We start from the raw sequence: 115,343 nt of genomic DNA, 5'->3' as shown, positions 1-115,343 counted from the left end.
GTTAAAAGCGAAAGAATGTTTAAATAAATTAATTACGAATTAGTAATTACGAATTATAAGTTGTTAATTATGAAGAAGGATAATATTATTCAGGAAAAGAGCTATGATTTTGCTGTGAGAATTATGAACTTGTACAAACATTTATTACAAGAGAAAAAGGAGTTTGTTTTAAGTAAACAATTATTACGTTCAGGTACATCAATTGGAGCGAATATAGAAGAAGCAATTGGTGGTCAGAGCAGAAAAGATTTTTATGCTAAACTAACCATAGCATATAAAGAAGCAAGAGAAACACATTATTGGATTCGTTTGTTAAAAGACACTAGTTTTCTTTCAAAAGATACAGCACAATCATTTTTAAATGATACAGAGGAAAAACTTAGAATCATAGGAAGTATCCAAAAGACAATTCGTAATTCATAATTAAAAAATCATAATTTATAATTGAAATGACTATACTAGATAAAATAATAGCCTTTAAAAAACAAGAAGTAGCAAAAATAAAAGCTGAGGTTGCTGTTAAAAAACTGGTGGAGAGTCCCAACTTTAAAAGAGAAGCTTTTTCATTAAAAAAATCGTTGTTAGCACCGTATTCAACAGGAATTATAGCAGAGTTCAAACGCCAATCACCTTCTAAAGGAATTATCAATGATAAAGCAACAGTAGCTGAGGTGACAAACGGATATTTAGACGCCAATGTAGCAGCGCAATCAATCTTAACTGACACTTCTTTTTTTGGTGGAACGATGGCAGATTTGATGGAAGCTAGGGTAATTAACCAACAAAAACCAATTTTAAGAAAAGATTTTATTGTAGACGGATTTCAAATAGTAGAAGCGAAAGCAATTGGTGCTGATGCAGTACTGTTAATAGCTACCTGTTTAACGGCACTAGAGTTAAAAAATTACGGACAATTAGCAGCAGATTTAGGAATAGAAGTCTTGTATGAAATTCATACACAGGAAGATTTAGATAAGATTGGAGACTTGGATCATAAAATTATAGGAATTAACAATCGAAATTTAAAAACGTTTGAAGTCGATTTAGAGCACTCTATAAATTTAGCTAGTCAAATTCCTGATACAGTTGTAAAAGTTTCGGAAAGTGGAATATCAGACCCAAGAATTATAACAGGGTTAAAAGCACATGGTTTTCATGGTTTTTTAATAGGAGAGAACTTTATGAAAACAGAAAATCCAGGTCAGGCATGTCAAGAGTTTGTCGATCAAATTAGATAATGTCAGTTCGAGTGAATTTATGAGGAACGAATAAATTAGTACCGAGAATAAGTACTTCTCGATACAATTTTATCACAAAGTCGAAAATTACTCGAAGTGACGAAATATAAATAATATGAAACTAAAAGTTTGTGGAATGAAGTTTATAGAAAATATTCAGCAAGTAGCTGAATTACAACCTGACTATTTAGGGTTTATTTTCTATGAAAAATCACCAAGAAATTTTGAAGGCATCATTCCAGAATTGCCAAAAGGAGTCAAAAAAGTAGGTGTTTTTGTAAACGAATATTTAGAGATTGTGGTTTCTTTAATAGAAGAATATCAATTAGAAGCCATTCAGTTGCATGGAGATGAATCTGTCGAATACATTCAAAGGTTAAAAAAACATTTACCAAAACTAGAAATAATCAAGGTGTTTGGAATTAAAGATAAATTTAATTTTGAGGTCTTAACACCTTACGAAGAGGTAGTAGATTACTTTTTGTTTGATACCAAAGGAAAAGAGCGTGGAGGAAACGGAGTAACATTTAACTGGCAAGTTTTGCAAAACTATAACTCAACCAAACCTTTCTTTTTAAGCGGGGGCATAGGTTTAGAAGAAATAGACGAATTAGAATCTTTTTTTAAAAGAGAAGCCTCTCAATATTGTTATGCCATTGATGTAAATAGCAAGTTTGAAATAAAACCAGGAGTAAAATCAGTAAAAAAAATAGAACAGTTTAAGGCTTATTGCCAAAAGCTAACAGCTAACAGCTAATCATATGAAATTTCAACCAGACCATAACGGGTATTACGGACAATTTGGAGGAGCATTTATTCCTGAATTGTTGTACCCAAACGTAAAAGAGTTAGAAGACAATTATATACAAATTATAGAATCTGAAGAGTTTCAAACAGCATATAAAGACTTATTAAAGCACTACGTTGGGCGCCCAAGTCCATTGTATTTAGCAAAGAGATTGTCAGAGAAATATGGAGCAACTATTTATTTAAAACGAGAAGATTTAAACCATACAGGTGCGCATAAAGTAAACAATACCATTGGCCAGATTTTAATAGCAAAACACTTAGGAAAGACCAAGATTCTTGCAGAAACAGGGGCAGGACAACATGGTGTCGCTACAGCAACAGTATGTGCTTTAATGGGGTTGGAGTGTGTTGTTTTTATGGGGGAAACAGATATCCAACGGCAAGCACCGAATGTAGCTCGTATGAAAATGCTAGGCGCTAAAGTTGTACCAGCAACTAGTGGAAGCAAAACACTAAAAGATGCTACGAATGAAGCAATTCGTTATTGGATTCAACACCCAGATACCTATTATTTAATTGGTTCAGTGGTAGGACCTCACCCGTATCCAGATATGGTAGCGCGATTGCAAGCAGTGATTTCAGAAGAAATGAAAGTACAGCTAAAAGAACAAACGGGTAAAGAAAATCCTGATACTATTATAGCCTGCGTAGGCGGAGGAAGTAATGCCGCAGGTGCTTTTTATCATTATTTGGAAGATGAAGAAGTAGAATTGATAGCAGTTGAAGCGGCAGGATTAGGAGTTAATTCAGGAGAAAGTGCTGCTACTTCACAATTAGGAGAAGTAGGCGTGATTCACGGAAGTAAAACAATTTTAATGCAAGATGCATACGGGCAAATTGTTGAGCCTTATTCAATTTCAGCAGGATTGGATTATCCAGGAGTGGGGCCATTACACGCCTATTTGCACGAAACCAAACGAGCAAGGTTTATGAATGCTACAGATAAAGAAGCACTAGATGCTGCCTACGAATTGACAAAAATAGAAGGGATTATTCCTGCATTGGAAAGTGCACATGCCTTGGCAGTATTGCCAAAAATGGATTTACAAAAAGATCAAGTAATTGTAGTGAATTTATCAGGAAGAGGTGATAAAGATTTAGAAACATATATAAAACATTTAAGCTAATAGTTAAAAAGAATGTCACATAGAGTGAATTTGTGAGGAATGAACAAATTTGTATCGAGATGTAATAAGTTCTCGATACGATTTTCTCCTAAAGTCGAAAATCACTCGAACTGACAAAACCATAGAAAATGAACTCAATTCAAGATATATTTAATCAAAAAGAAAACAATTTATTGTCAATTTTCTTTACGGCAGGCTTTCCTAAGCTAGAAGATACCGCAAAAATTATTACTGAGTTAAGTGATAGTGGTGTCGATTTTATAGAAGTAGGGTTGCCTTATTCCGACCCATTAGCTGATGGACCAACGATTCAGCATAGTAGTGATGTAGCGCTCAAAAACGGGATGAATCTCGATGTGGTTTTTGAACAATTAACAACGATTAAAGGTTCAAATAAAGCTCCATTAGTAGTAATGGGATACTTAAACCAGATTATTAAATATGGAGAAGATAAATTCTGTCAAAAAGTAAAAGATTGCGGAATTGATACGGTGATTATCCCAGATTTGCCAATGGTTGAATATGAAAATCACTATGAACAATTGTTTGAAAAATATGGGATTACAAACGTGTTTTTAATCACGCCACATACGTCTGAAGAACGTATTCGCAAAATAGATTCTTTAACAAATGCTTTTATTTATGTAGTTGCATCTGCTTCAATTACGGGGGCTAAAGGAGAAGTTTCATTAGCACAAATTAATTATTTTAAAAGAATTCAAGCTATGAACTTGCAAAGTAAGCTGATTGTAGGCTTTGGTATTTCAGATAACAAAACTTTTACGGCAGCTTGCGAGTACATGAATGGAGCTATTATAGGATCCGCTTTTATTAAAGAATTAGAAAAAAATGGGGTTGAAGAGATAAGTAATTTTGTGAGAACTGTTAAGAATTGTTAATATATTCCTAATTTTAAGAGAGTTTTAGTCGTAATGAAGTAATTTGGGGATTTAAAATCAAATAACATGACTAAAAAGATATTCTTAGGGATGGCTTTAATGGCAAGTAATTTTTTATTTGCGCAGCATACATTAATTCGTAAACCAGTGATAAGCCCTGATGCTTCTCAAATGGCATTTAGTTATTATGGCGATATATGGCTGTATAATTTTAACAATCAGCAAACAAAAAGGTTAACAATTCATAAAGGTTACGAAAGTAATCCTGTATGGAATAAGAAAGGAACAGCAGTAGCATTTTCATCCAATAGAAAAGGAAATGATAATGTATTTGTAACTTCTGTCAAAGGAGGAGTTCCTAAACAGTTAACCTACTATCCAACAGTTAATATTCCTACAGATTGGACAAAAGAAGGAGATATTGTTTTTACGACTGGTCGCGTGTTAAGAGGTCCTGAATGGGATAAACAAATGTATGTAGTTAATGAAAAAGGAGAAACACCTCGACGATTATTAACGGCTTATGGAGAAATGGCTTCAATTTCACCTAGCGGTAAACTAATAGCCTTTACCAAAGGAGCGTGTCGTATTGCTCGTGAAGATTATTCAGGTTCTGCACAGCGTGATATTTGGATTTATAACACAGAAACAAACGAATACCATCAAATAACAACGAGTAATAAAAATGATCACTCTCCAGTTTGGGATATGGCTGGAAATTTATACTACATCGGGGCAAAAAGCGGACGATATAATATTTACAAACAAGTAATTTCAGTAAATGGAATTGCAAATGGAGCAGCCATTCAATTAACAAATCAAACGAAAGATGGGGTGCAAACATTTTCAGTAAGTAACAATGGAACGATTGTATATACTAGTGGAGCAGATGCTTTTAAGTTAGAAAATGGGAAAGTTCAAAAAATTAATTTAGAGCTTGTTTCTGACAATCGTTTTGACGAAGAGGAAACGAAAACAGTTTCGGGAGATATTCGTAATTATGCCGTTTCACCTAATGGTAAAAATGTAGCACTAGAAGTTAATGGAGAAATCTTTGTCAAGGAAAACAATAAAGAAAAGAAACGTTCAAACAATATAAGTAAGCATCCTTATAGAGACATTAATCCACAATGGTTAGATGATAAAACAGTTGTTTTTTCTTCTGATAGAGACGGAGTTTATCAATTGTACAGTACGGTTTCTACAGATACTTTAGTAGGGTTACATCGCAGTTTAAAAACAAAAGTTTCTAAACTAACCAACAGTAAAGAAGATATTGAATATTCCTTGGTCTCACCAAATGGAAAAAAAATAGCTTACCAAGTAGGAAGAGGTATTTTAATGATTGCTGATATTAAAAAAGGAACAATAACAAATCCTAAAGAGTACTCTAATTCTTGGGCAGAAGCAGAAGGTGTTTCTTGGAGTCCAGATAGTAAATACATAGCCTATTCACAAGAAGATTTAAATTTTGATAGTGAAATTTTTATTCAATCTGTAGCAAATCCGTCTACCAAAATGAATGTGTCTATGCACCCTAGAAGTGACCGTAATCCAGTTTGGAGTGCTGACGGAAAAAAGTTGGCTTTTTTATCAAATAGAAGTGGAATTAATTACGATGTTTGGATGGTTTGGTTAGAAAAATCAGATTGGGAAAAATCAAAATTAGATCATGAAGAAGGAGCGTATTATTCTCAGAAGAAAGAAGAACCTTCTAAAGAGAAAGAGGTGAAAAAAGGAAAGAAAAAGAAGCAAGAAATAGTTGTGAAAATAGACGAGGATAAGATTTATGATCGTTTAGCACAAGTAACTTCTTTACAAGATGATGAGTATAGTCCTGTATTTAGTGGAGATAGCGAATTTATTTATTTCTCGGCAACCAATCCTGCAACAGAAAAAAGAAGTACTTATAAAGTTAAATGGGATGGTAGCAAACCAAAATTGGTAAAAGGAGTGGTTAATGCACGTAATTTTACTTCAACTAAAAACAAAGTTTACTTTACGTCAAGAGGAAAATTAGCAGAATTAAATACAACATCCGATAAGGTTACAAACTTGCCACATAGTGCTACCCATACAACAAACAGAGCAGAAGTGTATCGACAAGTTTTTGAAGAAGGAATCCGTGCTTTAACAGCTGGTTTTTACGACCCAGAATTTCATGGCTATAATTGGAGCTCTTTAGTGAAAAAATACAAGCCTTGGGTGTTGTCAGCAACGACGCATCAAGATTACGAATATATGTTTAATTTATTGTTAGGTCAGTTAAACGCTAGTCATATGGGCTATCGAGGAAGTGCACCAAGAAATACAAGCGATAAGGTAGGGGTAATAGGTTTAGAAGTAGAGAACACTAATAAAGGAGTAAAGGTTTCTTATGTCTTACCAAATTCAGTAGCCGACAAATCAACTAGCAAGTTAAAAGTAGGAGATATTATTACAGCTGTTAACGGACGAGAGATAAAAAAGAACACGAATTTTTACAGTTTATTAAAGAACACTCAGTCAAAAGAGATTTTATTGAGTTTAAACAACGGTAAAGAAGTCGTATTACGCCCAGAAAGCTCATTGAGAAGTTTACAATATGAAGAGTGGGTAAACTCAAGAAAGAAATTGGTAGAAACGTATTCAAATGGAAAATTAGGATATATCCATATTCAGGGAATGAATATGCCAAGTTTTGAACGTTTTGAACGTGAACTTAAAGCAAGTGGTTATGGGAAAAAAGGAATTGTAATTGACGTTCGCTACAATGGCGGTGGTTGGACAACAGATCGATTAATGGCGGTGTTAAATGTAGATCAACATGCGTATACAGTTCCGAGAGGAGCTGTAAAAAGCTTAAAAAATCACGAGCAATTTAAAGAGAACTATCCGTTTAACGAGCGAGCTATTTTATCAGTAAATACCAAGCCAATGGTAGCATTATGTAATGAGAATAGTTATTCTAATGCTGAAATTTTCTCACATGCTTTTAAAAACTTAGGCTTAGGGAAACTAGTAGGCCAACCAACTTTTGGAGCGGTAATTTCTACAGGTGGGAAGCGCTTACAAAACGGAATGATTCGTATGCCATTTAGAGCGTGGTATGTAAAGAAAACAGGAGAGAATATGGAGAATGAAGCACCAGCTGTACCCGATTACTTAGTAAAAAATGCACCTGGTTGGAAAGACAGAGGAGAAGATGCCCAGTTAAAGAAGGCTGTGGAGGTATTGTTGCAGGATATAAAATAAACAATAAAAAAAGCTGAGTTTTAAAACTCAGCTTTTTTTATTGTGTTTTAACGTGTTTCGACTATAATAACACCATTGGCACCCCTAGATCCATAAGCAGAGGTTTCAGGACCTTTAAGTACTTTTATGGATTTAATAGTAGTAGGAACAATGTTGCTAAAAATAGTTTTATCTACAGCAGTGTTATTTAATATAAACAATGGAGTCGTACTCCCATTTACACTATTATAGCCTCTTATATTAATGTTGTTAGCTCCTGATACGTTAACACCCGGAACCTGACCTCTAAGGTAATCGTAAATATCTCTGTATTGAATAGGGTTTATACTTTTACTTCTGGCATCGCCAGTAACATAATGGTCGCTTCCTTCTTTTATTTTAAGGATTATTTTTTTTTCTCCATTGTATGGAACTTTAATAATTCCTATTTTAGGAGAATACGCGCTAATTTCTTTGGGGCTTTTTTCTAATTTTATTTTGTACTCACCTTTGGCGTTAGTCCATCTTTTTTGTTTTACATTGTCAATAAGAATTACGGCACCAGAAACAGGTTTGTTATCAGGTCCTTTTACTATAATGGATAATTTCTTTGCTTGAGAAAAAGCAGATAAATTGAAAGCTATTAGGGCGACGAATAAGAGTATAATTTTTTTCATGAAATCTATTTTTGTTTTCCAAGATAGAAAAAAAAAATAAACTCTTTATTATTAGTAAGGTATTTAGTCGTTTTTTTGCTAAAAATCATTAAGAACAACTCTTAAAAACAACCATTCTTGGTTTTTTTTATTCCTATTTTTGCCAAATGATGCAGGTTACAAAACAAGAATTGTTAGAAAAATTAAAAGTAAATTTTGGGTACGATCGTTTTCGTTTAAAGCAACAAGCTATTATTGAAAATGTTCTGGCAAAAAAAGATACCTTGGTTATCATGCCTACAGGGGGAGGGAAATCGATATGTTACCAATTACCCGCATTGTTTTTTGAAGGGGTAACATTGGTAATTTCCCCTTTAATTGCTTTGATGAAAGACCAGGTAGATAGTTTAAGAGCGAACGGAATTCCTGCTACTTTTTTTAACAGTAGTCAATCAACAGCACAACAACAAGAAGTGTTTGAAGCCATAGCTTCAAAAAGGATAAAGTTGCTATATGTTGCTCCAGAAAGTTTATCCTTACTCCAAAATATATTAAGCCAATCTTATATAAACTGTATTGCTGTAGATGAAGCACATTGTATTTCTGCATGGGGACACGATTTCCGCCCTTCTTATAAACAACTAGCTTTTTTAAAAAAGTCATTACCAGAGGTTCCTATCGTAGCACTTACAGCTACAGCAGATAAAGCTACACAACAAGACATTTTAGAGCAATTAGCAGTACCCAATGCTACTCAATTTATAAGTTCTTTCAATAGAGAAAATATTGGATTAGAAGTACGCCCAGCAAATGATAGAGTCCAGCAAATCATCAAATTTATTCAAAGAAGACCCAACGAAGCAGGAATTATTTATTGTTTAAGTAGGAAAGCTACAGAACAATTAGCTAGCAAATTGCAACAAAACAATGTTGATGCAAAAGCATATCATGCAGGATTATCTTTTGGAGATAGAGCTAAAACTCAAGAGGCGTTTATTAAAGACGACTGCGAGGTAATTTGTGCTACCATTGCTTTTGGAATGGGGATTGACAAGTCGAATGTTCGCTGGGTAATCCATTACAATATGCCTAAAAACATTGAAGGCTATTATCAAGAAATAGGAAGGTCAGGTCGTGATGGATTACCAGCAAAAGCGTTATTATTTCATAGCTATGCTGATGTTATTCAATTGCGTCAGTTTATTGAAAATACAGGGAATAAGGAAGTACAAGAGGCAAAATTAGAGCGTATGAAGCAATTTGCGGAAGCTACGGTTTGCCGAAGAAAAATATTACTTAGTTATTTTGGAGAATTAATAGAAGATAATTGTGGGAATTGCGATGTGTGTAAGAATCCACCACAATTTTTTGATGGAACTGTGATTGCCCAAAAAGGGTTGTCAGCTATTTATCGACTACAAGGAAAAGAAGCTATGGGAACGGTGATAGATGTGCTTAGAGGAGCAAAAAACGCTACAGTTTTAGATAAAAACTACGATAAATTAAAGACTTACGGTGTGGGAAAAGATATCTCTTGGAGAGATTGGCAGCACTATTTAATTCAATTAACTAACCAAGGGTATTGTCAAATAGCTTTTCATTTAAATAACAGTTTACAACTTACTGATTTTTCAAATAAAGTACTCTTTGAAGGAGAAAAAGTACAGTTAACTACTCCTATAGAGTTTCAAAAAGAGGTGAAGGAAACAATAAAAGAGAAGAGAAAAAAGACAGTTAAAGACACATTATTTGAACGTTTGCGAAAGCTACGTTATCGTATTGCTCAAGAAGAAGACATTGCAGCGTATTTGGTATTTAATGATGCTACGCTGAGAGAAATAGAAAACGAAAGGCCACAGTCCGATGAAGAGTTTTTGGCAATAAGCGGAGTGGGACAACGAAAGTTAGAAGTGTATGGAGCAGAGTTTATGGAAGAGATTACAACTTTTTTAAACGAAAAGAAACGGACTAAAAAAGACACTACTTTAGAAACCTTTAAGTTGTACAAAGAAGGGTTTACGGTTGAAGAAATAGCAGAAAACCGAGGACTAAAACCTACCACTATTTTTTCTCATTTATCCAAACTGTATTTAGAAGGGAAAGATGTGAGTTTGGATGAATTTATAGAAGCGGATACCTTAGCCTTGGTAGCAAATGCCAAAAAAGTATTGAAAAATGAAACTGCTTTAAAACCGTATTTTGAGTTTTTAGGAGAACAAGTTCCATATGAGAAAATACGAGTAGGGTTAACTATTTTACAAAGGAAGAGATAAGTTTATTACACATGAGTAAAGAAAACTTTCCTACAGAATCTAAGTCAGATGAAATTTCAAGACTGCATGGGAGAATTAAAAACCTTGAGATTGAAATTACTTCCGTTGAAACTAAATTGTTTCCTTTTGAACAATCATTACGCAATGCAATTGCTGATTTGTTGGTAGAAGAACGAGAACTAGTTGTTTTATATAAGAAACAAAAGAAAGCAAAAAAAGAGAAAAGATTAGTACAAAAGCGAAAAGGTAAAAATTACAAAGAACCTAAGGAGATTGTGCCTGTTTCAAAAAAAGAGATAGTAGAAAAAATTAATCAAAAAGAGAAGAAAAGATTATATAAAGAAGCGATGTTGCATGTACATCCTGATAAATTCTCGATGCAGGAAAATGAACAAGTTAAAGCGACAGAAACAACAACAAAGCTAATTGAAATATATCAAAATGGAAGTTTGGAAGAGTTGGCAGCTTTTCATGCACATATTTTTGGAGGTAATACGACTATATGTTTTGATAAAGATATTTCGCTAATTCAAAAGACAACCAATAGTACTTCTTATTTAGTAAAAGAAGTTGAGCGATTAGAAAAAGTATTGAAAGACTTATTAGAGAGTTATACCTATAAAGTTTTAACAACCTATGAAAATCCTATGTCGTTTGTTGATGAATTGAAAGCCTATTATGACGATAGAATTTTTAAACTTCGTAAGCGAACAAGAACAAAAAAGTAAACCAGAGTCATATACAACAACGCTGGTTTATGGTTGATTAAGAATTTTTTAATTCTTCCATTTCTTTAATAATATCATCAAGTTTAGATATAAGGCTGTGATATAAAATTCGAGTGGAAATAGTATAGATTATAAAACCAATACCTCCTGTGACAATTGCTACGATGAGTCCCACTCCTATAATGTCTAAGAATGAAGAGTCACTGGAAATATAGTTCGATAGAAAGCTTTTTTCTTTCACACTATAAGCGAGAGCAAAAATTGATACAATTGCTAGTGGAATTGCAAAAACAAATAGCTTTTTTGTGGCTTTAGATACCGAGTTAATTACACTTCTATAATTTTTTAAATAGGTTAGGTTGTCAGATTTAACATCAATAGTCTTAAATCTTTTTAATAATCTCGTATTAAAAAAGTACAAACTTAAGATTAAAAAAGCACCGTATGCACCAATAATAGTTTCAGATAAAAGGATCCCCCCAATAACTACAATTCCAGCCATAGGAAGCAAGCCTTTGTTGTCAAATTCGTAGGTTCTTTTAATTTTATTAATGACCGATTTAGATTTCTGGTTGTAGATGTCGTTAATTTTTGGAGCGATTAATGATTGTTCATGAATGAAAGCTTCATTCCATCTTTTTTCAATTGATTTTTCCATCTAGTATTACTTTTAATTGTTTTTTAATTCTGTTAATGCGTACCGCAATATTGTTAGCGCTAGTTCCAATAATTGCAGCAATTTCTTTGTAAGGATTTTCTTCTAAATGCAGTAAAATTATCGCTCTGTCGACTTCAGATAATTTTTTAATAGCATCATATAACAAGTTTAAATCTTCGTTTTGAAAAGCTTTATTATCCTCCGATAAATTGGGAGTTTTCTCTAAAGAATATTCTTTTTTAGTATTTCTCTTTGCTAAGGTTAAACAAACATTTAACGTAATTCTGTAAATCCAAGTAGACCATTTCGACTTATTTTGGAATGCATCTCTACTTTTCCATATTTGTAAGCAAGCTTCTTGATAAAAGTCTTCAAAGTCTTCTTGAGAGTCCGTATAAGCTCTACATATTTTAATAATAATACCAGCATGTGGTAAAATGGATGTTATATAAAAATCGTTACTCAAAATTTGGTTTTCTTGATAGGTATTCTGAAAAGTAAAATTATTACAAGAAAGTTTCATTTTTTTGAAAATAAAAAAACCTTACAAAATTAATTGTAAGGATAATAAAATGTTTTTTATGTAATAATAGAATTTAAAAATTGGTAATAGGAAATCTTTTTATACGAAGTGGATTGCCTATTGGACCTTTAACTCCCGATTGAAAATTATCGTTAAGTACAATTTGGTTGTTCATTTTTAATTGAATTTGGGCAGTACCGAACCATCCCCAATCATCACAATCAATAGATACAGTTAACTGTCCCATTGAAGGATGTAGGTCTATCAATTCTATAATCCCCCAATCAGTAAAGTTATTTGGATTATTAGAAACCAATTCTAGACTATGTTGTTTCGTTCCGAAATGTTTTATGTTTTTTACAGGATCTTTTAAATGTTTACCAAAGGCCATTCCGTTTAATTGGATAGTCATTTTACCAGATGTAATAAAATACAATTGTGCACTCATGTTTATTTATGATTTGATTAGAAAATAGTAAAGTATGCTATGTTTATTATTCGTTTTCAAGGAAAAAGACTGTTTTTAGTTAGGTTAAAATCTTTGTTTTTTTATTTTCAATAATTATTGAAAGTTTAATAAAATGTTGTATGTTTGCAGTATGAAATTAGAAGACGCAAAATTAAAATACATTCATACTTGGGGAAGTTTAGCTACCAGCTGGGGTATTAATAAGACCATGGCACAAGTACATGCGTTGCTATTAGTGTCTACAAAGCCTCTTTCTGCTGATGAAATTATGGAAACTCTAAAGATTTCAAGAGGTAACGTAAATATGAATGTACGTGCTCTAATTGATTGGGGAATTGTAAGTAAAGAATTTGTAGTTGGAGAACGAAAAGAATTTTTTGTAGCCGATAAAGATATTTGGGAATTGTTTAAACAAGTAACTAAAGAACGTAAAAAAAGAGAAATTGAACCTGTTTTAAAAGTATTAGATGAATTACAAGAAGATGTTCATGACGCTTCGGAAGAAGCAGAAGCTTTTAAAAAAGTAATGAATGATTTATCATCAGTTACTAAAACAGTTAACGGTATTTTGGAGAAAGCGATTAAAGCAGACGAGCATTGGTTGTTATCAAACTTTACTAAAATGATTAAAAAGTAAAAAAATTTATATATAATCTTTCAAAAATTTCTGAAAATTCAAAAATGAATAAAAAGTACTTATCTGCAATATTAATACCTCTAATTGTTTGTGTTTGGTTGATAAATGGAATCTTTTGTAAAATTCTTAACCTCGTTCCGAGACATCAAGAAATAATAGGGGAAATAATCAATACTGGTTATGCAAGAGAGTTAACTACGATGATAGGAATATTGGAAATTGTCATGGTCATATGGATCATTTCTAATTATAAATCATGGTCAAATGCAATAACACAGATTGTAATTGTTTCAACAATGAATGTAATTGAATTTATGATTACTTCAGACATATTACTCTGGGGTAAGCTTAATATAATTTTTGCTGCTTTGTTTGTATTTATAGTTTATGTAAATGAATTTAAGTTAAATCCTAAAAATACTGTAGCATGAAGGAGAAACTAAAAAATCATCCATTTGCTGTTGAAGCATTTTTTGAAACTTCAATTGTTACAACTTTAGCAATACCAAAGGAACATTTAGAAGACTTTATTCCTGAATGTTTGGACTTAGATACTTTTAATAATCAGTGGGCTTTTTTAGCAGTAGCCATGGTACAAACTAAAAATTTAAGACCAAAAGGATTTCCGAAAATTTTAGGGAATGACTTCTTTTTAATTGGCTATCGCATTTTTGTAAGATATACCAATTCAAAAGGAAAGAGACTAAGAGGACTGTATATTTTAAAATCAGAAACGAATAGTAAAAGAATGGAGATAGCTGGCAATTTATTTACTCATTATAACTACACAACTTCTGATATTGAGCAGACTAAACTAGGTGATAAAATAAGTATTAGTTCAATAAAATCAGATTTTAAAATAGTGTTTAAGGATCAAGAAAGTGATGTGTCATTACCAAAGTTTTCGCCTTTTTCTGATTGGAAAGAAGCAAGGTGCTTTGCGGGGCCTTTACCATTTACTTTTACATATAATAAGCCTAAAAAAGAAGTATTAATAATTGAAGGAGTAAGAAATAATTGGAAACCCAAGCCTATTGAAATTGTCGATTATAATTTTTCATTTATAAAAGACCTTGGATTTAAAAATGTGAGAGTTGCTAACTCATTTATTATTAAAAACGTTCCATACTACTGGAAAAGAGGGAAAATTGAATTATGGAAATAAGAAGAAGAAGAAAGTTTCAAGGAGTATTAAACATACTTAGTTTCAATAGGCATTTTTATTACACTGGCTTAATAGCTTTGTTAGCGGTTGTTTTGGGATACTATTTATTTAACTACAATGATTACCTAAAGTGGTTTTTAGTTGTAATTATTATTTATGGATTGTTAGCTCCCTTGCTAGTCTCTGCTTATGTATATGATTTTTCGAAATACTATGATTTTAAGTGGGTAGATACTATTAACTTAAAAGGGAATAATAACCTTGTGAATATTAACGCAGGTTTTGATGAGACTAGTTTCATTCTAAAAAACAAGTTTCAGTCATCAAATTTGCAGGTTTTCGATTTTTACGATCAAACAAGGCATACTGAACAGGCTATAAAAAGAGCAAGAAAAGTGAGTAGGATATACCCAGCTACTAAATCGATTAGTACAAGTAAAATTCCATTAAAAGATTCATCTATTGACATTTTGTTTTTACTCTCAGCGGCTCATGAGGTGAGATCTAATGAGGAGAAAGAGCTTTTTTTTAATGAATGTTCTAGGGTTTTAAAAGATGATGGAAAAATTTTAGTAGTTGAACATCTTAGAGATTTACCAAACTTTTTAGCATTTTCAATTGGGTTTATACATTTTTTTTCAAGAAAAACTTGGAAAACCGTATTTGAAAAAGCTAATTTGAAATTAGAAGAAGAGATAAAATTCACACCGTTTATGTCGGTTTTTGTTCTTGAAAAATTTAATAAAAATTAGAAATAGTTATGGAGGTTCACTTAAAGATTATAGGGTGTTTGTTAATGCTTTTGGCTTTAATACATGTTATTTTTCCAAAATATTTTAATTGGAAAGATGAATTAAAGAATCTTAGTTTAATGAATAGGCAAATGATGATGGTTCATACTTTTTTTATAGCACTAACAGTGTTTTTAATGGGAAGTATTTTAGTGTTAGAAAGTAAAGAATTGATAGAAACAAACCTTGGAAGAAAAATTATATTAGGCTTTGCTATTTTTTGGTCTATTAGATTGTTTATGCAGTTATTTGTGTATTCACCTAAATTGTGGAGAGGAAAAAAGGTCGAAACAGCTATTCACGTTTTTTTTACATGTTTTTGGATATATATCAGTATAGTAACTTGGAGTATATATATTAACTAAAAATGAAATTATATGAGTTTTTTAAAAGCAGAATGGCGAAAATTGGTCATGGTAAATTATGAGGTTAATCCAGACGTGCTAAAAGAGTTTATACCTAAAGGAACTGAATTAGACTTTTATGAGAACAAATGTTATATAAGTGTTGTCGGTTTTATGTTTTTAAATACAAAGTTATTAGGGGTAAAAATTCCTTTTCATGTAAATTTTGAAGAAGTAAACCTTCGGTTTTATGTGAAAAGAAAAGATAAAAGAGGGGTAGTTTTTATAAAAGAAATAGTACCTAAGCCAGCTATAACCTTTGTAGCGAATACTATTTATAAAGAAAACTACCAAACATTACCTATGAAACACAGTTGGACTGAGAAAGATGATATGTTTAAAGTGTCTTATCAATGGAAAATAAATAAGAAATGGAATTCAATATCCGTTGAAAGCTTACAAAAATCAATAGCGATTGAACCGAATACCCAAATTGAATTTATAGCAGAGCATTATTGGGGATATGCTAAGGATAAAAATAGAACAACTGAATACGAAGTAAAGCATCCTACATGGAAATATTATCCAGTAATTAACCATACAATTAACATTGGTTTTAAAGCTACTTATGGAGCGCATTTTTCTTTTTTACAGAGTCAAAAACCTAGCTCTGTATTTTTACTAGAAGGTTCTGAAATTAGTGTTGAAAACAAAACAGTTTTATAAAAAATAAGTAGAGATAAAACTATTTCTACTTATTTGCCTAGTTAAAATTTTTAATAATAAGTTATCTATTTATTACATCAGAAGTAATTAGTGTTTTTCTTCTTTCTGCATGTTCAAGTACATATCTCATTCGTTTAATTTGTCCTTTGGTAAATACATTCATACATCTATCATCAGTAAGATTCATATAGTTGCTTACAGGGGCAGGTTGTCCGTCACAAGCTTTAGGAATTGTCCCATCACAACCATCAATAGCACTACTTACAGGTGGTGTGTCATCAATAAAATCGTCATGGTCATAACAAGGTTTTCCTTCAAGAGCAGCTCCCCAAATATGTAATAAACCTAAGAAATGTCCCATTTCGTGGGTTAATGTTTTACCAAGATTGAGACCTCCAGAAACATCGGATTTTCCAAAATGATGAACATTAATTAAAATACCATCACCTATGGTTTTTAACTCATCTTCTATTCCAGGTAAGTTAGTGGTAGGAAAAGAAGCTGCGCCAGCAAATGTATTTGGCGCATACCCGCCATATACCCATATGTTGATATATTTATCAGGGTTCCAATATTCAAACTCAGGAAGCCAGTCAAATCTGTCTTTATCACCTCTTACGGGAGTGTTGTCGTAATAATTAATACGGTTAATTCCGTTAGTCGGGTTTCCGTTAGGGGCTATTTCTGCAAGTTTAAATTGAATAAATGAGTCACCACTAAGCGGGGAGTTGTTTTCTCCTAAAGTGCCTGCTACTCTTCTAAAATCGTGATTTAAAGATTGAATTTGTTCTTTAATACGTTCGGTAGCTAGGTTAAAGCCTTCGCCTATACTTTCTCCGCCATGTATTATGTGTACGACTACGGGTAAGGTGTAAACTTCTAAGTTATCTAAAGGAGGTTCTGGTAAATCAATTTTAGTTTCGCTACTGCAAGCAAATAGTAAAGAGAAAAGAGTAGTTATTAAAAAGATGTTTTTCATAGAATTAATGGAGTTGTATCAAATTATTATTGACCAGACGCTACAGAAATCGAAAGGTTGCGTGTAATTTTTTTATTTAACATTTTATTGTTTTTTGTGTGTTAGTTGTTTGGTTTTAAAGTTTTAATTGAACAGCCTCACTTGATTAAGTGAGGCTATTATGATTTTAGTTATGTGTTTATTTTAAAGTTTAACTTCTTACAAACTTACCTATTGATTCTAAAAGCTGTGGGTTGTCTTCTAGTGCTATTTTAGCTACTGCATAAAATTCACTCATCCAATCGTCTATTTCACTGAAGGCTTTGTCTTTTGCTTTTGTTGCATCTTGACTTTCTCCTTTTTCTTGTAAATAGGTTGCTCTTGCTAGTTCTAAGTTGGTTATTTGTTGGGTGGTGTTATTTATTTCTTCTATAGTTATCTTTAATCGTAAGAGTTTTGTTTGAATGTCTGTTTCGTTGGTTACGACTGTGTAAAACTTTTTAACTACTTCTAATCATTTAATATAAGCTGTTGGTAAGCTACCTGTTAAGGCTAGTTTACTTAGCGTGGTTGGGTCTTTTCTAAAAATTACTTTCGCTTTTTTTCTGTGAAGACTGTACGTTTTTGTAAGGTTTTCTTTTTGGGTAGCAAAGTCGTTGTAGGCTTCTGAGGTTTCGTCGTCTTCTTTTTTATTAAAATCGAAGGCTTCTCTTGTTTTTGTGAGTAGGTTTTTTCCCTTTTATTAGGGGGGGGCGTCGTAACCAAATTCTGCCATAATGGTGGCTATTTCTGTTTGTGTTGTTACGTTTTCGAGTGCTGCTCTGTACTGTTCTAGGGTTTCTGCTTCAGTGAATGTTCTTTTTGTTGCCATTTTTTGCAAGTTTTTTAGTTATTATTAATTTATTGCGACTTCCTTACGGATGTTTGCCTGTTCCTTATAGGTGTTTGAGCGTTCCTTGTTCTTCTTTTTCTTTTCCTTATGGCTTTTGGTGCGCTCCTTATGGGTTGTGTTGTGTTCCTTAACGGTGTTTTTGTGTTTTTTATTGTTGGTTTTGAGTGATTTACTGGTTTAGTGGTGTTTTTGGTTTAAAGTGTTTATTTGAGTTATTATGTTTTGGATTTCATCAAAAATTATTCTAAAACTATCTACATTGACTCTTTTAAATCGTTCATCTTTATTTAAAATATTTTTAGCAAAATCCTTTTTACTCAAAGCATAGCTTTTATCTTTTTTATCAAAAACCCCACTATCAATTATTGATTGTGAGCTTTTTAATTTTTTAAAGCTTTGCGTGTATTTTAGTTTTGGGTCTTTCTTGTGTAAACCAGTTTCAGGGTCAAATTCATTACTTAAAAATAGTCTTCTATTATTCTTGTCTTTTATTTTTAAGTCATCATCTTTATAATAATGTTCAATGCATAGTTTGCTAATATTCCTATGCTTAGGTTGAGGCAAGTAAAAACTAAAAACTATATTATTAAAATTTTTATAAGTATAGCCAGTATTGGGTCTAAATTGACCTAAGCTGTTTAAATTGTCAGAATCAAAAATTCCAATGATAGGTGTTTTTTCCTTAGATAAGAGGTAAGCCTCTAAAATATGTTTAAGTTTATTGTCTCCTACTGTATAATTTTCATCGTAATCTACAATTTCAATACTTTTTTTAAGGTTGTCTAGTTTGTAATCGTAAACTGATAGAGAATTCAACGCATGTTGTAAATGTATCCAATCTGTATTACCTTCTGTAAAAACCCTAATTTTTTTTCCATCATAATTAAGATACTTATTTAGAGAGTTGTCTGGTTTTAACTTCTCAAATTTTTTGAGTAAACTTAAAAATAATTTGTCTTTTTTTCCTCTAATATCAGAAATAAACAATAGTTTACCTTCTACTATATTTATGAATAGATTAGTGTTATGAGATTTGTTTTTATGAGGTCTTTTTTTGAAATGCTGTATTGTCGCAATTTCGAGTCCATTCACTTCCCATGAATGAAGCATAGCTCTGACTTGTTTTAGAAACCTCTTTTTTACATTTACTTTTTTATTAACAGTTAAACCTGTTACATATTGATGTTGAAAATATCTTCTTAAAGTTACTTTTTTGGTGTTAATCTTAAAACCATTTTCATCTATAGTTTTTTTAATTAGTTTGCTTAATATAAAATTCCCTTTTTTTATTTTTCCAATTTTCTTAGGAATCCTTTTGAGGTTAGTAGAAAACGTTATGTCGTCTGAATAACGACTATAATAACATTTATTTGTCTTAGAAATAAACTTCAGTTCATTATCTAACTTCCTTGTAATTAAATTTGAGATTATTGGAGAGCAAGGGCTTCCTTGAGGAAGTTTATTATCATGGCAACATAATTGAGCAAGAATTGTAGACACTTCATCATTGAAATTAAAAGGATGTGACTTGAACATTCCTCTAACTCGACCAAAGTTTATACTTTCAAAAAAATTACATAAATCTATATTAATAACAAATTTTTGTTTAGTGTGTATTTTGGCATTAGTTTTTATTCCTTTCTTTTTGACATAACTATGAACGTGCTTTTTTACTTGATAATAATCAGTTAAAGCAAGAGCAATTTTTTTTGTATTAATTTAAGAGAAGGTATAGGAGATAATATTATTCTATTACTTCCATTCTTTTTTTTGATTGTAAATTCGTGATACTTTTTTTCAATACTGTAAGCATTAAAATTTAATTTTTTTATAGAGATACCTAGATAGTCTGCTAATTCATTTTTTGAGTTTATATCGAGGAAATTAATTGAAGAAAAAGAGCTCATGGTAATTCTACTTTAGCTACACCAAATGATAAAATAAAGGTGTATTTTAAATAATATATAATTCTATAGAAATAATTAAATATTAAAAGAATTAAAATTAAATGAAAATATAACAGATATAAAAGTTTTTAAATAACTGTTTTAAAGAAGGAAATCCATTCCAAATATGCTGCTGAAACGCGCGCAAAATCAATAGTACCATGAGCAATATTTTTTATAAAAATATAAAATAATTTTACTCTATCAAAAAAGCCTCACTTAAATTTAAGTGAGGCTTTAAATATTTATTTAAAGGCATTGCCTTTTACATGTTTCGTCTGTATTGACCACCAACTTCAAATAAAGCAGAAGTAATTTGACCTAACGAACAAACTTTAGTAGCATCCATTAATTTTTCAAAAAGGTTTTGATTGTTAATGGCAGCCGATTGCATTTCAGATAAAAGTTGTTCTATTTTATCTTCATGCGCTTTGTTTAAGTTTTCTTTCGTTTTGATTTGGAATTGTTTTTCCTCCTCCGTAGCACGAATCACCTCTTGTGGAGTAACCGTTGGAGAACCTTTAGAACTTAAGAAGGTGTTTACGCCAATAATTGGGAATTCACCTGTGTGTTTTAAGGTTTCGTAGTATAAACTCTCTTCTTGAATTTTAGAACGTTGATACATCGTTTCCATCGCTCCTAACACACCACCACGTTCTGTAATTCTATCAAATTCTGTTAATACTGCTTCTTCCACTAAATCGGTTAATTCTTCAATAATAAATGAACCTTGAATTGGGTTTTCATTTTTAGCCAACCCTAATTCTTTATTGATGATTAACTGAATTGCCATCGCACGACGTACTGATTCTTCTGTAGGCGTCGTAATGGCCTCATCATATGCATTCGTGTGTAACGAGTTACAGTTGTCGTAAATTGCATATAACGCCTGTAAGGTTGTACGGATATCATTAAAGTCAATTTCCTGAGCGTGTAATGAACGTCCAGAAGTTTGAATATGATATTTTAACATCTGTGCTCTTGGATTTGCTCCGTATTTATGTTTTAAGGCTTTCGCCCAAATTTTACGAGCTACACGACCAATCACGGCGTATTCAGGGTCAATACCATTTGAGAAGAAGAATGATAAGTTTGGTCCAAACTTATTAATATCCATTCCTCTTGATAAGTAGTATTCTACGTAAGTGAACCCATTTGCTAAAGTTAACGCCAATTGTGTAATCGGATTTGCACCAGCTTCAGCAATATGGTATCCAGAGATAGAAACTGAATAGAAATTACGAACATTTTTCTCAATAAAATATTCTTGTACATCTCCCATTAAACGCAAAGCAAATTCCGTAGAGAAAATACACGTGTTCTGTGCTTGGTCTTCTTTTAAAATATCTGCTTGAACCGTACCACGTACTTGTGCTAAGGTATTTGCTTTAATTTCAGCGTATACATCCGCAGGTAAAATTTGATCACCTGTAACACCTAAAAGTAGTAATCCTAATCCGTCATTACCTTCTGGTAAATCACCATTGTATTTAGGTCTGTCAATACCTTTATCGTCGTATAACTCTTTAAGCTTTGCTTCAACCTTTTTCTCTAACTTGTGCTCTTTGATGTATTTTTCACAATTCTGATCGATGGCAGCATTCATAAAGAACCCTAATAACATCGGAGCAGGACCGTTGATGGTCATAGAAACCGAAGTCATGGCATGACTTAAATCGAAACCAGAGTATAATTTTTTAGCATCGTCTAAACAACAAATAGACACTCCAGCATTTCCAATTTTACCATAAATATCAGGTCTGTGTCCTGGATCGTTTCCATATAATGTAACCGAGTCAAATGCTGTAGATAAACGCTTTGCTGGCATTCCTAAACTCACATAGTGAAAACGACGGTTGGTACGTTCAGGTCCACCTTCACCCGCAAACATACGTGTTGGATCTTCTCCGGTACGTTTAAACGGATACAATCCTGAAGCATAAGGAAATTCTCCAGGAACATTCTCTTGCAAATTCCAACGTAATAAATCACCCCAAGCTTGGTATTTTGGTAAAGCAACTTTCGGAATTTGCGTGTGTGAAAGTGATTCTGTATGTGTTTCTATTTTAATTTCCTTATCACGTACTTTGAACGAGTAAATAGGATCTTTGTATTTTTTTACTTTCTCTTGCCAGTTTAAAATGATTTCCCAGTTGTAAGGGTCTAAATCCATTTTAACACGATCAAATTCGGCAATTAAAAGCTTAAGAAAATCTTTGTTTTCTTCTGTCTTGTTAATAGAAGTTTCTTCAATTCCTGATTTATCTAGTATTATTTCAGATTCAGAAACGCTTTCAATAGTTTTGAAAATTCCATATAATTTCTGAGCTACTTTTTCTTGCTTATTAACCGTTTTATCATAGGCGCGGTTGTTTTCTGAAATTTCAGATAAATAGCGCGTTCTACTAGGTGGAATTACAAATATCTTTTCAGACATTTCTTTTGTAATTTCAAAAGTAGACTGTAAATCAGCTCCCGTTTTTTCAACCAATTTATCCATAATCGCTTTATACAACGAATTCATTCCTGGATCGTTGAATTGTGATGCAATCGTTCCAAAAACAGGCATGTCATCCATGTGAACATCCCATAAATTGTTGTTACGCATGTATTGCTTTTTTACATCGCGTAAGGCATCTAAAGCACCTCTTTTATCAAATTTGTTGATGGCTACTAAATCAGCAAAATCAAGCATATCGATTTTTTCTAACTGTGTAGCCGCACCAAATTCAGGAGTCATTACATACAAAGAAGTATCAGAATGTTCAATAATCTCTGTATCTGATTGTCCAATACCTGAAGTTTCTAAAATGATTAAGTCAAATTCTGCAGCTTTTAATACTTCTACTGCTTCATTTACATATTTTGATAATGCTAAGTTAGATTGGCGTGTAGCTAACGAACGCATGTATACACGCTCATTATTAATAGCATTCATACGAATTCGATCACCTAATAAAGCTCCACCCGTTTTTCTTTTTGATGGATCTACAGAGATTAATCCGATAGTTTTTTCTGGGAAATCAATTAAGAAACGACGAACTAATTCGTCTACTAAACTTGATTTACCTGCACCACCTGTACCTGTAATTCCTAGAACTGGAGTTGTAGCATTTTTATTTTTTTCGTGAATAGTATCCAAAGCCTCTTTGGCAACTTCAGGGAAGTTTTCCGCAGCAGAAATTACACGAGCAATACTCCCCACTTCTTTATCGGCTAATTTATCGATTTCTCCATTTAATGTATCTCCAATGGCAAAGTCTGATTGTTGTACTAAATCGTTAATCATTCCTTGTAATCCCAATTCACGACCATCATCAGGAGAGTAAATACGAGTAATTCCGTAGTCCATCAACTCTTTGATTTCCTCAGGTAGAATTACTCCGCCACCACCACCAAATATTTTAATATGTCCAGCTCCTTTTTCTTGCAATAAATCGTACATGTACTTAAAGTACTCGTTGTGTCCACCTTGGTACGAAGTCATAGCAATGGCATTTGCGTCTTCTTGAATAGCACAGTTTACTACTTCTTCAACGCTTCGATCATGTCCTAAGTGAATTACTTCAACCCCAGTAGATTGAATAATTCGGCGCATAATATTAATGGCAGCATCGTGCCCGTCAAATAAAGAAGCCGCAGTTACAATTCGTACTTTGTGTTTAGGTTTATAGGGAGTTATTTGTTCCATTCGTAAATTGTCTTAATTTTCGGGTACGCAATTTACGGAAATCTTAAAAAATAGCAGGATGTTTTAACAATTATAAATAAGAAAGGAATACCCATCTCTTTCGAGTAGCGATATATTCTAAATTATGTTCATTTTGATAGGCTTCTCGCTCAAAACTTAGGTTTTTATAAGCTAATGATGTTTTTCGATAAATGAATAGCTTAATAAGCCATTCTAGAAAATAGAAAAGATAGAAGAAGACAATTAGTAACTCTAATTGCTGTTTTAAGTGTATTTTTTCATGATTTATTAAAACAGGATCAGCTTTTAAATCTTCTCTTTTTAAGAATATAAAAGGGTATAATGTCATTCCAGAAAAACCTTTTGGAATTATATGTTTTGAAATAAATATCATAAACCTGTTTGTGCAATAAACTTACCAAAGGTACAATTTATTGTTAGGAATGTAAGAAGAAATAAAGCAAGTGTGAAATTTATACTTTTTTAAAGTACTGTTTTTAACAGTATACACTTATATTTGTGCAAACTTCAAAGAAGATGGATTTTTTAACTTTAAAATATAAGAAGAGGATTGAAGCTCAGTACCACAGAGCAGATATCCGTTATCCATAGTTTTTCATTTTTACGCTTACCAAAAACTTAATTATTAACAAGTTTTCAATCTTATTTGAAGACTTAAAAACGTATAAAATGACTTTTAAAGAACAAATAAAACAAGGAATACCAACTGCATTACCTCCAAAAAAGGAGTATGATACTACGATAAACCACGCACCAAAACGTAAAGAAATTTTAACTGATGAAGAAAAGAAGTTAGCTCTACGTAATGCATTGCGTTATTTTGATAAAAAACACCACGAAGAACTATTACCTGAATTTGCAGAAGAATTAGAAAAGTACGGTCGAATTTATATGTATCGCTTCCGTCCTGATTATAAAATGTACGCGCGTCCTATTGATGAATATCCAGGGAAATCAGAGCAAGCAAAGGCTATTATGGTAATGATTCAAAACAATTTGGACTATGCAGTAGCACAGCATCCTCACGAATTAATTACATACGGTGGTAACGGAGCAGTATTTTCTAACTGGGCACAGTACTTATTAACGATGAAGTATTTGTCGGAGATGACAAATAAGCAAACATTAGTAATGTATTCAGGGCATCCAATGGGACTATTCCCATCCCATAAAGATGCGCCAAGAGTAGTGGTAACGAACGGAATGATGATACCTAATTATTCAAAGCCAGATGATTGGGAGAAATTCAATGCCTTAGGAGTTACTCAATATGGTCAAATGACAGCGGGAAGTTATATGTACATAGGTCCGCAAGGAATTGTACATGGAACTACGATTACTGTGTTAAACGGATTTAGAAAGATAGGAAAATCACCAGAAGGAAACTTATTTGTTACTGCTGGTTTAGGAGGAATGAGTGGTGCGCAACCGAAAGCAGGAAATATTGCTGGTTGTATTACAGTATGTGCTGAGGTGAATCCAAAAATAACTCAGGTTCGATTAGATCAAGGTTGGATTGATGAAAAAATCACTGATTTAGATGAATTGGTAGCACGTGTTCGTAAAGCAAAAGAAAACAAAGAAGTAGTTTCTTTAGCATATTTAGGAAATGTAGTTGATGTATGGGAAAAATTTGCTGAAGAAGATGTGTATATCGATTTAGGTTCAGACCAAACTTCGCTGCACAATCCGTGGGCTGGAGGATATTATCCAGTTGATATATCGTTTGAAGAATCAAACGAAATGATGGCGAATGATCCTGAATTATTTAAAGAAAAAGTGCAAGAAACATTGCGTCGTCATGCAAAAGCAATCAATAAGCATACAGAAAAAGGAACCTATTTCTTCGATTACGGAAATGCCTTTTTATTAGAAGCGAGCAGAGCAGGTGCTGATGTAATGAATCCGAATCCGACGTTAGGAAGAGAGTTCAAGTACCCTAGTTATGTACAAGATATTATGGGACCTATGTGTTTCGATTATGGTTTTGGTCCTTTCCGTTGGGTGTGTACCTCTGGGAAACCAGAAGATTTAGCGAAAACAGATGCGATTGCTTGTAAGGTGTTGGAGAAAATCATGAAAAAATCTCCAGAAGAAATCCAACAGCAAATGGCAGATAATATTCAGTGGATAAAAGGGGCACAGGAAAATAAGTTAGTAGTAGGTTCACAAGCACGTATTTTATATGCAGATGCTGAAGGACGCATGAAGATAGCTGAAGCCTTTAATAAAGCAATTAAGAAAGGAAAAATAGGTCCAGTAGTGTTAGGTCGTGATCACCATGATGTTTCTGGAACGGATTCACCGTATCGTGAAACTTCTAACATTTATGATGGTTCTCGTTTTACAGCAGATATGGCAATTCATAATGTAATAGGCGATAGTTTTAGAGGAGCTACTTGGGTTTCTATTCACAATGGAGGTGGAGTAGGCTGGGGAGAAGTAATTAATGGTGGATTTGGCATGCTTCTTGATGGTTCTAAAGATGCATCAAGACGCTTACAATCAATGCTTTTCTGGGATGTGAATAACGGAATAGCAAGACGTAGTTGGGCAAGAAATGAAGAAGCTGTTTTTGCCATTAAACGAGCGATGGAGGTTGAAAAGAAACTAAAAGTAACCCTTCCAAACTTAGTAGACGATGCGTTATTAGACAACATGTAAATCCTAAGAAAATGAAAAATTTAAAATTACTTTTTTTGCCAATTGTAGCTTTACTAATTACTTCATGTAGTTCGGTAAGAGTGGTCACAGATTATGATACACAAACTGATTTTAATCAGTATAAAACATTTGCGTTTTACAAAACAGGTATAGACAAAGCTCCAATCTCTGATTTGGATAAAAAACGTATTATGCGTGCTATTGAAGCAGAGTTGATGGCGAAAGGAATGACAAAATCAGCTACACCAGATGTCTTGGTGAGTTTGTTTACGAAATCTCGTGAGCGTATCAATGTGAATGATAATTATTATGGAGGGTTTTATTATCCATGGTATTATGGTTCAAGTCCAGTAACGGTTTCTCAATATACAGAAGGAACGTTGTTTATTGATTTGTTAGATGCTGACAAAAAAGAGTTAGTATGGCAAGGAATAGGAACAGGAGCTTTAAGTACAAGCAGTGTAGAAAGAAAAGAGGCACGTATTAAAGAATTTGTAGCTGAAATTATGGCGGAGTATCCACCTAATGCTAAAAAGTAAGGTTTAAATTTTTAAGATATATAAAAATACGTTAAGCAGAAACATAAAGTCTGTTTAACGTATTTTTTTATGATATTTGTAGCATGAGAAATAAGATATTAAAACCTACGCCTGATGAGTATTATACCAATGAACAAGGGTATAGGGTTTTTAAAGAAACATATCATTTACGACGAGGGTATTGCTGTAAAAACGGCTGTAAACATTGTCCGTATGGATATGATAAAAATACTGACAGCTTCAAATAAATGTGACAATAATTAGTTTATTGTTTCTAATAGATAAAATCAAACCAGTAGACATGAAAAAAATTACAGTATTCTTTATTGCACTTACTTTTATGGGGTGTGCAGAATTACAAAAAGTAGTAAATCAATTACCACAAGGAGGAGTATTAACACAAGAGCAAATAGGTAATGGTTTGCGTCAAGCTTTAGATAATGGTATTCAGCATCAAGTAACAAAATTAACTACAAAAGATGGTTTTTATAAGAATGACTTGGTGAAAATTTTATTACCAGAAGAATTACAGGCAGTAGATAAAGGGTTGCGTAGTATTGGCTTAGGTAATTTAGCAGATGAAGGTCTAAAAGCAATTAATAGAACTGCTGAAGATGCTGTAAAAACCGCGACTCCAATTTTTGTGAACGCTGTTAAGGAAATTACGTTTACAGATGCAAAAAATATTTTATTAGGAGCTGATAACGCAGCGACTTCTTATTTAGAAGGAAAAACAACTTCTGCATTATATGCTGAGTTTAATCCTGTAATTAAAAACTCGTTTGCTAAAGTAGGAGCGGATAAAATTTGGTCAAATTTAATTTTAAAATACAATAGTATTCCATTTGTTAAAAAAGTAAATCCAGATTTAACAGACTACGTAACAACTGAAGCATTGGATGGGGTTTTTACAATGATTGCAGTTGAAGAAAAAGGCATACGTAATAAAATAGGATTACGTGATACAGCATTATTACGACAGGTTTTTGCGTTACAAGATAACAGGTAGTGTACATACTGTCAACAACAAAAAAACTCTTGAAAAATCAAGAGTTTTTTTGTTGTTGGTAGGTGACAATTACGGGTGTTTTCCCCATTTTATATTTAATTGTTGTTTTATGTGGTTGTAAATCAAATAAATATGTATATTTATAATCCGTGTTAACCCAATTTAGAAATGTCAAGAATTAATCAATTACGAAGATATAGAAAACATCTTGAAGAAAGATATCGTAGATTGGTTGAGACAGCTAATGATTATAAGTATGAAGATGAGTGTAAAAGTGATCGCTCAGCATTCAAAGCAATGAAGATATTGGAAAAGCTAAATAGAATAAAATATTTAGATGAAGATATGTCAAATCCTGTTGTGTAATTCCTTAAAGTAATCAAAAGCTTTTAACAGTCTACTACCATACCAAGAGAAGTATTCACCGTCAACTAAGATAGGTGATGCATCTTTTATGTGCTTTTTTATTTCGGTACTATGTTTTTCTTTAAAAGGGAAAGGCTCAGAGGATAATAAAATAAATGCTGGCTTTTTATTTTGAAGTTCTTTTATATTAACTTCGGGGTATCTCTTTTCATTGGCATAAACATTAACAAACTTGTTTAGTTCTAACAGATGGTTTATAAACGTGTTGTTTGCTGCCACCATCCAAGGATTTCTCCAGATAAAATAAGCTACTTTTTTATAGTTTTGGTTTGTAATAAACCTTTTAAAATCACTTATTTTTGATGTCAATTCATCAATCATTTTTTTAGCTTCAACTTGCTTGTCAAAAAAACTCCCATAAAGAGAAATTAACTCTAAAGAATCGGAAAGTGTGAAAATGTCGGAAACATGAGTAAATGCTATTTGCTGGCAAGCGGCAACAATTTCTTTGGTATTTTCTTCTTTATTGCATAAGATAATATCAGGCTGAAGACTTTTAATCCTATCAATTTTTATATTTTTTGTCCCGCCAACAATTGTTTTGGTTTTTAAAAGATGCTTAGGGTGGATACAAAATTTAGTTAGTCCTACAATACAATCTTCAAGTCCTAAATCAACTAAAAGTTCTGTTTGACTAGGAACCAAAGAAACTATTCTTTTATACTTTTTTTCAATACTCATACAAGCAAAAGTAAGGAATCAAAAAAAAGAGGTATTATTTAACTCCCATAAGTTCCTGAAATTCTTTTTTATAGCTTTTGCTTACTCTGAATGTTTTGTTGTCATTAATTTTTACATCTGTTTCACCATAGTTAGAAGTGATAATTTCATCAATAAAATTAGAGTTAATAATAGTTGATCGATGAATTCTGATAAATAAGTTAGAATTTAATCTTTTGATAATACTAGATAAAGATTCTCGCAGTAAGTATTTTTTGTTATCCGTAGTAAAAATTTCTACATAATATCCAGAAGCAGAAATGTATTTAATAGTATTTCGTTCCAAGAAAATTATCTTATTCCCCGATTTGATATTAATCTTAGTACCTTTTACAGGTATTTCAATAGAAGTGTTTTCTTTTACAAGGTCTAAAATGTTATCCAAGCTTGAAAGCTTTTCTATTTTTTTATAATCTATAACCTTTTTTATTGAAGCATAAAACCTGTCTTCTTCTAATGGTTTTAAAAGATAGTCAAAAGCAAAATAATCAAAAGCCTTTACTGCATGTTCATTAGAAGAAGCGGTAAAAATAAAAATAGGTTTTTTAGGTAAGGTTATCTTTTCTATAATATCAAACCCTGTCATATTGTTGATTTTTGTATCAAGGTAAACTACATCAGGATGTAAAATATTTATTTTTTCTATAGCGTCTAAACCATTAGAGCATTCATCTACAATTTCCATAAAACTATAGTCATTGACTAATTTTTTAAATCTTGACCTAGCAGTTTGTTCGTTGTCAACGATTAGAATTGATATTTTCATATACATTTTGTTTTCTTGTAGCTATAACAGTTAAAACTAGGAGATACCCTAACTTTTAATTTATTAAAGTTTAGTTAAATAAATATTAGAAACTTTAATTATTTGTTAAAGTTTATAGTCTGATTTTAATTAGTAAATAGAAGGGATTTGCTTACTTATTATTTAAATAAAACGAGCCGCAAAAATAAAGAAGAAGCCCTTTAGAATTCTATTAAAATAGGGGCTTTTTAAAAAAATTAACATTAATTAACATTTAGCTGTTTTTGGGGTGTGTGTTGCCGACTTCTTAAAATTGTTTTTTCACATCAAAATAAAGGTTGTTAACTTCAAATGAGTGTTAACAAAAACTTATAGCCTTTAGATTTACAACTGTTAATTAATAAAAATTTAATAATTTATGAATCTACATTGGAAAAATGTAATCTGTGTATTCTTCTTTTTTGGTTTTTTACTGAATATGAGTGCACAGGAGAAAAAAATCACTGGAGTGGTGTCTGATAGTGCAGGGCCGTTGCCTGGTGTAAATGTAATTTTAAAGGGTACGACCATAGGTACTGAAACTGACTTTGATGGAAAGTATTCATTAAAAGCAAAGACAGGAGATGTTTTAGTTTTTAGTTTCGTTGGAATGCAAGTAACAGAAAGAACTGTAGGAGCAGCTTCAGAACTAAATGTTTTAATGAAAGAAGACAGTAACATATTAGACGAAATCGTAGTTGTTGGTTATGGAACAACAACCAAACAATCTTTTACAGGTACGGCAAAAGTGGTAAAAGCAGAAGCTTTAGAAGCAAAAAGTGTTTCTAATGTGTCTCAAGCTTTAGCAGGTGAGGTTGCAGGTGTTAATGTAATCAATACCTCAGGACAACCAGGTACTGTAGCAACTATTCGTATTCGTGGTTTTGGTTCTGTGAATGGAAGTAGAGATCCATTATATGTAGTTGATGGAGTTCCTTTTTCAGGATCAATAAACTCTATTAACCCTTCAGATATTGCTTCTACAACAGTATTAAAAGATGCTTCGGCAACTGCTATTTATGGTTCTAGAGGAGCAAATGGGGTAATTATGATTACAACAAAGTCTGGTAAATCAGGAAAAACATCTGTAGAAGTTGATTTAAAAACAGGGGTTAATTTTCAGTTATTACCAAGGTATGATGTTATAAAATCTCCAGATGAATATTTAGAGTTGTCTTGGCATGCAATGGCCAATAGAGGTTTAGATATTGACCCTACCATAGACGGAGCAGCTTATGCAAATCAAAATTTATTTGATTCAAGAAGAGGAATTAGTAATGCTTTTAATTATTTTACTACTAATGATGTTTCTCAAATAATAGATCCAGCTACAGGAAAAGTAAGACCTGGGTTATCAAGAAAGTACACTCCAGAAAACTGGGGAGATTATGCTTTTCAATCTTCTATAAGAACTGAGGCAAACGTTAAAATGAGTGGAGGGAATGAAGATACTAAGTACTTTAGCTCTTTTGGTTATTTAGATGATAAAGGATACTCTATCAATTCAGGGTATAAAAGATATGCATCAAGATTAAACATTACTCACAAACCAGCAAAATGGTTAACAGCAAAAGCAAATGTTGGGTATACTTTAGGAAAATCTATCGAAAACGGACAGTCTGATGACTCAGGAAGTATTTTTTGGTACGTAGATAATATTCCATCTATTTATCCTTTATTTTTACGTGATGCAAATGGTGATTTTGTAGAAGACCCTAAATATGGAGGAAATCAATACGATTATAGAGACAGAGGTTTTGGTGGAGGTACCAATGCTTTAGGAAATGCTCAACATAATTTTATAGGTTCTGATCGTCACTCATTAAATGGTAATTTCTCATTTAAAGTATCTCTTTTAGATGGCTTAGAGTTTGAGACACAATATGGAGCTCAATATTACAGCCAAATTTATAATGAAGTTCAGAATCCATTCTATGGCTTTGCTGTACAACAAAGAGGAACTTTATACAAAGAAAACGAAAGTGTTTTAACTCAGAACTTCTTAAATATTTTTAGATATAACAAGAATTTTGGAAACCATAACCTTTCTGCTTTAGTAGCACACGAAACTAATCAGTCTGAATTCCAAATTAGTACCTTAAGTAAAAATAGAGTTGTTAATTTACAAAACGGGTTAAAAGATCCTAATAACTATGTGGTAGTTTCTTCGCCTCCAACAGGTTACAGTACTAGATCTGCTTTAGAAAGTTACTTTGGACAAGTATCATATAACTACAAAAGAAAATACTACCTTTCTGGAGCTATAAGACGTGATGGGTCTTCTAGATTTGCTAAAGACAAATGGGGAACTTTTGGGTCTTTAGGAGCATCATGGGTTTTATCTGAAGAAAACTTTATCTCTGATATCAACTTTATCAACTTTTTAAAGTTTAAGGCGAGTTATGGTATTTTAGGAGATCAAGCAGGGGTTGATATTTACTCTGGTAGAGATAGTTATACTATAGGTAACTTAGGAGGTCAAATTTCATTAAGACCTAATGCAATACAAAATCCTAATTTAACATGGGAAACTTCTAAAATGTTCCAAACAGGATTAGAGTTTACTGTTTTAAATAATAAGCTAGAAGGATCTGTAGATTATTATATAAAGAATACGGAAGATTTAATTTTTGAAAGAAGATTACCTCCTTCGTCAGGTAATGGTCTTGTTGATGTAAATGATGGTACATTACGAAACTCAGGAGTTGAATTTGACTTAACAGCGCATTTAATAGAAAAAGAAAACTATAAGTTAGATTTTGGTATTAATGGAGAAATGTTTAATAGTGAACTAACTGAAATGCCTATCGATCCAGCAACTGGAGAAAGAAAATTTTTAGATATCGCAGGAAGTTTTGGTAGAGCTAAAGGAAAAGGTCTTTTTGATTATTACATGAGAGAATGGGCTGGAGTAGACACACAAACAGGAGCTCCTCTTTGGAACCAGTACTATCACGATGCTAATAATAATGGAACGATAGATGATGGTGAAGGAATTAGAAGTTTAGCAGAATACAAAAACCAATTTCCAAAGAATGCAATTAGTAAAACTACAACAAGCACTTATAGTGACGCTACTCAGAAGTATATAAACAAGTCTATTATACCTAAAGTTAGAGGAGCATTTAGATTAAATGCAAAAGTACATGACTTTACATTAAGCACGTTGTTTGGTTATAGTTTAGGAGGTCACTCTTACGATAATGTATATGCTAGCTTAATGGATAACGGACAAGTTGGATCAGGTAACTGGCATACAGATATAAGAAATAGCTGGAAACAACCAGGTGACATTGCTAGTGTACCAAGATTAATTAGTGATAGAAACATTCAAGTAAACTCTGTTTCTTCACGTTTTATAACATCAACAGACTATTTAGCTTTAAGCAATGTTAGATTAGGATATACTATACCAAGTAGTTTTATAGAGAATTCAGGAGTTAAATCTTTAAACTTATGGGTAGCAGGAGACAACTTATTTTTATTAAGTGCTAGAAATGGATTTAATCCGATGACATCGGAAACAGGTTCGTCTGACGTATACCGTTATCAACCATTATCTACAATAACTTTTGGTGTAAGAGCTAAATTTTAAATTTAAAACAATATGAGAAAATATATAAAACCAATATTATTAGGGGCAGTTGTAGCTCTTTCAATAAGCTGTAGTGATGATTTTCTAGAGGAAAGCCCTACTGAAAACGTTACTGTTGAAGACGTATCAGAGACAGGAAAGATTTATCCAGGTGTTTTAAATGGTACCTTAAGAGGTATTTATGAAACAATGTTACAAGTTGAAACAGGAGGATTACCAGGTTCACATGAAGATTATGGGCAAAAAGCATATGATGTTATTAGCGACATGTTATCTGGAGATTTAGCTCTTGCTCAAAATGTTTATAACAGGTATAGTAGCATAGCGCAATTAATCGCTACTAACGACTTTACATTTACTAAGCCAAATTATATGGCTTGGAGGTATTATTATAGAATAATCAACTCTAGTAATTTGGTAATTAGGTCTTTAGGGGGTAATGATGCTGTAATTACAGATGCCAATAGAGAGCAAATGGGACAAGCGAAAGCGCTAAGAGCTTATGGGTATTTCTATTTAACTCAATTGTATATTCCTGAGTATACACCTACATCAAAAATCTTACCTATCTATACAGAAGCTAATTCTGATGCACAACCACAAAGTACTACAGAAGAAGTATATAAGTTAATGGTAAAAGATTTAGAGGAAGCAATTACTCTTTTAGAATCGTATAACAGAGAAGAAACATACCAAATAAACAAGCATGTAGCTAAGGCTTTATTAGCTTATGTATATGCTTCAAGAGGTACTGGAACTGATAATACTAATGCTAGAAAATTAGCAGAAGAAGTTATAAATGAAGGAGGATTCCCGTTAACTTCTAAAGAAAGAGTAACAGGAGGTTTTAATAGTGTTGCTGAAAATCCAAGTTGGATGTGGGGTGTTGACATTACCATAGACAATGGATTAGATTTAGTATCATGGTGGGGGCAAATGGATTATTACACATTTAGCTACCAGTCGTTTGGAGATTTAAAACAAATAGATTTAGGTCTGTTTAACTCTATAAACGATAACGATATTAGAAAAACGCAGTTTGATAGTGATGCAACTTCAGGAAGCTATTTAATGCCTATAAATAAGTTTTACCACTCTGCTAAAAAATTCAGAGGTCAACGAAATATAGAATCAGATTATATTTATATGAGAGTTGATGAAATGTACTTATTATCAGCAGAAATGGCAGCTAAAGAAGGATTGGAAGTAGAAGCTAAAAACCGTATAAAAGACTTGTTGTCAGAGAGATATGAGAATGCTGCAGAGTATGCCTATATAGATGCTTTATCAGGTCAAGCTTTACTAGATGAAATCTATTTACAAACAAGAGTAGAGTTTTGGGGTGAAGGAAAAAGTTTCTTTGCGTTAAAAAGAAATAAAGCAACATTAACAAGAGGTTCTAACCATGCATATTTAACAGGAGAATCTATACCTTATAATGATGATAGATTAGTTCTTGAAATTCCACAATCTGAGGTTCAAAACAATCCCTTTATAAATTAATTCCTTTAGGTAAAATAATTTTCTTATTGGAATACGCATTCCCCTAAAAAGAAAGGGCTGAGTTTAAAACTCAGCCCTTTTCATGTTAAAGTAGTAGTTTTTCAGTTCAAAAAAATGGCAATTCAAATCAAAGTTATAAAAGGGGAGAGGGAAGCTTCATACATTTGTGTCAACTTATACCAACTTTGTTTTCATTGGTGTAATTATTTGAATTAATTATAAAGTCAGGGAGTCATTAACCTTGACTTTTTTATTTTTATGTATTTATGTACTTTTTGCTCTTAAATGTTAAATAATTGGTTTTTAGCATTGTTTTTTGTAATTTTAAATTTCTAATCTTCTTAAGGTTTTGACTTAACCCATCAGCGCAACCTCCCAAAAAAACCTCTCCAAAGAAAAAGCCTTAGGTTTTAAATCTTTAATTTATGAGGTTAAAAAATTACCTAATGTTAATGTTTGCGCTAATAAGCATGACGATTTCAGCGCAAGAAAAAACAGTTACAGGAACAGTAACTGATCAAACGGGACCCTTACCAGGTGTTAGTATAGTAGTTAAAGGTACTAGCCGAGGTGTTGAAACAGATTTTGATGGGAAGTATGCCATTAAAGTAAACCAAGGAGACATACTTGTGTTTAGGTTTGTAGGACTCAAAACCGTCGAAAGAACGGTCGGAACTACTGCAGTTTTAAGTATTAAAATGGAGGAAGATACTAATTTACTAGATGAGGTAGTAGTGGTGGCTTATGGTACAACTACTAAAGAAGCATTTACTGGTTCAGCTAGTGTTTTAGGTGTAAAAGATTTAGCTACTCGTAATGTAACTTCTCCAATTGCGGCTATAGAGGGGCGAGCAACGGGTATACAATTTACATCTTCCGCAGGGCCTGGAGCATCTCCTGATATTATAATTCGAGGTGTTGGTACACTCAATGGAGATACAGATCCATTGTTTATAGTAGATGGTATTCAATATGAAGGAGAGCTAAATACAATAAACCAGGAAGATATAGAGTCTTTTACAGTGCTTAAAGACGCGTCGTCTACCTCATTATATGGTTCCAGAGCAGCTAATGGAGTTGTAATTATAACCACCAAAAAAGGAAAAAAGGGCGGAGTAAAAGTCAGTCTTACAGCTCAATCTGGAGTTGTAACAAATGGGATTCAAATATACGATCAAGTCTCACCAGGCCAGTATTATGAAACTATGTGGGAGGCATTGAAGAACTCTAGTGCTGGTGGAGGAGATGTAGCATTTGCTAGTGCTAATATTTACAACCAGTTAGGGTATAATCCGTTCAATGTACCAAATGATCAAATTGTTGGAGTAGATGGGAAGTTAAATCCTAATGCACGTGTTATATATAAGAGTCTCGATTGGTTTGATGAACTTCAACAAACGGGGATTAGAAATAACTATAACGTAGGGATATCAGCAGGTGGTGAGGATCATACAGTGTACTTTTCAGCTTCGTATTTAGATGAAGAGAGTTATGTGGTAACCTCTGGATTTGAACGGATAACGGCAAGATTAAATGCTGATTTTGATGTTAGTAAGAGTATTAAAATAGGAGGAAGTGCTAATATTGCGATAACTGAAGCAAGAGGACCAAGTTCTGCAGGAACGGGGAGTATTGTAAATCCATTTAGTTTTGCATTGGGCATGGGGTCTGTTTATCCAGTATATGTGAATGATTTACAAGGGAATATTGTAAGAGATGAATTTGGAAACCTAGTTTTTGATTCAGGAGAAGGTTTTCCGGAGTACAATATAGGTTCAAGACCAACCAACCAAGGTCGCCATGCACTTCAAGAATTATTGCTGAATAACGAAAGTGATAAAGATAATACTTATGGATTTAGATTTTATGGAGATATAAAACTTTTTGAAGGGCTTAATTTTAAAGTTACTTATGGTAGAGATATTAACGAGTTGTTTGAAAAGGAATATGAAAATGCAATCATAGGAGATGCTCAGCCAGATGGAAGGTTAAGTGAAGCCCGTGGACGACGAGAAGTAGAAAATTTCAATCAAATTTTAACTTATGCTAAAAATTTTGACCACCATAACTTAGAATTACTTGCAGGGCATGAGAGTTTTGAAAGAAGCTTTTCTAATTTACAAGGATTGGCCACCATACAAGCAGCTAATGGAATTTTTGAATTTGCTAACTTTTCAAATATTGTAGATTTAGATGGGGCAACTTTTGATAAAGCAATAGAAGGCTATTTTTTTAGAGCGAACTATAACTATGCCAATACATATTATTTTAGTGGTTCTGTTCGACGTGATGGATCTTCTGTATTTGATATGGACAAAAGATGGGGTACTTTTTACTCTGTTGGTGCTTCTTGGCGTATTGACCAAGAAAGCTTTATAAAAGAGATCTCTTTTATAAATAGATTAAAATTAAGAGCTTCTTATGGAGAAGTAGGGAATGATGATCTGTTAGATTCGTATTTGTCACAAGCTCGTTTTTCAATAACGTCCAATGCAGCTAATCCTGCCATTATTTTTACAGATATAGGGAATGCTAATTTACAATGGGAAACCATAGAGAATTTTGATATAGCACTGGAGTTTGCACTCTTCAATAACTTTTTAGATGGTTCTGTTGAGTATTATAAAAAAAATTCTACAGATTTACTTTACCTTTTGCCTATTGCACCAAGTAATGGATTAAATGAAGTTCCAGTAAATGCAGGTGATATGTTTAACTCAGGATGGGAAGTAGGCCTCACAGCCCATCTTTTTAATAAAGAGAGTTTTAAATGGGACTTAACACTTCAAGCTTCCACGTTTAAAAATGAAATCACAAAATTACCAGATCCATTTATAAATGGCTCAAAACGTTGGGCTGAAGGCAGGTCTAGGTTTGATTATTTCTTATTAAGAACAGCAGGTGTAGACCCAGCTAATGGAGATCAATTGTTTTATATGTACGAACAAGATGAAAATGGAGAAAGTGTTCCTGTTTTAGATGCAAATGGAAACCATGAAACAACCAATGATTGGCAGGATACAGAAAGAGCCTATACAGGAGATTCTTCTGTGCCAGATCTTTTAGGTTCTGTGTTGAATAAAATGACATACAAAGACTTCACTTTTGATTTTTTAATAACATATGGTGTTGGAGGAAAAGTGTTAGATAATGCATACTCTTCCATGATGCACAGTGGAAGCTACGGAAGGTCTTTACATCCAGATATATTAAATGCATGGAGACAACCCGGAGATATAACAAATGTTCCGAGGTTAGAAAATGGAAATCCAGATTTGGTTAGAACTCAATCAGACAGGTTTTTAACTGATGCGTCTTTTTGGGCATTAAAAAATGTCAACTTAGGGTATACATTGGATAAAAAAGTTGTAGAGTCTCTTAAAATGGACCATATAAGATTTAATTTATCCGGAGAAAACCTTTTCTTAAAGAGTAAGAGAAAAGGCTTAGATCCTCAGTATAATTTAGCAGGAACGCCATCTGGCGATGATTTCTCTCCGCCAAGAATTATTTCTTTTGGTATAAACGTTTCATTCTAAAAAAAATCATTATGTTAAATAAATTAAAATACTTATTAATAGCTGTTACCCTTATTTCGGCAACAGCATGTAAAGAAGACTTTCTTGAAAGAACCCCAACCAATGCTATTTCTGCAGCTGATGCATTAGCTAATGAAACAAACATGCAGTTAGTGTTAAATGGAGTGCATAGAGGATTGTATTCTCAGTCGCAAAATATATTTCCTGGAGGAGATTCTCAAAGAGCAGGAAATCACTATTGGATACCATTGGGAGATAATTTATCAGGAGGACTAATTCATAGTGCTAATGCTAATAATTTAGGTTGGAGAACTGAAATGCAATGGAACTCACATACCCAACCAACATCGCTTACAAATGAATTACTGTGGTATCATAGATATAATATAATCTTACATGCAAATCTATTGATTAATGGAATTTTAGAAGGTAGCTTAACAGAAACCCCAACATTAAATACAATTTTAGGGCAGGCTTATACCTATAGAGCTTATGCTTATTTGTCTTTAGTACAGCATTATGGTAGGGGGTATTTGATAGGTACTCCTAGTACAGATCCTGGTGTGCCTTTGCTTTTTTCTTCAGAGTCTCCTTTTACTAGTGAGCCAAGATCAACAGTTGAAGTGATTTATAATCAAATAGGACTAGATTTGGATGCTGCGATTAGTGCTTTTGAAAATGGGGCATCAAGAGCATCAGGAGGGGCAGAAGTAAAATCGCAGTTAAATATAGAGGTCGCTTATGGATTGAAAGCTAGATGGGCTCTTTCTAAAGGAGATTGGCAAACAGCAGCAGATGCTGCTGTAATAGCACGTCAAAATTATCCGTTAATGAACGAATCAGAATGGAAATCAGGATTTAACACAAATGATCTTTCTGAAGTTATTTGGGGAAGTAATGTTATTCAAACGGAAACAACATTCTTTCGTTCTTATTTTTATCTAGCTAGCAATACTTTTAATGGAAGTCAAATTAGAAATAATCCTAAAATAGCTGACAGAAGGATAGTGGATGCAATTCCTGATACAGATTATAGAAAAGGTGTATTTATTATAGATGCACCTAACACAAACTTTTCGGCTTCAAATAATCAAGGTGGTCTTGACTCTGATACAGGATTACCAAGAGACCCTAATTATGTAGGGGATTTAGTTGCTTATAATGCCAGAAGAGCAGAAATAAACGCAGAATATGGTATTACAAATAGTTTTAACCAACACCCATATATGCACTTTAAATTGAAAAATAAGAATCCTGGTTCTATTGATCCTGACGATATAATATATATGCGTGCTTCAGAAATGTATTTAATAGAAGCTGAAGCAAGAGCAATGATGAACGATGTGATAGGAGCTCAAAATGCATTAAAACCTCTAGGTGAAGAGCGTGATAGTGCTTATGATGTAACTATTTATAATACACAAGAATCTTTAATGAACCATATTAAGTTTCAAAGAGCAGTAGAGTTATGGGGAGAAGGTTTTGGATATACAGATAAAATCCGTTGGGATGAAGGAATAGATCACGGAGCCAATGGAGGTTCTGGAGCTTCAGCAGTACTTTATCAAGGCGCTTATCAAGTACAAAAACCTTCTTTAAATGATGATTGGATTTTTAAAATTCCTCAAGCGGAAATTAATGCAAACCCAAACATAACACCAAGTGATCAAAACTAAAAGAGTTGTGAATAGAACGAGAAGCCAATTGCATTAAATTTTTGTTCTCATTTAATGCAGTTCTTTGAGTTAATTATAAGCCAAGGAGTCATTAACCTTGGCTTTTTTTAGTTTAAAATATTTTTCATTTGTTGTTGTAGTTCTGTAGCTTTTGTAGCTGCAGCTTCTGCAAAATCACTACCTCTAGAAGCATAAATAATCCCACGTGAAGAATTAATTAATAAGCCCACGGTATTATTGGTCATTCCGTACTTACAAACTTCTTCTAAGCTTCCTCCTTGTGCACCAACTCCAGGAACCAATAAAAAGCTCTCAGGAATAATTTTTCTGATATCTGCTAAATATTCAGCTTTAGTAGCACCAACTACATACATTAAATTTTGTGAGTTTTTCCAAGATTTAGATACCTCAAGAACTTCTTTATAAAGTTCTTTGTTATTGACGCTTAGCGTCTGGAAATCAAAAGCACCTTGATTAGAGGTTAAAGCCAACATAATGGTATGCTTATCTTCAAAAGCTAAAAAAGGTTCAACAGAATCTTTCCCCATATACGGAGCAACTGTTACTGAGTCAAAAGCTAAATCTTCAAAAAAAGCTTTTGCATACATGGTGCTGGTATTACCAATGTCTCCACGTTTAGCGTCTGCAATGGTGAAAATTTCAGGATATTTTTCGTTTAGGTAATTAATCGTTTTTTCAAGAGATTTCCATCCTTGAATACCATACGCTTCATAAAAAGCAGTGTTAGGCTTATATGCTACACAAAGATGGTGAGTAGCATTAATAATAGCTTTATTAAAAGCAAAAATAGGATCTTCTTCTTGAAGTAAATGGGGTGGGATTTTATCTAAATCAACATCCAGTCCTATACATAAGAACGATTTCTTTTTTTGAATTTCTGATACAAGTTGTTGTGTTGTCATGTGTTGTTGTAAAAGTTAGGCAAAAGTACATAAATTTAGCAGTTTCTGTTATCTTTGTTATATATGTTTCAATATATCGTTAACAAATTTTTTTACGGATTCTTAACACTGTTAGGGGTAGTTACTGTAATATTTTTACTGTTTAATATCTTACCAGGTGACCCTGCTCGTATGATGTTAGATCAGCGAGAAGACACAGAACAATTACAAAATATACGAAAAAAATACGGATTCGATAAACCTGTGTTTACTCAGTATTTGTATTATTTGAATGATGTTTCTCCGTTGTCTTTTCACAGTAAGAATAAAGAAAATTATACTTTTTTGTCAGAAGATAAATACGATGCTTATCTTTTATTTTCTATGGGAAATACAGGGGTGGTTGTAAAAACTCCGTATTTACGCCAATCATTTCAAAAAAATGGGAAAAATGTTTCCGAAGTGATTAAAGAAACCTTACCCAATACAGCAATTTTGGCAGTAGTTGCCATAACTATTGCTTTGCTTTTAGGGATTGTTTTAGGCATCTTTTCGGCCTTATTTAAAGATCGCTTTTTTGACAGACTCATAGCAGTAGTTAGTACTTTAGGAATGAGTGTACCCTCATTTTTCTCAGCTATATTGTTTGCTTGGTTTTTTGGGTTTGTATTGCATACATACACTCACTTAGAAATGACAGGGAGTTTGTATGAAGTGGATGATTTTGGTGAAGGAATGCACATTCAATGGAAGAACTTGGTGTTACCAGCAATCGTATTGGGAATTCGCCCCTTAGCGGTTGTAATCCAGTTGATGAGAAATTCATTGTTAGAGACCTTGAGTCAAGATTATATTCGAACAGCTAAGGCAAAAGGGTTGACACTGTACCAAGTAATTAAAAGGCATGCTTTAAAAAACTCGTTAAATCCAGTAATAACAGCAATTTCTGGATGGTTTGCTTCCATGTTGGCTGGAGCGGTTTTTGTGGAATATATTTTTAACTGGAACGGATTAGGAAAAGAAATAGTAAACTCGCTAAATACGCTTGATTTGCCCGTAATTATGGGAGCTGTTTTAGTCGTGGCTACATTGTTTATAATTATTAATATAATAGTAGATATTTTATACAGTTGGTTAGATCCAAGAATAAGGTTACAATAAAATGAGAAAATTCGGTCTATTAATTGCCATAGTTTTTTTGTCAAGTTGTGCTGTTTTTCAGCCCAAACATTTTACTCAAACATCTTTGAATGAAGAATTATTAACTCTAGAAAGAAAGTCAACTTCATTTAAGGAAGTCTTAAAACAACATAAAGGGAAGAAAATTTTCATACAAATCTTTGCAAGTTATTGTCCTTATAGTCAACGTAGCTTTGAAGATGTTTTACTGTTTCAGAAGAAAAACCCAGAACTTACGTATGTTTTTGTATCAGTAGACCATTCATACCATGATTGGAAAAGAGGTTTAGAAAGCATTTTTGTAAAAGGACAACATTATTACCTTCCCAAAAAAGGAAAAGGGGAACTTGGTGAATTCTTAAACTTAAAAACAATTCCAAGGTTTTTAATTATAGATGAAGAAGGAAAAATTAAGGTATATAAAGCATCAAAAGTATCAGATAAACTTCAAAATAAGACACAGTAGAATGAAGCGAATAGTACTCATAGTTTTTATTGGAATAAGCATGTTAAGTTGCTCAAAAGAAAACCCAGGTAAGTTCTCTAGAGAAGCTTTAGAGGATGTTTTTATTTCTTCAGAAGGAAATGAAACTCCTTTTAATAAAATTTTAAAAAAGCACAAAGGGAAAAAGATATTAATAGACATTTGGGCTTCTTGGTGCCCAGATTGTTTAAAAAGTATTCCCGAAGTGCAAAATATTCAGGGAGAATATAAAGAAGCAGCTTATGTTTTTTTGTCTTTAGATAGAAATACGAGAGATTGGAAAAATGCCATTATGCGTCTAAAAATAAAAGGAGACCATTACTTTATGCAATCGGGTTGGGAAGGAAAGTTTGGTAAGTTTTTAGACTTAAATTGGATTCCAAGATTTTTAGTAATTGATGAGAATGGGAAAATCATGGTGTTTGATGCTACAAAAGCCAGTGATAAATTAATTCGTCAAAGCCTAGAAATAATGTAATTTTGCAAACACAAAATCAATAACCAGAAAAAAATAATACACGTGAGACAAAAAATAGTTGCAGGTAACTGGAAGATGAATAAAAACCTTGATGAAGCAAAAGAACTAATCAAAGGAATAAAGAAAGAAGTAAAAGCGGGTATAGAAAAAGGTACCAGAGTAATGATTGCTCCTAGTTTTGTAAACTTACAATCAGCAGTAAAAAAGACCCAAAAGTCAATCATAGAAGTAGCTGCGCAAAATATGCACCAATCAAAGAATGGCGCATTTACCGGAGAAGTTTCTGCAGATATGTTAATAAATCTTGGTGTAAACATCGTAATTTTAGGACATTCTGAGCGTAGAGAGTATTTTGGCGAAACAGATGCGTTATTGGCACAAAAGGTAGATGCTGCTTTAGGTAATGGATTAGAAGTTGTTTTTTGTTTTGGAGAATTACTAGAAGATAGAAAGTCTGAGAATCACTTTAAAGTGGTTGAAAACCAACTAAAAAAAGCATTGTTCCACCTTCAAAAGGGGAGCTTCGCAAACATTATTTTAGCGTACGAGCCTGTTTGGGCAATCGGAACAGGGGAAACAGCTTCACCAGAGCAAGCACAAGAAATGCACGCTTTTGTAAGAGAACTTTTTGCGAAAGAATATGGGAAAGATACAGCTGATACCATTTCAATTTTATATGGAGGAAGTGTAAAACCTGCAAATGCTAAAGAGATTTTTTCTAAGCCAGATGTCGATGGAGGTTTAATAGGTGGAGCAGCGTTAAAAGCTGAAGATTTTGCAGCAATAATTAAATCAATTTAATGGATAATATTTATATAGAATATACTTTTGAAGTAGTGCCGAAAGATCCAGCAACTGAAATCTTAATAGCAGAACTTGGTGTTTTAGGGTTTGAAAGTTTTGTAGAAAATGAAAACGGAGTTGTAGCGTATATTCAAAAAGATGATTGGAACGAAGCTATTTTAGACAATGTGTTTGTATTGAAATCAGAAGAGTTTTCAATTCAATACGAGCACAAAGAAATAGAACAAACCAATTGGAATGCAGAATGGGAAAAGAATTTTAATCCTATTCAAGTAGACGATTTGGTTAGCATCCGAGCGCCATTTCATGAAAACCCGAACTTGAAGTACGATATTGTTATTGAGCCAAAAATGAGTTTTGGTACAGGTCATCATGAAACTACTCATATGATGGTACAACATTTACTTAATTTAGATGTGGCAAGTAAAAAGGTGTTAGATATGGGGTGTGGTACAGGGATTTTAGCAATTTTTGCTGAGATGAAAGGAGCACAACCTATCGATGCTATTGATATCGATGCTTGGTGTTATGAAAACTCTTTAGAAAATGTAGAGAGAAACTCATGTCAACATATTTCAGTTTATGAAGGAGATGCATCCTTATTAAAAGGAAAAAAATACGATGTAATCATAGCAAATATTAACCGTAATATTTTGTTAAACGATATGCAAACGTATGCGAACTGTTTAACTGAAAATGGAGTTTTATTATTAAGTGGGTTTTATAGTGAAGATATTCCAGTGATTGATAATGAGGTGTCTAAGTACAGTTTAACATTAAAAGATACCATACAAAGAAATAATTGGGTAGCTTTGCAATATCAAAAATAAAACAAATGAGTACGATAGAAAAAATTCAAGAAGAGCTAGATGTTTTATTAAATGAAACAAGAAAGCATGAAATTGTTTTACACAACGATGATGTAAATACCTTTGATTTTGTAATTGATAGCCTTGTAACTGTATGTGACCATACGCTAGAACAAGCAGAGCAATGTACTATTTTGGTACATTATAAGGGGAAGTGTTCGGTTAAAACAGGTGAGTATAAAGACTTAGAACCAAGGTGCTCTAAATTATTAGAGTTAGGTTTATCAGCAGAGATAGTGTAAGAATGGAGAACGTTTTTAGGTATTACGAATTTTCAGAATTTTTTAAAGACAGTTCTGGAGCATTTCAAGACAACGATATAAGTTTTTCAGAACTAAACAACGAACATTTTTTAATTTTTGAAAAGAAAGATTCTCAGTTTAATCTTTATGTATCAAAATACAGTTCAAAAAAGAGTATAGGAAAAGAACCACCAACAATACTAGAATTATTGGTGGAAAATTACGACAAATCCATACCAGAACACAGAATAGTACTTAGAAAATACTTGTATTAAAAAACTCAAAAATAAAATTTGAGTTTTTTTTATGCTTTTAAGTGACCAATTTAAAATTATAGTGTCATACTAATGTAAGCAAAAGACAGCACAAAATTCGATTAAAGATATTGCCTCTTAAATGCATAACTTCTCTTTTTTTGCTTGAAGCTTACAAAGAGAAGTTTTTTTAAAAGGCTAAAAATAGTAGTAGTTAGTTTTTATACTAAGTTTGGTTAGACGAAAAGGCCTTAAGCGAAAGTTTAAGGTCTTTTTTATTCGATTTTTTAACTAAAAAATAATTAATGCTAAGTAAAAAAGAGTAAAAAATAATGTATCTTTATAGTAGCTGAAACAGCAAAATAAAAGCCTATGTAACATCATTTTCTTTAAATACCACGAGCATAGCTAAAAGTAGCCTTTGCTAAAAGAAACTTGGACTTGTTGTGGTTAATATCCAAGATAAAAAAGGTAGATAATTAAAATTTTAAAGAGAATGAAGAATACGATTATAAAAACAGTTTTTATATTATTTGTTGGGGTAGGCTTGGCATTTACTACTCAACAAAACAAACTTATAGATCCTATAAAAACTGTAGCAACTTTTCAAGGTTATGATGAGTATGGGTATACTTTTTCGTATGAAAACGAAGAGGGAGATGAAGATGTAATTAGCTTTGAAACTATATCAGAGAAAATATTAAAAATTTATAACTTAAAAGAAGATAAATTTGTAGGACAGGTATTTGAAATTACGTATGATTATAAGGTGTCAGACGATGAAATTGAAACTCCTGTACTACAATCAATAAAAAAAGTAGAATAATTATGAGTATTGTAGATTTATACGAGTCAAGTAAGCATAGAAATAACGTAGCACATTTTAGTGCTATTGTTAATCTTGCGATTATTGATGGCGATTTAAATGAAGAAGAAGAAAAATTAGTGAATCGATTTGCTAGAAAGTTAGATATAACAGAAGCAGAATATCAAGAAATAGTAGAAAACTCTAAAAAGTATCCAGTAGTGCCACAGGCAAAAACAGACGATAGATTAGAGCGTTTGTTAGATTTATTTAAAATAATTTACTCAGACCATCAAATAGATGAAGCTGAGTTAAAGTTAATTTTGAGGTATGCTATTCAACTTGGTTTTTCACAAGAAAAGGCAGAGGAAATTATTTCTAAAACCACAAAAATTTTTAGTGGTGAAATAGATTTAGATCAGTATAAATCAATACTAAACATCTTATAAAAGTAACATCCCATTCTGTACAGAATGGGATTTGTTTTTTAAAGCAATTGTAAATTTTCCAACTTAAAAATCACAAGATCTTCGTCGTCTACATCGTCAAAAATTTCTTTGTAGGTGATTTCGAAGTTTTTGTTTTTGTAAGCAGAAGATTTTAAATCTAAATGCTCAAGATTCTTTTTGTTGATTTGTTCAAAATCAATAATATCTCCGTTTTCCAATTCGAAAACATAATAGCCGTTTGTGTATCCTTGATAAACGCCGACTAATGTAACTGTTTGTTGTGAGTTATAATAAGCCATGGTTTAAATACAATTTACTACTTACTCATTATCAAAATCGTCAGTTATTTCGATTTCATCAAAAGTATCATCGTCATTATCGTCATCATCAGTTTCATGATCCTCCATTGTTTGTTGTAGCTGAGAACTTATTTTTACTAAAAAAAGAGTGTCTTCAGTATTTACTTCTACAGCTTTTACCGTTTCTCCTTTACTATTTTTAAAGGAAATAATGTCCGAATGATCATATCCATCAGGATACCTCTCAACTAATAAATCTAAAATATTAGTAGTTAACTTAGCATAGTCTACAATAACTCTCTTCATAAGGTTACATTTTTAATAAATAAGCAAATATTAATGGAGCAACAATAGTTGCGTCACTTTCTATAATAAACTTAGGCGTGTCAATATCTAACTTACCCCAAGTAATTTTTTCATTAGGAACAGCTCCTGAATACGATCCATAGCTAGTGGTTGAATCTGAAATTTGACAGAAATAGCTCCAGAAAGGAGTGTCTTCTCTCTCTAAATCTTGATATAACATTGGCACTACACAAATAGGGAAATCTCCAGCAATTCCTCCTCCAATTTGGAAAAATCCGATGCCATTTTCAGAGTTTTCAGTATACCAGTCTGCTAAAAAGGTCATGTATTCAATACCTGATTTCATCGTAGCAGCTTTTAGTTCTCCTTTTACTACATAAGAAGCAAAAATATTTCCCATAGTACTGTCTTCCCATCCAGGAACAACAATAGGTAAGTTCTTTTCAGCAGCAGCATACATCCAAGAATCTTTCAAGTCTATTTCGTAATACTCTTCTAAAACACCTGAGAGTAATAATTTGTACATGTATTCGTGAGGGAAATAACGTTCACCAGCTTCTTCTGCATCTTTCCAAATTTTGAAAATATGTTTTTGTAGGCGTCTAAAAGCTTCTTCTTCTGGAATACAAGTATCTGTAACACGATTCAATCCCTTTAATAATAAATCCCATTCATCTTGTGGAGTTAAATCACGATAGTTAGGAACTCTTTTGTAGTGTGAGTGCGCTACTAAATTCATAATGTCCTCTTCAAGGTTTGCCCCTGTACAAGAAATAATATCGACTTTATCTTGACGAATCATTTCAGCAAAAATTTTACCTAACTCAGCTGTACTCATCGCACCAGCTAACGATACTAACATTTTAGAGCCTTGCTCTAATTGAGCTTCATACCCTTTAGCAGCATCTACTAGCGCTGCAGCATTAAAGTGTAGGAAGTATTTTTCTATAAAATTGGTTATAGGTTTGTTCATTATATATTTTTTAAATTGATTTTTCAACAATTACTTGGACCACTTCAAAAAGGATTAGAATGATAATAATCCACTCTAGCATGCTGCTATATTTATGTTGTAGTATATCGTTGAATAAATCTAAATTTTCTTTAATTACGTTTAAACTATTTTCAATTCCTTGATGACGTTTTACAATATCTAATTCATCTTTTAACTTGTAATCTAAATCAGACAAATCTTTGTTGTTCCAAGCAACATTTGGTGAGTCAAAAACAAACAGGTTTTCGGCAATGTTATTTTTTAAATTCATCGTTTTTCCGATAAACTTTCTCATTTGAATTTTAGAAAGGTTAAAACTTCCTGTTTTTTCTAACTGCTTCGAATATACTAATGTTTTGTCATGTAAATCAGATGTTTTATTTACATAATTCATCAACGCTACCGATTGTGCTAGGTTAAGCATAATGATATGCGCCACATCATCGTTTAATTCTTTAATTTGAATAGTTCCGAAATCAACTTCTATCGTATCAGAAAAAGTAATATTGTATTTTTCTGAAGGGAGGCTGTTGATAACCAACGTTTTTTTTGGAATTAAAAAACTAACAATTTGATTAGTTAAATCATCTGTACAGTTCATAAAAACAACACTTCCATATTCTTTTATATAAATGTATGAGTTGTTTGAGATTTTGTATAGTAAAAAAGAGTGTTCTCTTTTTACCAATTCATACGATTCAAACTGTGAGCGAATAGCACTCAGTGCTATTCGCTTTTCAAGATGATATGCTACTGTTTGTAGGTGCATTTTAATAATCGTCGTCGTCGCTTTTAAACTTTGCTAATTTGTTAAAAGGTGAGCTTTCGTCGTCGTCGTAATCTTCTTCATCTTCCATAGTAGAAGAAAATTTATAGCTCAACATTTTGTAGTATAATTTAGCCGCTAAAAAGTCTGAAGACTTCTCATTTTCGTTAGGGCATAATTCTACAATGTCAAAACCTACTACGTTTCTTTCGATAAATACTCTCTTTAAAAATTCTAAGGTTTCATAGTAAAACAACCCTCCTGGTTCTGGTGTTCCTGTACTTGGTAATAATGAGGGATCGATAGCATCTAAATCAAAAGTAATAAAAACATTACCTGTTAATTGGTCAATAACTTCATCCATCCAGTATTCGTTTACCGCCATATCGTGTGCAAAAAAGACCTTGTCCATGTTCATAGAAGACTTTTCTGATATGTCCATACTGCGAATTCCTACTTGTACTAAGTTGGTTGTTTGACTCGCTTCATATACAGCGCAAGCATGGTTGCATGAACTGCCTTCATATTCCTTGCGTAAATCAGCATGCGCATCAATGTGTAGTACTGTTAGGTTGTTAAAACATTCGTTAAAAGCACGGATAGTACCGATAGAAATTGAATGTTCTCCACCAAAAAGGGTAACAAACTTATTTTTATTGATGAATTTTTTCGTTGTTGCATGTACTGCCTCTACCATCGTTTCAGGAGAAGCGTTTTCTGTAACTGCATCCGCTAAATAAATACCTTCTTTATATACTTCGCTATCAGTTTCTATGTCGTATAGTTCCATGTTTTCTGAAGCGTCTAAAAAAGCTTCAGGACCTTTGTCAGCTCCTTTTTGCCAAGTACTAGTTCCGTCATAAGGAACAGGGATAAGTACTACTTTAGCATTCTCTAATCTTGCATATTGGTCAGGTATTCCTGCGTAATTTCTTTTTTTCATTTTGATATTTTTTACTAGTATCCTAAGATAGATAATAGTTCTTCGCTTTTTTGTTGTTCTTTAAATAATTTGGTGGTTAAATCACCATTCTCGTTTTTGTCAATTAGTATATGTTTCGGTGTGGGGATTAAACAGTGTTGTAGCCCTCCAAAACCACCTATGGTTTCTTGATATGCTCCTGTATTGAAAAAGCCTACGTACAGCGGACTTTCTTTTTCGTATACAGGCAGGTATATACCATTTACATGTTGTTCAGAGTTGTAGTAATCGTCACTATCACACGTTAACCCTCCTAATAAAACACGTTCGTATCTATGATTCCATTTATTTAGAGGAAGCATGATGAAACGCTTATTAATGGCCCAAGAATCAGGTAAGGTGGTAATGAAAGATGAGTTAATCATATTCCATTTTTCACGGTCATTCTGTTTTTTTTGATATAATACTTCATACACAGCTCCACCAGATTCCCCTACAGTAAAACTACCAAATTCAGTAAAAATATTAGGAACCTCTACACCAGCTTCTTTACAAGCAAGGTTTATTTGATTGATAATTTCATCTACCATATACTCATAGTCATAATCAAATGCCAGTGAGTTTTTAATAGGAAAACCTCCTCCTATATTTAAACTGTTTAGGGTAGGACATACCTTTTTTAATTTAGTATATACTCGTAAACATTTTAATAATTCGTTCCAATAATAAGCATTGTCTCTAATACCTGTATTGATAAAGAAGTGTAACATCTTTAACTCTACTTGAGGATTATTAGCGATTTCACGTTCGTAAAAAGATACAATATTTTTATAACCAATTCCTAAACGGCTCGTATAAAATTCAAATTTAGGTTCTTCTTCAGAGGCAATGCGAATTCCTACCTTAAACCTACTTCTGGTTTCGTCAAGCAACAAGTTTAGTTCTTCGTAATTATCTATTATTGGTATGCAGTTTGTATGGCCTCCATCAATTAAACTTACAATATTAGCAATGTATTGATCTCGTTTAAAACCATTGCACAAAACATAAGCATCATCACTTAATTTTCCTTCTTTTTTAAGCGATTTTACAATATCAATGTCAAAAGCAGATGATGTTTCAATATGTATATTGTTTTTTAACGCTTCATTTAATACATATTTAAAATGCGAGCTTTTAGTACAATAACTATAGTTGTAATTACCTTGGTAATTATGTTTCTCTATTGCTTTATGAAACCAGTTTTTAGCTTTGTTTATGTTTTCTGATATTTTAGGTAGATAGGTGAATTTTAACGGTGCTCCGTATTGCTTCACTAACTCCATCATATCAATGTTGTGAAAAAATAAATTGTTGTTTTCAGTATGAAATTCCCCTTGGGGAAAATCAAACGTTTGTTCTATTAAGTCTTTATATTTAGTATTCATTATTATTTTAGTTGTAGCTGTATGTTGGGTACAGAAAATCATTCAAAAAACAGTAAAGGCAGGTGCCCAAACTTTTTTAAACAAAAAGAGATAACAAATATTGTTGTTGTGCAACAAGTTGTTAAATAAAAATAAAATGAATAGTTAGACTCTTAAAGCTAAACAATCACCGCACTGCTTATAAAAATTCAGTGGTAGAGAGTATTGAAAGTTGGAAGAAACCTTAATTTTTCGGTTGTGCTTCTCAAACACTAAATAACTCACTATCTTCCCATAGAAGTTATTGCCGAAATAAGTAAAACATAACATTTTGACTTATGTAATAAGATGCGGTAAATGTAAACTATTTTTTAATACAACAAACTTTTTTTTATTTTTTTTAAAAAATTAACCCACAGTGTTTTAGGGGTTGTTTCGCTTTTTTATCAGTTCAATTCCTTTGTATAAAATAGTCGTGTTAGGGATAGTTATTTCTCTTTTTTCTTCGGGCATATACAACAGAACATAAAAGCCTGTTATGTTTTTAACAACTCCCTGTAAGTCGAAATCTTTATCTATAATTTTGATAGTATCACCTATGCGCATCGGATGGTAGAAAAATAAGATTATACTAGCCGTTAAGTTAGATAAAATAGACCATTGTGCAAAAAAACCAACTCCTAAAACAGCAAGTATTGATGAAGCAAAAACAATTACTTCTTTAAAGTTAATACCAAAAATAATTAATGAAATAAATAAGGCTAAAGTATAGTATAAAAAATAGCTGAGGTTTAAAATTAATTTTCTTCGATGAGGTTCAATAGCATTTTTTACAATGTAAGACCTTGTTAGTTTTTTGGTAACATGAATGAAAAAAAATAAGGATGCTATTAAAAGCAAGAATTGTAAGAAAGGGTTGTGTAAAGACAATTCTAAAAAACGATTTTTCATGTTTAGTTCTTTTTGTACAAATATACTTCTGGTTTTGTAAATAATATCTCAAAATAAAAAATTATATTTGATTGATAATCATAGTTGTATACCGTTATGGAGAATATTTTGATACCGTATAATTTTTCTGAAGCAGCGATTAATGCCTTAAACTATACCAAACAATTGTTTAAAGGTGTTGAGGTAACTATTTACTTATTAGATGTATATATAAGTCAACCTTCAGAGCTGTTGAGTGATGAAGAAAACGAAAAATGGTTTAATGAAATGGATAATGAAATTGAAGAGGAGTTAAAGTATTTAATGGAGGTTTTAAGAAGAGAAGATACGAGTTTTAATTACGAGTATATTGTAGCGTCTAACTCACTAACAAAAGCAGTTACAAACACTATTAAAGAAAAGAACATAGATGTTGTTATTGCGGGTACCAAAGGGGCAAAAAGTTTGGCAGAAACATTTATTGGTACAAATACCATGAAAATGATTAATGTAGTTAATAAGTGCCCAATACTTGTAGTTCCTATGAATTACAAGTATAAACCATTACATCAAATAGTGTTTTCAACAAACTATAGAAGGTTGTTTACTACCAAAGAGTTACAGTTTTTACTTAACTTAACTACAGTTAAAAAATGTGTATTAGAGGTTGTATGCTTGTCTGAAGAGAATTTTTTGTCTGAGAATCAGCAGAGGAATAAAGTGAAATTAAGAGCACTGCTACAAGGGGTAAATACAGCGTATAAAAAAATAGATTGGGAAGGTTCTGAAACATTAACAGTTGAAAAACATATTGAAGAAACAGAAAGCGAACTGTTGGTTTTAATAAACCACAAGTATAATTTCTTTAACCGTTTGTTAGAAGAAAATATAATAAAAAAATCGGCATTCAACAGTAAAATTCCTATCTTGATCTTACCAGAAATAGCATAACTATGAAATTTACTGAAGAATTCTATAAAAATATAGCGAATTTGTTTTACGCCGTTTCTATGGCCGATAAAAATATAACCATAGAGGAAAAAAAGCGTATTGTTAAAAGAGTAGAATTAAATTGGGCTACATCAGAAAATAAATCAGATAGCGAACTAATTTATGAAACCCTAAGAGAATTGATTAAAGAAAAAGTCACTTCTGAAGAAGCTTATGAAGACTTTAAGAGATACTATTTAACACACAAAGAGGACTTCACAAAAAAGGTAATGCACGACTTATTAGCTGCATCACATGAAATTTCTACTTCATATGCTGGAAAAAATAAATCAGAACTTATAATTTTAGCCCGACTTTACAAATTATTTAATCTCGTATAACTAAACAGATGACAAGGTTTATAACCAAACAAAAAAATACTAAAAATGTAATTCCTGGAAGTCCAGTTTTTGTAGGAAATCAAAAAGAAGAAAATACTAGAATACGACTCATAGGTTATGATGAAAATGAACTTGAAGAAGTAGCGTTAGAAACCATAAATGAACTTGAAAATTATATAAGTAAATACAAAAGACTTTGGATTAATATAGATGGTTTACACGATGTTGAGCTGATAGGAAAAGTAGGAGAGTTGTTTGATATTCATACACTTGTTCTTGAAGATATAGTGAATACAGACCAGAGGCCTAGAGTTGATATTGAAGAGCATTATATTTTTACAAGTATTAAAATGTTGTTTTTAAACAAAGAAAAGCATCAATTAGAGGCAGAGCAAATATCGATGTACTTATTAAAAAATGTGCTACTCACTTTTCAAGAAAAACAAGGCGACATTTTTGAGCCCGTAAGAGAAAGGCTACGTCATAAAAAAGGAAGGGTACGAAATTATAATGCAACATATTTAAAATACTGTTTGTTGGATGTGATTGTAGATAATTACAATTTTTTAATGGAAACTTTTGGTGAGAAAGTTGAAGATTTAGAAGATAAAATTTTACTGCAACCTCATAAAAATACATTACAAGAAATTAATAAATACAAAATAGAACTTAATTACTTTAGAAAAGCAATACGGCCAGCTCGTGAGGCAATAAACAGTTTTAGAGCTTTAAAAACTGAATTAATAACTAAAAAAGAACAACCATTTTTTAACGATTTAAACGATCTGGTTCAACGAAGTTATGATTCAGTTGAAAATTACAAAAGTATGTTGAGTGAACAACTTACTGTATATTCAACTAATGTAAACAATCGTTTGAATGATATAATGAAAATACTGACGATATTTTCGGTGGTATTCATTCCTATTACTTTTATAGCGGGTATTTACGGTACAAACTTTGAGTACATTCCAGAGCTTAGGTATCGTAATGGATACTTTGTAATGTGGGGTGTTATTCTGTTTACAGTAGTAGTAATGTTAGGGTATTTTAAATACAAAAAATGGTTTTAAGGATTGTTTAAGTTTTTGAAAATTAATTTTTTGTACTTTTGTGGAGTAAAATGAAAAAAGCATTTCATAAAATAGCATCTATTGTAATGACTTTTGTAGTGTTGTTATCTACAATGTCATTTACCGTTAACAGTCACTTTTGTGGTGATATGTTAGTAGATACAAGCTATTTTGTAAAGGCAGAATCTTGCGGAATGGATATGAAGCAAGAATCAAAACCTAAAGAATGCTCAGTGATCAAGAAAAATTGTTGTCAAGATATAGCTTCTGTAGTGGAAGGACAAGATACTTTAAAACATACATCTTTTGATCAATTATCTTTTGATCAACAAGTTTTTATAGCATCATTTTACTATAGTTATATTAATTTGTTTGAAGGAATTCACGATAAAGTAATTCCTTTTAAAGATTATACACCTCCACTGGTCATCAAGGATATTCAGTTACTTGATGAAGTATATTTAATATGATTTTAAACAATAACTAATTCTCCTTTTGAAAAGTTCAATGGGATGATTTGTCGTATTCGATGTTTTTTTAACATCAATGTTTAATTGTTTAAAATCATTTTTTATGCTAAATAAAAGCATTAAATTTTTAATAGAAAACAAACTGGTAGCAGTTATATTACTCGTCGTATTTGTAGGATGGGGAACTGTGAATGCACCATTTAATTTAGATACAGGTTTTTTACCAAAGAACCCTGTCGCGGTTGATGCCATACCAGATATTGGAGAAAATCAGCAAATTGTTTTCACAAAGTGGGATGGACAATCACCACAAGATATAGAAGACCAAATAACCTACCCTTTAACAACATCTTTATTAGGAATTTCAGGAGTAAAAACCATTCGTAGTTCTTCTATGTTTGGACTTTCAAGCATTTATGTGATTTTTGATGAAGGAGTAGATTTTTATTGGAGTCGTTCTCGAATTCTTGAAAAACTAAATTCATTACCCAATAATTTATTACCAGAAGGAGTAAGTCCTTCTTTAGGCCCTGATGCAACAGGTTTGGGGCAAATTTTTTGGTATACATTAGAAGGGCGTGATGAAGAAGGAAAGGTAACTGGAGGTTGGGATTTAAACGAGTTGCGTAGTGTACAAGATTATTATGTGAAATATGCGCTTTCATCAGCCAATGGGGTATCTGAAGTAAGTTCGATAGGAGGTTATGTTCAAGAATATCAAATAGACGTAAAGCCAGAATTGATGCGTCAATACAATATCAGTTTACAACAAGTTGTAGCTGCAGTAAAGCAAAGTAATCAAGATATTGGAGCGCAAACGATAGAAATAAATCAAGCTGAATATTTAGTTCGTGGTTTAGGATATGTAAAGTCAATAGCAGATATTGAAAACGCTGTAGTCACTGCTAAAAATTATACTTCAATACGAGTAAAAGATATCGCAAAAGTATCGTTAGGAGCAGCACCTCGTAGAGGAATTTTAGATAAAGAAGGGGCTGAGGTAGTAGGAGGTGTAGTGGTAGCTCGTTACGGAGCGAATCCTTTAGAAGTAATTACCAATGTTAAAGCAAAGATTAAAGAGTTAAGTGCAGGTTTACCAAGTAAAGAGTTAAAAGATGGTAGCACTTCTCAATTAACGATTGTTCCGTTTTATGATCGTACAGAGTTGATTCATGAAACGTTAGATACGTTGAACGAAGCTCTTACGTTGGAAATACTAATTACCATTTTAGTAATTGTTGTAATGGTCTTTAACTTACGAGCTTCTGTATTAATATCAGGATTATTACCAGTGGCAGTGTTGATGGTTTTTATTGCAATGAAAGCCTTTGGTGTAGATGCAAACATTGTGGCTTTATCAGGTATTGCTATTGCTATTGGAACCATGGTAGATGTAGGAGTCATCCTCTCCGAAAATATCATAAGTCATTTAGAGAGAAAAGAAAAGAGAGAAGAGAATAGTGACATTCCGACAGAACGAGGTATGAGTGACGAGGAATCTCTATCCATTAACCAAATTGTTTACAATGCAACAGCAGAAGTTTCAGGAGCAATTGTCACAGCGGTAATGACAACTATTATTAGTTTTATTCCGGTATTTACTATGATTGGTGCAGAAGGAAAATTATTCCGTCCACTAGCATTTACCAAAACGTTTGCTTTAATAGCAGCTATTATAGTGGCCTTATTTTTAATACCACCATTTGCAGCTGTTTTATTTAAGAAAAAAGAGTTGACAAAAAACTTTAAGTATTTTATAAATGGAGTTTTAATAGCATTAGGTATTACAGCTGTTTTTTACGGATACTGGTTAGGAATTGTATTGGTAGCTTTTGGAGTTGTACAATTTTGGAGTAACTATTCAGGAAATAAGGAGGTTCGTTTTTCGCTTTTCACTTTTCACTTTTCATTTTCAGTGAATACAATCAATATTGTTATATCTGCAGTAGCAATTGTAGGTTTGTTGGCAGAATATTGGAGACCTTTAGGAGTTGATAAAAGTATTGTAACCAACCTTTTATTTGTAGCTCTGATTTGTTTCGGATTGTTGGGTTTTTTCAGTTTACTTCAACAATATTACAATCAGATATTGCGATGGGCATTGAATAATAAACTGCTGTTTTTAACCATTCCGTTAACCGTGTTAACTTGTGGGTTCCTTATTTTTAAAAATACAGGAAAGGAATTTATGCCTTCGTTAAATGAAGGATCATTTTTGTTGATGCCAACTTCTATGCCTCATTCCGGAGTAGAGGAAAATAAGCGAGTATTGCAACAACTAGACATGGCAGTTGCTAATATTCCAGAAATAGGAACGGTTGTGGGTAAAGCAGGAAGAACTGATTCAGCGTTAGACCCTGCACCTTTATCAATGTATGAGAATGTGATTAACTACAAGCCAGAATATGCGTTAAATTCAGATGGAGAGCGTCAACGTTATCGAGTAAATGAAGACAGGTTGTTTGTGTTGAAAAATGGTAAGACGGTAGCAAATCCGAGTTTAACAGATAAGACATCGGAAGTTGCTTTTTATGAGGTTTCTTCAAATGAATTAATAGAAGATGAAGACGGTGAGTTCTATCGTAACTGGCGACCAAATATTAAGTCGCCTGATGATATTTGGAATGAAATCGTAAAGGTAACCAAGTTACCAGGCGTAACATCGGCACCTAAATTACAACCTATTGAAACTCGATTGGTCATGTTGCAAACAGGAATGCGAGCTCCGATGGGAATTAAAGTAAAAGGACAAAATTTAAAGCAAATTGAAGCCTTTGGAGTAGAACTTGAAGGAGTTTTAAAAGAGGTCAAAGGAGTTAAAAAAGAGGCGGTTTTTGCAGATAGAATTGTAGGGAAACCTTATTTGTTAATTGACATAGATAGAGAAAAATTAGCTCGCTACGGAATTGCTATTCAAACGGTACAAAATGTATTGAAAGTAGCGGTAGGAGGGATGCAATTGTCGCAAACGGTAGAAGGAAGAGAACGTTACGGAATTCGAGTTCGTTACCCAAGAGAACTGCGTTCCAATCCGACTGATTTGGAAAGTATTTATGTGCCAGTAGCAAAAGGAACGCCAATTCCGTTAAGTGAATTAGCAACGATTCGTTATGAGCAAGGACCACAAATGATTAAGAGTGAAGATACTTTTTTAATTGGATATGTACTGTTTGATAAGTTAGATGGTTTTGCTGAGGTAAATGTGGTAGAAACAGCTCAAAAAGCAATTCAACAAAAAATAGATTTAGGAGAGCTAGTTGTTCCTAAAGGAATCTCTTACCAGTTTACAGGGACCTATGAAAATCAATTAAGAGCAGAAAAAACATTATCAGTAGTAGTACCATTAGCTTTGATGATCATCTTTTTAATACTGTATTTTCAGTTCCGTTCTGTAGCTACCTCGTTAATGGTGTTTACAGGAATTACAGTAGCTTTTGCAGGAGGATTTATCATGATGTGGTTATACGGGCAAGATTGGTTCTTGAATTTTAGTGTATTTGGAGAAAACTTACGAGAACTATTTCAAATGCATCCGATAAATTTAAGTGTAGCCGTTTGGGTAGGTTTTATTGCACTGTTCGGAATTGCAACCGATGATGGTGTGGTAATGGCAACGTATTTAACACAAACATTTAATAGAGAAAAACCGCAAACAATCGAAGCCATTCGAGCATCTGCATTACACGGAGGGAATAAACGTATTAGAGCATGCTTAATGACAACAGCCACCACTATTTTAGCCTTGTTACCAGTATTAACTTCAACAGGAAGAGGAAGTGATATTATGATTCCGATGGCAATACCAGCTTTTGGAGGAATGATTATAGATGTGACTTCGTATTTTATAGTACCTGTATTGTACAGTTGGAGAGAAGAATTTTTATTAAAAAGGAAAGTTAAAAGAGAATAGTGTAAAGTGTAAAATTTTTAAATATGAGTATTTTAAAAGATAAAAGTTATGAGTTTGCACTAGAGATAGTGAAGCTTTCGCAATATTTGGTTGCTGATAAAAAGGAATATGTTTTAAGTAAGCAGCTTTTAAGAAGTGGTACAGCTATAGGGGCTTTAATACGAGAAGCTGAATTTGGACAAAGTAAAAAAGACTTTATTCATAAAATGAGTATTGCCTTAAAAGAAGCTAATGAAACCTTGTATTGGTTAGACCTTTTAAAGGATACCAAGTATATAGTTGAAGATACATATTCATCGTTGCATTCAATCTGTAAAGAATTAGTAGCAATGCTAGTAAGTTCAATAAAAACAGCAAAAAAATCATTATTATGAAACGATTTATAACTTTTATATTTCATGCAGTAAAGTATTGGATAGTTTTGTGTTTTTCGTTTTTCAATTTTCAATTAAAACAGAAGTTAACTTTTCATTTTCCATTTTTCGCTTTACATTTAAAAAGGATGTTCACTTTTAGTTTTTCACTTTTAGTTTTTCACTTAAAAAGGATATGCACTTTTAGTTTTTCACTTTTAGTTTTTCACTTTTCAAATGCGCAAGACCTACAGGAATATATAAAGATAGCTTTAGAAAACAACCCAGAAGTACAACAGTTTGATACGAAGTATAAACGCATTTCTGAGAAAAAAGAAGAAGCACATACATTGCCTAATACTGAGTTTGGAGCGGGGTATTTTGTAAGTACTCCAGAAACGCGTACAGGTCCGCAGCAATTTAAACTATCTGTAAAGCAAATGATTCCTTTTTTCGGAACCATAACAGCACGAGAAAACTATGTGTCTTCATTAGCTGATGCAGCTTATCAGGATATCGTAGTTGTAAAACGTAAACTAGCAACATCAGTAGCGCAGTCGTATTACAAGCTTTATGAAGTTAAAGCGAAACAAAAGGTATTAGAAGAGAATATAGCGTTACTTGAAACCTATGAAAAGTTGGCGTTAACTTCTGTTGAGGTAGGAAAAGCATCTGCAGTAGATGTGTTAAGGTTACAAATAAGACAAAATGAGTTAGCACAACAAAAAGAAGTATTGCAGGAAACTTTTTTAGGAATGCAGAAAGCATTTAATAAATTATTGAATCAAGAGGTGAATACATCAATTTTGGTGGTTGATAGTTTGCAAATTCCGAAAGAAGTGGATAAAATGCAACCAAGTACTTTAAAGTTACATCCAGAATTGATAAAGTTTGATAAGTTGTATACTTCTGTAGAAAAGTCTGAATTCTTAAACCAAAAAGACAAACAACCAATGATTGGTTTCGGACTCGATTATGTGAATGTTGGTAAGCGTACCGATATGAATGTGGTAGGTAATGGAAAAGATATTGTAATGCCAATGGTGTCATTGTCTATTCCAATTTTTAATAAAAAGAACAAGTCTATAAGCAAGCAAAATAAGTTACAGCAAGAGGAAATTTTATCACAAAAGGAACAACGATATAATACGTTAGAGGCTGTATTATACAGAGCAGTTTCAGATAGAAAAGCATCTGTAATAAGTTACCAAACACAACTTAAAAATTTGGAGCAAGCTAAAAATGCAGCGCAAATTTTAGTGAAAAGTTACGAAACAGGAATCATAGATTTTAACGATGTGTTAGATATTCAAGAATTACAATTGAAGTTTCAAACGAATATGATAACGTTAGAAGTAACGTATTATACGCAAAGTGCCACTATTAATTATTTAATAAAGTAAACAAATGAAAAAATATCTTATCTATTTAGGAATATTAGCTGTTGGTCTATTGTTGGGTTGGTTGCTATTTGGTGGTAGTTCTAATGAAGAATCAAGCCACAATCACAAAGAGGTTTCAAAAACCAATCAAATGTGGACATGCTCTATGCATCCGCAAATTATGCAACCAGAACCAGGAGACTGTCCTATTTGCGGAATGGATTTAATTCCTGCGGAAGCTGGAGCAGAAGGGTTGGCAGTAAATCAGTTTAAATTAACTAAAAATGCGTTGGCATTAGCAAATGTCCAGACAACTGTGATTGGTAATGCTATAAGTACAGATAATACAATTACACTATCAGGAAAAATAGCAGAAAACGAAAAATCAAATACAGTACAAGTAAGTTATTTTGCAGGAAGAATAGAACGTTTAAACGTGAACTTTACAGGAGAAAAAATAAGAAAAGGGCAGTTGTTAGCAACTGTATATTCTCCTGAGCTGGTAAAAGCACAACAAGAATTATTAACAGCAGCGTCAGTAAAAGAAAATCAGTCAGCATTGTATAAAGCAGTTAGAAATAAACTGAAATTATGGAAGCTGTCTGAAAACCAAATCAATCAAATTGAAAGAACAGGAAAAGTAAAAGAAAACTTTCCTGTATATGCTACGGTTTCTGGTACAGTATCAGAGAAACTAGTTGAACAAGGAGATTATGTAAGTCAGGGACAAGTATTATTAAAAATAGCCAATTTAAACTCAGTATGGGCAAATTTTGATGTGTATGAAAATCAAATCAGTAATTTTAAAGTAGGTCAAAATATATCAATAACAACCAATGCCTATTCCAACGAAACTTTTAAAGCGAAAGTTTCGTTTATCGATCCTGTATTAAACCAAGAAACTCGTACAGTTACTATGCGTGCAGTTCTAAATAATAGCAAAGGAAAGTTTAAACCAGCTATGTTTGTTACAGGAAAAGTGGAAGCTACAGAAAAACAAACAGAACAGCAATTGAGTATTCCCGTTACGGCAGTTTTATGGACCGGAAAACGTTCAGTTGTATATGTAAAACCTGACGCAAGTAAACCCGTTTTTGAAATGCGAGAAGTCGTGTTAGGAAGAAGAGTAGGAGAGAACTATTTAGCAGAGAAAGGCTTGAAATCAGGAGAAGAAATTGTTACGAATGGAGTATTTACCATAGATGCTTCAGCGCAATTACAAGGGAAGAAGTCAATGATGAATCATACAAAAGAAATTATGGAATCTTTCAGTACTCCTGAAGCTTTTAAGGAACAATTGCAAAAAGCTTATGACGGGTATATAGACTTAAAAGATGCTTTGGTAAAAACGGATGCTGATGCGGCCAAAGCAAGTGCAGGCAACCTACAAAAAGATTTAACATTAGTTGACATGGAGTTGTTAACGAATGAAGAAGCTCATAAGCAGTGGATGCAATTAGTTCCTACACTAAAGTCAAGTAATGCAGAAATTGCAAAAACCACAGATGTAGATGTACAACGAAAGCACTTTAAAGTATTATCAGAGCATTTTATTATGGCAGTTCAATCTTTTGGGATAAATGAGGTTAGCTATAAACAATACTGCCCTATGGCAGATAGTGATAAAGGAGCTTATTGGTTAAGTAAAGAAAAACAAGTGTTAAACCCATATTTTGGCGATATGATGCTAAAATGTGGTGAGGTAAAAGAAACAATTATTAATAATTAAATATCAATTCAAAATGAAAAAAGTAATCTTAGGAGTAGCTATGTTAGCTGCTATTGGTTTAGTAAGTTGTAAAAACGAAGCTAAAAAAGAAACAGAAACAAAAGAAGCACAAACAGAGCAAACTACTACTAAAGAAGTAGCAATGACTGAAGCAACTTTTGGAGTAAGAGGTAATTGTGGAATGTGTAAAAACACCATTGAAAAGGCAGTAAACGGTGTTGATGGAGTAGCATCAGCTGATTGGGATAAGGTACGAAAGCAAATCGATGTGTCGTTTGATAATTCTAAGACTAATTTAGATGCTATTCATAACGCAATTGCAGCATCTGGTTACGATACTGATAAAGTTGCTGGAAATGAAGGAGCGTACGAAAATTTACCAGGTTGTTGTCAGTACGATCACAATATGGAAATGAGCTTACAAGGGGATGTAAAAGCAGACGAAACGTCTAATCACTAATTAGAAAAAAGTGTAACGAAATTTTAAAATCGTTACACTTTTTTTCTTGTTTTAACCATGCTTTCAAAAAAAAACAATAATTTTAGCTAAGGCTTTTTATTGGCGTAGTATATTAAAAGTGAATACAAATAAAGTTGCGATGGAAAAAGTAGATACGTATATAGAGAACATAAAAAATTGGCAGGAAGAAACAAAGCTCTTACGACGCATTTGTTTGGATTGTGGTCTTGAAGAAGATTTTAAATGGAAGCACCCTTGTTATACTTTTCAAGGAAAAAATATTGTATTAATTCATGGTTTTAAAGATTATTGTGCATTGCTTTTTTATAAAGGAGCTCTGTTAAAAGATACTGACGGAATTTTAATTCAACAGACAAAAAATGTACAATCAGCTCGTCAAATTAGATTTACAAAACCAGAAGAGGTTGTGGGTTTGACGTCAACTATTAAAAGATATGTTTTTGAAGCGATAGCAGTTGAAAAAGCAGGTTTAAAGGTGGAGACTAAGAAAACTTCAGAATTTGAAATGGTAAGTGAATTTAAAGAAGTGTTGGAAGAAAATTCAGATGTAAAAAAAGCTTTTGAAGCTTTAACTCCAGGGAGGCAGAGAAGTTACTTGTTGTATTTTTCTCAAGTAAAACAATCGAAAACACGTTTATCGAGAATAGAAAAATCGATACCCAAAATGATGGAAGGCAAAGGACATAATGAAAGGTAATAAAGCTACCTAAATTTAAGTAGCTTTATAGAAACTTAGATGAAAACTAGATAAATCATATTATTACATATTACGAAACCTTAGCGGTAGCGTGAAACATTTGTGTAGACACGGCAATACGATTCCAAATATTAATTTCTCCTATTTGTATAATAATTTGTGCTATTTCATTATCGCTAAAGTAACTTTTAAGCTTTTGGAAGGTTTTCTCTGTTAGTCCTTTATTGCTTATTAGTGTTATTTCATCAGTAGCAGCTAATAAAGCTTTTTCCTCTTTAGAAAATAAAGGGGATTCTCTCCAAACACTCAACGCAAAAATTCTGTTTTGTGCTTCTCCGTTTTTTAAAGCCTCCGTTGTGTGCATTTCTATGCAATAAGCACAAGTGTTAATTTGTGAAGCTCTTATTTTTATAAGGTTCTTACTCTTTTTTGAAAGCGTTGTTGTTTCAAGGTATTTGTAAATTTCTAAGATTGCATTGTAAGCATTAGGCTCTAATTCTTGAATATTTAGTCTTTGTTTCATAATTTTTAATTTGATAAACCAAAGGTATTATTCCGTGTAAAGTTAAAACTTAAACCTGTTTAAGAAACGATAAGAGGTGTAGAGAGCTAGGAAAAAGATTAGTTAAAATTTAAACATAAACAACTTTACGATATTTGTTAGCGTATTCAGAAGGAGTCATATTGGTGACCTTTTTAAAAACTTTTCTAAACCCCTTAGCGTCATTATAACCAACTTCATACATAATTTCACTAACCGTTTTATTTCCTCTCTCAAATTCTTTTTTAGCAGCTTCAATTTTAACGCGTTGTACATATTCTATGACGGTATTGGAAGTTGCTTTTTTAAAGCGTCTTTCAAAAGTTCTACGACTTACAGCAATTTTTTCAGAAAGCTCATCAACAGTTATTTTTTGCTGATAATTTTGTTCAATATGTTCTTGAATTTTTAAAATCTCTTTATCATTATGAGATTTCTGTCCTTTAAAAATAATGAAAGGAGATTGGCTATTACGACTAATATCTATTTCAAAAATTTTAGAAGAAAGCACAGCCATGTCACGACCAGCAAATTTTTCTACCAAATAAAGGTTTAAATTTAAAGAAGAATAGGCGCCACCACTTGTATATACCCCATTTTCGTCAGTAATAATTCTATCATCAACAAGATTCACGTCAGGAAACATTTTTCTAAATTCATCAGCAGCCAACCAATGCGTAGCACAATCCTTACCGTTAAGTAGCCCTGTACTAGCTAATAAAAAAGCACCTATACAAAGGCTAGCTATTTCAGCACCATTAGCATACTGCTCCTTTATCCAAGGAATAAAAGCACTATTCTTTGAAATTACTTGAGCATAATCTCCATGAATGGCAGGAATAATAATCAAATCCGTTTTTTGTACATCAGCAATTGTTGTGTTAGGAATAATACTAAATAGTCCGTTGCTTAACCTAGTTTTTTTATGTGTGCCAACAAGATGCGTTGTAAAGATGGGGTGTTTACCAGCTTTTAATAAGGCATCGTTAGCCATAGTAAACATTTTATAAGTGGCTTCTAAATTACTCAAACTAGAGTCGCCTTCAGGTACAAGAATAGAAATGTGTTTCATGAGTTGTTTTTCAATAGGTTAAACCATTTCAAATATAAGAGAAGCAATTGTCGCAATCAACCCGTGGTATTGTCGGGAACATACCTTTGAGGTATGGATTTGTGTTTTTATTTTTGATAATCAGTAAGTTATAGTGGTTTTAGAGAAGTTTTAAACGAATATAGTATTGAAACTATAGCCTTGTTAAGGTCATCGTTAACTACAGAATGTTTGAAGTATAAAACAATGAAAACATGGGCAAGCCTAGAGCTAGAGGATGTACTGAACGTATAAAACTTCTTTTTAGATATGTGGCCTAAAGCAATGGAAAAGATAAAAGAATTAGTAGAAAGAAAAATTAGAATAAACATAATCTTAAAAACAAGAAAAATGAAAGTAAATCCTTATTTAAATTTTGATGGAGATGCAGAGCAAGCATTCAATTTTTACAAATCTGTATTTGGTGGTGAATTTATCGCAAATATGAAAATGAGTGATGCCCCTGATGTAGAAAAGTTAGTGAAAGAAGAAAAAGAACGAACAATGCATATTTCGTTACCATTATCAAAAGATACTATTTTAATGGCATCTGATACAGTTCCTTCTATGGGGCATAAGCTCAACAAAGGAAACAATAATTATATTTCGCTACACCCTGAAAGTCGTGAAGAAGCAGATCGTTTGTTTAATGGCTTATCAGTAGGTGGAAAAATTGAAATGCCTATGGAAGATCAGTTTTGGGGAGATTATTATGGGAGTTTTGTCGATAAATTTGGTGTCCATTGGATGATTAATTATAACGAACAGTATAGTTAAACTTAATATCTTTTTAATGGTAGAAGTCTTTAAAACATCGGTAACATTAATGGAAGAAGAAGTGTTTTTGTTAAAAGAACTTCGAAAGAAGTTTCCAGATTACCTAATTAATTTTGATTTGGAAGACTGTGATAATATTCTACGAATTGAAGTAGTAGGCACAAAAATTAACCTTATTTCGATTATTGAGTTAGTAGAATCTTATGAATTTAATATTGAAGTATTGAAGTATTGAAGTATTGAAGTATTGGAGTATTGGAGAATGAGTTGAGTATAAAAGACAAAACAATATTAGAAAGTTAACACATAAATGTATTGTAAAAATAAAACCCTGTTAGAAATCTAACAGGGTTTTTTTGTGACCTCGGCAGGATTCAAACCTGCAACCTCTTGAGCCGTAATCAAGTGCACTATTCAGTTATGCTACGAGGCCTTTTTGCGGGTGCAAATATAAGAATGTTTTTTAAAATGTAAAGCAAAAAAATAATTTTTTTTCAAGCTTTTTAAATTATTTGTCAGCTTCTATTTCTTGTTTAAAATTGTTAATAGTCTGTTGAGCTTTTTCAAGGTCTGATTCATAGATAAATACGTCAATAGAATTACCTAAGGTTCCAAAACCAGCAACTCTTCCAGCCTCTTTATTGTCTTTAACTAAATGTGGGACTTCAATTTCATCAAGTAGTTGACTTAGTCTGTTTACGAAGATTTGAGATCCCGAGAAAACTTTAATATGCTTGTTCATAATGGTAAATTTTTAATCCAACGAATTTATGGTAACATAAGCACGCCATCCAATAATAGCCAATTGAAATTTTGATGCTTTCGATATATCCAATTCTTTTTTAGTAAAAGAAGGTAAAAGAGTCTTGTTTAGCTTAGCTAAAAACGTAAAAAAAATTTTTTTCATTAGTTGTTGATTCTATTATCAAAAATAACGAAAAATAATTTAGTGTAAATCAGAAAGTAAGTTTAACTTACTTTCTGATAAGGTGTTTTTACTTTTTCTTTTCCATCATTTTTTTGGCAAGCTCAGCGCCAATTAATGATTCTAGCAAGTTCCCACTATTTCCACTTTTGTTTCCTTCGATATAAGTAGCTGGTAGCTGTAGGTCCTTAATTTGTTGTGCTACTCCAACTGCTGTTTTGTAATCCCATTCAGCTCTCTCTTGTGGAGTTAAACCAGCGCTTACTAATTTTGCATTTTCATAGTATTGAGCATCAGCAGCAACTTTTTTACTTTTAGCTTTATATTGCTCAACTTCATATTGTTTTTTCTCTTTGATTAAATTAAACTCCGCAACTTTAGCTTCTGTTTCAGCAGCAATTGTTTGTTGTATTTGTGCTTTTTCTAATCGGGCACGTTCTTTTGCTTTTTCTGCTTCACCTTTTGCTTTTTCTTTTTGAGCACGATAAAATTCGCGTTCCGCTTGTTGTTTTTCTAATTGAGTTTGTGCTACTTCTTCTTTTTGTAACTGTAAACGGTTGTCAAAAGTTTCTTCCCAATCAATTTCATTAACTACAGCTTGTACTACGGTTAAACCGTATGATTTTAATGAGTTTCCTTTAACACGAACAGGCTGCCCCTCATTCATTTTAATTCTGAATCTTTTTTGACGAGATTCTTTGTTAGGTACTGTTCTTACCACAGTGCTGTCGCCAATAATATCTGGCTTTTGGTTGTCTACATACTCTTCTAAAACATACATCCCGTTTTCTAGCTGATCTTGAAAATAACGATCAAAGTCGGCTGCTTGTCCTGAGATATAATCTTGTGCGGCCATTAACTTGCAGGTATTTTTAATTGATTGATCAATGTTGGGGATGATACGAGAGCGAATTAGGTTTTTTTCTGTTTTATTCCTATCCGCAACCGATAAAAATTGATCTCGATCACTTGTGTTGATGCTGATAACGATAGAGGTGGCAATTTGACCTTTTACGGCGTCATTAAATTCCCACTGACGAGCTTTGTCAACATAAGCATATTTACTTTGATCACCCAATCTTCCTTCTTCATTGGGAATAACATACTTTATAGGGATCTCGAACTGAATAGGGATTAACCTTCCCCACATTTTAGTTTTAATACCTTGTTGAAATACTGCTTTTTGTCCGCCCCAAGGGTATTGTACTGCATAAGCGGTACCAGGTTCGGCATAGAAAAATATGCCTGTTATTATGCTCATAATAACCCCGATAAATAAAAATTGTAAACTTCTTTGAGTTGTAAACCAGTTAATAATTTTATTGTTTTTGATAATCGATTTTAAAATAATAGAGATAACTCCAGTAATAATTAATAAAATTCCGATAAATGTTAGCATATAAGTAATGTTTGAATTGTTGATTAATAAATAATTTATAAAATGATGGTTGCGATTTTTAACGCAAAAGCAATTAGTTTGAAAGCCAGTGTAATCATGTTAGGTTCGTGTGTTTTAGTTAGTAAATAATGATAAATTCCGGAATTGTTTTTTCAATATATGAGAAAGGAAATATTACTACCAAACTTTTGAATCGTATTTAATTAAATTGAGTTCGTATGTATATGTAAATAAATCAGTTTAGTTTTAATGTATAACATAGTTTTCTATGTTTAGATTGTGAAATGTAATCTTAAGTACTGTTTACTGTTTGTTTCTGTAAGGTTTTAAAGGTGTTTTTAGAAGTGGATTTGAGAAGTAAAGGGAAAGATGTCTTTTAAAAAGAGGAATTTGGGCCTTTTGATTTTTTTTTAAGTTTGTTAGAGGAAAAAAAGAGCCGTTTTAAAAGGAGTGTTTCCTTAGTTGTATCTGTTTCAAAACTTCGTAACAAAAGAGTATCTTCGCCTCAAAAATATTTTATGAGCATTGTATATATTATTATTGGGTTACTATTATTAGTATTAGGAGGAAATTGGCTGTTAAAAGCGGCGGTTGGTTTGTCACTTAAACTACATATACCAAAAATAGTAATAGGTATGACAGTGGTATCGTTTGCCACATCAGCTCCCGAATTAATAGTTAGTATAAAATCGGCATTAGATGGAGCTACAGGGCTTGCTGTAGGAAATGTTATAGGGTCTAATATTGCGAACTTAGGGTTGGTGTTGGGAATTACAGTGATACTATCGTCAATTGATGTAGAAAAAAGTTTTTATAAGACTGATTGGCCAGTAATGATGATTGCTTCTGTACTACTGTATTTTTTTATAGTGAATGATAAAACCATTCAGTTTTATGAAGGAGCTATCTTATTTGGAATGTTGATAGTGTTTTTAATTTATTTGTTACGTTTTCAAAAACAAGCTGTTGTTGATGAAATGCCTGAAGATGATGAAGAGTTGCCATTGTATAAAATAGTATTGTTTATAGCTGTTGGTGGAGTTGGTTTATGGGGCGGTTCAGAATTGTTAATTAATGGTTCTGTAACTTTAGCAAAAAACTTAGGAGTAAGTGATGCTATAATTGGAGTAACGGTAGTTTCGGTAGGGACGAGTGTTCCAGAATTGGCTGCATCAATTATTGCTGTGTTAAAGAAAGAAAAAGCTATTTCATTAGGGAACTTAGTAGGTTCTAATGTGTTTAATATTTTAGCCGTTTTAGGAATAACTGCAATGATTACACCTGTTGAGGTAAAACCAGACGCCTATAGTTTGATTAATAATGATATTTATTGGATGCTAGGAGTTTCGTTTGCCATATTACCTTTAGTGTTTATCCCAAAAGGATTGCGTTTAGGGTGGAGAGATGGAGTGTTGTTGTTAATTGCCTATATTACTTTTGTGTATTTAACCATCTCTTAAGTGAGAGAGGAAATTTAAAGTATAAAAAAAGCCGCAAATTTGCGGCTTTTTTAGTTGTGTTGTTGTGTGTTAATTATATGTTGGCACCTTTTACGGTTTCTATAATTCTTCCAGCTACTTTGTAAGGATCAGCATTTGAAGCAGGTCTTCTGTCTTCTAACCAACCTTTCCATCCTTTTTCTACAGTAATAATAGGGATACGGATTGAAGCGCCTCTATCAGAAATTCCATAGCTAAAGTCAGATACGTGAGCAGTTTCATGTAGCCCTGTTAAACGTTCATCATTATTCGCTCCATATACATCAATATGTTCTTCAGTAACAGGTCTGAAAGCCTCGCAAATTTTTTCGTAAGTTTCTTGAGAACCGCAAGTTCTTAACGTAGTGTTAGAGAAGTTTGCATGCATACCAGAACCATTCCAGTCTCCTTTAATTGGTTTTGGGTGGTATTCAATATAGTACCCGTATTTTTCAGTTAAACGATCTAATAAATAACGAGCAACCCAAATTTCATCACCTGCTTTTTTAGCTCCTTTCGCAAATAATTGAAATTCCCATTGCCCCGGAGCAACCTCTTGATTAATTCCTTCAAAATTTAAACCAGCTTCAATACATAAATCGGCATGCTCCTCCACGAAATCTCTTCCCCAAGTATATCTTCCTCCTACAGAACAGTAGTATTTTCCTTGAGGTCCAGGAAATCCACCACGTGGAAAACCTAAAGGTAAATCTGTTTTAGTGTCCATTAAGAAGTACTCTTGCTCAAAACCAAACCAAAAATCATTATCGTTGTCGTCAATTTTAGCACGTGCATTAGACGCATGTGGAGTGCCGTCAGCATTTAAAACTTCAGACATAACTAAGAATCCATTTTTTCTTGTAGGATCAGGATAAATAGCAACAGGCTTTAGTAAGCAGTCAGAAGCACCACCAGAAGCTTGTTCTGTAGAACTTCCGTCAAAAGACCACATAGCGCAATCTTCTAATTTACCACTAAAGTTTTCTTCAACTTTAGTCTTACTACGCATGTTTTGAGTTGGTTCATGACCATCTAACCAAATGTATTCTAATTTTGATTTACTCATGATTTTTGTTTTTGTGTTGTTATCGAGTTAATTACAAGGCAAAATTGAGTATTTTTTATTAAAGGTCAAAATTTTTAAGGGTATTTTTGTTTTAAATTAACTTTAAATTAATTTTACCCCTGTTTTTTTAGGGGTGTATAAATTAAAAATGTATTTTTGAGTGTCTAATTTAATACTTTATTATATGTCAACTTTAAGATTCAGTGCGTTACAAGAGGTTTTGCATAGAGAAGCCGTTGTAGTAGAAGAAAATGAACGTCGTTCAGAATTGTTTGGTAAAAATGTTTTTAACGAGCAAGCAATGCGTCAATACATGACTAAAGAAGCATACCAAAGTGTAATGGATGCTATTGAGTTTGGAACCAAGATTGATAGAAAAACTGCTGATCAGATTGCAGTGAGTATGAAAGATTGGGCATTGTCTAAAGGAGCCACTCATTATACCCACTGGTTTCAGCCTTTAACAGGAGCTACGGCAGAAAAGCACGATGCCTTTTTTGAAACAGTTGATGGAGGAGGGGCAATGGAGAAGTTTGACGGAGGTCAATTAGTACAACAAGAACCAGATGCGTCTAGTTTTCCTAATGGAGGAATTCGAAATACCTTTGAAGCTCGAGGGTATACTGCTTGGGACCCGACATCTCCCGCGTTTATTTATGGTACTACCTTATGTATTCCCACAGTTTTTGTAGCTTATACGGGAGAAGCATTGGATAATAAAGCGCCGTTGTTAAGAGCATTGCAAGCAGTTGACACAGCAGCCACAGCAGTTTGTAAGTATTTCGATAAGAATGTGAGTAAAGTAAATGCAACCTTAGGTTGGGAGCAAGAGTATTTTTTAATAGATATCGCATTGGCAGCAGCGCGTCCTGATATTATGATGACAGGAAGAGCATTGTTAGGGCATGCTCCAGCAAAAGGGCAGCAGCTAGACGATCATTATTTTGGATCGATACCTACACGAGTGTTGAATTTTATGCGCGATTTAGAGCATGAATGTATGTTGTTAGGAGTACCTGTTAAAACACGACATAACGAAGTAGCACCAAATCAGTTTGAGTTAGCGCCAATTTTTGAAGAAGCAAACTTAGCGGTAGATCACAATTCATTATTAATGGATGTGATGGAAAAGGTATCACAACGTCATAAATTCAAAGTACTATTTCATGAAAAACCATTTGCAGGAATCAACGGTTCAGGAAAACATAATAACTGGAGTTTAGCGACCAATACAGGAGTTAATTTGTTAAGTCCCGGGAAAACTCCGATGAAAAACCTACAATTTTTAACTTTCTTTGTAAATACCATCAAAGCAGTTCATGATTATGAAGAGTTAATCAGAGCATCGATAGCGAGTGCTAGCAACGATCATCGTTTAGGAGCTAATGAAGCACCACCAGCCATTATTTCAGTTTTTATTGGAACACAATTGTCTTCGGTATTAGATGAATTAGAGAACGTTACCAAAGGAAAATTATCACCAGAAGAAAAAACCGATTTAAAATTAAACATTGTCGGGAAGATTCCTGAAATTTTATTAGATAACACCGATAGAAATAGAACTTCACCCTTTGCTTTTACAGGAAATAAATTTGAGTTACGTGCGGTAGGCTCATGGTCTAACTGTGCAGGTCCTATGACTGTACTGAATACGATTATTGCCAAACAATTAAATGAATTTAAAGAAGAAGTAGATAAGTTAATTGATACCAAAAAACTTAAAAAAGACGAAGCTATCTTTAATGTATTGAGAGAATACATTAAAGCATCAAAGAACATCCGTTTTGAAGGAGATGGATACGGAGAAGCTTGGGAAAAGGAAGCAAAGAAAAGAGGCTTATCAAATAATAAAACAACTCCTGAAGCATTGAAAGCAAAAGTTTCTAAAAAAGCAATAGCGCTTTTTGAAGAAATGGGCGTGATGAATAAGGTTGAGGTAGAAGCACGTCATGAAATTGAGTTAGAAGAATATTCTAAGAAAATACAAATTGAAAGTAGAGTGTTAGGTGACATTGCGAGAAATCATGTGATACCGATTGCTATTCAATACCAAAATACGTTGATAGAAAATGTAAGAGGTTTGAAAGAAATTTTTGGAAATAATTTTGAGAAATACGCTAACGAACAAATCGATTTAATCCAGAAAATATCTAATCATATTGCTGAAATCAATTCTAAAATAGAAGATATGATTGAAGAGCGTAAAAAAGCCAATAAGCTAGAAGGACAAAAAAATGCAGATGCTTACTGCAACAAAGTGAAACCTTATTTTGATGAAATTCGTTATCACTGCGACAAGCTAGAATTGATGGTAGATGATAATTTATGGCCTTTAACTAAGTACAGAGAATTATTGTTTACAAGATAGTTAATGAAGAACGAATTAAACTTTGAGAGAACCAATGCTAAAGATGAGAATTTTGTTAGTTTGGTACAAGAACTAGATACCTACCTCTCTGGAGTTAATGGAAGTGAAGATGAGTTTTTCAGACAGTTGAATACCATAGAAGCATTACCTTATGTAATTGTAGGTTATATAGGAGCAATACCTGTAGGCTGTGGAGCCTTTAAAATAGTTGAGGATAAAACAGTAGAGGTAAAACGAATGTACGTCAAACCAACATGCAGAGGAAAACATATAGCAACACGTATTTTAAATGAGCTAGAAGAATGGGCAAGACAGGAACAGTTTGATACAATTATTTTAGAAACAAGTAAAACCATGGAGCCTGCGGTAAACCTGTATCAACGAAATGGATATGTGATTATACCTAACTATGAACCCTATAAAGAGGTATCGTCAAGTATTTGCTTTACAAAACAATTGTCAAGTATGTAATAATGGTAACTATAGAAAAACTCACTCAAAGCCATTGGCAAGAAATAGCAGCCATATTTAAGGAAGGAATCCAGACTAAAAATGCTACTTTTAGAACTCAAGTTCCTAGTTGGGAAGAATGGAATGCATCACACCATCAACACTCTCGGTTTATTGCTGAGGAAGTAAAAGAAGTAGTAGGTTGGTGTGCTATAGCCCCAGTATCAATAAGATTTGAATACAGAGGAGTAGCAGAAGTAAGTGTATATGTGAAACAAGGAGTGGTAGGGAAAGGAATAGGAAGTTTATTGATGGAAGCTGCTATACAATCTTCAGAAGAGAAAGGTATTTGGACGTTGTATTCAAGTCTATTTCCCGAAAACGAAGCAAGTGTCAAGTTACATCTTAAATACGGTTTTCGAAAGATAGGATACCGAGAAAAAATAGCACAGTTAGATGGAGTTTGGAGAGACACCGTTTTGTATGAAAGACGAAGTAAAAAACAACAATTACTTTGATAGTTTACTGTTTTTAAAGTAATTTCGCGGCAACAACAACACAACACATGAGTAACGAAGTATCTAAACGCTACGCACAACGCGGAGTATCGGCATCTAAAGAAGATGTACACAACGCTATCAAGAATATTGATAAAGGATTATTTCCAAAAGCTTTCTGTAAAATTGTTCCAGATTATTTAACGAACGATGAGGACTATTGTTTAATCATGCATGCAGACGGAGCAGGAACGAAGAGCTCGTTAGCATACATGTACTGGAAAGAAACAGGAGATATCTCGGTATGGAAAGGGATTGCTCAAGATGCTTTAATCATGAATATTGATGATTTATTGTGTGTAGGAGCTACTGATAATATTATGTTGTCTTCTACGATTGGGCGTAACAAAAGCAATATTCCAGGAGAAGTTTTGTCGGCAATTATCAATGGAACAGAAGAGTTGATTGCTGAATTAAAAGAGTTTGGAGTTACCATTCATTCAACAGGAGGAGAAACTGCCGATGTAGGAGACTTAGTTCGTACCATTATTGTAGATTCTACAGTAACTGCTCGTATGAAACGTGCTGATGTAATTGATAATGCAAATATCAAAGCAGGAGACGTCATTGTAGGTTTAGAATCTTTCGGACAAGCAACGTATGAAAAAGAATACAACGGAGGTATGGGGAGTAACGGATTAACTTCTGCACGTCACGATGTATTTCACCACTATTTAGCAGAGAAATATCCAGAAAGTTTTGATGCTTCAGTACCGTCTGATTTAGTGTATTCAGGAAATACAAAATTGACAGATGAGGTAGCAGATTCGCCAATTGACGCGGGTAAGTTAGTGTTGTCACCAACAAGAACCTATGCGCCAATTATCAAAGAAATTTTATCAAAATTCTCTTCGAAAGAGGTACATGGAATGATTCACTGTTCTGGAGGAGCACAAACTAAAATTTTACATTTTGTAGATAATCTGCATATTGTAAAGGATAATATGTTTCCAATTCCGCCATTATTTAAATTGATACAAGAGCAATCAAAAACAGATTGGAAAGAAATGTATCAAGTATTTAACTGTGGACACCGAATGGAGTTATACCTGTCTCCTGAAGTAGCAGAAGATATCATTGCAATTTCAAAATCGTTCAATGTAAATGCACAGCTTGTTGGTAGGGTAGAAAAATCGGATAAAAAGCAACTAACTATTAAAAGTGAATACGGAACTTTTGAGTATTAAGCTTTCTTAAAAAAGAAATAAAATAACAACTTTTTTATGTTGGTAAAAATGTAAAAAGCTAATTTTTAGTTTTTTACATTTTTTTTTGGTTGACTTTATGACTTTAATCATGTTTTAAGTTGTTTTTTTTGAGTTGTTTTATAAGTGTTTTATTAATCGCTAAATTCTCAGTAAAACAATGAAATCAACAACACACAACACACCTAAAAAAGTAGTTACACGAGACAAAGCATTACAAGCGTCACTTATTTATTTTAACAACGATGATTTGGCAGCAAGCGTTTGGTTAAATAAATATGCGTTAAAAGATTCTGAAGGAAATATTTACGAAAGTACTCCAGATGATATGCATCGTAGAATTGCCAAAGAAGTTGCACGAATTGAAAAAAAATATGCAAACCCGCTAACAGAGTCAGAAATATATGAAGTAATAAAAAACTTCAAATATATAGTGCCACAAGGAAGTCCGATGGCAGGAATAGGGAATCCGTTTCAAATAGCATCACTTTCTAATTGTTTTGTAATAGGAAACGAAGGAGATTCAGATTCGTATGGAGGTATTATGAAGATAGATCAGGAGCAAGTACAGCTCATGAAAAGAAGAGGAGGTGTAGGACACGATTTATCACATATAAGACCGAAAGGCTCCCCCGTAAAAAATTCAGCATTAACATCCACAGGAATTGTTCCGTTTATGGAGCGCTATTCGAACTCAACGCGAGAGGTTGCTCAAGATGGTCGTAGAGGAGCATTGATGTTGTCGGTGTCTATCAATCATCCAGATTCAGAAGACTTTATTGATGCTAAACTAGAACAAGGAAAAGTAACTGGAGCTAATGTTTCAGTAAGAATAGACGATGCTTTTATGAACGCAGTAAAAAAAGGAGATACGTATACGCAGAAATACCCTGTTTTTAGTAAAAATCCGAAGTATTCAAAAACGATTGAAGCGAAAGAACTATGGGAAAAAATAGTACATAATGCATGGCAATCTGCCGAACCAGGAATCTTGTTTTGGGATACCATAATTAATGAATCGGTACCTGACTGTTATGCCGATGTAGGTTATAAAACGGTATCAACCAATCCTTGTGGTGAAATTCCATTATGTCCTTATGATTCGTGTCGTCTGTTAGCAATTAACTTGTTTTCATATGTAGAAAACCCGTTTACCAAAAAGGCAATTTTTAATTTTAAACTGTTTAAAAAGCATATTGTCATTGCTCAGCGAATGATGGATGATCTTATTGATTTAGAATTAGAAAAAATAGATAAAATTTTAGAGAAAATTGATGCTGACCCTGAATTAGATGAGGTGAAAGCTACCGAGAAAACACTTTGGTTAAATATTAGGAAAAAAGCTTATGAAGGAAGAAGAACAGGAATAGGAATTACGGCTGAAGGTGATATGTTGGCAGCATTAGGAATTCGATATGGAAGCAAAGAAGGAAATGAGTTTTCGGTAAAAGTCCATAGAACATTAGGAATAGAAACCTATAGAGCGTCAGTAAACTTAGCTAAAGAAAGAGGGGCATTTTCAATCTTTGATGCAGCAAGAGAAAAAAACAATCCGTTTATTTTACGTTTAAAAGAAGCTGATAGCAAGTTGTATTATGAAATGCTAGAGTATGGACGCAGAAATATAGCGTTACTAACCATTGCTCCAACAGGTACTACGAGTTTAATGACACAAACATCTTCTGGAATTGAGCCAGTATTTATGCCTGTATATAAACGTAGGAAAAAAGTGAATCCTAATGATAAAGGAGTACGTGTAGATTTTGTAGATGAGGTAGGAGACTCTTGGGAAGAATACGTGGTGTTTCATCACCGATTTAAACAATGGATGGAAGTAAATGGGATTGACGTTTCTAAGAATTTTTCACAAAAAGAGTTAGATAAGTTGGTAAAGCAATCGCCATATTACAAAGCAACCTCTAACGATGTAGATTGGTTAAGTAAAGTAACGATGCAAGGAGCTGTACAAAAGTGGGTAGATCATTCTATTAGTGTAACTATTAATTTACCGAACGATGTTAGCGAAGAGTTGGTAGGAGAGTTGTATTTAAAAGCTTGGGAGGTAGGTTGCAAAGGAGTTACGGTGTATAGAGATGGATCAAGATCGGGGGTGTTGATAGCAAATGATGAGGAAAAAGAGGAGAATAATAAGTTGACATCATTTCCAATCAAGCGCCCACAAGTGTTAGAAGCAGATGTAGTTCGTTTTCAAAACCAAAAAGAAAAATGGATTGCTTTTATTGGATTAGTGGATGACAAACCCTATGAAATTTTTACGGGTTTAGCCGACGATGAAGACGGAATTTTATTACCACGTTGGGTAGAAAAAGGTTTTATTATAAAAAACAGGAATGAAGATGGAAGTTCGCGTTATGATTTTCAGTATAAAAATAAACGTGGGTATAAAACTACAATAGAAGGATTATCACATAAGTTTAATCCAGAATTTTGGAATTATGCGAAGCTGTTTTCAGGAACCTTACGTCACGGAATGCCAATTGATAAAATAGTAAAACTAATTCAGAGTTTACAGTTAGACAGTGAATCGATTAATACTTGGAAAAACGGTGTAGTAAGAGCCTTAAAGCGTTATGTTGAAGACGGTACAAAAGTAAAGGGGCAAACGTGTGAAAATTGTAAATCAGATAATTTGGTGTATCAAGAAGGATGCTTGACTTGTAATGATTGCGGGACATCCAAATGCGGATAGTTTTTTAGAAAAATAAATATTAAAAGCTCATGAGCTGTTAAAGTCATGAGCTTTTTTATTGCTATTAATCACAAAAGGTGTTTACTAACTCAATTCTTTCTAGCATTTCCCAAGTTTTGTGTGTAAAGCTTTTTGGAGAAAACTTAAATAGAATTACTGTTTTTTGCTTTTCTTTACAGTAAGTGCTTTCAATTAAAACATTCAATGTAATTTTTTTATTAGTAGCAAACCGATCAAATGTTTTTACCTTTCCTTTAAAGAAAGAAGTCGATTCTTTTTTATTAATTTTTAAAATTGTAGCTGTAGCTTTTTTGTGTTTATTTTTATCATCTACGCTGTTTAGCCCATCAAAATACTTTTCTAAATTATTGGCTAATTCTTTTGCGGTGATTTCTTCAGTATGATTAATACTCCAAACATAGGTATATGACCAAAAGTTTTGATGTTTAGGATCTCTCCATCCTTTTGGAGGAAATCTGACTTCAGCCATTCCGTCATAATTAATGTTTTGAGCAAAACCAATTGGAAAAGGAAATATTTCTTTTCCCCAAGTGTTATCAAGCTGAATTAAACCTTCACTCTTTTCTTTTTTTAGCTTAATGTTATTAAGACTGTTCCAAACTTCGCTGTTATAATTTTGGGGAGATAAACGAAAGGAAACAATAGATTTTTTATGGTCTTTAAAAAAATGTTGGTCACCTTGAATATTAACCGTTATCACTTTTCCTGTATGAAATCCATCAAAAAAAGTCATAATTCCGTTAAAACTATTTTTATGATTTTTTAAAATTACTTTAGGCTCAGGAAATTTTTTAGCCCAATGATTGGGTTTCATTAACCCGTCAAAATAGCTGTAAAGGTTGTATTCTATTTCTTTTAAAGTTAAAGGAGCATTAGTATTTACTTTCCATCCAATAAGTAAAGACCAAAATTCATCACTCTGAGAGTCTGACCACTTAGGCGTAAAAAGGAGTTCTTCAAAACCAGTGAGTTTTAATTTTGGAGCCCAATCAATGGGGAATTTTATAATTTCTTGTTTCCAATTATTAGGATTTTCAAAAATAGATAACTCTTCTTTTTCTTTGCCTACTTGAGCTTGATTAGTTATAGAAAAGCAAGCGAAACAAATTAGAGAGATAATAATTTTTTTCATCTGATTGATTTTTAAATTTCAGATAAAGTTATTTCAGAGTGTAAACAAAAATGTCAAAAAAAAGTAAAAGAAGTGTCAAAAGTTATAAAAGCACAATTTTTCTTTTATTCTTCAAGCTTATCAAACACAAAATCAATTGAAAATTCATCATTAGCCACTGTAGCTTTTAGTTGATTTTTATCTTTCCAGTATTGTATCACTTTAGGAAACTCGTTTTGTTTGTTTTCCGCAGTAAAAGAAGTGTCAGTTTGTTGAGTAATAGCAAAAGAGGTAGGAGTTTCATTCACACCCGTAACTTGTAAAAAAAGAGCATCATTTTTAGAAACGATGTGTAAAATCTCTTTAAAAACGGTGTCTTGTTTTTGCAAAGTAAAACCCATTCCAGAAAAATCATCATACCAAAACTCATACGTAAGCTTATCGGGTTGGTTATTTGCACGTTTCCATTTTCCAAACAACCAAGTTGGTTTTTTGATATCTTTTGTGTTTTGACAAGAAAAAAGTAGGATACAGAAAAAAAATAAGATTAAAATTCGCATAACAACCATCTTTATGAATTAAAGATATGAATAAAATTCGATAAAAAATCGTAAATTCGCACCCCAAGAAAAGATACTATGCTAGATAAATTACAGATAGTTAAACAACGTTATGATGAGGTGTCAGATTTAATCATTCAACCAGATGTTATTTCTGATCAGAAACGTTATGTACAATTAAATAAGGAATATAAAGATTTAGGAAAGGTTGTTAAAAAGGCAGACGAGTATGAAACTTTATTAAATAATATAGAAGAAGCCAAGGAAATCATTGCTGACGGATCGGATGCTGAAATGGTTGAAATGGCTAAAATGGAAATGGACGAAGCGAAAACTCGAATTCCACAATTGGAAGAAGAGATTAAGTTTTTACTAATTCCGAAGGATCCCGAAGATTCAAAAAATGCGGTAGTAGAATTACGTGCGGGTACTGGTGGAGATGAAGCGAGTATTTTTGCGGGTGATTTGTTTAGAATGTACACCAAGTACTGTGAAAGTAAAGGGTGGAAAGTTTCTACAGTAGATTTTTCTGAAGGTACCAACGGTGGATTTAAAGAAATTCAGTTTGAGGTTACTGGAGAAGATGTGTATGGAACGTTAAAGTTTGAAGCAGGTGTACACCGTGTACAACGTGTACCTCAAACAGAAACTCAAGGACGTGTACATACATCGGCAGCGACTTGTATGGTATTTCCAGAAGCAGAAGAGTTTGATGTAGAAATCAACCCAAAAGATGTACGTATCGATTTCTTCTGTTCATCAGGACCAGGAGGTCAGTCGGTAAACACTACCTATTCAGCGGTGCGTTTAACGCATATTCCTACAGGGTTAGTGGCACAATGTCAAGATCAAAAATCGCAGCATAAAAACAAAGAGAAAGCGTTTAAGGTATTGCGTTCTCGTTTATATGATATGGAGTTGGCGAAGAAGCAGGAAGCCGATGCTGCAAAACGTGGTTCGATGGTAACTTCAGGAGACCGTTCTGCAAAAATTAGAACCTATAACTATCCGCAAGGACGGGTAACAGATCACAGAATCGGACTGACCTTATACGATTTGTCGAATATTGTAAATGGAGATATTCAAAAAATTATAGACGAGTTAATGCTCGCAGAAAATACTTCCAAGTTAAAAGAATTAGGAGAAACAATTTAACAAAAAAGCGTTACCAAAGAGTAGCGCTTTTTTTATCAAAAAGAATTAGACTCCACAATTCTTGTAGAGCCGACAAAGAAACCCTACCTTTGGGCAGTATTAATGTTCTATTCCTATTTCGGGAGAAAATCTACGAGTCTTTATACTATTTTTCTGTCATACTTCAGTTTCTTAGTCTTCAGTTGCTTTATAAAGCATTTTCAATAGAATTTTTAATCTAAAATAATATCGTATAAAATCACAGACTACAGTTATATATCGTACTGTGGAGATATTTGTATGATGTAAAATGTCTAATAATTAAAATCATATTATATGTTAAGAATAGTTGTAAAAGAAGGTGAAAATATCGATAGAGCCTTAAAACGTTACAAGCGTAAATTTAGAGATGTAAAAGTTTTGCAAGAGTTGAGAGAGCGTAAGCAATATGTAAAGCCATCAGTTACTAGAAGAGCCCAAGTGCAAAAAGCAGCTTATAAAGAGCAGTTATTTAAAGAAGAATAGTAGTATAGCTATATAAAATACAAAAGCGCAACCATTTGGTTGCGCTTTTTTGTTTTGTGGAGACGCCGAATTAAAAACCTTTCTATAGCAGGGACATATAAAATAGAGTCTAAAGGAAAAGACAAAGTAGAAACCAATTTCTTTGGTAAGTTTATCTCATGTTCTAATAATGAAGAAAATTTTATTCAAATTGATGAAAACGAAATTCGTTATTGGGTAATTAAAGTAAACTCTTTTCAAGTTGAAGATGTGGATATGTTGGAGAAGTTGAAAAAAGAAATTCCTCATTTTTTGTATTTCTTGAGTAAACGAAAAATTGTTTCAGAAAGAAAAACAAGAATGTGGTTTACAAAGCAACAGATTTATACACCTGCTTTAGATAAAGTTGTAAAAGGAAACAAAACATATTTAAGTCAGGAAATAAAAGAAATTATAATTGATGACTTTATTGCGTTTGAAGTTGATATTTTGCGTTACACCGCAACAGATTTATTTGAAAAGTTAAGTAAAGGAGTAAGAACCTCTAGGTCAAAAATTTCAAAAAGCTTGAAAGATGATTATAAATTAGAGCATTTTAATGGGAGTTATAAAAAATACTTTTTGACTCTTAATACTTCACAAAAAACAATAGTTGATTTTGAAACAAAAAAAGGGAAATATTACGAGTTTTTAAAAAGTGATTTCATAGATAGCTCGTTGATTGGTTGACAAAGTTCCTTATTTGTAAGTAAAACATAAGCATTTATTAGGTAAATGGGGATTCAACAACTGATCAACAACAAATCAACAACAGTTGTTGACGAGTTGTTGATTTGTTGTTGTGTTAAAAAACTTAGTGATTTAGGGGATTGCTTAACAATCGTCAACATTTCAACAAAGAAAACAATATTTAGATTTTCAATATACCTCAGAAATATTTACGTTTTTTTGCGTTTTGCGTTTTGTATTTTTTTTGCGTATATGTAGTGTCATAACTACATGAAAGAAACAAAGTACTCAAGGTCTTCTATGCGTTAGATGTTTAATGATAAAAATAATTACCAATTATATATCCCATTCCTATCTAAAAACTTCTCTTTATTATAATTCATCGTCTTTAATAAGGTATCTATAGGTTTATTTATTATAGATTCAGTATAATTATATTTCCCTTCAGAATTATCAAAAAATCGACCTGCTGGATCTATCATAGCATAGCTACCCTTCATTGTGTTATTACATTCTGGTATCATATTTTTTTGATTTTTATGATTCTCTAAAAAAACTCTAAATTGTTTTTCCGTTATCCTCAGTGAACTTATTTCATTATCATTCTCACCTGTAATAGGTAATACCTGAAATACTTTCCACCTACTAGGCTCAACGAAGCTAATAAACTGATTAAAATCCTCGAGATAATTTAAAGCAGTGATAACAGTATTTATCTTAAATCCAAAACCATTCTTTTTTATCAGATCTATTAAATCCATATATTTTTTTTCTGTGATTATTTTTTTACCAGTTATCGCTCTACCTGTTTTTAAATTAGTTTTATCAGTGAGACTATCAACACTTAATGTAACCCAGTCTAAATACAGTCTATTCTCAAGTAAGAATTTTTCAGTTAAAACACTTCCATTTGTAACTATCATTGTTGTTAAACCAAACTCTTTAGCCTTTTTTATTAATTTTGGTAACCAAGGACAAAGTAGAGGTTCTCCTCCTGCAAAGGTTATTTTTTTATACCCATATTTAGCTAACTCAGCGACAACATTAATAGCATCTTTTTCTGGTAGATGTCCTTTTGGTAATATTTTTTGTTTCACCTCTTTAAATGTTGCAAAACAAAATTTACAACGCATATTACAAGGCTCCCATAAATGAAAATTAACGCTTGGTATAAAATCTTTATTAGTCATTTTGAAATAGTTTAAAATTAAGCCTACAGGCTTCTATCTCATTATGAGTATATAAATGAATTTAGGTGATTAATAATTATTACGATTATCTTTATAGAACTGATCTGTTTCTACAATTTCGATGAAAACTCCTAATGAATTTAGCTTATTACGATATAATTTTAGTCTACTAATATGAAGTAAATCTTGATAACCTACCTTAAAAACATTATTAATTTTAATTCCTAAACCTTCTAGAGCTGTTGATACATACCATAAATGAATTTGTTTTTTACCTTCATAAGCTGCTGCTAATTGAAGCTGAGAAATTGCTTTTTCATCTTGTTTTTTTTGTTTAGCTAACTCAAAAGTATTCGTTTTCTGACTAGTACGTTTCAATTGTAAATAAACAATATGTAGATCATCTTCCATTATAATATCTATATCTCCCTTTTCTTTATTACTAGCCGATTTAACTTTAGTATCCCATGGCATATTTTTATAATATTCACACAATATATTTTCAATAGAAGTTCCATCATTTGGTTTAAAATTTTTAAATAAAGCTTCTGTCAATGCATACAATCCTGTAAAACTTGTTAAAATAGACATTGGAGATATAATATTTCCTTCAAGTTTTATGAATGGCTTTTGCCATAAATTTATAGTTAATTTAAAAGGGTCAAATTTTTTCATCTTCCAATTAAAAGAAAAATTAGATATGATTTTTTCTATATCTTCTATGGAACACTTTATTCCTGAATTATTTGTCATTTGATGAAAATTTTCAATATCAGAAATAAGTATAAATTCTTTATTTTGTATCAATAATGTCCCTTCTATGTAGGTACTTTTCTTATTTGAAGCAATACTATGTAGAGGCTTTACAATTGTATGATATTTTCTTGTCGCTAACCCCTGTAAAAAAGTAATTGCTGTAAGTAAAGGAATTTTATTTTTCATTTCTTTTTCTTTCAGACCTAAATCATTAATAGCAAGTTTGATTCCATTACACAATGCATTCCCCATAATATTCTCTTCAGATTTATTATTGTTATGAAAAATAATTTGTCCTGTTTCCAAATGTTCTGGGTAAGATTCTACTCCAAGTTTACAATACATATTTTCATTCAAAGAATATCTATCAGCATCATAATTCCATTTAATGTTAAATACTTCGTCTTCTAAGACTACTATTTCACCTATATCATTTATTTTAACTTTTAATCCAGGTTCATAGGCGTATCTATATAAAACGTCTTTATTCATTACATATTCATTCACTAAAGCGAATATAGATTTAAACTCTTTTTTCAAAACTTCTTCTAGGTAAACTTGATAGATGTTTTCATATGTAAGTTCTTTTGTTTCTTCTTGTATCTCAGACTGTGCATAAGCAATTAATATACTTAAAGCATGACCTCCATATTGAAACTTAATAGGAACTTCATGATTATCATAGACAAATGCTTCAAAAGCAGCGCATGAAGCTACAATAAATTCATGTTTAGATTTGTTTAAACCTTTAATTTTATATAAGACTTTATTCCATGTAGTATTAAGCAGATCTGAAAGTTTTTCCCATATTAAGATTTCCTCTTTAACAACTGGTGGTAACTCGCCATTTTTTAAAGTTTTTAATCGAGAACTATCTAAGAAAAGTAACGTTTCTTTATAGCCATCAATAAAAAGTTCTGGATTGTTATAGGCTACATAGTATTCAAACTCTATGGAATTGTAATTTTTAAGATAATCTTTCCATAATTCAATAGCCTTAGCTTCCCTAACCCAAACAGCAGATTGTTTAGTTAAAAATGAATTGTAAAAAAAATCATCTTTAAAGAAAGCTTTTTTTGTTTTGTTCTTTAAATACCAATCTACTATTTTATTCAATGGCATTTCATTCCAAGCAAGTAAATACGCATCGTATTTTGCCCCTTGTTCATATAAAAAGTGAGCCTCTTTTTTGGTATTAAAAAAAATATCATTCATGATTATACAAGTTTAAAATTAACTATGCGAAATAGTTCTTGTCAATCACATAACAATAATAGGAAAAAATATTATGATATTTACTTTCCTTAAATCTTTTCTCGATAATTTCAATAAAACAATGGTTTCATTTACTTTTTCAATTTTTGCTTTTTTTACGTTTTGCGTTTTTTTGCGCAAATATAATGATTTGTCACTACCCTAAAACAAACAAAACACTGATATACTTAGCTTTAAAAACACCATTACATTGAAACCTGAGTTTTATCTATTATCTTTTTGCGCATTTTGCGTTTCCTTTTTTAAAAAACTCAAAAGGATTACGAAAGCTCTTTTCAACTTCAATTTAGAATCGAAAAATAGTTAGTGGTAAATTCTCAGGTTACAAGAATAATTTTATTTTTACTTACTAAAAGTGCTATAAGATCAAATATTTATTTCATGCCAAACACTAAACACGCCATAATCCGATACCAAGCATTAGATAAATGTTTTAGAAATAAATCTAAAAGGTATTTTATTGATGATTTAGTAAATGCTTGTCAATCTGCAATTGAAAACTTTACAGGAAATGCAGAAGGAGTTCAGAAAAGGCAAGTATATGATGATATAGCTTTTATGATGAGTGAGAACGGTTATAACGCACCCATTGAAAAAGATAAAATGGGTAGAAAGGTATATTATTACTACAGTGATGTTAATTTCTCTATAAATAATCAACCGCTTACCGAATCAGAAGCATTAGAATTAAAGGAAACCTTAATAACATTAAACAGATTTAAAGGTTTACCTCAATTTGAATGGATTGAAAATATAACAACCAGATTAGAAGCATCCTTTCAATTTGGTGAACAGGCTAACGAAATTATTGAGTTCAATCAGAATGAATTTTTAAAGGGAAAAGAATTTATTAATACGTTATATCACGCCATTATTAATAAAACGGTTTTATTAGTCACTTATGAGAGTTTTAAATCAGAATTAAACACGATTATAGAGTTTCACCCATATTACTTAAAGCAGTATAATAACCGTTGGTTTTCATTTGGTCAAAACCCGAACTTTGATAACATTACTAATTTGGCATTAGACCGTATAATTAATATTGAAATATCAGATAAGCAATATGCAGAAACTAGTATCGATTTTAAAGAATACTTTGAAGATATTATCGGTGTAACTTTTGACGAAAATCAAACCCCTATTGAAGTAACGATTAGAATCGAAAAATCATTATGGCCATATATTAAAACAAAACCATTACACGGTTCTCAAAAGATTAAGCAAGAACAACAAGACCACATAGATATTAGCTTACAGCTCATTCCAAATTACGAATTAGAAAGTATGCTACTTCAATACGGTGAAAGACTAACAGTATTAGAACCCGAAACATTAAGGAAGTCTTTAAAAGAAAGAACTAAAATGATGATGGGAAACTATAACAGTGTAGATACAATGCACAAATAAGAACAATATTTGAAAGAATGAATAAACAAACAAAAGGTATTTCCTTTAAAAATTTCAGACGTTTCCAAAATTTCCCAATGCTTCAATTAGGAAATATTACCTATATGGTAGGACGAAACAATTCAGGTAAATCTACAATGGTAAAAGCATTACTATTAATTACCGATTACCTACAAAATCAGTTATCAGATACCTTTTCATTTGATAATGTCGTACTTGAAGATGCTAATATTGTAACCTTTGGTAGAGCAAAAAACAATATATCTAAAGAGCCTACCATCACATTTGAATATCAATTAGATGAATTTGATATTCATATAGTTATATCCGGACAAGCAGAAAACACGAAAGCAAAAGTAAATGTATTAAGTGTTAATGATGCTAAAACAGGTATTGACCTAAATATCAATTATTCAAAAGGGAATATTACCGTAAGCAAAGAACTTATTGAAGATGAAAAAGTTGATGATAATAAACTTAATGTTATCAAACAACTTGAAGATTCAGTATCTGAATTACAAGAGGAATTAGATGTTGTAACCGATAAAACATCTAAAGAGTCAATTGAGTTAATGTCAGCATTTAGAAAAGCAAGTGAAAAATTAAAAGCTGCAAAAAATCAATTACCTAAAGAAATTAAAAGAAAGGGAGATAAGCAGTATGAGTTGTCCTATCCAATTTCTTTAATTGTTGACACAAAAAAGGAAGGTAATACACTTTCTACTTATAATGTACTAACAAATATAATCGAAGATTTTATTTGGATAAATGATGTAGAATCAAGTAATAAAAAAAACAAAAAGCTTTCAAAGAACAATCAAGAAGATGTTTTAGTTTTAAGCAGGAATAATAAACATTTATATGAATTTTCAAAAAGAATTAACCAATCTATAAATAGACAATACTTTTACTTCATTGGTGCAAACCCTTCTAAACAATCAGCTCTTTTTTATTTAAGAGACAAAAACAATGCACTCGCACAGGCCATTCATAATTTTTATCAGTTAACAGCAGGTGAAAAAAATAATGACGAAACAAGATTTATTAAATACTGGATGGAAATATTTGAAGTAGGTGTTGATTTCAATATTAATATGCAAGCTGGAGAGGCGTATGAGTTTAAAATATTGGAAGAAGAATCTAAAAGAAGCGAGTCAAAAGAAGAAATATTAAAAAAGTACGTCTCTTTATCCGATAAAGGTATGGGGTCATTGCAAGCAATGACACTCATTTTAAAAATGGCAAGTTTAATTCGATTAAATGAAAAAGAAAAAAAACAGATAACAGTTTTAGTTGAAGAACCTGAATTAAATCTGCACCCAGATTTACAATCAAAACTAACAGATTTTTTTCACGAAGTTTATACTAAATATAATTTTAATTTTATAATTGAAACACATTCAGAATATATTATAAGACAATCGCAGTATATTTCTTTGGATAAAAATTATTTAGTAGACCAAGATTTAAATCCAAACCCATTTTCTATCTTCTATTTCCACAAAAAAGAAGGTCCATACGAAATGAGATTTAAAGGCGATGGAAAATTTGAAAGAAGTTTTGGTGATGGTTTCTTTAATGAAGCTGATAAATTAGCAATGAAAACATATAAGTTGAACCTTAAAAACAAGAAAAATGGGTAAAGCTTTTTGTAGAAATGAAATTGTTGATTATTTCTTTATTTTGGACGAAAAGGATTCGCTTTTTAAAATCGTAGATGAGTTTTATGACCTTGCTTTGGATATTGATGAAGACGAAATTTTCGAATTAATAAAAGAAAACCCAATAGCAAATTATTTTTTTAAACGTGATACAGCAAGTATTATTAGTGATAAAGATAGTTTTGAGAAGATTGATAAAGCGGATTATCTACCTTTTAGTAATGATGTGCTTTTGTGTGATGATACTACTGATGTAGTAGAAATTAGAAATAAATATGGTGTTTTAGCATTACATCTTGAAGATGAATTTTTAAATGATCAAAATTTTAATTTTGGTTATACTTTAGAACGAGATAAAGAGTGTAGGTTTAAATGTTGGGCGGATGTTATAGACCCTAAACCTTTTATACCATCTAATTCAGCAATTTTAGTAGACAATTTTATTTGGAAAAACAAAGCTGAATTTCATAATGAAAATACAGAAAATCTATATGAAATCATTTCTAAAATAATTCCTAAAGACCTTGAAGTTCCTTTTCAACTACTAATAAATATAGATTTTAGAAATGCAGGAATCGAAAAAATTGAGGCAGAGGAAAAACTAAAGAAAGTCAAAAAGAATTTGGAAAAGTTAACTGGTAAGACAGTTGAAGTAGGTGTTTCTAGTCATAGTAATCCTAAACTATTTCATTCTAGAGTTATTTTAACTAATCACCATTATTTTTATAGTGATAGAGGTTTTACTATTCTTAAAAATGGTAAAATTAAAGACGCAACATACGGTACTAGAAACTGGGTGTTTTATGGGATAGAAAATTATATTGGTGAAATAAATAAACATCACCATAATAATTTAATCAGGAACTTAAAAAAATCAACTAGTGACAATTCAAGCATTGACACAGATGCTATTTATAATGTCGGAAATTGGAAAAACCGACTATTAAATTAATTAAAATAATCTGTGCGCAAAGAATGCACACATTATTCCCATATTTGCAATGTCAAACAAAATAAAAGACAACAAACACTAAAAATGAGCAACCAAAAAAATAATGTAGAAGTAGGATTTATTTGGCAGATTACTGACGATGTATTACGTGATGCTTTCAAAAAAAATGAAATTGGCGATGTAGTTCTACCGTTTGTAGTGATTCGTAGATTAGATTGTATTTTACAACCAGTAAATGCCAAAGTTCGTGAAACTTTCGAAAAATTCCACGATAAGCTATCTTCAGAAAAATTAATTCCTGTGTTGCGTAAAGCAGCAGGTGGCTTAAAATTTTACAATACCTCTAAACATACCTTGCAGTCTTTAAAAGACGAACCCCAATACATAGAGATTAACTTTAATAATTACCTACAAAGTTTTAATCCAGAAGTACAAGAAATTTTAGAGAGTTTTCAATTCGATAAAATTGTAGCACGCTTGGTAAAGAACAGGTTGTTATACGAAATGATTGATGCTATCTGTAAAATTGATTTACATACAGAAGCTATCGACAATCACGGTATGGGTTATGTGTTCGAGGAGTTAATTCGTATTTCAAACGAGCAATCTAACGAAACCGCAGGAGAGCATTTTACACCTCGTGATGTGATTGAAATTATGAACAATTTCCTTTTCGCAGGCGAAAAAGAAAAGCTATCGCAGCCAGGTATCATTCGTACCATTTTTGACCCTGCCTGTGGTACTGGTGGTATGGTAAACTTGGGTAAAAAGTTTATTCTCGATAAGGTATGTGCCGATAGTAATAATAAACCGACATTAGTAACTTATGGACAAGAAATTAACGAACAATCGTATGCCATAGCAAAATCAGAAGCCTTAATTACAGGAGAAGATGCCAATAACATTAAACACGGTAACTCATTTAGCGAAGACCGTTTTCAGGGAAAATCCTTTTATTATATGATGGCAAATCCACCGTATGGCGTTACGTGGAAAAAAGATCGAAAGTTTATAGAGAATGAAGCCTTAAACCCTTCTGGTCGTTTTTATGCAGGTACACCACGAGTAAGTGATGGGCAATTACTTTTCTTACAGCATATGTTATCTAAAATGGAACGCGAAGGTTCTCGTATTGGTGTCGTAACCAATGGTTCACCCTTGTTTACAGGTTCTGCGGGTAGTGGTGAGAGCGATATACGTCGTTGGATTATAGAAAACGATTGGCTAGAATGTATCGTGGCATTGCCTAAAGATTTGTTTTATAACACAGGTATTAACACCTACATCTGGTTTTTAACCAATAACAAAGCACCACATCGTAAAGGGAAAGTACAGTTGATTAATGGTGATGCTAAAGAAATCGTAACTACAGAAGGAAATGGAAAGGATAAAGAAAAACACCTATTCTGCCAACCCAACAAAAAGAGTTTGGGTAACAAACGAAACGAAATCACATCGCAACACATTTCGCAGTTATTGGAAATGTACCAAAACTTCGAGGAAACCGACCACTCTAAAATATTCGATAACGAATACTTTGGCTACTACCAACTAACCGTAGAACAACCAAAAGTGGACGAAAACGGTAAAATGGTATTAGACAAAAAAGGCAACCCAAAACCAGATACCAAAAAACGTGATGCCGAAAGCGTTCCATTGACTGAAGATGTAGAAACCTATTTTGAAACCGAAGTAAAACCACACGTACCTAATGCTTGGATAGATTACGATAAAACCCGTATTGGTTACGAAATTAACTTTACTAAGTATTTCTACAACTATACACCTTTACGACTAGCGAGTGAAATTAAAACTGAAATTATAACCTTGGAGAATGACATTGCTAACTTATTAAAAGACTTAATAGGCTAATGGAAAAAGCATACGAGACATATAAGGATAGTGGTCTTAATTATTTAGGAGATATTCCTTCACATTGGAAAACTGTTAAATTAAAATATATAGGAGAAGCTATAACGGGTATAACTTATTCACCAAACGATGTAATTGACAACGAAAATGGACTTTTGGTACTACGCTCATCTAACATTCAAGGGGGTAAATTATCTTTAGATAATAATGTGTATGTCAGTAAAGAAATAAAAGAAAAATATTTAACTAAAATTGGTGATATTCTTCTATGCTCAAGAAATGGGAGTAGAAATTTAATTGGTAAGAACATACTTATAGACGAAAAAGTAGCTAATGAAACTTGGGGTGCTTTTATGACTATCTATAGAACACAACATTCAAAGTTTGCTTATTATTTTTTTAATAGCCCAATATTTGATGCACTGTCTAGCCTATTTTTATCTTCAACTATAAATCAATTGACAATTGGTGTAATCAATAATTTTATTCTTGCATTACCACCAAAACAAGAACAAACCCAAATAGCAGCTTATCTCGATTACCACACCCAGCTAATAGATACCTTAATTAGCAAAAAAGAAACCCTTATACAAAAACTACAAGAGCAACGACAAGCTATTATTAACGAAGCAGTAACCAAAGGTTTAAATAAGAATGCAGCCCTAAAAGAAAGTGGTATTGAGTGGTTGGGTGAAATTCCAGAGCATTGGGAGGTGGTGAAGTTGAGTCATTACTCAGAGGTAATTGGAGGATCAACTCCTCGTAGTAATGTTGATGAGTATTGGGAAGGTGATATATCTTGGGTAACAACAGATGATTTAGGTAAAGTCAAAAATAAAACTATAAATCAATCTAGAAGAACAATTACTGAAAAAGGATTGTCAAGTTGCAGTGCATCATTAGTTCCTGAAAATTCGTTAATCATTTCGTGTAGAGCACCTATAGGACATTTAGCTATAAACAAAATGCCAACCGCAACAAATCAAGGTTGCAAATCAATAGTGCCTAAAGAATTTTATATAACAGATTATTTGTATTATTTTTTTGTAACAGCAAAAAAAGATTTACAAAGTCTTGGTACAGGTTCTACTTTTATTGAAATTTCAACTTCTGACTTAAAAAATTACAAGGTACTTAAACCTTCAATAAAAGAACAAAATGAAATTGTAAGCTACCTAGATGTTAAAATGTTAAAATTAGATTTGGTTTTTGAAGAAATTACTAAATCAATCCAAAAACTTAAAGCCTATCGTCAGTCGCTCATCAGTGAAGCAGTAACGGGTAAAATAGATGTTAGAGATTGGCAACATCCAAAAAATAAATCATAAAAAATGGAAAAGTATATTTATCTAATTATTGGTGTATTGCTTGGTGCTATTATTGTCTTTTTATGGCTAAAGCAAAAATTTGCTGCTCAAAATGCTAGGTTATCAGCTAACAAAGAACAAGCAGAAAACGAATTGGCTTCAACGATTAATAAACTTGATAGTTTAGAGAAGGATTACGAAACCTTGAATACTAAAAACAACGATGCTATAATAAAACTAAGAGAGAACCAAATGGTAATTTCAGGTTTAAATAAAGACATTCTAAAACATCAAGAAGACTTTACAAAAATTGAGAAACAAAAAGAGCAATTAGATAAAGACTTAAAAGCCGTTAACGAGCAGTTATCACTAGCCAAATCGTTTAACAAAGGACTAGAAGCTACTATTGAAAAAAATAAACAATCGGAAGCGAAGCTAGAAAAAAGCATAAACGAAATTAATGAGCGTTTAACAGAAAAAACAAACGACTTTAATGAGGCTAATAAACAATTGGCATCGGCTTTAGCAGATAACAAAGCATTAAAAGCAAATCTAGAAACCCAAAAGAAAGAAATAGAGGAGCTTGGTAAAAAATTCAATACAGAATTTGAAAACATTGCTAGTAAAATATTAAAAGATAATACAAAGTCCTTTTCAGAAGTGAACGAAGCTAAAATTAATGAGTTACTAAAACCTTTAAATAAAGATATAGCAGCATTTAAAACCAAAGTAGAAGAAGTTTACGATAAGGAAGCAAAAGAACGTTTTTCATTAGGTGAAAAAGTAAAAGAATTAGCAGAGAAAAGCGATAAAATTAGTCAAGATGCTATCAATTTAACCAATGCACTTAAAGGCGAAGCCAAAACACAAGGAAATTGGGGCGAAATGATTTTAGAAACCATACTTGAAAAATCAGGCTTACGTAAAGACGAAGAGTACTTTATGGAGCATCAGTTAACCGATGAAAATGGCAAACCTTTACGTTCTGATTCTGAAAATAAGAAAATGCGTCCGGATGCAGTCATCAAATATCCAGATAACAGAAATGTAATCATAGATTCTAAAGTGTCTTTAAATGCATTTACTCGCTATTTAGCAACTTCAAATGTAGAGGAACAGAAAAAAGAATTAGATGCGCACATAGCAGCAATTAAAACCCATATAATTGCTTTGAGTACAAAAGGTTATGACGATTATGATAAAGCACTAGATTTTGTAATGATGTTCATACCGAGTGAACCTGCCTACATTGCAGCAATGCAATCAGATCCAAACTTATGGAATTATGCTTATGATAAGCGTATTCTATTAATGAATCCAACTAATTTAATCACTGCTTTAAAATTAATTGTGGATTTATGGAAACGGGAATACCAAAATCAAAATGCAATTGCTATTGCAGATAGAGGGGCAAAACTATACGATAAATTTGTTGGTTTTGTAGAAAATTTAGAAAAAGTAGGAACTCATATAGAAAGAGCACAATCGTCTTACACAGATTCTTTTAAACAATTAAGTACGGGTAATGATAACCTAGTTTTACAGGCTACAAAACTTAAAAAACTAGGGATTAAAAATAAAAAAGAGTTAAATCAAAGCATTGTCAACGATGCAGAGATACATAAACTTACAGAATAGTTATGGCAGGTGGAACTAAAGAAATACATTTTGAAGACCATATCGTAAACTATTTAACCCAAGAGGTTAAAGAGTATAATTTGGTAAATACAAACAAGTACGATAAAAAATTATGCATCATACCAGAAGATGTATTGGCATTTATAAAAGAAAGTCAACCAAAAAAATACCAAAACATACAAACCCATTTAGGGATAGCTACTGATACTAAAATTGTAGAAACGGTTGCCAAAAGTGTACGCAACAACAAAACCTTAAAAACCTTACGCAGTAAATTACGAATTTCTGGCGAGCGTATAGATTTGGTATATTTTCAACCTGCAAATAATAAAACACCAGAGCACGAAACCTGGTATAAGCAAAACCGTTTATCAGTTGTTAGACAATTAGCCTATTCTACTAAAAACAATAACGAGTTAGACTTATGCTTCTTTATTAATGGTATTCCTGTAGCCACAGCAGAATTAAAAAATGCACTTACAGGGCAAAATCATCACAATGCTATTAAACAGTATATGCAAGACCGCGACCCTAATGGAGAACCCTTGTTGGAGTTTCAGCGTTGTTTGGTACACTTTGCTATGGGAACAGAAAAAGTGTTTATGACTACCAAATTAGCAGGTAAGTCAACGTTTTTTTTACCGTTTAATCAAGGTTTACGTAATTGCAATCCTAATGGCTTTGCCACAGCCTATGTTTGGGAAGATATTTTACGTAAAGATTCTTTGTTGGATTTGGTTCAAAACTTTATCAATCTTCAAGAAGATGTAGACAAAGCCTATGACCCAAAAACAAAAGCTATTGTAGAAAAGAAATCTACCAAGTTATTATTTCCTAGATTTCATCAATTAAAAGCAGTTAGGCGTTTATTAGACCAATTAAAAATTGATGGTACAGGTACTAACTATTTAATACAACATTCAGCAGGTTCAGGTAAATCTAATACCATTACGTGGTTAGCATATCGATTGGCTAATTTCTACCAAAACTATACCGACCAAACAGCCTTATTCGATTCTATTATTGTGGTAACTGATAGGCGTGTATTAAATACGCAGATACAAAATAATGTCAGGCAAATAGACAATGTTCCTGGTATGGTAGAATATGTAGATGAGAAAAAAACGTCACAAGATTTAAAAACTGCTATCAAAGAAGGGAAAAGAATTATTATTACGACCATTCAAAAATTCCCTGTCATTTCAGATGCAGCAAGTGAATTCCCAGACCGTAAATATGCGGTTATTATTGATGAAGCACATAGTTCACAATCAGGTGAAACCTCAAGACATATGCGTAAAGCTTTAAGTTTAGAAGATGCAGCTAAATTAGACACACCTGAAAAGGATTTAGATGAGGTAATAGCAGATGAAATCAGTAAAAAAGGACAACAACCTAATATTTCACAATTTGCCTTTACAGCTACACCTAAACCTAAAACCATTGAGTTATTTGGTACAGTACAACCAGATGGTGGTAAAGAACCATTTGATGTATACTCAATGGAGCAAGCTATTAAAGAAGGTTTTATTTTAGATGTATTAGAAAATTATATGTCATTTAAACGCTATTACAAATTAATTAAGCGTAGCGATATTGAAGATAAGGAATATGAAAAGAAAAAAACAGTACGTGTTTTAGGTAATTATGTCGATTTACAAGACCACGCAATCAAAAAGAAGGCACGTATTATTTTAGAACATTTTGCAGCAGAAACTCAAAATAAAATTCAGGGGAAAGCAAGAGGAATGCTCGTTACTAAATCACGTTTACACGCAGTACGTTTTAAAAGAAAATTTGACGATGTAATGCGTGAAATGAAGTTGCCGTATGAAGCTTTAGTAGCTTTTTCAGGCACAGTAAAAGATGATGAAACAGGTGAGGAATACACTGAAACCAATATGAATGATTTAGGCGGGAAAATTAGCATTCCTGATGCGCTTAAACTACCAAAATACCGCTTGTTAATTGTAGCAAACAAATACCAAACTGGGTTCGATGAACCTATGATGCACACAATGTTTGTAGATAAAAAATTAGGAGGTACAAGCACAGTACAAACATTATCACGTTTAAATAGAAATGCGAGAGGTAAAGAATCTACTATGGTATTAGATTTTGTAAATGACCCAGAAGATGTACAAGCAGATTTTCAAAAATATTACGGTAAAAACTTTATTCAGGAAGAAAACTTAACAGACCCTAATGCTATTTATGATAGTTTAAATCAAGTGGAAAGTTTTGAAGTGTATTATCCTCAAGAAGTAGAAGCTTTTGCCAATATATTCTTTACGGAAGAAGATAACTTTGAAAAACTACAACCTATTCTAGAGGAGATAGCGGCTCGTTTTGTAGATAATTTAGAAGAGGAAGACCAAGCAGCCTTTAAAAGTGCTGCAAGTTCTTTTGTAAAACTGTATCGTTTTTTAAGCCAAATCATCACATTTACCGATGTAGAATTGGAAAAGGTATATATTTTTTTAACAGCTTTAATAAAAAAGTTGCCTTATGCCAAAACATCATTGCCATTAGATGTAGTAAACGATGTAGAGTTAGATAGTTATAAAATTCAACATAAGTACACAACCCAATTAAAGTTAGAATCAGCAGATGGTGAACAAGAAGGAATGAAACCAAGTGGAGCTATGGGAGGTAACGAAGATGAATTAGATTTCTTAACTAAAATAATAAAGGTCTTAAATGAAACCTATGGTATTGAGTTAACCGATGAGGATAAGGTGGAGTTTAAAAAAATGAAAGAGAATATTTATTCGAATGCAGAGTTAATGTCTTTTTTCAATAAAGGAAACTCAAAGGATAATATCAAAGATAAGTTTAGCGAAGAAGTAGATTCAGAGTTATTAAACTTCATTGATAAGAAGTTGGATTTTTACAATAAAATGACAGAAGATAAGATTAACACGCTATTTAAAACAATGTGGTTTAACGAATTATATGATGCTCGTGTTAGAGGTATTGGTAAATAATAATTATGGAACTAATTTTATCTAAAATAAACGGTACAAATGCAGACTTAAATTATGTGGCTTTAAAAGAATCAATAATTGAAAAATTAAGTGCAACCTGTCAAGAAGCAGAAGTTATTATTTTAAATAACTTCCCTGTTTCAGTATCGTCACAAGCAACCGTTGATTTTATTGTATTATTAAATATTCCGAAAAAAGATAGAAGCTGGTATAGAGTAGAAATCGCTAATGATAGGCATTATGTAAAAAATCAAATTATTGCAGTATCTATAGTAAATGAATACACAAATTCGAATATTAAAATAGATAATGGTTTAGTAGAAATTGATGGTGCTTATGTAGATTTTGAAGATAACGCCAATAAAATTAAATGGGGTTTAACTAACTATTTAAGTAGTAATTGTAATTTAGATAGAAAGTATATTACGGTCCATCCAATAACTTGGATTAAAAATAATTCAAGTTCTTTTACTACTAATAATATTTTAATAGATAAGCAATTTACTTATGATAAGGTAGAAGAAATAATTAAGTTGAATCATTATTTTAAATGGCCTGGATATAAGGAATGGTATGCTAGTGATGTACTGTTTGAGAGTCAAATTAGGCAAATTTTTGAGCGTGCTTCAAAGGATAGTGAAGATGGATATATTACGAAGAAAAAGATTGACAGAATTCAAAATAAATTAGATGATGCTTCAACTAAAGCTTATAAGAATATTGGCCAGAAATTAGTTGAGGTAAATGGAAAAGCAGGAACAGGTAAATCATCAGACATATTAAAATGGATGTTACGATTAAGTGTTGAAGGGCGTAAAGGCGTGTTTTTAACCTACAATCACGTATTAGTTTATGATATTTCCTCACAAATACAAAGTTTTACAAATCAGTTGTCACCAGACGACAGACAAGGAAAACAACCTACTACCACATACACAATTTACGGTTATTTTTATAGAGTTGCAAAAAAAATAGGAGTACTATTATTACTTACTGAAAAACGTATAAAAGAATTAACAGCAACATTAGATTCCAGATGGGTACAAATTGAAGCATATTTCAATTCTGTTAGAAATACAGAAAATGATATCAGTCTTGCTAAACTTTTAATGTATGTTCAAAGCAAATGGAATATAGCTGAAGGTACTAAACGTGAAGCAATCTTATTTATTCAACATTTAGAATCTTTAAAACGTTTACCAAACCAAGAAGAAACTGCAAAAGAATTTAGAATCTATCGTAATGATAAAGTGGATAAACTTAGCAATCTTGAAAGCTCAAATATATTTTTAAAAGACTACCATAAAGTTTTAGAACGTATCCTTCAAGCTGCTTCCAATTTAGATGCATTTTTAAGTGATTTAGATGTAGTTAGTAAGTATGATTTGTTAGAAAATGTAATGGCATTACAACCTAATATTCTTGAAAAAGATGGTAGTGGTAAGATAAATTTAGAAAAGCTAAAAACACGTTATAAAAAAGGTATAAGCGGTTTTAGGGCAGGAAGAATAGCATACATTGATGAAGCACAAGATTGTCATCCATTAGAGAGAGATATTCTTTATAGTATTTTTGGAAGTAATAATATAGTAATTGCTAATGGAGGTAAAGAACAGCTAATTCGTTATTCTCAATTGTGTGATTGGCACATATCACGTAGTCAAAAAATAGAATATCATAAATATCAAAAGCGTCGTAAATCATATAGAATGAAACCTGCTATTGCAGCACTTGCGAATCATATTGCTGCTTGGTATGAAATAGAGCTTGATATTGAACCAATAGATACAGAAGATCACGGAAGTATATTCATTGACTTCTCAAAATCTAATGAAAAACATATTGAATCCGTTAAAAAACTCAAAACAATTGGAGAAAGACAAGGATGTACTAATTATGAATCATTATTACTTTTAACATCTGCTGAAAGTAATAGTAAAAATGAATTTGCAATAGAACAAGAAACGTCTGTATCTGTTAATGAATATGACAATATTGTTAAAGATGCTGGTAAAAATAAAAATGAATGGTCGCTTATTACTGAAGCACAATCTAAAATAGGAGATACATTTTTCTGGAATACAACTGGTAATGTAGATAAGCGTAGTTTAAGTCCACCAGGTTCTTTATCTGTTCGTTCAATCTATTATGAATCTTGTAGAGGTATAGAAGCTTGGTCAGTGATGTGCTTTAATTTGGATGAGTTTTTTGAACAGAAAACACTTGAAAAAGATGCTGATAATTATTTGTTAGAATCGCTATTCGACCAGCTAACACCAGATAAAAGACGTGCGATGTATGCAGCTACTTGGGTATTAATGGCTATTACACGAAGTATGGAAAATTGTTATATACAGCTTCAAAATACAGAAAGCTCTTTATCAAAAGCTATATTAAGTTTTAAAGAGAAATACCCAAAATATGTTACATCTTTAGGTTTATAAATTTCATACTATTTTTAATATGGAAAACATTGATAAAACTAGAGAGTGCATTAGTAGATAAAATTAAATTTTAAAAAATGAGAAATCCTAATTGGTCAAGAATACACGAGCTTTTTGATGAATTTATCAATTCATTTATAATTAATAAAAACAGCATTTTAACGGATGATACGAATATACTTTCTATTGAAACTATAAATAGTATTCAAGGTAGGTTTATTGAAAATTATAATGATGAAAAGGACTTAAAATTTCAAGAAAAGTTAGCAAGTCAATTTGAAGGAGCATCATATAATGAAAAACTTGTTTTTGCACACGCAGAGTGGTTATGGTCTTATTCTGTGAATGACTTGCAAACAGCAACAAAGAAAAATTACACCAAAGTAATAACCGGTTTAGAGGATTCAAAAATAAAAGATGAACCGTATAAATACGGTTTTGGTAGTGCTGGTCAATTTCATAAAACCAATAAATATTGGGAAATAGCATTTAATATAGAATTGATTAAAACACTTATTGAAAAACAATCTGAAGATGCTGATTTAGAAGAATTAAAAAAATGGGTAGAAGCAATTTGCTTATATCTTAAATACTATCAAGAGAAAGAGAAATATCCTGTAGATGCAAAATTTAGAGAAAGATTTCAAGATAAGTCTCTTACGATGTATAATATATTAACATATTGTGCTTTTCCAGATCGTTACGAAAGAATTGCTTCTAATGGTCATAAAGCTCAAATTTACCATACATTTAGGTCGCTAATTAAGGAAGAAGAAGGTGAAAACACCAATGCTGATGAATGTATTTTATTAATAAGAGAAAAGCTAAATAAATGGAGGAATAATGGTTTTGACTTCTACGAAAATGACCTAAAAAAGCTATGGAATTATAGTGCAAGTGATATACCTTATGATGAATTACAAGCAATATTATACAAAAAAGCGATTGTTTTATATGGCCCACCAGGAACAAGTAAAACGCATTCTGCAAATACAATAGCAAATGCACTTATAAAAGAAAGCTATCTTAAAAATAAAGGGAATCTTGATACCTTCTTTTCAAATAGTGAATCAATTGTTAATAATAGAATACATAGACTTCAATTACACGCAAATTATACATACGAAGATTTTGTTGCAGGTATGCAATTGGTTGAAGACCAAACCAAACCTCAAAAAGGCAAACTATTTGAGTATTGTGATTTAGCAAAAAACGATAGTGATAATCTGCCTCACGTTTTAATATTAGACGAAATCAATCGTGTTGATTTATCAAGAGTCTTTGGGGAAGTTTTTTCAGCAATGGAAAATAGAAATGAAGATATTGTAACAGCAGTTGGTAACTTCAAATTAAACATACCAGATAATTTATACATTATCGGTACTATGAATGAAATTGACTTTTCTTTAGAGCAAATAGATTTCGCTTTAAGACGTCGTTTTTTATGGTTCCCTTACGGTTACAATTCAGCTATCTTACAAGATATTGTTTATTTAAAAAATGAAAAACAAAAGGCAGGCTTATCACATAGAGATGTTGAACGTTTAGTAAATGCTTCTAATGCTTTAAATATTGCCATATCTAATGCTGAAGAATTAGGAAAACAGTTTGAAATTGGTCATACGTTTTTCGCTGAAATAGTTGATATATATTCATCTTTTAAAGCTATTAATAATAAAACAAATAGAATTAAAGATAAATTATTCAGAGCCAATGGTCCTGCATCTATTCTTTGGGATATTTCTATTCAACCTATTTTAGAAGCTTATTTGGGCAACGTTGAAGAAGATGAAAAGAAGAAAACAATTAATGATTTAAACAACACCTTCTTTAAAGCATCACTTGAATAATACTATTAAGCATATAATTCATTTAAAGGAAAGCACTTGTATTGGTAATAAGTTGAGTTATGACATAATTCAATTTGTTAACTCTCAAGTTATTTCTAAAAATTCATTTTTCCATTTTTCTGATAAAGAAAGAGATGCCGAACCTGTTTTTAATTATTATAATAATCAATGGTGGGTGAATAGATTTGTAGGAGAAATTTCATTTACATTTCAAGAGGTAGAATATCAAATTATTATTAAACCAAGATTTGGTGAATTATTTTTATATGAATTATTAGAAGTCATTTTTAATTTCAAATTCGCAAAGAGTAAGCAATCATTAAGTAAATCTGACACCACAGATGATTACATAAAACGTATAATAGCTAAAATTTGGTTATCTAAATTAATACAGGCAAATAAGTATGGTTTACCACGTACTAATAAGAAAAGAGTTTTTTCAGGAGCACAAATAAAGGGTAAGTTAGAAGTTAGAGATAGTATATTACCTTATAAAAATAACAATAAGTTAATATCGTCAAGTTATGAAAAAACGATTAACCCAGATATAGCATCATTGTTATATGAAACATTTAAAAAACTATCAAAAAGTTACGGTTTACCACAAATAAATAAACTACCAAAAAACGCAATTCAAATAATACACCAATTAGAATTAGCGAGAGGTAAATCTTTAAATCGACAATTATTCTACGATACTTCTAAATTGCCAAAAATATATCAATCCTTCAAAGAAGTATTAGATTTATCAATATCCATTTTAGCCAACAAAACAATGAATAATCAAGCTTCAAATAAGCACGGTTACGCATTCTTTTTAGATATGGCTGAAATTTGGGAAATGTATTTATTAAAAATCTTTCAAGAAAAGTTTAAACTTGAAGGATGGCAAGTAGAATCTGAAACAATACAATCCTATAAAGGTAGCTTTTATTCTCGTAAATTAATTCCAGACATTGTATTAAGCAAAGGTAATAAGGTAGCTGTTTTTGATGCTAAATATAAACTTATGAAAGGTCATTATTTAGATGTTGATAGATCAGATTTCTTTCAAATTCATACTTATAAGGCATATTACAATAAGAAGAATCAATTAGTAATTTCAGGTTTGTTATATCCTATTACTACAAACAATATCAAAAAAGAACCTGTTAATAGCATTTTGAATGATTATACAAAGTTTGTAATTAGTGGTATTAACATTGATGATATAGACAGTACGGAAGATTCGCTGCTTAAGTTTAATCAATCTTCAAATGAACTATTATTTTTTATTGAAAAAGAACTTTTAACTTAATATAATTGACCAATAAAAATTAGTTATCTAATCATTTGGTAAAAAAAACAAAAAATATTCTAAAATAGACACAAAAACTGTCACCTAAATTGACACCCAAAAACAACAAACCCTGTAAACACAATGCTTACAGGGTTTATTTGTGGAGACGCCGAGAATCGAACTCGGGTCCAAACAAGCAGCTCAAAGGCTTTCTACATACTTAGTTTTTGTTTTATTTTCGATTAAGACCTGACCAAAAACTGCCCAATCTTAACTTATCTTCTTTAGTTTCGAAAACCTATCGAAGCCCTAAGTTTTCTATGTTTACTTTTACGATGCCCAAAAGTGAAACGCCGTAAACCAAGGCTTTTCGTGGACATTCAGCTTGCGCACCTAGTGCGCCGAGGCTCTATCTTACTATTAATTCAGATTAAGCAGCTAAAGCGTAGTTATCTTCGCCGTTTAAATGGTTGAAATAAGTTTAACGAGTTGTCATTTCACTCCTCGGTATGCTTACATTTTCACTAATCTTGCTGTCAAAACCAGTCGTCCCCAATATGTCAAAGATGCTATAAATATCTCCGCAAAAAATATACCAGATAATCTTTGTAATTCTATACAATTTCGTTTGGCAGGGCTGTAAAACAGTTTTGCCAAAACAAGAGGATGCAAATATAAAAAAATACTACTTGTACAATCATTTTAAAACGAGTATTTTCGCTGCAATTGTTATAAACTATAACATTATATGTAAAATTGTTTAATTTTAATACAAGATCAATTATGAAATTCGGAATTATAAAAGAACGTAAAAATCCACCTGATAGAAGAGTCGTGTTTTCTCCAGAAAAATTGCAAGAGTTTAAACAACAGTTTCCTCAAGCAGAAATAGTAGTGGAGAGTTCTGATATCCGAGTTTTTTCTGATGAAGCTTATAAAAAAGCAGGTTTTGAGGTAACCAATGAAATTTCTGATTGTGATGTGTTACTAGGGGTAAAAGAAGTTCCTGTAGACAATTTACTACCGAATAAAAAATACTTTTTCTTTAGTCATACTATAAAAAAGCAGCCGTATAACCGTAAGTTGTTAAAAGCCATGCTAGAGAAAAATATAGAAATGTTTGACCATGAAACCATTATACAAGAAAACGGAGCACGTTTAATTGGTTTTGGTCGTTATGCAGGTTTGGTAGGGGCATATAACGGATTTAGAGCCTTAGGTATACGAGAAGAATTGTTTACTTTACCGAAAGTAGAAACCTTAGCAGATTTAGATGCTGTAAAAGCAGCATTGGACAAAATTACCTTACCGAACATTAAAATTTTATTGACTGGAACTGGAAAAGTAGCAAAAGGAGCCCAAGAAATTTTAGATCATTTACAAATTAAACAAGTAAGTGATGCTTTGTATTTAACAAGTGAGTTTACTGAGCCAGTATATTGTATAGCGGATGTAATGGAGTACGCCAAACGTAAAGATGGTAAAGTAGGAGATAAGTTTGAGTTTTATAAAGACCCTACTGGATATGAAAGTAATTTTATGGCCTATGCGAAACAAACCGATTTCTTTATAGCGGGTCATTTTTATGGAGATGGTGCTCCGTATTTATTTACACGTGAAGATGCAAAACACCCTGAGTTTAGAATAAAGTATGTAGCAGATATTTCATGTGATATTGATGGACCAGTAGCTACAACACTTCGTGCATCAACAATTGCAGATCCTATTTATGGTTATAACCCAGAAACAGAATCAGAAATTGATTTTAAAGATGAAAAAGCCATTACCGTAATGGCGGTTGACAATTTACCGTGTGAGTTGCCAAAAGATGCAAGTGAAGGTTTTGGAGAAATGTTTTTAGCGCATGTAATTCCTGCTTTTTATAACGATGATAAAGACGGAATTTTAGCTCGTGCAAAAATGACAACAAATACTGGTCAATTAACCGAACGTTATGCATATTTGCAAGAGTACGTAGACGGAAAAGAATAACACACATTAACTCCCGCTTCGGCGGGATTTTTTATTTAAGATGATACCAGACAAACAGTTTTTAATCGATACAGCAAACATGAAAATGCCTTTTGGTAAATACAAAGGAACGTATTTAATTGACATTCCTGAGTATTATATTGTTTGGTATAAGAATAAAGGATTTCCACAAGGAAAACTAGGCACAATGCTAGAGCTAGTTTACGAATTGAAGTTAAACGGACTAGAAGACATTTTACGAAAGATTAGAAGATAATTTGCGAGTTAAAAATTTTTCTAAAAGTAAAACAGTGACAATTCCTAAGGTATAAGCTACTAAATCACCAATACTAAAAGTAGCACCAAATACGATTACTGCCAATCGGTTATTTTCTAAACCGAGAAATTCTAAAAGAGGAGTTAACTGTAAAAATTCTACGATATAAGCAAAAATTAACACAGAAACGGCCACGGTTTTATTAGAGAGATAAAAGAACGCTTTCACCAAATAAAAGAGTAAGATAACGACTAAGAAGTCACCAAAAGTATGTCTTATAAAACCTGAAGATTGAGCTATTATAATTTCTAGCAAAAGAAGAAAGATAAAGGTAAGGAAGTGTTTTCGATTGAATCTCATATTCATATTTTTAAGCAAACTATCATACTGTATGATAGTTTGCTTATTAAGTAGTATTAATTAATCGTTTTGCCAATCTATTTTTCTTGAAGCATACATCACTGAAGCAAGAATTATAAATAACCCTAGGCTACCTACTAATAGCGCATAATTTTCAAGCTGAATAATTACAAAAATAAAGGCATATAATGTGCTAAGAGAAGCTCCAATAAATAAGGGGAATTTAACACCCTTTAAAATGGATTTCGAATACAAAGAAATTAGCAATACTACAGCTATTGATGCTATTACATAGGCTTTTAAAAAGCTACTATGTTCTGAAATAGAAATAAGTAACGTATAGAACATGGTTAAGGCAACACCAATCATTAAATATTGAAAGGGATGAATGGATATTTTACTCATGGTTTGAATTAGAAAGAAAATTAAGAAGGTAAGTCCAATAACCAAAAAGCCATATTTAGCAGATCGTTCACTTTTTTGATATTCGTCTACAGGAATCATGAAGTTTACACCAAAAGCATATTTTTTTAAGTTAGGAATTCCAGTAAAAGATTGCTGAGAAAAAGGTCTGTTAATATCTAATATTTTCCATCTGGCATCAAAACCATTATCAGAGATTTTGTCGGAGTTAAAAGGAAGGTATTCTCCAATAAAATTAGCGGTTTTCCAGTCAGAATTTATATGAACAGTTGTTTCTTTTCCGATAGGAATAAAACGGATTTGTTTGCTACCATTGATGCTTAGTGATAGATTAAAGTTCGTGTCTGATTTTTTAGGAAGGTCTTCTTCATTTAAAAATTTACTTTCTAATTTATGAAGGTTTAAATAATTGTAGTAGGCTTTTTCATTACTAGCATCATCTTCATATTTAGAAGTAAAAGCGTAGGTATTTTTATGTAGTTTTATTTCCACCAAATTATTCACCCCTTTTAAATTAGAAGTTTTGATAATTAAGCGTGCTTTGTTCCAAAGGATATCTTCCTCATTGATTTCTTTTTCACTAAAATCAGGTTTCGAAAAACTTCCATCGATATCTATCTTACTTTTATACACTGCTGTTTTATAAATACCACGCTTTTTTTCTTCAGGATTTATAGAAGATTTGATATTTAGTTTCTTCGGAAAAAAGTAAGCATATTTAATTTTTTCTTCAATCTCGGTTTGAGTTTCTTTTGTCTTTTGATTTCGAACAAATTTCTCTTTATAAGTTTTGTACGGAACTTTTAAAATAGGACCGTATAACAATACCTCTTTACCCCATTTCTGATTGATTTCTTGTACCACTTCTTGTTGTCGATTCATTCGCTCAACAATTAAACTTTTAATAAAAGATAAAGGAATTAAAAGGATGAGAATTAAAAAACCAATCATTAGCATTCTGGCTGTAATTGATGTTTTTACCCACTTGCCGAATCTTCCGTTTTGTTTGTTAGATATTTCCATAGTTTTGTTGTTTAAAAGAACTTTGAAATTCAAAGTTTGATTATAAAAAAATTAGTGTTATTTATTTTTAATTAGTTTTTCTAAGGCATCAATATGTTTTTTGAACTCCAGTTTACCAAGCTCTGTAGCATAATATCGAGTGTTGGGTTTTCTTCCAATAAATTGCTTTTCTATTCTAATAAATTCAACTTTTTCTAAGGCTTTAGTATGGCTTGCCAAATTACCATCTGTAGCACCTAATAATTCTTTTAGGGTAGTAAACTCAGCATATTCATTAACCATAAGAACAGACATAATTCCCAGTCTGATTCTATGATCAAAAGCTTTGTTTATATTTAGAATAATGTTTTTCAAAAAAGATAAATTTTAAAGTTCGAAAATAGTGCTTATTTTCTATCGTGTTTAAAATACATGACAGTACCGTAAACAATATGCATAACTCCAAATCCTAGAACCCAAAACCAAAAACCATAACCGGGTAACATTGCAGCAATAAGTCCTAAAACAACTTCAGTATACCCTAAATACTTAATATCACCTACAGTATATTTAGAAGCATTGATTAATGCTAAGCCATAAAAAAGTAACATTAAAGCACCAGTTTGCCCATATTTTTGATGTCCTAAAATAATAATGATATAGATGGCCCCAGAAACCAGAGGAATAAGGAAATTTAATAGCAACCTTCTTGTGGTGGCATCCCAAATTTTTTCACCGTTCTTTTTAGCTTTTCTCGTGGTTAAAAAGATAGCGGTAGTAATGCTCAAAAAACCAACTAGCAATAAATCAAAGATGACCATTTGGAAAATTTTTCCATCAAGCATCAAATAACCATTTGAATTATTATTGACTAACCAATACGCATAAGCAGCTCCAATTAAGGCATATATTCCTGCTAAAATACCAGACAAGCCGCTTAATGATATAAATCTTGATGATTTATTCATTAGGTTTTTAATTTCTGATATGTCTCTTAAATAATCTTCTGAACTCATTTTTAAAGAACTTTGAAAAACAAAGTAAGTTTAATTTTGTGAAACAAACAAATAAAAATTTAATGTATTTTTGAAAGAATGAAACCAGCTGAAGAATACATACTCAAACAACCCGAGCCATTCAAGTCTATTTTACTGCATTTACAAGTACTGATAGAAGGGAATTTTCAAAATTTAGAATTAAAATACAAATGGAAAATTCCAGTATATTATATCAATGGGAAGCAATTGTGTTATATCAATGCCTCTCATAAAAAGGGTTTTGTTGATGTTGGATTTTGGGCAAAAGGTATTTTACAGGATTTTGATACTTTTTTAGTTTCAGAAGGGAGAGCGGTGGTAAAATCACTGCGTTATACTTCAGTAGAAGAAATCAATGAAAAAATACTATTTGAAGTCATAGAAGAAGTAGCAAAACACAACCATAAAGGTTTTTGGAAGAAATAATACCTCCGAGGCTATTTTGAAGCTATGAGGTATGACAAAGCAGATTTATTATTAAAGTACAATGTTAAAACTCCTGGTTTAATTTTATCAATAGCAATGTTTGTATAAGCCCCATTATTGGTTACAGATGGATTTTTAGCATGTATATCTTGTTTGTACTTATAGGTAATATTAGTGTTAGAAGCTAGGTTTTTTAAAGTGATGAAAATATTTTTATTGCTATTTAATTTGCCATTAATCGGAGATACTATTTTAGCATTACTTTCCAAAAAAGGTTCCCAAACCATAGGTAAATGGCTAAAGGAATTTAATGGAGCTTGATTTATATAATCCAACCATTTTTTAGTACTTGGATAATGTGTTAGTCTAATTTTTTCTTTAGAAATGTTAAAGTAATTGAAATTAGGAACTTGTTTAAGGAGTTCTGAATCAAATTTAATTCCATAAGTTGCATCAACTAAAATCCATTCGTTGTTTATTTTAACAGCATTCCAGGCATGATTTTTAAACTTTGGTTTGTTACCAATGTCGTCGGGCGAAGTTTTAGTATATCCCTTGATTAACTCGTTTTCAATATTAAGTAAATCACAAACTTTTTTAAACGTTATGGAGATTCCTAAACACACCCCTTCTTTCGATAAAATTGTTTTTTCTGCAATTTTATCATTAATAATCTTCCTTCTTCTTTTAAGATCATCATCATTATAGTACACAATAAGTTTGGGTTCTTTAAGGGTAGAGTTATTTGAACTCGAGTAAAATCGAATATTCGAAGTTAACCAAGAGAAAAGAAACTTTGCTTTCTCCATATCTGAGTTAAAATTATGATTAATTAGTTGCGCTAATTGTTTGGTGGACTTTACCTGATGATAAGGAGTTAAATTGTTGTTTTTAGATATTTGAGAAAAGGATATGTTATTAAAAAGAATAAAAAGGATCAATATTTTTTTCATAGCGCGTCTTATTTAGTATCTTATAAAGATAAAAAAAACTAGCAAAAAGAAAGAACAACTTATATTTCTTAAAAAGTAACAATTAGATAAACAAAAAAGAGCTTTTTAAAAGCTCTTTTTTGTTATTAGTAAATAGTTGTATTTGATTATAGCACATTATATGTTAGGCTTACAGAGTAAGTAGAAGACTCACCAATATTTCTACCATCTATTACTTTACCGTAACCAACACCAATTCCTAGTTTAGGAATAATATTTTTATAAACAGTTACACCAACACTTTTATAATCTACATCAGTTTCAGGGAAGTTTCCTTTAAATGAAGGAGTTCCAATGTCTACTCCTTCTTCTGAGTTATAATAATCTGCCCAAGCTTCTACATAAATAAAGCTACTGGCATAACCAATTTTACCAGTAGTGGTAAAGGCATTAGGGACACCAAAGTCACCACCAGGAGTTAAATTATTATCAGCATTTCCTCTTAAGTTATAACCCGCAAAAATGGTAGAGAAAAAGCCAGCGTTTGTGTTGAGGTGTAAACCAGCTTTTATATCAAAACCAAAACCTCCATTACCGATAGATAATATTCCGTTTGGTTCATATCCTGTAGGGATAACGGCAGTAATACCAGTTATGATATTTAAGTCTCCTTTTTTAAACTGAAATTTATGCGCATTAAACTTTAAGGCAAGTGAAATGTCTTGTAACTCAGAGGTAGAAGTTAATCCGTTTACTGGATCTGCTTGATTACTAGTGTTTGTTGCATCGATAAAAGGAATGCTTACAATAGCTGAAAACCGATCAGTAATACCATATTTGGCATAAAGAGAATAAATGTTCTGGTTAATTTTTTCATGAACAGGAACTGCGTTTTGTTTCGTTTTACCTAAGTAAAATTTTTCATATTCACTTCTCGCAAATGAAGTCGTAATAGATAAAGTGTTTTTCTTTGGAGTAAAACCATCATATAGGCCTTGACCATAAGAGGTTACTGAGATTCCTAATAAAAGAAATGTGGATAGGAGGGCGTCAAATTTTTTCATGTAATGTTAGTTTATTTTCTCCCTTTGTCGAGTTTCTTTTAAATCATTACAGAGAAATCTACTTTAATAACTCAAAAGAAGAAAATATTACTATTCAATCAAAAACTCAAGCATAACCTCTTTATCGATGATTAAAAATAACTGTTTGCTATTTTCAAGCGGGGTTGTCGTAATGGTAGTACTATTATTTTTAGTAGATATTTTATCAGGTTTTACAGCATATCGATATCCACTATACCCTAAAAAAACTGATTGATTTGGGGGTATATTTTTAATTTTTAGTTCAATAGTAGCATTTTTGTCTAATATCCCTTTTAAAGGAGCAACTAGCTCTAATTTTGATTGTAAAAAAGGAGCAGTATAAATAGGTTGATTGTAAAAATCCGTTTTATTTATTCTTCCAACTCTTAATTGCCAGAGTGTTTTTTCAGGAAAGTGTGTTCTAAAGTATTTTTCTTTAGGAATGTTGTAGTAATAAGTATTAAAAAAGGGTTGCCATTTGTTATTTATCACAAATCCAGCTGCCCAAGTGGCATCAATATAAATCCAGTGATCATTTAGTTTAACAGCATTCCAAGCATGATTAGAGTTGGTTTTAGGCTTGGCTATATCATTTGATGAATTTCTGATATACCCCTTTATAACTTCGTTTTCAATTTCAAGTATAGAGCATATTTTAGCGAAAGTTTGTGCATAGCCTTCACATATTGCTTTACGGGTAACTAAAGTTTTAGTCACAATATCATCTTTTATAGCCTGTAACTTTTCAAACTTTTCTTGCTCATTCCTGTATCTAAAAGAAATTCGTTTGTCTTTAGGACGATAGTATGCATCTAAATCATACTGTATGTTATGAGCAAGCCAATAAAAGGCAGCCTGTACCTGTTGTTCTTCAGTTTTAAAATCGCTTGCTATCTGCTGAGCTAGACGTTCTACTTCATTAAATTTAGGATAACTATTTACTTTTTCTTCAATTAAAGAAAAGTCTTGCGCACTTACGATAGTAGTAACTAGAAAGAATAAAAAAAGAAGTCGTTTCATATATGAGCTAAAAACAATTGTATGAAACAAAAACTGTGCCTATAAATTATTAATAGTTTTTCTAATGGTTACTAAATTAGTTAGTAAACCTTCTAAATAATCAAGATGTAACATGTTTGCACCATCACTTTTAGCATTAGCAGGATCAAAATGAGTTTCGATAAATAATCCATCAACATTATTAACCACACCAGCGCGAGCAATAGTTTCAATCATGTCAGGACGCCCACCAGTAACACCACTTGATTGGTTGGGTTGTTGTAAAGAATGGGTAACATCTAATACCGTAGGAGCGTATTCACGCATCGTAGGAATTCCGCGGAAATCAACAATCATATCTTGGTACCCAAACATAGTACCTCTATCTGTTATCCATGCTTTTTGGTTTCCAGCATCATGAACTTTTTTTACCGCATGTTGCATAGCTTCAGGACTCATAAATTGTCCTTTTTTCAAATTCACAACTTTACCAGTTTTTGCAGCAGCAACTACTAAATCGGTTTGACGAACTAAGAAAGCAGGAATTTGTAATACATCTACATATTGGGCTGCTTTTTCAGCATCAGAAACCTCATGAATATCGGTTACGGTAGGAACATTAAAAGTTTCAGAAACCTTGCGTAAAATTTTTAAAGCTTTTTCATCACCAATACCTGTAAAACTATCTATTCTACTACGATTCGCTTTTTTAAAACTTCCTTTAAATACATAAGGAATTTCTAATGTATCAGTAATGGTAATTATTTTTTCAGCAATTCGCATCGCCATATCTTCTCCTTCGATAGCACAAGGACCAGCAAGCAAGAAAAAATTGTTAGAATCAGTATGTTTTATGTTTGGAATATCAGTTAAAGCCATCCTTAAAAATTTTCAACAAAATTAAGAAATTAAATTGGCTATATTTAGGCTTTTAAATAAATAAAGAATGAAAAAAGTTTTATATCCATTAGCACTTGTAAGTGTATCAGTTTTACTGTCGTGTAAGCAAACTAAAAATACTAGTAACGAAGTTGCTATGAATACTGTAGAGGTAACTCAGAAAAAACAAAATAAAGAAGAGTTAATTGATTCTGTTTTAGTAAGAAAACACCTATACACACTTGCTTCAGATGAAATGGAGGGTAGAAAACCAGGCACTGAGGGAATGGAAAAAGCAACTCAATATATAGAAAATGAATACAAAAGAATTGGCTTAAAAACTTTTGACACATTAACTACATATCGCCAAAATTTTGAGTATAAAGGAATCAAAATGAGCAATATCATAGGCTTGTTAGAAGGGAGGTCTAAAAAAGATGAATTTGTTATTGTATCAGCTCATCACGATCATTTAGGAGTAAAGAAAGACGGGGAAGGAGATAGAATTTTTAATGGTGCGAACGATGATGCTTCTGGTGTTACTGGTGTATTATCATTAGCTGAATATTATGCTAAAAAGGGAAACAATGAGCGTAGTATTTTGTTTGTATGTTTTACTGCTGAAGAAATGGGATTGGTAGGTTCTGAGTATTTTGGAAAAGGAATTGATGCGAATAAGTTTGTAGCGGGAATTAATTTAGAATTAATTGGGAAACAACCTAAAACAGGACCAAAAACTGCATGGTTAACTGGTTTTGATAAATCGGATTTTGGGAAAATAATTCAAAAGAACTTGGAAGGATCAGGATACAAGCTATTTCCAGATCCATACCCTAAATTTCAATTGTTCTTACGATCAGATAATGCTTCTTTAGCGCGTTTAGGGGTACCGTCTCATACCTTTTCAACCACTCCAATTGATATCGATGCAGATTATCATAAAGTAACAGATGAAGCTGAAACCCTAAATATGACTGTGTTAACAGAAACTGTAAAAGCAGTTGCTAGAGGAACTCAAAGCATTATTGAAGGAAAAGATACACCTACTAGAGTAAAAATGGAGTAATTATATTGAAAACTTAATGTAAAGAAGGAGCCTTGAGCTCCTTTTTTATTGGAACTAGGTACTGTGTTTTTAATAAAACGTTAATTCTATACGGGGTAAATTGGTTAAAATGTTAAAATTGTATTAAAATTTTACTATATTCGAAAAGTTTTAATTTAAACCCCTTCGGAAATGAAAAAAACACTTTTAAGCCTAACGGTTGTTTTAACTATGATCTCTTGTTCTAATAATGAGGAAACATTAGACATAAAACAAGATCAAGATTTACTTACCAAAAAAGAAATCAATTCAAAAATTAAGACATCTTTAGAAGAAACTGGAGATTTTACATGGATGTCACAAGATGCTCATACAATATGGAGTGCAGTGAATCATGGAGAAAATATCTTGACTATAGGCTACGGTACTTCAAAAAATAACTATGCGAAGAGTGAAGAAAGTTCCAATATTAAAAACGAGTTGCTAGCCTTAGTAAGAAGCTTTGAGCCTACTTCAGCAAAAGGAGAAACGGAACTATATGTAAACGAAAATATTAATGTATTAGACATTAAAGTTACCAACAAGGAAACAATAAATGTCTTATTAAAAGACAGCAGAGTTCGTTATATAGAACCAGGAGGATATCGTTTTTTAGAGTCAACTGCTCAAGCTAAATCAGATTCATCAGGTTCTTCAGGATGTGGCTATGGTACAGCAAGTTTAAGTACGAGTGATTACCGTACAGTATCACCAGGGGCTAGATTACCATGGTCTTTTGATGCGCACAATATTTCTCAAGCATGGAATTATAGTACAGGGTCAGGTGTAACTGTAGCGGTGGTTGATTCTGGATTGTCACCGGAGCAAAAATGGATGAATCAATACTTTAATGATGGATATTCATCAGGAAGAACAGTTCAGAAGTATGGAACCTTTGTAGATTCTTGGTGGGCATGGTCTAATAATTATGACGGAGTAAATGACAAGTGTGGTCATGGAACCAAAATGGCAGCAGTAGCTACAGCTCCAAGAAATAATGACAATTTACCTGTAGGTGTTGCTTATAATGCAAACTTAGTAACGTATAGAGCTGTTGAAAATGTAGTAATTGATGATTACCATGAAAAAAGAGGTGTTGTTGAAGCATTAACAGCATTGGCAAATAGAAGTGACGTAAAAGTTATTTCTATGTCATTAGGTTCTCCGTTTAGTATTGGGAATGTATCGGATGCAGTAAAGTACGCACATAGCAAAGGAAAGATGATTTTAGCTGCAGGAGGAACGTCTACTTCATTTACTACTTGGTACGGAGTAATTTTTCCAGCAAGTATGTCTGAAACTGTTGCGGTAACAGGTGTTAAAGAGGGACAGTATAGCAAGTGTGATGTATGTCATACCGGATCACAAATTGATTTTACGGTACAAATGCAACGTACTAACGGAACGGATAATAAAATTCCTGTATTGAGTTATTATGATGGTCAAGCAAATTATGTAGGAGGTTCATCTGTAGCAACTGCTACCACAGCAGGTATTGCCGCATTGGTATGGGCAAAGCACCCAAGTTGGTCAAGAGAGCAAGTATTGCAAAAAATGAAAGAATCCGCTGATTTTTATCCAAACAAACATTCAGAGTTTGGATATGGAAATATTGATGCGTTAAAAGCAGTTCAATAAAAATCAACTAACTAACCTTAAAAAAGTCTCGTGTAAACGAGGCTTTTTGTATTTTTATAAGGTATAGTTTTTGATGAAACACATTGTAAAGAATTTATATATGAAGTATTACAAATATTTTTTTCTGTTAGTTATTATTGGTTGTGCCTCTTCTAAAGTAGTATATGACTACGATAGTCAAACAGATTTTAACCAATACAAAACGTTCAATTTTTTTGAAGATGCTGGTAAAGGTTTAAATGAGTTAGA

Annotated in this window: 106 protein-coding genes, 1 tRNA gene and 1 other RNA gene (1 of these 108 running past the window's edge); 69 read left to right on the top strand and 39 right to left on the bottom strand. The window is 32.1% G+C overall.

Going from position 1 to position 115,343, the window contains the following annotated elements; genetic code table 11:
* The 7 genes from trpD to V1T75_RS04835 all read left to right on the top strand — a co-directional run.
* Positions 1-43, top strand: partial view of an anthranilate phosphoribosyltransferase gene (gene trpD / locus V1T75_RS04865; RefSeq protein ID WP_330487438.1) — the final stretch only. It extends 947 nt beyond the left edge of the window; only the last 43 of its 990 coding nucleotides appear in the window; its start codon lies beyond the left edge, outside the window; the stop codon is at positions 41-43.
* A gap of 26 nt (positions 44-69) precedes the next feature.
* Positions 70-423 carry a four helix bundle protein gene (locus V1T75_RS04860; protein WP_330487437.1) on the top strand — a complete coding sequence of 118 codons (354 nt, stop codon included), beginning with the start codon at positions 70-72 and terminating at the stop codon, positions 421-423.
* A gap of 26 nt (positions 424-449) precedes the next feature.
* Positions 450-1,238: an indole-3-glycerol phosphate synthase TrpC gene (trpC, locus tag V1T75_RS04855; protein WP_330487436.1), complete on the top strand. Its 789-nt coding sequence runs from the start codon at positions 450-452 to the stop codon at positions 1,236-1,238.
* 115 nt (positions 1,239-1,353) lie between these two features.
* Positions 1,354-1,995 (top strand): phosphoribosylanthranilate isomerase, encoded by a 642-nt coding sequence (locus tag V1T75_RS04850; protein WP_330487435.1) that lies wholly within the window; start codon positions 1,354-1,356, stop codon positions 1,993-1,995.
* A gap of 4 nt (positions 1,996-1,999) precedes the next feature.
* Positions 2,000-3,175, top strand: a complete 1,176-nt coding sequence (gene trpB / locus V1T75_RS04845) for a tryptophan synthase subunit beta (protein ID WP_330487434.1) — start codon at positions 2,000-2,002, stop codon at positions 3,173-3,175.
* A 128-nt stretch (positions 3,176-3,303) separates the two neighbouring features.
* Positions 3,304-4,074, top strand: a complete 771-nt coding sequence (gene trpA, locus V1T75_RS04840) for a tryptophan synthase subunit alpha (protein WP_330487433.1) — start codon at positions 3,304-3,306, stop codon at positions 4,072-4,074.
* A gap of 66 nt (positions 4,075-4,140) precedes the next feature.
* Positions 4,141-7,308: a S41 family peptidase gene (locus tag V1T75_RS04835; RefSeq protein WP_330487432.1), complete on the top strand. Its 3,168-nt coding sequence runs from the start codon at positions 4,141-4,143 to the stop codon at positions 7,306-7,308.
* A gap of 47 nt (positions 7,309-7,355) precedes the next feature.
* On the opposite strand, the gene V1T75_RS04830 is transcribed toward V1T75_RS04835, so the two are convergent.
* A complete protein-coding gene (locus V1T75_RS04830; RefSeq protein ID WP_330487431.1) occupies positions 7,356-7,964 on the bottom strand; it encodes a TonB-dependent receptor plug domain-containing protein in 609 nt (202 codons plus the stop codon).
* Positions 7,965-8,110: 146 nt separating this feature from the next.
* Here V1T75_RS04830 and recQ point away from each other — a divergent pair, with 146 nt between their 5' ends.
* Both recQ and V1T75_RS04820 read left to right on the top strand, forming a co-directional pair.
* On the top strand, positions 8,111-10,216 hold the full coding sequence (gene recQ / locus V1T75_RS04825; RefSeq protein ID WP_330487430.1) for a DNA helicase RecQ: 2,106 nt from the start codon (positions 8,111-8,113) through the stop codon (positions 10,214-10,216).
* An 11-nt stretch (positions 10,217-10,227) separates the two neighbouring features.
* On the top strand, positions 10,228-10,944 hold the full coding sequence (locus V1T75_RS04820) for a hypothetical protein (protein ID WP_330487429.1): 717 nt from the start codon (positions 10,228-10,230) through the stop codon (positions 10,942-10,944).
* 37 nt (positions 10,945-10,981) lie between these two features.
* Here V1T75_RS04820 and V1T75_RS04815 read toward each other — a convergent pair whose 3' ends face one another.
* The 3 genes from V1T75_RS04815 to V1T75_RS04805 form a co-directional block, all read right to left on the bottom strand.
* The gene (locus V1T75_RS04815) at positions 10,982-11,602 is read right to left on the bottom strand and encodes a hypothetical protein (RefSeq protein WP_330487428.1); all 621 of its coding nucleotides are present in this window, start codon (positions 11,600-11,602) and stop codon (positions 10,982-10,984) included.
* Positions 11,586-12,068, bottom strand: coding sequence for an RNA polymerase sigma factor (locus V1T75_RS04810; protein WP_417799479.1), 483 nt, complete (start codon positions 12,066-12,068; stop codon positions 11,586-11,588). Before V1T75_RS04810 ends, V1T75_RS04815 begins: the two co-directional genes overlap by 17 nt.
* 130 nt (positions 12,069-12,198) lie before the next feature.
* Positions 12,199-12,573, bottom strand: a complete 375-nt coding sequence (locus V1T75_RS04805) for a hypothetical protein (RefSeq protein WP_159489871.1) — start codon at positions 12,571-12,573, stop codon at positions 12,199-12,201.
* Between the two features lie 151 nt (positions 12,574-12,724).
* Here V1T75_RS04805 and V1T75_RS04800 point away from each other — a divergent pair, with 151 nt between their 5' ends.
* Genes V1T75_RS04800 through V1T75_RS04775 form a run of 6 tightly spaced genes read left to right on the top strand, consistent with a single transcriptional unit; the run spans position 12,725 to position 16,257 of the window.
* The gene (locus V1T75_RS04800) at positions 12,725-13,231 is read left to right on the top strand and encodes a GbsR/MarR family transcriptional regulator (RefSeq protein WP_330487426.1); all 507 of its coding nucleotides are present in this window, start codon (positions 12,725-12,727) and stop codon (positions 13,229-13,231) included.
* A gap of 44 nt (positions 13,232-13,275) precedes the next feature.
* Positions 13,276-13,662 (top strand): DoxX-like family protein, encoded by a 387-nt coding sequence (locus V1T75_RS04795; protein WP_330487425.1) that lies wholly within the window; start codon positions 13,276-13,278, stop codon positions 13,660-13,662.
* A complete protein-coding gene (locus V1T75_RS04790) occupies positions 13,659-14,396 on the top strand; it encodes a DUF2071 domain-containing protein (RefSeq protein WP_330487424.1) in 738 nt (245 codons plus the stop codon). The genes V1T75_RS04795 and V1T75_RS04790 overlap by 4 nt, the downstream gene beginning before the upstream one ends.
* Complete coding sequence (locus V1T75_RS04785; RefSeq protein WP_330487423.1) at positions 14,387-15,148, top strand: methyltransferase domain-containing protein; 762 nt, start codon at positions 14,387-14,389, stop codon at positions 15,146-15,148. Before V1T75_RS04790 ends, V1T75_RS04785 begins: the two co-directional genes overlap by 10 nt.
* Before the next feature lie 8 nt (positions 15,149-15,156).
* Complete coding sequence (locus V1T75_RS04780; protein WP_330487422.1) at positions 15,157-15,552, top strand: hypothetical protein; 396 nt, start codon at positions 15,157-15,159, stop codon at positions 15,550-15,552.
* A gap of 12 nt (positions 15,553-15,564) precedes the next feature.
* Positions 15,565-16,257, top strand: coding sequence for a YqjF family protein (locus tag V1T75_RS04775; RefSeq protein WP_330487421.1), 693 nt, complete (start codon positions 15,565-15,567; stop codon positions 16,255-16,257).
* Between the two features lie 61 nt (positions 16,258-16,318).
* Here the strand turns inward: V1T75_RS04775 and V1T75_RS04770 are convergent, their stop codons facing one another.
* From V1T75_RS04770 to V1T75_RS04750, 5 genes are all read right to left on the bottom strand, one after another.
* Positions 16,319-17,236 carry a M43 family zinc metalloprotease gene (locus tag V1T75_RS04770; protein ID WP_330487420.1) on the bottom strand — a complete coding sequence of 306 codons (918 nt, stop codon included), beginning with the start codon at positions 17,234-17,236 and terminating at the stop codon, positions 16,319-16,321.
* A 721-nt stretch (positions 17,237-17,957) separates the two neighbouring features.
* Positions 17,958-18,086, bottom strand: coding sequence for a hypothetical protein (locus V1T75_RS04765; protein WP_330487419.1), 129 nt, complete (start codon positions 18,084-18,086; stop codon positions 17,958-17,960).
* 198 nt (positions 18,087-18,284) lie between these two features.
* Complete coding sequence (locus tag V1T75_RS04760; RefSeq protein WP_330487678.1) at positions 18,285-19,811, bottom strand: reverse transcriptase domain-containing protein; 1,527 nt, start codon at positions 19,809-19,811, stop codon at positions 18,285-18,287.
* A gap of 507 nt (positions 19,812-20,318) precedes the next feature.
* A complete protein-coding gene (locus tag V1T75_RS04755) occupies positions 20,319-23,744 on the bottom strand; it encodes a methylmalonyl-CoA mutase family protein (protein ID WP_330487418.1) in 3,426 nt (1,141 codons plus the stop codon).
* A gap of 70 nt (positions 23,745-23,814) precedes the next feature.
* Entirely contained in the window at positions 23,815-24,138 is a 324-nt protein-coding gene (locus V1T75_RS04750) for a hypothetical protein (RefSeq protein ID WP_330487417.1), read from the bottom strand.
* Between the two features lie 296 nt (positions 24,139-24,434).
* Between V1T75_RS04750 and V1T75_RS04745 the strand changes: the two genes are divergently transcribed.
* The 5 genes from V1T75_RS04745 to V1T75_RS04725 all read left to right on the top strand — a co-directional run bounded on the left by V1T75_RS04745 (position 24,435) and on the right by V1T75_RS04725 (position 28,343).
* Positions 24,435-26,429: a urocanate hydratase gene (locus tag V1T75_RS04745; RefSeq protein WP_330487416.1), complete on the top strand. Its 1,995-nt coding sequence runs from the start codon at positions 24,435-24,437 to the stop codon at positions 26,427-26,429.
* 11 nt (positions 26,430-26,440) lie between these two features.
* Positions 26,441-26,968, top strand: coding sequence for a DUF4136 domain-containing protein (locus V1T75_RS04740; protein ID WP_330487415.1), 528 nt, complete (start codon positions 26,441-26,443; stop codon positions 26,966-26,968).
* Positions 26,969-27,051: 83 nt separating this feature from the next.
* A complete protein-coding gene (locus tag V1T75_RS04735; RefSeq protein ID WP_330487414.1) occupies positions 27,052-27,216 on the top strand; it encodes a DUF5522 domain-containing protein in 165 nt (54 codons plus the stop codon).
* 53 nt (positions 27,217-27,269) lie between these two features.
* Positions 27,270-27,977, top strand: a complete 708-nt coding sequence (locus V1T75_RS04730) for a DUF4197 domain-containing protein (RefSeq protein ID WP_330487413.1) — start codon at positions 27,270-27,272, stop codon at positions 27,975-27,977.
* A 168-nt stretch (positions 27,978-28,145) separates the two neighbouring features.
* The gene (locus V1T75_RS04725) at positions 28,146-28,343 is read left to right on the top strand and encodes a hypothetical protein (protein WP_125069320.1); all 198 of its coding nucleotides are present in this window, start codon (positions 28,146-28,148) and stop codon (positions 28,341-28,343) included.
* Here the strand turns inward: V1T75_RS04725 and V1T75_RS04720 are convergent.
* A complete protein-coding gene (locus V1T75_RS04720) occupies positions 28,326-29,084 on the bottom strand; it encodes an ABC transporter substrate-binding protein (RefSeq protein WP_330487412.1) in 759 nt (252 codons plus the stop codon). The two genes, V1T75_RS04725 and V1T75_RS04720, sit on opposite strands and share 18 nt — an antisense overlap.
* 34 nt (positions 29,085-29,118) lie before the next feature.
* Complete coding sequence (locus V1T75_RS04715; protein ID WP_330487411.1) at positions 29,119-29,889, bottom strand: LytR/AlgR family response regulator transcription factor; 771 nt, start codon at positions 29,887-29,889, stop codon at positions 29,119-29,121.
* Between the two features lie 397 nt (positions 29,890-30,286).
* Here V1T75_RS04715 and V1T75_RS04710 point away from each other — a divergent pair, with 397 nt between their 5' ends.
* The 4 genes from V1T75_RS04710 (at position 30,287) to V1T75_RS04695 (ending at position 40,220) form a co-directional block, all read left to right on the top strand.
* Positions 30,287-33,502, top strand: a complete 3,216-nt coding sequence (locus V1T75_RS04710; protein WP_330487410.1) for a SusC/RagA family TonB-linked outer membrane protein — start codon at positions 30,287-30,289, stop codon at positions 33,500-33,502.
* A 12-nt stretch (positions 33,503-33,514) separates the two neighbouring features.
* Positions 33,515-35,005: a RagB/SusD family nutrient uptake outer membrane protein gene (locus V1T75_RS04705; protein ID WP_330487409.1), complete on the top strand. Its 1,491-nt coding sequence runs from the start codon at positions 33,515-33,517 to the stop codon at positions 35,003-35,005.
* Between the two features lie 425 nt (positions 35,006-35,430).
* Positions 35,431-38,544, top strand: a complete 3,114-nt coding sequence (locus V1T75_RS04700; RefSeq protein WP_330487408.1) for a SusC/RagA family TonB-linked outer membrane protein — start codon at positions 35,431-35,433, stop codon at positions 38,542-38,544.
* A gap of 11 nt (positions 38,545-38,555) precedes the next feature.
* Positions 38,556-40,220: a RagB/SusD family nutrient uptake outer membrane protein gene (locus tag V1T75_RS04695; RefSeq protein ID WP_330487407.1), complete on the top strand. Its 1,665-nt coding sequence runs from the start codon at positions 38,556-38,558 to the stop codon at positions 40,218-40,220.
* A gap of 107 nt (positions 40,221-40,327) precedes the next feature.
* Here the strand turns inward: V1T75_RS04695 and pyrF are convergent, their stop codons facing one another.
* Entirely contained in the window at positions 40,328-41,143 is an 816-nt protein-coding gene (pyrF, locus tag V1T75_RS04690) for an orotidine-5'-phosphate decarboxylase (protein ID WP_330487406.1), read from the bottom strand.
* 63 nt (positions 41,144-41,206) lie between these two features.
* Here pyrF and V1T75_RS04685 point away from each other — a divergent pair, with 63 nt between their 5' ends.
* The 9 genes from V1T75_RS04685 to V1T75_RS04645 all read left to right on the top strand — a co-directional run bounded on the left by V1T75_RS04685 (position 41,207) and on the right by V1T75_RS04645 (position 46,686).
* Positions 41,207-42,283: an ABC transporter permease gene (locus V1T75_RS04685; RefSeq protein ID WP_330487405.1), complete on the top strand. Its 1,077-nt coding sequence runs from the start codon at positions 41,207-41,209 to the stop codon at positions 42,281-42,283.
* A gap of 1 nt (position 42,284) precedes the next feature.
* The gene (locus tag V1T75_RS04680) at positions 42,285-42,767 is read left to right on the top strand and encodes a TlpA family protein disulfide reductase (RefSeq protein ID WP_330487404.1); all 483 of its coding nucleotides are present in this window, start codon (positions 42,285-42,287) and stop codon (positions 42,765-42,767) included.
* A gap of 1 nt (position 42,768) precedes the next feature.
* The gene (locus tag V1T75_RS04675; RefSeq protein ID WP_330487403.1) at positions 42,769-43,263 is read left to right on the top strand and encodes a TlpA family protein disulfide reductase; all 495 of its coding nucleotides are present in this window, start codon (positions 42,769-42,771) and stop codon (positions 43,261-43,263) included.
* Positions 43,264-43,305: 42 nt separating this feature from the next.
* Positions 43,306-44,064, top strand: coding sequence for a triose-phosphate isomerase (gene tpiA, locus V1T75_RS04670; RefSeq protein ID WP_330487402.1), 759 nt, complete (start codon positions 43,306-43,308; stop codon positions 44,062-44,064).
* A complete protein-coding gene (prmA, locus tag V1T75_RS04665; RefSeq protein WP_330487401.1) occupies positions 44,064-44,897 on the top strand; it encodes a 50S ribosomal protein L11 methyltransferase in 834 nt (277 codons plus the stop codon). The genes tpiA and prmA overlap by 1 nt, the downstream gene beginning before the upstream one ends.
* 5 nt (positions 44,898-44,902) lie before the next feature.
* Positions 44,903-45,178: an ATP-dependent Clp protease adaptor ClpS gene (locus tag V1T75_RS04660; protein WP_121146033.1), complete on the top strand. Its 276-nt coding sequence runs from the start codon at positions 44,903-44,905 to the stop codon at positions 45,176-45,178.
* A gap of 2 nt (positions 45,179-45,180) precedes the next feature.
* A complete protein-coding gene (locus tag V1T75_RS04655; protein ID WP_330487400.1) occupies positions 45,181-45,453 on the top strand; it encodes a hypothetical protein in 273 nt (90 codons plus the stop codon).
* A 475-nt stretch (positions 45,454-45,928) separates the two neighbouring features.
* A complete protein-coding gene (locus V1T75_RS04650) occupies positions 45,929-46,258 on the top strand; it encodes a hypothetical protein (RefSeq protein WP_330487399.1) in 330 nt (109 codons plus the stop codon).
* A gap of 2 nt (positions 46,259-46,260) precedes the next feature.
* The gene (locus V1T75_RS04645) at positions 46,261-46,686 is read left to right on the top strand and encodes a TerB family tellurite resistance protein (RefSeq protein WP_330487398.1); all 426 of its coding nucleotides are present in this window, start codon (positions 46,261-46,263) and stop codon (positions 46,684-46,686) included.
* Between the two features lie 38 nt (positions 46,687-46,724).
* On the opposite strand, the gene V1T75_RS04640 is transcribed toward V1T75_RS04645, so the two are convergent.
* The 7 genes from V1T75_RS04640 to V1T75_RS04610 all read right to left on the bottom strand — a co-directional run bounded on the left by V1T75_RS04640 (position 46,725) and on the right by V1T75_RS04610 (position 52,330).
* A complete protein-coding gene (locus tag V1T75_RS04640; RefSeq protein ID WP_330487397.1) occupies positions 46,725-46,985 on the bottom strand; it encodes a hypothetical protein in 261 nt (86 codons plus the stop codon).
* A gap of 21 nt (positions 46,986-47,006) precedes the next feature.
* Positions 47,007-47,291: a hypothetical protein gene (locus tag V1T75_RS04635; RefSeq protein WP_330487396.1), complete on the bottom strand. Its 285-nt coding sequence runs from the start codon at positions 47,289-47,291 to the stop codon at positions 47,007-47,009.
* A gap of 4 nt (positions 47,292-47,295) precedes the next feature.
* The gene (locus V1T75_RS04630; protein WP_330487395.1) at positions 47,296-48,264 is read right to left on the bottom strand and encodes a deoxyhypusine synthase family protein; all 969 of its coding nucleotides are present in this window, start codon (positions 48,262-48,264) and stop codon (positions 47,296-47,298) included.
* 10 nt (positions 48,265-48,274) lie between these two features.
* Complete coding sequence (locus tag V1T75_RS04625; protein WP_330487394.1) at positions 48,275-49,054, bottom strand: RMD1 family protein; 780 nt, start codon at positions 49,052-49,054, stop codon at positions 48,275-48,277.
* Position 49,055: 1 nt separating this feature from the next.
* A complete protein-coding gene (gene speB, locus V1T75_RS04620) occupies positions 49,056-49,994 on the bottom strand; it encodes an agmatinase (RefSeq protein ID WP_330487393.1) in 939 nt (312 codons plus the stop codon).
* A gap of 14 nt (positions 49,995-50,008) precedes the next feature.
* On the bottom strand, positions 50,009-51,400 hold the full coding sequence (locus V1T75_RS04615; RefSeq protein ID WP_330487392.1) for an arginine decarboxylase: 1,392 nt from the start codon (positions 51,398-51,400) through the stop codon (positions 50,009-50,011).
* A gap of 402 nt (positions 51,401-51,802) precedes the next feature.
* Positions 51,803-52,330, bottom strand: a complete 528-nt coding sequence (locus V1T75_RS04610; RefSeq protein WP_330487391.1) for a mechanosensitive ion channel domain-containing protein — start codon at positions 52,328-52,330, stop codon at positions 51,803-51,805.
* 96 nt (positions 52,331-52,426) lie between these two features.
* Between V1T75_RS04610 and V1T75_RS04605 the strand changes: the two genes are divergently transcribed.
* The 10 genes from V1T75_RS04605 to V1T75_RS04560 all read left to right on the top strand — a co-directional run bounded on the left by V1T75_RS04605 (position 52,427) and on the right by V1T75_RS04560 (position 63,735).
* Entirely contained in the window at positions 52,427-53,260 is an 834-nt protein-coding gene (locus V1T75_RS04605) for a universal stress protein (protein ID WP_330487390.1), read from the top strand.
* 2 nt (positions 53,261-53,262) lie between these two features.
* Positions 53,263-53,640, top strand: a complete 378-nt coding sequence (locus V1T75_RS04600) for a hypothetical protein (RefSeq protein ID WP_330487389.1) — start codon at positions 53,263-53,265, stop codon at positions 53,638-53,640.
* Between the two features lie 8 nt (positions 53,641-53,648).
* Positions 53,649-54,713 (top strand): magnesium/cobalt transporter CorA, encoded by a 1,065-nt coding sequence (gene corA, locus V1T75_RS04595; RefSeq protein WP_330487388.1) that lies wholly within the window; start codon positions 53,649-53,651, stop codon positions 54,711-54,713.
* Positions 54,714-54,763: 50 nt separating this feature from the next.
* Positions 54,764-55,183 (top strand): HYC_CC_PP family protein, encoded by a 420-nt coding sequence (locus tag V1T75_RS04590; protein ID WP_330487387.1) that lies wholly within the window; start codon positions 54,764-54,766, stop codon positions 55,181-55,183.
* A 103-nt stretch (positions 55,184-55,286) separates the two neighbouring features.
* Positions 55,287-59,093 carry an efflux RND transporter permease subunit gene (locus V1T75_RS04585; protein ID WP_330487386.1) on the top strand — a complete coding sequence of 1,269 codons (3,807 nt, stop codon included), beginning with the start codon at positions 55,287-55,289 and terminating at the stop codon, positions 59,091-59,093.
* Positions 59,094-59,116: 23 nt separating this feature from the next.
* Positions 59,117-59,467, top strand: coding sequence for a four helix bundle protein (locus V1T75_RS04580; protein ID WP_330487385.1), 351 nt, complete (start codon positions 59,117-59,119; stop codon positions 59,465-59,467).
* Between the two features lie 128 nt (positions 59,468-59,595).
* Positions 59,596-60,849: a TolC family protein gene (locus V1T75_RS04575; RefSeq protein WP_443082041.1), complete on the top strand. Its 1,254-nt coding sequence runs from the start codon at positions 59,596-59,598 to the stop codon at positions 60,847-60,849.
* Between the two features lie 4 nt (positions 60,850-60,853).
* Positions 60,854-62,557 carry an efflux RND transporter periplasmic adaptor subunit gene (locus tag V1T75_RS04570; protein ID WP_330487383.1) on the top strand — a complete coding sequence of 568 codons (1,704 nt, stop codon included), beginning with the start codon at positions 60,854-60,856 and terminating at the stop codon, positions 62,555-62,557.
* Between the two features lie 13 nt (positions 62,558-62,570).
* Complete coding sequence (locus V1T75_RS04565) at positions 62,571-63,017, top strand: heavy-metal-associated domain-containing protein (RefSeq protein ID WP_330487382.1); 447 nt, start codon at positions 62,571-62,573, stop codon at positions 63,015-63,017.
* A 139-nt stretch (positions 63,018-63,156) separates the two neighbouring features.
* On the top strand, positions 63,157-63,735 hold the full coding sequence (locus V1T75_RS04560) for a YdeI/OmpD-associated family protein (RefSeq protein WP_330487381.1): 579 nt from the start codon (positions 63,157-63,159) through the stop codon (positions 63,733-63,735).
* Positions 63,736-63,805: 70 nt separating this feature from the next.
* Here V1T75_RS04560 and V1T75_RS04555 read toward each other — a convergent pair whose 3' ends face one another.
* Positions 63,806-64,258 carry a carboxymuconolactone decarboxylase family protein gene (locus V1T75_RS04555; RefSeq protein ID WP_330487380.1) on the bottom strand — a complete coding sequence of 151 codons (453 nt, stop codon included), beginning with the start codon at positions 64,256-64,258 and terminating at the stop codon, positions 63,806-63,808.
* 109 nt (positions 64,259-64,367) lie between these two features.
* Entirely contained in the window at positions 64,368-65,348 is a 981-nt protein-coding gene (locus tag V1T75_RS04550) for a GlxA family transcriptional regulator (protein WP_330487379.1), read from the bottom strand.
* Between the two features lie 369 nt (positions 65,349-65,717).
* Between V1T75_RS04550 and V1T75_RS04545 the strand changes: the two genes are divergently transcribed.
* Both V1T75_RS04545 and V1T75_RS04540 read left to right on the top strand, forming a co-directional pair.
* Positions 65,718-66,143, top strand: a complete 426-nt coding sequence (locus tag V1T75_RS04545) for a VOC family protein (RefSeq protein ID WP_330487677.1) — start codon at positions 65,718-65,720, stop codon at positions 66,141-66,143.
* A gap of 16 nt (positions 66,144-66,159) precedes the next feature.
* Entirely contained in the window at positions 66,160-66,378 is a 219-nt protein-coding gene (locus V1T75_RS04540; protein ID WP_330487378.1) for a hypothetical protein, read from the top strand.
* A gap of 124 nt (positions 66,379-66,502) precedes the next feature.
* On the opposite strand, the gene V1T75_RS04535 is transcribed toward V1T75_RS04540, so the two are convergent.
* From V1T75_RS04535 to V1T75_RS04520, 4 genes are all read right to left on the bottom strand, one after another.
* A tRNA-Arg gene (locus tag V1T75_RS04535) sits at positions 66,503-66,576 on the bottom strand.
* A gap of 75 nt (positions 66,577-66,651) precedes the next feature.
* Positions 66,652-66,885, bottom strand: a complete 234-nt coding sequence (locus tag V1T75_RS04530) for a putative signal transducing protein (RefSeq protein ID WP_330487377.1) — start codon at positions 66,883-66,885, stop codon at positions 66,652-66,654.
* A gap of 12 nt (positions 66,886-66,897) precedes the next feature.
* Positions 66,898-67,050 carry an SsrA-binding protein gene (locus V1T75_RS04525; RefSeq protein WP_330487376.1) on the bottom strand — a complete coding sequence of 51 codons (153 nt, stop codon included), beginning with the start codon at positions 67,048-67,050 and terminating at the stop codon, positions 66,898-66,900.
* 88 nt (positions 67,051-67,138) lie between these two features.
* On the bottom strand, positions 67,139-68,467 hold the full coding sequence (locus V1T75_RS04520; protein ID WP_330487375.1) for a cell envelope integrity protein TolA: 1,329 nt from the start codon (positions 68,465-68,467) through the stop codon (positions 67,139-67,141).
* A 518-nt stretch (positions 68,468-68,985) separates the two neighbouring features.
* Here V1T75_RS04520 and V1T75_RS04515 point away from each other — a divergent pair.
* Positions 68,986-69,927, top strand: a complete 942-nt coding sequence (locus V1T75_RS04515; RefSeq protein WP_330487374.1) for a calcium/sodium antiporter — start codon at positions 68,986-68,988, stop codon at positions 69,925-69,927.
* 73 nt (positions 69,928-70,000) lie between these two features.
* Here V1T75_RS04515 and V1T75_RS04510 read toward each other — a convergent pair whose 3' ends face one another.
* The gene (locus tag V1T75_RS04510) at positions 70,001-71,011 is read right to left on the bottom strand and encodes a glutamine synthetase beta-grasp domain-containing protein (protein WP_330487373.1); all 1,011 of its coding nucleotides are present in this window, start codon (positions 71,009-71,011) and stop codon (positions 70,001-70,003) included.
* Positions 71,012-71,195: 184 nt separating this feature from the next.
* Here V1T75_RS04510 and V1T75_RS04505 point away from each other — a divergent pair, with 184 nt between their 5' ends.
* The 5 genes from V1T75_RS04505 (at position 71,196) to V1T75_RS04485 (ending at position 78,301) form a co-directional block, all read left to right on the top strand.
* The gene (locus V1T75_RS04505) at positions 71,196-73,379 is read left to right on the top strand and encodes a glutamine synthetase III family protein (protein WP_330487372.1); all 2,184 of its coding nucleotides are present in this window, start codon (positions 71,196-71,198) and stop codon (positions 73,377-73,379) included.
* Between the two features lie 3 nt (positions 73,380-73,382).
* Entirely contained in the window at positions 73,383-73,850 is a 468-nt protein-coding gene (locus V1T75_RS04500; protein WP_330487371.1) for a GNAT family N-acetyltransferase, read from the top strand.
* 2 nt (positions 73,851-73,852) lie between these two features.
* Entirely contained in the window at positions 73,853-74,347 is a 495-nt protein-coding gene (locus V1T75_RS04495; protein ID WP_330487370.1) for a GNAT family N-acetyltransferase, read from the top strand.
* Positions 74,348-74,394: 47 nt separating this feature from the next.
* A complete protein-coding gene (locus V1T75_RS04490; protein WP_330487369.1) occupies positions 74,395-75,573 on the top strand; it encodes an AIR synthase related protein in 1,179 nt (392 codons plus the stop codon).
* A gap of 178 nt (positions 75,574-75,751) precedes the next feature.
* On the top strand, positions 75,752-78,301 hold the full coding sequence (locus tag V1T75_RS04485) for an adenosylcobalamin-dependent ribonucleoside-diphosphate reductase (RefSeq protein ID WP_330487368.1): 2,550 nt from the start codon (positions 75,752-75,754) through the stop codon (positions 78,299-78,301).
* A 64-nt stretch (positions 78,302-78,365) separates the two neighbouring features.
* Here V1T75_RS04485 and V1T75_RS04480 read toward each other — a convergent pair whose 3' ends face one another.
* A complete protein-coding gene (locus tag V1T75_RS04480; protein ID WP_330487367.1) occupies positions 78,366-79,454 on the bottom strand; it encodes a hypothetical protein in 1,089 nt (362 codons plus the stop codon).
* Between the two features lie 104 nt (positions 79,455-79,558).
* Positions 79,559-79,993, bottom strand: coding sequence for a DUF6265 family protein (locus tag V1T75_RS04475; RefSeq protein ID WP_330487366.1), 435 nt, complete (start codon positions 79,991-79,993; stop codon positions 79,559-79,561).
* Between the two features lie 78 nt (positions 79,994-80,071).
* Between V1T75_RS04475 and prfA the strand changes: the two genes are divergently transcribed.
* From prfA to V1T75_RS04460, 3 genes are all read left to right on the top strand, one after another.
* Positions 80,072-81,148, top strand: coding sequence for a peptide chain release factor 1 (prfA, locus tag V1T75_RS04470; protein WP_330487365.1), 1,077 nt, complete (start codon positions 80,072-80,074; stop codon positions 81,146-81,148).
* A 315-nt stretch (positions 81,149-81,463) separates the two neighbouring features.
* Positions 81,464-81,652 (top strand): 30S ribosomal protein S21, encoded by a 189-nt coding sequence (gene rpsU, locus V1T75_RS04465; RefSeq protein ID WP_330487364.1) that lies wholly within the window; start codon positions 81,464-81,466, stop codon positions 81,650-81,652.
* Positions 81,653-81,691: 39 nt separating this feature from the next.
* A complete protein-coding gene (locus V1T75_RS04460; protein ID WP_330487363.1) occupies positions 81,692-82,360 on the top strand; it encodes a primase-helicase family protein in 669 nt (222 codons plus the stop codon).
* A 329-nt stretch (positions 82,361-82,689) separates the two neighbouring features.
* On the opposite strand, the gene V1T75_RS04455 is transcribed toward V1T75_RS04460, so the two are convergent.
* Positions 82,690-83,550, bottom strand: coding sequence for a viperin family antiviral radical SAM protein (locus V1T75_RS04455; RefSeq protein WP_330487362.1), 861 nt, complete (start codon positions 83,548-83,550; stop codon positions 82,690-82,692).
* Positions 83,551-83,619: 69 nt separating this feature from the next.
* A complete protein-coding gene (locus V1T75_RS04450; RefSeq protein ID WP_330487361.1) occupies positions 83,620-85,521 on the bottom strand; it encodes a hypothetical protein in 1,902 nt (633 codons plus the stop codon).
* 441 nt (positions 85,522-85,962) lie between these two features.
* Here V1T75_RS04450 and V1T75_RS04445 point away from each other — a divergent pair, with 441 nt between their 5' ends.
* From V1T75_RS04445 to V1T75_RS04400, 10 genes are all read left to right on the top strand, one after another.
* Positions 85,963-86,991, top strand: coding sequence for a helix-turn-helix transcriptional regulator (locus V1T75_RS04445; RefSeq protein WP_330487360.1), 1,029 nt, complete (start codon positions 85,963-85,965; stop codon positions 86,989-86,991).
* 17 nt (positions 86,992-87,008) lie between these two features.
* Entirely contained in the window at positions 87,009-88,634 is a 1,626-nt protein-coding gene (locus tag V1T75_RS04440; RefSeq protein WP_330487359.1) for an AAA family ATPase, read from the top strand.
* Complete coding sequence (locus V1T75_RS04435) at positions 88,627-89,604, top strand: hypothetical protein (protein WP_330487358.1); 978 nt, start codon at positions 88,627-88,629, stop codon at positions 89,602-89,604. Before V1T75_RS04440 ends, V1T75_RS04435 begins: the two co-directional genes overlap by 8 nt.
* A gap of 84 nt (positions 89,605-89,688) precedes the next feature.
* The gene (locus V1T75_RS04430; protein WP_330487357.1) at positions 89,689-91,476 is read left to right on the top strand and encodes a type I restriction-modification system subunit M; all 1,788 of its coding nucleotides are present in this window, start codon (positions 89,689-89,691) and stop codon (positions 91,474-91,476) included.
* Positions 91,476-92,804 (top strand): restriction endonuclease subunit S, encoded by a 1,329-nt coding sequence (locus V1T75_RS04425; protein WP_330487356.1) that lies wholly within the window; start codon positions 91,476-91,478, stop codon positions 92,802-92,804. Before V1T75_RS04430 ends, V1T75_RS04425 begins: the two co-directional genes overlap by 1 nt.
* 3 nt (positions 92,805-92,807) lie before the next feature.
* Positions 92,808-94,421, top strand: coding sequence for a DNA recombination protein RmuC (gene rmuC / locus V1T75_RS04420; RefSeq protein ID WP_330487355.1), 1,614 nt, complete (start codon positions 92,808-92,810; stop codon positions 94,419-94,421).
* Between the two features lie 2 nt (positions 94,422-94,423).
* Entirely contained in the window at positions 94,424-97,408 is a 2,985-nt protein-coding gene (locus V1T75_RS04415; RefSeq protein ID WP_330487354.1) for a type I restriction endonuclease subunit R, read from the top strand.
* A gap of 5 nt (positions 97,409-97,413) precedes the next feature.
* Positions 97,414-99,852 (top strand): hypothetical protein, encoded by a 2,439-nt coding sequence (locus V1T75_RS04410; protein WP_330487353.1) that lies wholly within the window; start codon positions 97,414-97,416, stop codon positions 99,850-99,852.
* 77 nt (positions 99,853-99,929) lie between these two features.
* Positions 99,930-101,702, top strand: coding sequence for an AAA family ATPase (locus tag V1T75_RS04405; protein WP_330487352.1), 1,773 nt, complete (start codon positions 99,930-99,932; stop codon positions 101,700-101,702).
* Entirely contained in the window at positions 101,695-102,999 is a 1,305-nt protein-coding gene (locus V1T75_RS04400; protein WP_330487351.1) for a 5-methylcytosine restriction system specificity protein McrC, read from the top strand. The genes V1T75_RS04405 and V1T75_RS04400 overlap by 8 nt, the downstream gene beginning before the upstream one ends.
* 140 nt (positions 103,000-103,139) lie before the next feature.
* Here the strand turns inward: V1T75_RS04400 and ssrA are convergent.
* Positions 103,140-103,535, bottom strand: a transfer-messenger RNA (tmRNA) gene (gene ssrA / locus V1T75_RS04395).
* 229 nt (positions 103,536-103,764) lie between these two features.
* Between ssrA and V1T75_RS04390 the strand changes: the two genes are divergently transcribed.
* Positions 103,765-104,973 carry an NAD(P)-dependent oxidoreductase gene (locus V1T75_RS04390; RefSeq protein ID WP_330487350.1) on the top strand — a complete coding sequence of 403 codons (1,209 nt, stop codon included), beginning with the start codon at positions 103,765-103,767 and terminating at the stop codon, positions 104,971-104,973.
* Positions 104,974-105,013: 40 nt separating this feature from the next.
* Entirely contained in the window at positions 105,014-105,229 is a 216-nt protein-coding gene (locus tag V1T75_RS04385; protein WP_330487349.1) for a DUF3820 family protein, read from the top strand.
* Here the strand turns inward: V1T75_RS04385 and V1T75_RS04380 are convergent.
* The 4 genes from V1T75_RS04380 to V1T75_RS04365 are packed head-to-tail and all read right to left on the bottom strand — an operon-like array spanning position 105,209 to position 108,030.
* Positions 105,209-105,589, bottom strand: coding sequence for a ribosomal maturation YjgA family protein (locus V1T75_RS04380; RefSeq protein WP_330487348.1), 381 nt, complete (start codon positions 105,587-105,589; stop codon positions 105,209-105,211). The two genes, V1T75_RS04385 and V1T75_RS04380, sit on opposite strands and share 21 nt — an antisense overlap.
* Before the next feature lie 60 nt (positions 105,590-105,649).
* Positions 105,650-107,035, bottom strand: a complete 1,386-nt coding sequence (gene creD / locus V1T75_RS04375) for a cell envelope integrity protein CreD (RefSeq protein ID WP_330487347.1) — start codon at positions 107,033-107,035, stop codon at positions 105,650-105,652.
* A 57-nt stretch (positions 107,036-107,092) separates the two neighbouring features.
* A complete protein-coding gene (locus tag V1T75_RS04370) occupies positions 107,093-107,389 on the bottom strand; it encodes a winged helix-turn-helix domain-containing protein (RefSeq protein WP_330487346.1) in 297 nt (98 codons plus the stop codon).
* Positions 107,390-107,421: 32 nt separating this feature from the next.
* Positions 107,422-108,030, bottom strand: coding sequence for a hypothetical protein (locus V1T75_RS04365; RefSeq protein WP_330487345.1), 609 nt, complete (start codon positions 108,028-108,030; stop codon positions 107,422-107,424).
* A 78-nt stretch (positions 108,031-108,108) separates the two neighbouring features.
* Between V1T75_RS04365 and V1T75_RS04360 the strand changes: the two genes are divergently transcribed.
* Positions 108,109-108,477 (top strand): DUF1801 domain-containing protein, encoded by a 369-nt coding sequence (locus tag V1T75_RS04360; RefSeq protein ID WP_330487344.1) that lies wholly within the window; start codon positions 108,109-108,111, stop codon positions 108,475-108,477.
* An 11-nt stretch (positions 108,478-108,488) separates the two neighbouring features.
* On the opposite strand, the gene V1T75_RS04355 is transcribed toward V1T75_RS04360, so the two are convergent.
* The 4 genes from V1T75_RS04355 to kdsA form a co-directional block, all read right to left on the bottom strand.
* Positions 108,489-109,430, bottom strand: a complete 942-nt coding sequence (locus V1T75_RS04355) for a transglutaminase domain-containing protein (protein ID WP_330487343.1) — start codon at positions 109,428-109,430, stop codon at positions 108,489-108,491.
* Between the two features lie 146 nt (positions 109,431-109,576).
* Entirely contained in the window at positions 109,577-110,473 is an 897-nt protein-coding gene (locus tag V1T75_RS04350) for a hypothetical protein (RefSeq protein ID WP_330487342.1), read from the bottom strand.
* A gap of 90 nt (positions 110,474-110,563) precedes the next feature.
* Entirely contained in the window at positions 110,564-111,514 is a 951-nt protein-coding gene (locus V1T75_RS04345) for a transglutaminase domain-containing protein (protein ID WP_330487341.1), read from the bottom strand.
* A gap of 39 nt (positions 111,515-111,553) precedes the next feature.
* The gene (gene kdsA / locus V1T75_RS04340) at positions 111,554-112,372 is read right to left on the bottom strand and encodes a 3-deoxy-8-phosphooctulonate synthase (protein ID WP_330487340.1); all 819 of its coding nucleotides are present in this window, start codon (positions 112,370-112,372) and stop codon (positions 111,554-111,556) included.
* A 67-nt stretch (positions 112,373-112,439) separates the two neighbouring features.
* Here kdsA and V1T75_RS04335 point away from each other — a divergent pair, with 67 nt between their 5' ends.
* Positions 112,440-113,438 (top strand): M28 family peptidase, encoded by a 999-nt coding sequence (locus V1T75_RS04335; protein WP_330487339.1) that lies wholly within the window; start codon positions 112,440-112,442, stop codon positions 113,436-113,438.
* A 171-nt stretch (positions 113,439-113,609) separates the two neighbouring features.
* Positions 113,610-115,094, top strand: a complete 1,485-nt coding sequence (locus V1T75_RS04330) for a S8 family peptidase (RefSeq protein WP_330487338.1) — start codon at positions 113,610-113,612, stop codon at positions 115,092-115,094.
* Positions 115,095-115,343: the final 249 nt, after the last annotated feature.

Origin of the sequence: Tenacibaculum sp. FZY0031 (assembly GCF_036350695.1) — a bacterium.
In the GTDB taxonomy this organism is placed as follows: Bacteria; Bacteroidota; Bacteroidia; order Flavobacteriales; family Flavobacteriaceae; genus Polaribacter.
This window is presented reverse-complemented; position numbering and strand designations above follow the sequence as displayed.

What these genes read in the sequence shown, in the direction of transcription:
- V1T75_RS04860 (WP_330487437.1), top strand. Translation starts at nt 70, where the DNA reads ATGAAGAAGGATAATATTATTCAGGAAAAGAGCTATGATTTTGCTGTG.
- trpC (WP_330487436.1), top strand. Translation starts at nt 450, where the DNA reads ATGACTATACTAGATAAAATAATAGCCTTTAAAAAACAAGAAGTAGCA.
- V1T75_RS04850 (WP_330487435.1), top strand. Translation starts at nt 1,354, where the DNA reads ATGAAACTAAAAGTTTGTGGAATGAAGTTTATAGAAAATATTCAGCAA.
- trpB (WP_330487434.1), top strand. Translation starts at nt 2,000, where the DNA reads ATGAAATTTCAACCAGACCATAACGGGTATTACGGACAATTTGGAGGA.
- trpA (WP_330487433.1), top strand. Translation starts at nt 3,304, where the DNA reads ATGAACTCAATTCAAGATATATTTAATCAAAAAGAAAACAATTTATTG.
- V1T75_RS04835 (WP_330487432.1), top strand. Translation starts at nt 4,141, where the DNA reads ATGACTAAAAAGATATTCTTAGGGATGGCTTTAATGGCAAGTAATTTT.
- V1T75_RS04830 (WP_330487431.1), bottom strand. Translation starts at nt 7,964, where the DNA reads ATGAAAAAAATTATACTCTTATTCGTCGCCCTAATAGCTTTCAATTTA.
- recQ (WP_330487430.1), top strand. Translation starts at nt 8,111, where the DNA reads ATGATGCAGGTTACAAAACAAGAATTGTTAGAAAAATTAAAAGTAAAT.
- V1T75_RS04820 (WP_330487429.1), top strand. Translation starts at nt 10,228, where the DNA reads ATGAGTAAAGAAAACTTTCCTACAGAATCTAAGTCAGATGAAATTTCA.
- V1T75_RS04815 (WP_330487428.1), bottom strand. Translation starts at nt 11,602, where the DNA reads ATGGAAAAATCAATTGAAAAAAGATGGAATGAAGCTTTCATTCATGAA.
- V1T75_RS04805 (WP_159489871.1), bottom strand. Translation starts at nt 12,573, where the DNA reads ATGAGTGCACAATTGTATTTTATTACATCTGGTAAAATGACTATCCAA.
- V1T75_RS04800 (WP_330487426.1), top strand. Translation starts at nt 12,725, where the DNA reads ATGAAATTAGAAGACGCAAAATTAAAATACATTCATACTTGGGGAAGT.
- V1T75_RS04795 (WP_330487425.1), top strand. Translation starts at nt 13,276, where the DNA reads ATGAATAAAAAGTACTTATCTGCAATATTAATACCTCTAATTGTTTGT.
- V1T75_RS04790 (WP_330487424.1), top strand. Translation starts at nt 13,659, where the DNA reads ATGAAGGAGAAACTAAAAAATCATCCATTTGCTGTTGAAGCATTTTTT.
- V1T75_RS04785 (WP_330487423.1), top strand. Translation starts at nt 14,387, where the DNA reads ATGGAAATAAGAAGAAGAAGAAAGTTTCAAGGAGTATTAAACATACTT.
- V1T75_RS04780 (WP_330487422.1), top strand. Translation starts at nt 15,157, where the DNA reads ATGGAGGTTCACTTAAAGATTATAGGGTGTTTGTTAATGCTTTTGGCT.
- V1T75_RS04775 (WP_330487421.1), top strand. Translation starts at nt 15,565, where the DNA reads ATGAGTTTTTTAAAAGCAGAATGGCGAAAATTGGTCATGGTAAATTAT.
- V1T75_RS04770 (WP_330487420.1), bottom strand. Translation starts at nt 17,236, where the DNA reads ATGAAAAACATCTTTTTAATAACTACTCTTTTCTCTTTACTATTTGCT.
- V1T75_RS04765 (WP_330487419.1), bottom strand. Translation starts at nt 18,086, where the DNA reads ATGGCAACAAAAAGAACATTCACTGAAGCAGAAACCCTAGAACAGTAC.
- V1T75_RS04755 (WP_330487418.1), bottom strand. Translation starts at nt 23,744, where the DNA reads ATGGAACAAATAACTCCCTATAAACCTAAACACAAAGTACGAATTGTA.
- V1T75_RS04750 (WP_330487417.1), bottom strand. Translation starts at nt 24,138, where the DNA reads ATGATATTTATTTCAAAACATATAATTCCAAAAGGTTTTTCTGGAATG.
- V1T75_RS04745 (WP_330487416.1), top strand. Translation starts at nt 24,435, where the DNA reads ATGACTTTTAAAGAACAAATAAAACAAGGAATACCAACTGCATTACCT.
- V1T75_RS04740 (WP_330487415.1), top strand. Translation starts at nt 26,441, where the DNA reads ATGAAAAATTTAAAATTACTTTTTTTGCCAATTGTAGCTTTACTAATT.
- V1T75_RS04735 (WP_330487414.1), top strand. Translation starts at nt 27,052, where the DNA reads ATGAGAAATAAGATATTAAAACCTACGCCTGATGAGTATTATACCAAT.
- V1T75_RS04730 (WP_330487413.1), top strand. Translation starts at nt 27,270, where the DNA reads ATGAAAAAAATTACAGTATTCTTTATTGCACTTACTTTTATGGGGTGT.
- V1T75_RS04725 (WP_125069320.1), top strand. Translation starts at nt 28,146, where the DNA reads ATGTCAAGAATTAATCAATTACGAAGATATAGAAAACATCTTGAAGAA.
- V1T75_RS04720 (WP_330487412.1), bottom strand. Translation starts at nt 29,084, where the DNA reads ATGAGTATTGAAAAAAAGTATAAAAGAATAGTTTCTTTGGTTCCTAGT.
- V1T75_RS04715 (WP_330487411.1), bottom strand. Translation starts at nt 29,889, where the DNA reads ATGAAAATATCAATTCTAATCGTTGACAACGAACAAACTGCTAGGTCA.
- V1T75_RS04710 (WP_330487410.1), top strand. Translation starts at nt 30,287, where the DNA reads ATGAATCTACATTGGAAAAATGTAATCTGTGTATTCTTCTTTTTTGGT.
- V1T75_RS04705 (WP_330487409.1), top strand. Translation starts at nt 33,515, where the DNA reads ATGAGAAAATATATAAAACCAATATTATTAGGGGCAGTTGTAGCTCTT.
- V1T75_RS04700 (WP_330487408.1), top strand. Translation starts at nt 35,431, where the DNA reads ATGAGGTTAAAAAATTACCTAATGTTAATGTTTGCGCTAATAAGCATG.
- V1T75_RS04695 (WP_330487407.1), top strand. Translation starts at nt 38,556, where the DNA reads ATGTTAAATAAATTAAAATACTTATTAATAGCTGTTACCCTTATTTCG.
- pyrF (WP_330487406.1), bottom strand. Translation starts at nt 41,143, where the DNA reads ATGACAACACAACAACTTGTATCAGAAATTCAAAAAAAGAAATCGTTC.
- V1T75_RS04685 (WP_330487405.1), top strand. Translation starts at nt 41,207, where the DNA reads ATGTTTCAATATATCGTTAACAAATTTTTTTACGGATTCTTAACACTG.
- V1T75_RS04680 (WP_330487404.1), top strand. Translation starts at nt 42,285, where the DNA reads ATGAGAAAATTCGGTCTATTAATTGCCATAGTTTTTTTGTCAAGTTGT.
- V1T75_RS04675 (WP_330487403.1), top strand. Translation starts at nt 42,769, where the DNA reads ATGAAGCGAATAGTACTCATAGTTTTTATTGGAATAAGCATGTTAAGT.
- prmA (WP_330487401.1), top strand. Translation starts at nt 44,064, where the DNA reads ATGGATAATATTTATATAGAATATACTTTTGAAGTAGTGCCGAAAGAT.
- V1T75_RS04660 (WP_121146033.1), top strand. Translation starts at nt 44,903, where the DNA reads ATGAGTACGATAGAAAAAATTCAAGAAGAGCTAGATGTTTTATTAAAT.
- V1T75_RS04655 (WP_330487400.1), top strand. Translation starts at nt 45,181, where the DNA reads ATGGAGAACGTTTTTAGGTATTACGAATTTTCAGAATTTTTTAAAGAC.
- V1T75_RS04650 (WP_330487399.1), top strand. Translation starts at nt 45,929, where the DNA reads ATGAAGAATACGATTATAAAAACAGTTTTTATATTATTTGTTGGGGTA.
- V1T75_RS04645 (WP_330487398.1), top strand. Translation starts at nt 46,261, where the DNA reads ATGAGTATTGTAGATTTATACGAGTCAAGTAAGCATAGAAATAACGTA.
- V1T75_RS04640 (WP_330487397.1), bottom strand. Translation starts at nt 46,985, where the DNA reads ATGGCTTATTATAACTCACAACAAACAGTTACATTAGTCGGCGTTTAT.
- V1T75_RS04635 (WP_330487396.1), bottom strand. Translation starts at nt 47,291, where the DNA reads ATGAAGAGAGTTATTGTAGACTATGCTAAGTTAACTACTAATATTTTA.
- V1T75_RS04630 (WP_330487395.1), bottom strand. Translation starts at nt 48,264, where the DNA reads ATGAACAAACCTATAACCAATTTTATAGAAAAATACTTCCTACACTTT.
- V1T75_RS04625 (WP_330487394.1), bottom strand. Translation starts at nt 49,054, where the DNA reads ATGCACCTACAAACAGTAGCATATCATCTTGAAAAGCGAATAGCACTG.
- speB (WP_330487393.1), bottom strand. Translation starts at nt 49,994, where the DNA reads ATGAAAAAAAGAAATTACGCAGGAATACCTGACCAATATGCAAGATTA.
- V1T75_RS04615 (WP_330487392.1), bottom strand. Translation starts at nt 51,400, where the DNA reads ATGAATACTAAATATAAAGACTTAATAGAACAAACGTTTGATTTTCCC.
- V1T75_RS04610 (WP_330487391.1), bottom strand. Translation starts at nt 52,330, where the DNA reads ATGAAAAATCGTTTTTTAGAATTGTCTTTACACAACCCTTTCTTACAA.
- V1T75_RS04605 (WP_330487390.1), top strand. Translation starts at nt 52,427, where the DNA reads ATGGAGAATATTTTGATACCGTATAATTTTTCTGAAGCAGCGATTAAT.
- V1T75_RS04600 (WP_330487389.1), top strand. Translation starts at nt 53,263, where the DNA reads ATGAAATTTACTGAAGAATTCTATAAAAATATAGCGAATTTGTTTTAC.
- corA (WP_330487388.1), top strand. Translation starts at nt 53,649, where the DNA reads ATGACAAGGTTTATAACCAAACAAAAAAATACTAAAAATGTAATTCCT.
- V1T75_RS04590 (WP_330487387.1), top strand. Translation starts at nt 54,764, where the DNA reads ATGAAAAAAGCATTTCATAAAATAGCATCTATTGTAATGACTTTTGTA.
- V1T75_RS04585 (WP_330487386.1), top strand. Translation starts at nt 55,287, where the DNA reads ATGCTAAATAAAAGCATTAAATTTTTAATAGAAAACAAACTGGTAGCA.
- V1T75_RS04580 (WP_330487385.1), top strand. Translation starts at nt 59,117, where the DNA reads ATGAGTATTTTAAAAGATAAAAGTTATGAGTTTGCACTAGAGATAGTG.
- V1T75_RS04575 (WP_443082041.1), top strand. Translation starts at nt 59,596, where the DNA reads ATGTTCACTTTTAGTTTTTCACTTTTAGTTTTTCACTTAAAAAGGATA.
- V1T75_RS04570 (WP_330487383.1), top strand. Translation starts at nt 60,854, where the DNA reads ATGAAAAAATATCTTATCTATTTAGGAATATTAGCTGTTGGTCTATTG.
- V1T75_RS04565 (WP_330487382.1), top strand. Translation starts at nt 62,571, where the DNA reads ATGAAAAAAGTAATCTTAGGAGTAGCTATGTTAGCTGCTATTGGTTTA.
- V1T75_RS04560 (WP_330487381.1), top strand. Translation starts at nt 63,157, where the DNA reads ATGGAAAAAGTAGATACGTATATAGAGAACATAAAAAATTGGCAGGAA.
- V1T75_RS04555 (WP_330487380.1), bottom strand. Translation starts at nt 64,258, where the DNA reads ATGAAACAAAGACTAAATATTCAAGAATTAGAGCCTAATGCTTACAAT.
- V1T75_RS04550 (WP_330487379.1), bottom strand. Translation starts at nt 65,348, where the DNA reads ATGAAACACATTTCTATTCTTGTACCTGAAGGCGACTCTAGTTTGAGT.
- V1T75_RS04545 (WP_330487677.1), top strand. Translation starts at nt 65,718, where the DNA reads ATGAAAGTAAATCCTTATTTAAATTTTGATGGAGATGCAGAGCAAGCA.
- V1T75_RS04540 (WP_330487378.1), top strand. Translation starts at nt 66,160, where the DNA reads ATGGTAGAAGTCTTTAAAACATCGGTAACATTAATGGAAGAAGAAGTG.
- V1T75_RS04530 (WP_330487377.1), bottom strand. Translation starts at nt 66,885, where the DNA reads ATGAACAAGCATATTAAAGTTTTCTCGGGATCTCAAATCTTCGTAAAC.
- V1T75_RS04525 (WP_330487376.1), bottom strand. Translation starts at nt 67,050, where the DNA reads ATGAAAAAAATTTTTTTTACGTTTTTAGCTAAGCTAAACAAGACTCTT.
- V1T75_RS04520 (WP_330487375.1), bottom strand. Translation starts at nt 68,467, where the DNA reads ATGCTAACATTTATCGGAATTTTATTAATTATTACTGGAGTTATCTCT.
- V1T75_RS04515 (WP_330487374.1), top strand. Translation starts at nt 68,986, where the DNA reads ATGAGCATTGTATATATTATTATTGGGTTACTATTATTAGTATTAGGA.
- V1T75_RS04510 (WP_330487373.1), bottom strand. Translation starts at nt 71,011, where the DNA reads ATGAGTAAATCAAAATTAGAATACATTTGGTTAGATGGTCATGAACCA.
- V1T75_RS04505 (WP_330487372.1), top strand. Translation starts at nt 71,196, where the DNA reads ATGTCAACTTTAAGATTCAGTGCGTTACAAGAGGTTTTGCATAGAGAA.
- V1T75_RS04500 (WP_330487371.1), top strand. Translation starts at nt 73,383, where the DNA reads ATGAAGAACGAATTAAACTTTGAGAGAACCAATGCTAAAGATGAGAAT.
- V1T75_RS04495 (WP_330487370.1), top strand. Translation starts at nt 73,853, where the DNA reads ATGGTAACTATAGAAAAACTCACTCAAAGCCATTGGCAAGAAATAGCA.
- V1T75_RS04490 (WP_330487369.1), top strand. Translation starts at nt 74,395, where the DNA reads ATGAGTAACGAAGTATCTAAACGCTACGCACAACGCGGAGTATCGGCA.
- V1T75_RS04485 (WP_330487368.1), top strand. Translation starts at nt 75,752, where the DNA reads ATGAAATCAACAACACACAACACACCTAAAAAAGTAGTTACACGAGAC.
- V1T75_RS04480 (WP_330487367.1), bottom strand. Translation starts at nt 79,454, where the DNA reads ATGAAAAAAATTATTATCTCTCTAATTTGTTTCGCTTGCTTTTCTATA.
- V1T75_RS04475 (WP_330487366.1), bottom strand. Translation starts at nt 79,993, where the DNA reads ATGCGAATTTTAATCTTATTTTTTTTCTGTATCCTACTTTTTTCTTGT.
- prfA (WP_330487365.1), top strand. Translation starts at nt 80,072, where the DNA reads ATGCTAGATAAATTACAGATAGTTAAACAACGTTATGATGAGGTGTCA.
- rpsU (WP_330487364.1), top strand. Translation starts at nt 81,464, where the DNA reads ATGTTAAGAATAGTTGTAAAAGAAGGTGAAAATATCGATAGAGCCTTA.
- V1T75_RS04455 (WP_330487362.1), bottom strand. Translation starts at nt 83,550, where the DNA reads ATGACTAATAAAGATTTTATACCAAGCGTTAATTTTCATTTATGGGAG.
- V1T75_RS04450 (WP_330487361.1), bottom strand. Translation starts at nt 85,521, where the DNA reads ATGAATGATATTTTTTTTAATACCAAAAAAGAGGCTCACTTTTTATAT.
- V1T75_RS04445 (WP_330487360.1), top strand. Translation starts at nt 85,963, where the DNA reads ATGCCAAACACTAAACACGCCATAATCCGATACCAAGCATTAGATAAA.
- V1T75_RS04440 (WP_330487359.1), top strand. Translation starts at nt 87,009, where the DNA reads ATGAATAAACAAACAAAAGGTATTTCCTTTAAAAATTTCAGACGTTTC.
- V1T75_RS04435 (WP_330487358.1), top strand. Translation starts at nt 88,627, where the DNA reads ATGGGTAAAGCTTTTTGTAGAAATGAAATTGTTGATTATTTCTTTATT.
- V1T75_RS04430 (WP_330487357.1), top strand. Translation starts at nt 89,689, where the DNA reads ATGAGCAACCAAAAAAATAATGTAGAAGTAGGATTTATTTGGCAGATT.
- V1T75_RS04425 (WP_330487356.1), top strand. Translation starts at nt 91,476, where the DNA reads ATGGAAAAAGCATACGAGACATATAAGGATAGTGGTCTTAATTATTTA.
- rmuC (WP_330487355.1), top strand. Translation starts at nt 92,808, where the DNA reads ATGGAAAAGTATATTTATCTAATTATTGGTGTATTGCTTGGTGCTATT.
- V1T75_RS04415 (WP_330487354.1), top strand. Translation starts at nt 94,424, where the DNA reads ATGGCAGGTGGAACTAAAGAAATACATTTTGAAGACCATATCGTAAAC.
- V1T75_RS04410 (WP_330487353.1), top strand. Translation starts at nt 97,414, where the DNA reads ATGGAACTAATTTTATCTAAAATAAACGGTACAAATGCAGACTTAAAT.
- V1T75_RS04405 (WP_330487352.1), top strand. Translation starts at nt 99,930, where the DNA reads ATGAGAAATCCTAATTGGTCAAGAATACACGAGCTTTTTGATGAATTT.
- V1T75_RS04390 (WP_330487350.1), top strand. Translation starts at nt 103,765, where the DNA reads ATGAAATTCGGAATTATAAAAGAACGTAAAAATCCACCTGATAGAAGA.
- V1T75_RS04385 (WP_330487349.1), top strand. Translation starts at nt 105,014, where the DNA reads ATGATACCAGACAAACAGTTTTTAATCGATACAGCAAACATGAAAATG.
- V1T75_RS04380 (WP_330487348.1), bottom strand. Translation starts at nt 105,589, where the DNA reads ATGAGATTCAATCGAAAACACTTCCTTACCTTTATCTTTCTTCTTTTG.
- creD (WP_330487347.1), bottom strand. Translation starts at nt 107,035, where the DNA reads ATGGAAATATCTAACAAACAAAACGGAAGATTCGGCAAGTGGGTAAAA.
- V1T75_RS04365 (WP_330487345.1), bottom strand. Translation starts at nt 108,030, where the DNA reads ATGAGTTCAGAAGATTATTTAAGAGACATATCAGAAATTAAAAACCTA.
- V1T75_RS04360 (WP_330487344.1), top strand. Translation starts at nt 108,109, where the DNA reads ATGAAACCAGCTGAAGAATACATACTCAAACAACCCGAGCCATTCAAG.
- V1T75_RS04355 (WP_330487343.1), bottom strand. Translation starts at nt 109,430, where the DNA reads ATGAAAAAAATATTGATCCTTTTTATTCTTTTTAATAACATATCCTTT.
- V1T75_RS04350 (WP_330487342.1), bottom strand. Translation starts at nt 110,473, where the DNA reads ATGAAAAAATTTGACGCCCTCCTATCCACATTTCTTTTATTAGGAATC.
- V1T75_RS04345 (WP_330487341.1), bottom strand. Translation starts at nt 111,514, where the DNA reads ATGAAACGACTTCTTTTTTTATTCTTTCTAGTTACTACTATCGTAAGT.
- kdsA (WP_330487340.1), bottom strand. Translation starts at nt 112,372, where the DNA reads ATGGCTTTAACTGATATTCCAAACATAAAACATACTGATTCTAACAAT.
- V1T75_RS04335 (WP_330487339.1), top strand. Translation starts at nt 112,440, where the DNA reads ATGAAAAAAGTTTTATATCCATTAGCACTTGTAAGTGTATCAGTTTTA.
- V1T75_RS04330 (WP_330487338.1), top strand. Translation starts at nt 113,610, where the DNA reads ATGAAAAAAACACTTTTAAGCCTAACGGTTGTTTTAACTATGATCTCT.